Raw genomic sequence first — 114070 nt, 5'->3', positions numbered from 1 at the left:
ACAGCCCGAGCGAAGTGCGCCCGGTCAGTCCGCCGACCACCTGGTGGGTCCGCGGATCACGGACGAGGACCGCGAGCGGTCGCCGGTCGTCGACTCCCGTTTCCCGGATGTTGAACCGGTCCAGAGCGTCGGAGATCAGGGCGATGTCCGCGGGCTCCGGCGCAGCGGTGACGACGAGGCCCGCGCGAGGGCCGGGACGTACGGACGCACTGACGGTCGTGTCGGATTCGGGCATGGTTCCTCCAGTGCTGTGGCGGGTGAGCGGCGACGCAGCCCGGTGCAGGTGCGAGGCTTGCTCTGCGCGTCCGGCGACGGTACGGCGTGGACACTTCGACGGGCGCCGAACCGAGATCGGAGACAATCGGGGATATGGACGTTCAGCGCGCAGGCCGTGACGTGGGTGTGGACCTGGCGGGCGTGGCCCGGCTGATGGCCGATGGCACCCGGGCCGCCTTCTGCCTGGCCCTCCTCGACGGCCGGGCATGGACGGCGACCGAGCTCGCCCGGTACGCCGGGGTCGCGCCCTCGACCGCGACATCTCATCTGAACCTGCTGGTGGGCGGCGGGATCCTCGTCGAGGAACGGCACGGACGTCACCGTTATCTGCGGGTGGCCGACATCAGGGTGGTCGAGCTTATCGAGAGCCTCGCCGCGCTGGCCCCGCACCGGCCCGCTGCTCCGCGTTCGCTGTCCGCCTCCGGCCGGCAGCAGGCACTCGCCCGTGCGCGTCTGTGTTACGACCACCTGGCCGGCGCGGTCTCGCTGGCCGTCACCGACGCCATGGTCGAGCGCGGGCTGCTGGGCTGGGGGCCCGAGCCGGTACTGACCGGCGAGGGCGCGGCCTGGCTGGCCGGAGTCGGGATCACCCTGCCAGGCAGCTCGCGCCGGCCGTTGGTGCGGGCGTGCCTGGACTGGACCGAGCGCCGCCCCCACCTGGCCGGCACCGTGGGTGCCGCCCTGTGCAGCCACGCGCTCGCCGTCGGCTGGATCACGCGCATCGGCAGTACACGCGCACTCGCCGTGACCGACACGGGTCGACACGCACTGCACGATCACCTCGGCCTGTCACCGGCTGATCAAGGCTGACGAGGGACAGCGGCTGCCGCGAATCGGTGTGCCCTGTGACGTCACATGGCTTTCCTGGGCGCGGATCGCCCGGACGTCGTCCCACCAGGCACCGCCAGCTGCTGTACCTCCGCATAGAACGGGGCCCGCAGGTCCGTCGGCCGCCCGTCCCGGACGGCGGTCGCGGTGTCCACCGCCGCCGCGAGGGCCGTGCGGTACAGCAGCGAGCCGAGACTGACCCGGCGCACCCCGAGTGCGGCCAGTTCGGCGAGGGTGGGACCGGTCGGGGCGTACAGGATGTTCAACGGGCCGACGAGAGTTGCGGTCAGCTCGGCAATCAGGTCCGGATCCGACAGTCCCGGCACGAACACCCCGTCCGCACCGGCCTGTTCGTACGTCGCCAGCCGCGTCGCGGTCTCCTCCTCCTGGTGGCCCGACCAGTGGGTGTCGGTGCGGGCGTTGACGAACAGCGCGGGCACGGCGGCCTTCACCGCCGCGACCTTCGCGGCGTGCAACTCCACAGGGGCGAGAGTGCCGTCGGGACGGCCGTCCTCAAGATTGATCCCCGCCGCGCCCGCGTCGTACAACTTGCGGGCCAGATCGGCCACTTCCGCCACGTCGTCACTGAATCCGCCTTCGGCGTCGACGGTGAACAGGAAGGAGTCCTGTCCCAGTCGGCGGGCCAGTGCCAGGGTCGCGTCGACGGCGGCGGCCGCCCCGTCCGGCAGACCGACGGCCGCTGCCACGCCCAGGCTGGTGGTACCAACGGCTGCGAACCCCTGCGCCACCAATGCGGCGGCCGAGGCATGGTCCCAGGCATTGGGCAGCAGCAGCGGGGCGGCGGCCTGGTGGTGCAGGCGGGCGAAGTCGGTCAATGGGCGCTGGAGCAGGCCGTCGGCCAGGGCGAGGGCGTGTGCACGGCCGGGGCAGACGCGGGGTGGGGCTCCGAAGGCGAGCGGTACGGGGTGTGTGCGATGGGCCGCCGCGAGATCGAGCAGCACCACGTCGCCCTCGGCGATCTCCCGGCCCGCGATCCGGGTGGCCCGGACGGCGACGCGACGCATGGTCCGTACCGGGGGATCCTCCCGGAGCAGCCGGGCCGGCGGTTCGTCGCGTACGGCCGCGGCTTCGACCAGCGCAGCCGTCGCCTCGCACGCCTGGACCAGCAACCCGATGCGGTTCGCGGCAGCCTCCAGGCGCGCCTCGTCCGCCGCCCCCGGCACCAGCAGCGCCACCAGTCGGGCCACCGCCTCGTCCTCCTCAGCGGCCGCGTCGGCACCCCCGAAGTAGGCCCCGGCCACCGCGATCACCGCTGCCGTCACCTCCCCGGGCTCCGGCATCCCCAGCGCTTCGGCGAGGGTACGCACCACCCGCGCCCGTACGTCTCCCCCGGACCCCGCGGCGGCCACCTGCCGTAGCGAGACGGGCTCCAGCCGGGCCAGTTCGGCCTCCACCAGGGCCCGTCGGCGCCGGTGCGCCTCCCCCGAGCTGAACCTGGCGACGGTGGCACGCAACCAGGCGACACTCGCCCCGGCCGGACCACCGTCCGCGGCAGGCAACTCCGGGACGAGCGCCGGGTCGGCGAGCGCCGCCCGTACATCCGCATAACGGTCGAACTCGTGCATCGTGTGCGTCATGGCCCTGACGCTAGGGCCGAAACAGTTCGGCACCGCCCGAACCGTCCCGGCGGCATCGGCCTCGTGGCGGCAGAGGCCCGTTCAGGCGCGGGGCGCCGACCGGTGTGGTTCCGTTGAACTGCATGACCAGCGCCTGCTGGTCCTCGGCCTATCGAACACCAGGTGGTACGTCCAACGCCTCCTGCGCAGCGGAAACGAAAGCAGCCTTGGCGCTCAGGAGGTTGTCCGGCGCTTCGTGGCGGCGCAGGCGGTCGACGACATCCCGCGCCGCGGATGCGACCTCGGCCGGTCCCTCCAGGACGACTTCACCCAACGCGGACTCCAGACGGGCGTCGTCGTCCCCCGGGCCCCTCCCCGTCCGCTCGGCCCGGATTCTCGATTCCGCCGCCCCGAGGAATGCGACGTAGGTCTGGCGCCGGATGTCGAGCACGCGAACGGCAGCCTGCTCCCGGAGAGTCATCCGCACCGTTTCGAGCAGCGCGTCGGCCTGGCGGTCACCGGCCTGGCGTGCCGCTTCGGCCTGCCGGAACCCGGCGCTGCGGGTGTACCAACCGGTTGCGGCGCTCCCGGCGATGGCTGCTCCCGCAGCGATCAGCGCGATTCCCAACTCACTCATGCCGCCATCCTCCCGATCGGCCGCCGGTCCGCGCACCACACTTGACGAATGTGCGTTGTGGATCACTCTCAGCGACTGCAACGGGCGCGCGGTACGATCGGATCATGTCGTTCGACGGCGCGAATGAGCACCCCCGATCTGCGGAAAAGTCGGATTCGACCAACCGCCCGCCTCTAGAATGGACACTTACGGGCGACGGGCGACGGGCGACGGGCGACGGGCGACGGGCGACGGGCGACGGGCGACGGGCGACGGGCGACGGGCGACGGGCGACGGGCGGTCCTTCTCGCCGCGCGGTCTGCCGTAGCCCTGTACCGCCTCCTGGACGCTCTCCCGGTCTTCGCCGGCGATGACCGCATCACCCGCCTCTTCACCCTGGTGCCGGGATCCGACTTCGGAGTCGACGCGCTCTCCGTGATCGACGACGTCGGTGGCCGGACACTTCCTTGGGACGAAGCGTGCCGGTGCACGTACGACCTGGTCCTCACGGCGAGCCCGAAGGGCGAGCTGGGCCTGCTTCGCGGACGGCGCGTACTGTTCCCGCACGGAGCGGGGTTCAACAAGTCGATTCCGGGTGAGGGTTCCGCCGACTCGGCCTCCGGGCTGGATCCGGAATACCTGCTCTCCTCCGACGACGACGCGCCCCCCGCCCTGCACGCACTCGCCCACCCCGATCAGGTTGCCCGACTGGCTGCCGCAAGCCCGCGAGCCGCCGAGAGAGCCAAGGTCGTCGGCGATCCCACCCTGGAGCGCATCCTCACCTCACTACCCCTCCGCGACCGATACCGGACGGCATTGGGCACCAAATCCCGCACGCTGATCGTCCTCGCTTCGACGTGGGGACCTGAATCCCTGTTGCGGCAGCGGCCGGAACTGCCTGCGGAGCTGGCGGCCCATCTGCCTCACGACGAATACCAGTTGGCGCTGATCGTGCACCCCAACGAACGCAGCCGGCTCGGCAGGTACGAGTTGACCGAACGCCTGTCTCCGGCCCTCGACGCGGGAATGGTGCTCGCCGGCCCGTACGAGGAGTGGGCATCGGTCCTGATCGCCGCCGACGCGCTCATCACCGACCACGGGTCGACCGCCCTGTACTACTCCGCGGCTCGCGACCGCCCGGTCCTGAATGTCCACCGAGCCGGCGCCGAGCTGATCCCCGGCAGCCCGATGGACGTACTCCTGCGCCGGATACCGGAGTTGGGTCCGGCCGAGGCAGTGCAGGAGGCACTGAAGGCGTACCGACCCGGTACTGGACACGCCGCTGCCCGGGCGGCGTTCGCAGGTCAGGGCGAGGCGTTGAGCGCATTGCGGACCGAGGTGTACGCCCTCCTCGGCCTCACCCCGCCGACCCACCACACCCGACCGCGACTGCTGCCCTCCCCCGCAGCCGCCACGCGTACGCCTGCGGCGTTCGACGTGCACGCCACGATCTCCGAGGACGGCGTACGGATCGACCGGCGCCCCGCCGGGATCGGTCCGCCCGGACATCACCTGGCCGTGGAACACGGCGCTGCGGGCGAACAACTCGCCCGCACCGCCGGTCTGTTGTACTGCCGTCTGCTCCCGCCGTCCCCCGCCGCGGGAGACGCGACGTGGACGGCAGCCGGGTGGACACAACATGCTCTGTCCGAGTACTCGGGCTGCCGTTCGGCGGCGGCCATTGCACCCTCCGGGCTGTGCGTGCTCAAGGTCCGCGGCGACGAACGCACTTACGCCATGCGCGTCGAACCCCGTTCCGAGGGCGGCCGGATCATACGCATCGACCCGGCCGCCGCACTGTCCGCCGTCCACGTCTGGTCGTCCGCCCAACAGGGCATGCCCGACGACCAGTTCCGCCTGAACTGTGTCATCGGCGACCGCGCCTTCCGCGTTCGTCTCGGCCCGGCCACGGACGAGGAGGCCGGGCAAGCGGTCTAAGGCCTCTGGAGCAAGCCGTTCCGGCATCGGATCGCGTCCGCGGCTGCGCGGTGCTCGTCGGCCTCCGCGCTCGCCCCTTCCGCGCCCGCCAGCTCGGCCAGCGCATCGAGGACGCGAGCCTGGTCGAAGCCGGAGCCCCGTTGGCGTGCTCCGTCCAGTGACCGCTCGTACAGCCGACGGGCCTCGTCGGTACGGCCGAGCCGTTGCAGGACGCCGCCGAGCGCGAATCCGGTACGCGCGCTCAGCCTCGCGCGGTCCTGCGCCGTGGCCTCGATATGCGCTTCGGACAGCAGGCGGGCCGCCGCCTCCAGATCTCCGAGCTCCGCGCCGGCCTGGCCCATCCGGTAGGTCTGGAGCATGGCCCCGTAGTGATTGCGGATCGCCAGGTGCACCTCGCGGGACCGGGCGAAGTCGGCCGCCGCCGCGTTCCAGTCCCCGCTCACGGAGCTGAGCATGCCGCGGAACTCGATCGCCGAGGCACGGAGCTTGCGGTCCGGATCGGTTTCTCCCAGCAGACCGAGGGCGGCGAAAGCACCGTCGAGTTCGCGTTCGGCATCGACCAGCTTTCCCGACTCCCAGAGACGACGGGCGAGTTGGCATCGCATGCGCACCAGCCACGCGGCGTTTCCGGACCTGAGCGCGGAGGCCACACCGAGCCGGAACAGCTCCGTCACATCGGACTCGTGAGGATGGTCCATCGCATACGTCCAGACGGGCTCGCACAGGGCCACTGCCTCGGTGTCCAGTCCTCGCCCGTGAGCCAGCCGTACGCACGCGAACAACGCACGCCGTTCCGCGTGCAGCCAGCGCGCCGCCTTCTCGGCCCGTGCCGTGCGGACCGAGCGGTCCTCGGTCTCCGCCGGATCCTCAAGGGGCACGTCGGGGGCGCCGGGAACGGGGGCGAAGAGATCTGCGACGAGCAACCGCCGGCCTGCGGCGAACCTGTCGGCCAGTTGGGCCTGTCGGACGAACCAGCGCAGCAGCCGCTCCTGCGCCTCGGCCGGCTCCCCCTGCGCCTCGTGATCGCGGGCCCGGCGCCGGGCATGGGCGTGCAGCGGACCCGGCAGCCTCATCCGACCGTCCTCCGTCGGCTGCACCACGCGCAGTTCCAGTAACCCCGCTGTGGCCAGCTCCTCCAGCGCGTCCTGGCAGGTCTCCGGTCCCAGCCCCAGCAACGCGGTGGCGGACTCGTGAGTGAACGTCGAGCCGGGATGGTGGGGCAGCAACCGGTAGAGCAGGGCGGCCGAGGAGGACAGGCTGCGATAGGCCGTGTCCCAGATGCCCTCCACCCCTGAGGAAACCCCCTTTTCGTCCAGCTCGGCCCGCAGCTCCGCAATCAGACGTGACAGCGGCCGCAGAGGGTGGGAGCGAACCCAGCGGCCCGCGACGTGCAGTGCGGCCGGCAGGCCGTCGCACATCCGCACGACCGTCCGCGCGGCCTCCGGATCGGTGGTCAGCCGACGGTCCCGGACGATCAGCTCCAGCAGTTCCATCGCCACCGGGTCCTCCAGCGGCGGCAGCACCAGGTCGACGGCGGCACCGTCCTCCAGGTCGTGCAGCGGACCGTGGCTCGCCACGATCACCACACTGTTGCCCGACGCCGGAAGCAACGGGACGATCTCCGAGGCGTACCGCGCGTTGTCCACGACGACCACCAGCCGACGGTCGGAGGTCAGGTTCCAGTACTGCCTGCAGCGCGCCTTGAACTGGCGCGCCAGTGAGTCCGGCTCCACCCCGAGGGAATCCAGCAGCTGCGCGAGCACCTCACCGGGGTCCAGCTCGCCGCCCGCCCGGAAGTCGTCGAGGTCGACCGACAACACGTCGGGAAAGCTGTCCCTCAGCTTCCGTGCGATCAGGAAGGCCAGCTCGGTCTTGCCGAGACCGCCCGGTCCGGACAGCGACAGGACCAGCGGCCGGGAGCGGCCCTGCCACTCCTCCACCGCGCGGAAGGCCCGCGCCTTTTCCTCATCGCGGTTGACGAAGTGCATCGGCCCCGGAGGCAGTTCAACCCTCATTCAGGATCCGCTCCCATCCCCTGCCCGACACCGCCGAGCCAGGTACTCCACACAAACCCGGCTTCCGTCCGAAGACTTGCCGCTGTCCAGGCCTCGCACTCTAGAGGTTCCCACACACCCGGACTCGGCACTTGGAAGGACGCCACCCGGTTGATCACCGCCCGTCGTTCGTCGGACGCCCGGCTGTCGGACCGGGTACGGTCCGCCACCGGCCGCGGCGTGGCGACCCGGGCCGCCCGCGCCCTGGTCGAACTGGCCTTCCGCCTCCCCGGAGTCGACTATGTCGAGGTCGTCCACGACCCGGCCAACACTGCCAGCCGCGCCGTCCCGGCCGGCTCGGCTTCACCGATCACCTCCGCCGCCCCGCCGAGCGCCTCGCCCCGGCCGACACCGGCGAGGACCAGGTCTGGCGACTGACCCGCAGTCGGGCGAAGAACCCGGCTGCCGCCGAGGCTTGTTGATCGAAGACCGTCAGGAACTCGCCACCGCCGACCGAACAGTTCAAGCCAAGGCCATCCGTGGTACCCCGACGGGCCATCCTGAGCAGCGACACTGCCCGCGTCTCACACGCACGGGGGCGCTCAGACGAAGGAAGTACCGATGGATCGCAGATCGTTCATGGCCACCACAGGCAGCGCGTCGCTGGTGGGCGGTGCACTCGCCGCCGGCGCGGGGCTGGCGGCACCGGCGGCCGAGGCCGCTCCGCACCGGCCCGACAAGGGCCGGACGGTCCGGTTCAACATCATCAGTGACATCCAGGGCGACCTCGCCGACTTCGGCAAGGCCCTCGACGATCTGCACCGCATCAACCCCGGCAGCGCCGGCCTCGGCATAGCGGGCGACATCACGCCGCGCGGCTACGACTTCGAGTACGCGGCGGTCCGCCAGACCCTCGAGCAGCACCCGCGCCCCAAGAACATCGCGTGGGCCATCGGCAACCACGAGTTCTACGTGCCGAAGTACAGCGACCCGAACACCCTCGCCCAGGACACCTGGCCCAACGGCACCACCGAGGACTCCCTCTTCCGCGGCTTCTACAACTTCGCGGAACGCAACAAGGTCTACTCGGAGACCTCGTTCGGTGGCGTGCCCGTTCTCAGCCTGGGCACCGAGCGCTACTCCCACTACCACGACGCGAAGCTGTGGGACGAGGTGTGGATCAGCGACGAGCAGTTCGCCTGGCTGGAGGACCGGCTCGCGTACTGGGCCCGCCGTCGCAGGCCCGTCATGGTGCTGACCCACCACCCGCTGCCCAACACGGTGTCGGGCACCCACAACAAGCTCTACCTCAACGACTACCTCCAGCCCGACCGGCTCCTGTCGATCCTGGGCCGCCACAAGGACGTGTTCCTCTTCTCCGGGCACACCCACTGGGACCTCGACCTGTCCGACTGGGTGGTGCGCCGGGTCGTTCCCGGCACCGGAAACCTCGAAGGCTTCACCGTCGTGAACACCTCGGCCGTCCAGGTCGGCTGGATGGACGACGGCAAGGGCGGCGAGGTCTCCCTCGGCGGTGCCTTCAACCAGGGGCTCCAGGTCGAGGTCGGCCCCCACTCCGTCGTCATCAAGGCCCGTGACTTCACCACGGGTACCTGGCTCAAGCAGCTGACGGTCCCGCTGCACACCAGGTCCTGACCCACCGCGGGGCGGATGCCATCCCCATGTCCGGCATGGCATCCGCCCGGACGGGCTGCGTGGCGGCGCAGCACCGGCTCACTTCGGCAGCCACGCCCGCCACGTGGACTCGTTCTTCCTCACCCAGCGCTCCGCGGCCTCCTCGGGCGACAGCTTCTGGTCCGCGATCATCAGCGCCACCTCGTTCTGCGCCCGTGTCGTCCAGTGGAAGTTCTTCAGGAACTCGGCGGCCCTGCCGCCCCCGTCGGCGAACCGGGCGTTGAGGAACTTCCGCAGCGGGGTGTGCGGATACGCGCACGCCACCTTCTTCGGGTCGGCGTCGCAGCCCTCCTTGTAGGCGGGCAGCTTCACCTCCGTCATCGGGACCTGCTCGAACAGCCACTGCGGCTTGTACCAGTAGGTCAGGAACGGCTTCTTCTCCTTGGCGAACTGCTTGATCTGCGTGATCTGCGCCGCCTCGGAACCGGAGAAGACCACCTGGTAGTCCAGGTCCAGGTTCTTCACCAGCGCCTTGTCGTTGGTGACGTACGACGGCGAGCCGTCCAGGAGCTGGCCCTTGCCGCCGCTCTCCGCCGTGCCGAGCCGGTCGGCGTACTCGTTCAGGTTCTTCCAGTCCGTCACGTCCGGGTTCGCGTCGGCGAAGTACTTCGGCACGAACCAGCCGATGTGGCCGGTCACGCCGAGTTCCCCGCCCGGCGCGATCGTCCTCTTGTCCGCGACGTACCGCTCCTCCTGCTCCGGGTGGCCCCAGTCCTCCAGGATCGCGTCGACGCGTCCCTGGCTGAGGGCGTCCCAGGCGGGGACCTCGTCGATCTGGACGGTGTCGACGCGGTACCCCAACTCGTGTTCGAGCAGGTACTGGGCGACGGCAGCGTTCGCCTGCGCGCCCACCCACGACTGGACGGACAGCGTCACGGTCTTCGCGCCGTGCGCGTCGGCGTACGGGGACGCCTGCTTCGTCATGTCCGCCGCGCCACAGCCCGTCAGGGCCAGCAGCCCGAACGCCGCGGCGGCGGCGGCGGTGCGCCTACGCATCCCGGTTCTCCTTTCCGGCGGGCTGGGTGACCCGGTCCAGCATCAGACCGAGGCACACGATGGCCGCGCCCGCGACAAGGCCGGTCGCCAGGTCGCCCTGTGCCAGCCCGAACACCACCTCGTAGCCGAGGGCACCGCCGCCGACCAGGCCGCCGATGATGACGACGGCGAGGACGAGGACCACGCCCTGATTGACGGCCAGCAGCAACGCCGGGCGGGCGAGAGGCAGTTGGACCTGACGCAGCTGCTGCCAGCCCGTCGCCCCGAGCGAGCGGGACGACTCCAGTGCGACCGGGTCCACAGCGCGCATGCCCTGCGTGGTGATGCGTACGACGGCGGGCAGGGCGTACACCACGGCGGCGGCGACGGCGGGCGCCCGGCCGACGCCGAACAGCGCGACCACCGGGATGAGGTACACGAACTGCGGCATCGTCTGGAAGACGTCGAGCACCGGCCGCAGCAGCCGTTCCAGGCGGGGACTGCGCGCCGCGGCGACACCGGTGGCCACACCGGCGACGAGTGTGACGGCGACCGCGGCCAGCACCTGCGAGAGGGTGTCCAGCGCCGGGTCCCACACCCCGAGCACCCCGATCGCGGCCATCGCGAGCACGGCGGTCAGCGCGGTGCGCCAGGTGCCGATGAGCTGGGCGATGACCCCCACCAGGAGCAGTACGGACCACCAGGGCAGCCACTGCAGGCCGTCGCGGACCGGGTCGAGGACCCAGGTGGTGAAGCGGGCGGCCCAGTCGGCGGTACCGCCGACGACGGGCACTCCGGAGTACAGGTGCGCGGTCATCCAGTCGACGGCCCGGTTGACGGAACCCGCGATGTCCACGGTCCAGGCGTCGGGCCACGACAGCCGGCCGGTGTAGCGGCCGACGAGTGCCACGGCGACCGTACCGGCAGCGGTGACGGCCCAGCCGAGTCCCGTTCCCCGGGAGGGCGCGGCGCCGATCCGCTCCCCCGCCGCGGCGGTGACACGATCGAGGACGACGGCAAGCAGTACGACCGGCACACCGGCGGCGAGCGCCGCGCCGACATCGACGGAGGCGAGGGCCTGGTACACGCGGTCACCGAGTCCGCCTGCGCCGATCACCGACGCGATCACGGCCATCGAGAGCGCCATCATGATCGACTGGTTGACGCCGAGCAGCAGTTCCTTGCGGGCCAGCGGAAGCCGGGCGGTCAGCAGCCGCTGCCGTCCGGTGGCGCCTAGCGAGGCCGCTGCCTCCATCACCCCGGCGTCCACGCCGCGCAGACCGAGCGCGGTCAGCCGGGCCATGGGCGGTGCGGCGTAGACGACGGTGGCGAGGACGGCGGCCGGTACGCCGATGCCGAAGACCAGCACGACCGGGAGCAGGTATGCGAACGCGGGCAGCACCTGCATGGTGTCGAGGACCGGGCGCAGGGCCCGGTGCACGCGGTCGGAGAGTCCGGCGGCGAGCCCGAGCAGTGCGCCGAGCAGAACGGACGCGGCGACGGCGACGGCCATCAGTGCGAGGGTCTGCATGGTGGGGACCCACATGCCGAGCAGCCCGCACACGGCGAACGCGGCGACGGCGGTGAGTGCCGGGCGGATGCCCGCGAGGCGCCAGGCGACGAGCCCGGCGGCGGCCGTGACCCCGGCCCAGCCGGCGGCGAGAAGGACGAGGTAGACGGCGCGTACGGACAGCACGACGGCGTTGCTGATGTGGCCGAAGAAGTAAAGGAAGAGCGGGTGGCTGTCCCGGTTGTCGATGATCCAGTCGCTGGCGTCGCCGAGCGGTCCGGACAGGTCGACGGCGAAGCGTGCGGGCCAGGTGCCGCCGCCCAGGAGCATGGCGCCGAGGAGGAGCGCGACGAGGGCGGCGGCTGCGATGAGTACGGTGCGGTACCGGGCGAGGGTGTCGCCCAGCGGCACGCGCGCCGGGGGCGCGCCCGCCTCGGCGGCGGTGGTGGCAGTGGTGCTCATCGCGTCCGCCTTCCCGTCGCGTCCGAGGCACGGGCGGGCACGGGCGTATGCACGGTGTGCGGGCCCGGCGGGCCCCAGGTGGTGTGCGCGGGCATCAGGCCGCCTCCTTCTGCGGGTCGAGCCCCGCCACCACGCCGAGCAGGTCGGCATGACCGACCACACCGACGCAGCGGCCGTCCTCGACGACACGGGCGGTCCCGCCGCTGCGGACGACGGCCTCGATGGCCGCGTGGACCGTCGCGTCGGGGGCCAGCGCCGGGCCGTTGTCCGCCTCGGCCGCCTCGGCCGGGCGCATCGCCGAGCGCACGGTCATGACCTGTTCACGCGGCACGTCGCGGACGAAGTCGCGTACGTAGTCGTCCGCGGGGGCGCCCACGATCTCCTCGGGCGTGCCGAGCTGCACGATCCGGCCGTCCCGCATCAGCGCGATCCGGTCGCCGAGCTTCAGCGCCTCGCCGAGGTCGTGCGTGATGAAGACCATCGTGCGGCCCTCCTCACTGTGCAGCCGTACGACCTCCTCCTGCATGTCGCGCCTGATCAGTGGGTCCAGTGCGCTGAACGGCTCGTCGAACAGCAGCACTTCGGGGTCCACTGCCAGTGCTCGGGCCAGCCCCACCCGCTGCTGCTGGCCGCCGGACAGCTGACCGGGACGGCGGTGCTCCATGCCTTCGAGGCCGACCTTGGTGACGAACTCGGCCGCCCGCTCCCGTCGTTCGGCGCGCGAGACGCCCTGGATCTCCAGCCCGTAGGCGACGTTGTCGAGGACCGACCGGTGCGGCAGCAGCCCGAAGTGCTGGAAGACCATGGCGGCGCGGTGACGGCGCAGTTCGCGCAGTCGTGACGCGTCCATCGACAGCACGTCCTCGCCGTCGATGGCGATGGCCCCGGACGTGGGCTCGATCAGCCGGGTCAGGCAGCGCACCAGCGTCGACTTGCCGGAGCCGGACAGGCCCATGACAATGAAGACCTCGCCCTTGCGGACGTCGAAGGACACGTCGCGCACGGCGGCGGTGCAGCCGGTGCGTTCACGCAGCTCGGCGGGGCCGAGCGCGGCGAGGGCCGGATCCGCCGGCACCCGGTCGGCCTTCGGGCCGAAGACCTTCCACAACTCTCGTACGGAGAAGACAGGCGGCTCGGTGTTCATCAGGCATTGCCTCCCAGGAGGTCCGCGCATTTCTCCCCGACCATCAGCACGGCGATCATCGGGTTGACGGTCGTCATCGTCGGGAAGACGGACGCGTCGGCGATCCGGATGCCGTCCAGGCCCCGGATCCTCAGATCGGGTGACACAACGGCGAGTTCGTCGTCCGCGGCCCCCATCCGGCAGGTTCCCGCCGGGTGGTAGACGGTGTGCGCGACCTTGCGCGCGTACTCGCCGATCTCCTCGTCGGAGGTGACCTCGGGCCCCGGGCAGACCTCGCGCTTGAGCCAGCCGGCGAGCGGCTCCTGCTCCGCGATACGGCGTGCGATGCGGATGCCGTCGACGAGGGTGCGGCCGTCGTAGTCGTCCTCGTCGGTGAAGTACCGGAAGTCGAGGGCGGGCTTGACCTCGGGGTCGGCGCTGGTCAGGTAGAGCCGGCCGCGGCTGCGGGGCTTGGGGATGTTGGGGGTCATCGACACGCCGTGCGGGGGCCGCTGGTAGCCCAGCCGCTCGGGGTTGTCGGTGAACGGGATCTGGTAGAAGTGGAACATCAGGTCCGGCCCGTCGGCGTCCAGGTCCCTGCGTACGAACAGGCCCGCGTCGCTGTCCATCGCGGAGTTCTCCGGTATCGGCCCCTCGGTCTCCCAGACGATGACCGACTCGGGGTGGTCGAGGAGGTTCTCGCCGACGCCCGGCAGGTCGTGCACGACGGGGATGCCGAGCTTCTCCAGGCCGGCGCGGGGCCCGATGCCGGAATGCAGCAGCAGCCGGGGGGTGTCCACGGCGCCCGCGCACACGAGTACCTCGCGCCGGGCCCGCACGACGTGCTCCTCGCCGTCCTTGGTACGCACATGCACGCCGGTGGCCCGGGTGCCCTCCAGTTCCAGACCGAACGCCCAGGTCTCCAGGGCGAGATGAAGGTTGGGCCGGTCCAGGAACGGGTGCAGATACGCCACGGAGGCCGAGGAGCGCTTGTTGTTCTCGGGGTGGTACGCGAGGTCGAAGAAGCCCACGCCCTCGTGGAACGGCTGCCTGTTGAAGCCCTCGACGCGCGGCACGTCCAGCGCGGTGCGCGCGGCCTCGACGAAGTCGCGGGCGATGGCGTTCCGGTCGGCCTCGTCGACGGGGACGATGTTGTTGCGCAGTCTGGCGAAGTACGGGTCCATCGACGCCGCGTCCCAGCCCTCGGCGCCCGCGTCGGCCCACTCGTCCCAGTCGGACGGCAGGGGCTTGAAGGCGATGAGGGTGTTGTGGGACGAGCAGCCGCCGAGCACGCGGGCGCGGCTGTGGCGGATGTGCGAGTTGCCTCGGGGCTGCTCGGTCGTCGGGTAGTCGTAGTCCAGTTCACCGCCGAGCAGGCCCATCCAGCGGCGCAGGGTGAGGACGTCGTCCCGTCCGACGTCGCTGGGGCCGCCCTCGATGACGGCGACGGTGGTGTCCGGGTTCTCGGTGAGGCGGGAGGCGATCACCGAACCGGCGGTGCCGCCGCCGATGACGACATAGTCGTAGACGTGGTTGTCGGTCATGTGCTCTTTTCCCTCTGCTCCGTTGCGTGCGTTGGGTCGGTCGCGTGCGTTGCGTCGATGCGTTGCGTTGGTTCGGTCGCGTGCGTTGCGTCCAGTGCCCGTGTCGCATGCGTCACGCGGGGCATGCGCGTCGCGTCTCTCGCGTGTGTTTCAGCCCGCGAACCAGCGCACGGGGCGCGGAGCGAGGTTCTGGTAGATGTGCTTGGCCTCGCGGTACTCGGCCAGTCCGGTCGGGCCCAGTTCGCGGCCGATGCCCGACTTCCCGAAGCCACCCCATTCGGCCTGCGGGAGGTAGGGGTGGAAGTCGTTGATCCACACGGTGCCGTGGCGCAGACGCCCGGCGACGCGCCGGGCGCGGCCCGCGTCGGCGGTCCACACCGCGCCGGCGAGCCCGTACTCGGTGTCGTTGGCGAGGGCGACGGCCTCGTCCTCCGTACGGAAGGTCTCGACGGTCAGGACGGGGCCGAAGATCTCCTCGCGGACGACGCGCATCCGGCGGTCGCACCGGTCGAGGACGGTGGGGCGGTAGAAGTAGCCGGGGCCGTCGGGCCGTTCGCCGCCGGCCCGGAGGACGGCCCCCTCCTCGATGGCGGATGCGACGAAGTCCTCGGTCTTCGTGAGTTGTTGCGCGGAGACGAGCGGGCCGCATTCGACGCCCGGGTCGGTGCCGCGGCCGAGGCGGATCCTCCCGGCGCGGCGGGCGAGTTCGGCGACGAACCGGTCGCGCAGCGACTCCTCGACGATGAGGCGGGAGCCGGCGGAGCAGACCTGGCCGCTGTGGATGAACGCGGCGTTGAGCGCCTGGTCGACAGCCGTGTCGAAGCCCTCGTCGGTGGCGCAGGCGTCGGCGAAGACGACGTTGGGGTTCTTGCCGCCGAGTTCGAGGGCGACCTTCTTGACGGTGTCGGCGGCGGCGCGGGCCACCTTCGTACCGCTGGCCAGTCCGCCGGTGAACGACACGAGGTCGACATCCGGGTGCTCGGCGAGACGGGCGCCGACGGTGGTACCGGCGCCGGTGACGATGTTGGCCACACCCGGCGGCAGCCCGGCCTCCATCAGGAGCTCGATCAGCGCGACGGTGGTGAGCGGGGTGATCTCGCTGGGCTTGATCACGAAGGTGTTTCCGGCGGCGAGCGCCGGGGCGATCTTCCAACTGGCCTGGAGCAGCGGGTAGTTCCAGGGGGTGATCAGCGCGCACACACCGACGGGCTCATGGACGACGACGCTGTGGACCTCGTCGGAGCCCGCGTCGACGACACGCCCGCCGCTCTCGTTCATGACGAGGTCGGCGAAGTAGCGGAACGCGTCGCGCACGCAGTCGACATCGACGTGCCCCTCTTCGAGGGTCTTGCCGGCGTCCTGGCTCTCCAGGGCACCGATCTGCTCCCGGTCCCGCTCCAGCAGGGCCGCGACGCGGCGCAGCAGGGCGGCCCGCTCGGCGACGGGCGTGCGCGGCCAGACACCGTCGTCGAAGGCGGCACGCGCGGCGGCGACGGCGTCATCGGTGTCGGCGACGTCGCCCTCCGACACCACGGCGAAGACACCGGCGTCGACGGGGTCGATGATGTCGCGCGTGGCGCCGGAGACGGCCGAGCGCCACTCTCCGCCCACATGGATGGTCTGCTGTGCTGCCGACACGTCGTGTTTGGCCCTTCGGTTCCGGATTGCGTCCTGCGCCGGTCACACCCCGGCGATCTGGCCGCCTGCCCCGGGTCCGGAGAACCATGCCCCACGGTCGACTGAAAGTGACCCGCCTCACGCCGCGACGTGGACCACCCCGTCGTACGGCTCAATACGCGCAGCCGCAGGTGAACCGCGCCTTCACCCGCGTGTCCCGGCCCCATGGAAATGATCGCGACGCGTGCGCGCGGTCAGGGCCGGGGCACGTCGGACAGGGCGTGCTGCGATGATGGACGCCGTCATCGCTTCGAACCGACATCCGTTGGGGTCTTCACCGTGGACAGATTCGTCCTGGGCGACACGGACTTCGCCGTCGACCGATCGGAATCGTCGGTCCAGGTGGCACCGGACGGCCTGGTGACGGTCGACGTGTGGGGAACCACCGAGGCCCTTGACGCGCAGGGGGACACGGGCCCGTTCGGCTGGGCGATCCATCCGCCGCGTCTCTACCTCACGGCGGTGCCCGCCACCTGGACCGGTGGCATGGCGACCGTGAAGATCGACGACAGCATGGCCGATCTGTACGACATCGGGCTCTACCTCCACGAGCACGGCGACGTCACCGGCGAGTTGACGCTCGATCCGGCGCGAACCCTGCGCATCAGCGGATCGGCGCGGGTCGGCGGACGCGCGGAGTCAATCGAGGTGCGGGTGGACCTCCCCCTGCTGCTCCCCGAGTAGACGCGAGTCCACCGCGGCGAGCCAGGCGTCGGCGACGATCCTGTGGCCCAGCGGACTCGGATGGACCCCGTCCTGGGCCAGCTCCGCGGCCTCCTTCGTCTCCGCGGCACGGAGCAGCGCATGGTCCGCGCGGACCACCTGGGCTCCATTGGCCGCCGCGGCGCGGAGGACGGCGTCGGTACGGGGCGTCAGGTCCTCGAACCAGCCCTTCTGCTCCGGGGTTACCGGGAGCAGGAACGGGGTGATGACCACCAGTCGTGCGGCCAGCTTCCGCACGGTGTCCGCGAGGAGGCGGTCGAGGCACGCCTCGAACTCGTCGACCGGGCTGATGAGTCCGCTGTCATAGCGCCGCCAGGTGTCATTGATGCCGATCTTGACCGTGACCACGGTGGGCCGGTGGTCGATGACGTCGGTGGTCCAGCGGGCTTCGAGGTCGTACACGCGATTGCCGTTGAGGCCCTTGTTGATGACGGCGGGGCCGGGCCCGTCGCCCGCCCGGGCGTGCAGGGTCCGCGCGATCTCGTGGACGTATCCGCTGCCGAGCGATGCGGGATCCGTACGGTCGCGGCCCGCGTCGGTGATGGAGTCACCGATGAACAGGAGTCTGTCCGTTTCCTTGATGTGCATGTCCGCGATGTGCATGTCTGCCGTTCTGACGTCGGGGTGGGAGCCGCTCAGCGGTGAGCCGCGACGCGCCGCAGCGTATCTGCCTCGCGCGTCAGCACGGCGGGGTCGTCGCCCGGCACGAACTCCAGGAGTGCGTCCAGCGGGACGCGCCGTTCGTTCAGCAGGTCGAAGACCCCGGCCCACAGGTCCTCACGATCGGCCAGCCGCAGTCGGTGATTGCCCGGCCACCACGAGAACACATGCACCGCGCTGACCCGGTCGACGAGCGCGGAAAGCCCCGCCAGCGCCTCCTCGTCGGGAGCGTCGAGCGGCGGCTGCCAGTAGGTACGGAGATTGTCCGCGCCCACCTCGTCCAACAGCCGGAGCGTCGAGTCGACGGTGTCGGTGAGGGTCTTCGAGTGGAACTCCAGCGCGAGCTCCAGTCCATGGTCCGCGGCGATCCGGGCCGCTTCCCGCAGGCAGGTCACGGTCCCGCTCCGCTCCTGCGGTGTGACGGCCGACGATCCGACACCGCCCGCCCAGACCCGCACCCGTGGCGCTCCCAGAAGGACCGCGGCCTGGGCGATCGCGGGGAACTCGGCCAATTCGCCCTGGGTGGCGCGGAAGTAGGAGCCGTACGAGCAGCAGGTGAGCCCGTATCTGCCGGAAGCCTCGCGGGCCGCGCGGACAGTGTCGGGCTCCGTCGGAGGCGCGTGCACGTCCGCTCCCCACTCGACCGCCTCCAGGCCCGCGTCCGCGGCCCGGCGTGCGACCTCGGCGGCGGGCAGCCGCCGGAAGGTGACCGAGCACAGCCCCGGCCTGGTCACGGTGGTGGCCGAACCGGCCGGCGGGCTGCCGGCGCGCCCCTGCTCCTCGCGCTCCCGGCGTTCCCTGCCTGTCACATCGTTCCCTTCCTTGGGGTCGCCTCGCGGCGGCTCTTCCCTCGTGTTTCCCCGGGCAGTTCTGAAACGGCCCGCCCAGGACGGGCGGACCGAATCACCGGTGACACCTCACGATGCGTTCGGACCCACGTCCGCGGCCGTGAGGGGGTGACGGAGCGCGGGCGCGGTCGAGTACTCGTCGGCACCGATGTCCCGCGTGCTGCCCCGCGAGTCGCCGTCGATGTCGTCGGCCACGGCCGGGCTGCCCAGTGTGGCCGCGCCGATCGCCGGGCTACCTGCCGAGAGCCGGGCGATGCCGTCCTGGCCGGTCACCAGCTTCGGGTCGATGCGGGTGTAACCACCGGAAGGGATATTGCCGTTGGCAGCCGCACCCCACAACATGTTGCTCTGCCAGGTGAAGTTGGTGGTCGTCCCCATCGCGACGAGGCTGCCGGTGTCCGAGACGAGCAGGTTGTCGGCGATGACGACGTCCCGGGGCTCGTACGTCCGGGTCTCTCCGGAGAGCGTGCTGGAGTTGCCGAGCAGGGTGTTGTGCACGATCACCGCGCGGTCACAGGCGTCGTTGCCCCGCCTCTCGTCCTGCGTCTCGCCCGCGTTGTGGTCGCGGGTGGTGCCGCTGCCGACGACCAGGGCCCGGCTCGACAATCCGCTGAGGTAGTTGTTGACGATCACATGGTCGTTGCCGTACAGCCGCACGCCCTCGCTGCCGCCGATCAGGTAGTTGCCCTCCACCCTGGAGCGGTTGCCGTGGCGCAGCACGATTCCGCCGCGGCTGTTGCGGATGGTGTTGTAACGGATGGTGTTGTCGGAGGACTTCACCGAGATGGCCTCGGGGTCGCCGTCGGCACGCTCGAACAGGTTGTACTCGACGACCGCGTGGGCGCCGGACAGCGCCCGCCCGCTGACGCCGAGGCGGATCGACTCGCCGCCGTTGGCCCCGGAGAAACTGTGATCGGAGAAGTAGTTCCTGAAGATGTGGATGTTCTGGGCCATGTCGGTCGAGCCCGGGCCGTCGACGACGAGGAAGATGCCGGCGGTGGTCTTGTCGTGGAAGTGGTTCCGGTCGATCTTCGTGTCGTTCGCCCGCACGACTACCCAGTACGGGTCGCCGGTGTCCACGTGCTGGAAGTCGTTGCGGGTCAGCCGGATCGACGAGCAGTTCTCCGGGATCTCCAGCGTGGTGCTCTGCCGGAAGGCGAAGCCGCTGACGGTGATGTTGCTCGAATTGGAGAACACGAAGCTGCGTTCGCCGCGCAGCACCGCGCCACCGCGGGTCTTCGAGACGATGGTGATCTGCGCGGCGCTGGTGCCGTACTTGCCGGAGACGTTGATAGCGCCTCCCGACGGAACGGTGTAGGTGCCGTCGGCCACGACGATCCGGTCGCCTGGTGCGGCGGCGTTGATCGCGCTCTGGAGTTCGGCCAGGGAGCTGACCGGCGTATCGGCCGCCGAGGCGTCGACCGACATCGAGGTGCTGAGGGGCACGGCGGCGAGTGCTGCCACCGCGGTGCCCCTGAGGAACGTGCGTCGTTGCATGATGCCTCCTGTGGCGACAAGAACATGACGGGCCGATCCGTACAGCCCTCGCGCTGGACGTGCCGGGTGATCGGTGGTGGGGACAGCCGGCGGCGGACCGGACCGGCTGTCCCTTTCGGGCGTGTGCTCAGCGGGCGTGGGGACCGACGTCGGCCGGGGTCAGCGGCCCGCGCCTGGGCGCCCTGTTCGCGTACTCGTCCGCGCCCACGTCCCGGGACCGGCCGCGCGGGTCCCCGTCGATGTCGTGGGTGACCGGTGGCCGCCTGAGCGTGCCCGCGTCGATCACCGGGCTGTCCGCGGCCGGCCGGGCCACGCCGTCCGGGCCGGTCACCAGCTTCGGGTCGATGCGGGTGTAGCCGCCGGAGGGGATGTTGCCGTCGGCGGCGGCACCCCACAGGATGTTGCCGGACCAGGTGAACCGTACGGTGTGCGCCATCGCGACCAGGTCGCCAAAGCCCCCGACGAGCAGGTTGTCCGCGACGGTCACATCGCGCGGCTCGTGGGGGCGCTGGCTCTCGCCGGAGAGTGTGCCCTTGTTGTTCACCAGGGTGTTGTACGCGATGACGACCCGGTCGGGTGCGTCGTTGCCGCGGCGCGCGTCGGGCGTCTCGCCGGGCAGGTGGTCGCGCTCCGAACCGCTGCCGATCACCAGGGCCCGCCCGGACAGACCGGCGAGGTGGTTGTTGACGATCACATGGTCGTTGCCGTAGATCCGCACGCCTTCCGTGCCGGCGACGAGGTAATTGCCGTCCACCCGGTTGCGGTTGCCGTGCCGGAGGACGATCCCGCCGAGGCTGTCGCGGATGGTGTTGTGCCGGATGACGTTGTCCGAGCTCTTGACGGAGATGGCCTCCGGGTCACCGTTGGCGCGCTCGAACAGGTTGTACTCCACGACGGCATGGGCGCTGGACAGTGCCCGGGGGCTGACGCCGAGCCGGATCGGCTCACCGCCGTTGGATCCGGCGAAGGTGTGGTCGGAGAAGTAGTTCCTGAACACATGGACGCGTTGGGCCATCTCCTCCGTGCCCGCGCCCTCGATGCCGAGGTAGATGCCGAGAGTGGACTTGCCGTGGAAGTGGTTGTGGTCGACCTTGCTGTCGTCCGCACGCACCATCACCCAGTGCAGGCCCTCGATGTCGGCGAGCTGGAAATCGTTGCGGGTCAGCCTGATGTGCGAGCAGTTCGGGGGGATGTCCAGGGTGCTGCTCTGGCGGAAGGAGAAGCCGCTGAGGGTGACGTGGCTGGAGGAGTCGAGGACGAAGCTGTGTTCGCCTTCGAGTACGACGCCGCCGCGGGACCGGGCGACGACGGTGATGGGCGCGCGCTCGGTGCCCTGCTTGTTCCGGATGGTGAGGGGCCGGTCCGACGGGACGGTGTACCTGCCGTCGGCCACGACGATGCGGTCACCCGGCCGTGCCCGGTCGATCGCGGCCTGGAGCTCGTCCAGCGAACCGACGGCAGCCGGGGCCGCGCTCGCGCTCGCGGTCAGGAGACCGCTGGTCGGGGCGACGACCAGCGCCGCCCCTGCCGCGGAAGCCATGAGGAACGTGCGGCGTTGCATGATGCCTCCGTGAGTGTGGTGGTGGATCGGGGGGTCGGGGCCGGTGTCAGTCGTCGGCCCGGTCGGTCGGAGTGTCCAGGAACAGCTCGATGACCGGCACCGGGGTGTCGGGGCGCTGGACGGGGATTTCGAGAGTGAGCGTTCCGGCGGGCTGCCCGCCCATTTCCGTGTTCATGGCGGGCCGGTCCGGGTCGATGTGGACCTGGATGATCTCGGAGGCGTCGTTCAGCAGTTGGGCGTAGCGCACCCGGCCGGCGAGTCCCGGCAGGTGCAGATGGCGCAGCGGCCAGGCGAACAGGTGGACGTAGAGCCGGTCACCGCGCTGGGTGTACCGGCATTCGGCGGGGGCGGCGTACGGGGACGGGCCGCAACCGCGGACCGCCCGCTCGTGCAGGTCCATCCACCGGCCGATTTCCCCGAGGACGGCGACGGCACGCGGTTCGAGGTCGCCGCGGCCGGTCGGGCCGACGTTGAGCAGCAGGTTGCCGCCCTTGGAGACACCGTCGACGAGCATGCGGATCAGCAGGTCGGCGCTCTTGTGGTCCAGGTTGTCGCGGTCGTAGCCCCAGCTCCCGTTGAGCGTCTGGCACGCCTCCCACAGCACGGGCCGGCCGTCCTTGGTCATGGGGCCGGAGGGCTGGTACTGCTCGGGCGTGATGAAGTCGCCGGGCAGGCCGGTCCTGTCGTTGACGAGGGTGTGCGGCTGGAGTTCACGGACCGTCTCCAGGAGCTTCGGGGAATCCCAGTCGTCCGGGCCCTTGCCGCCCCACCATGTGCGGCCCGCGTATGAGAAGTCGAAGAACAGGTAGTCGACGCGTCCGAAGGAGGTGAGCAGTTCGCGGACCTGGCCGTGCAGATAGCGCTGGTACTCGCGGATGTCGCGGTCGGCGGCCGCGGCCTTGAACTCCTCGTCGTCGCGCTGCGGATGGGTGCCGTCCACGGGAAAGGACGGGTGGTGCCAGTCGATCAGGGAGTAGTAGAGGCCGACCTTGAGCCCTTCGGCGCGGCACGCCTCGACGAACGGTCCGACGAGGTCGCGGCCGTACGGGGTGTTGGTGACCTTGTACTCGGTAAGGGCACTGTCCCACAGGCAGAAGCCGTCGTGGTGCTTGGTGGTCAGGACGACGTACCGCATGCCCGCCGCCCTGGCAGCCTTGGCCCACTGCACCGGGTCGTAGCGGTCGGGGTCGAAGTGGTCGAAGTAGACCTGGTACTGCTCGTCGGTCAGCTTCTCCCGGTTCTTGACCCATTCGTGCCGTGCGGCGAGCGAGTACAGGCCCCAGTGGACGAACATGCCGAACCGGTCGGTGGTGAACCAGGTCGTGTCCGGGGCCGGCGCGGGTGCCGGGTTGGCGGCGGGCGCGGACGGGTTCTCGGCGCTCGGGGTCATGGGGGCATCGTTCCTTGTCGTCGGCGTCCGGTGGCGTGTTCGGCGCGCTGCCGGAGGGCTGGTCGTACGGGGGGTTCGAGTGCGGGTGGCTTGCCGGGTCAGCCCTTCAGGGCACCGGAGGACAGGCCATGCACGAAGGAACGCTGGAAGAACAGGAAGACGATCACGGAGGGGAGCAGGGCCAGCAGGGAGGCGGCCATCACCACTCCGGGAGTGACTGCGGGGTCGATCCGCAGGGTTCGCAGCGCCAGCGGGAGCGTGTACGAGGAGGAGTCGGTGGAGACCAGGAGGGGCAGCAGGTACTGGTCCCAGATCATGGTGAAGCCGAAGACTCCGATGACCCCGAGCGCGGGCTTGCACATCGGCAGGATGATCTGGGCGAAGATGCGCAGGTCGCCGGCGCCGTCGATACGGGCGGCCTCTTCGAGCTCCCGGGGCACGTCCTTCATGAACTCGGTCATCACGAGTATGGAGAACCCCCAGGCGCCCAGCGGGACGATCATTCCGGCCAGGGTGCCGATGAGGTTGAAGTGGATGACCGGCAGGTCGGAGAGGATCACGGACAGCGGGAGGGCCAGGATCTCCTCGGGCAGCATCAGTGTCGCGAGGATGGCGACGAGTACCAGCGTCATCCCCGGGAAGCGTTTCCTGGCCAGTGCGTACCCGGCCAGGACGGAGACGGCCACTTGGAGCAGCAGCCCGAAGCCGACCACGAAGAAGGAGTTCAGCAGGTACGCGAGCACGCCCTGGTCGAAGGCGATCCTGAAGTTGTCCAGAGTGGCGCCCGAGGGGATGACGCTCAGCTGGGTCGGGTCCTTGACCTGGCTGAAGGCGCTGACCAGCAGGGCCAGCAGGGGCCCGGCGAAGACGATCAGGACCAGCAGGTAGGTGACGGCCTTCAGGATCCGCCCGCCCGGGCTGCGGCTCTCCGTCAGGCCCAGCGCGGTCTCGGTCGGCGCGTTCATTTGCTCTCTCTCCGTCGCAGCAGGTGGACGACGACTGTCAGGATCAGCGTCGCGATGAACAGCAGGACGGCTCCCGCCGCGCCGACGCCGAGTCTGTTCTGCTCCAGCCCGAGCTTGTAGATCAGGGTCATCACGACCTCGGTGGAGCCGTCGGGCCCGCCGTTGGTGAGCAGGAACACCTCGGTGAACACGCGCAGTCCGCGGATCGCGGCGAGGATGAACAGGATCGAGAACACCGACCGCAGTCCGGGCACCGTCACATGCCATACCCGCTGCAGCCTGGAGGCGCCGTCGACCTTCGCGGCCTCGTACAGTCCGCGGTCCACGCTGGTGAGACCGGCGAGGAAGATCATCATGTCGTAGGGGGCGCCCCGCCAGATACCGGTGAGCATGATGGAGGCCATCGACGTGTCGGGGTCGTTGATGAATCCCGAGGGGCCGAACCCCACCAGGCCGAGGATGGAGTTGAGCATGCCGTCCGCGGTCGGGTGGTACATGATCCGCCACAGTTCGGCGACGACCGCGATCGGCACCACCACCGGCAGGAACGCGGCGGACCGTACGAAGCCCAGCCGGCGGCCCTGCCCCTCCATCAGCAGCGCGAGTACGAGGCCGAGGAGCATCGAGCCGGCCGTCTGCCCGGCGGCGAGGACGACGGTGTGCCAGGCGGCCTCACGGAAGCCGCCGGACTGGAGCACCGTGGAGTAGTTCTCGGTGCCGACCCACCTGTTGCCGAGATAGGGCTGGACGTCCTGGAAGGACATGGTCAGCGCGCTGACCATGGGGATGAACTTGAAGTACAGGAAGAGGAGCAGTGCCGGGGCCAGGAACAGCCACGGCGTCCACCACCGGCCCGCCCGGCGGTCGTGCCCGCGGCGGCCGGCGGCCCCGCCGGCCGCGCGGCCCGTTTTCCGGGTGGCGGGCCCGGCCGCCGGGAGGGCGGCCGGATCCGCCTGGTCAAGACTCATGACGCGGCGATTCCCTGTTCCTTGAGGATGTCGGCGAGCTGCTTGTCGAGCTCCTTCAGCTTGGTCCCGGTGTCCAGGTCGCAGTCGGCCATCAGCGCGTTGACGGTCTCCGCGGTCGTCTGCCGGACGGGAGTCCAGTTCGGGATGGACGGCGCGTACCGACCGGAGTTCTGGTAGATCTCGGCGTAGGTCTTCCAGCGGGGGTCGGGACGGACCTTGGAGATGTCCACCGTCTTGTTGACGGGCAGCTGCACGGTGAAGCCGGTGTCACCCGCCATCCCGGTCTTCTGGCCCTCGGCGGAGATGGCGAAGTCGGCGAAGGCGTCCTGGCCCGCCATGTTCTCGGAGCCCGCCATCAGGTAGATGGACCCGCCCTCGGCCAGCACGGTGGCGTCCTTCGGGCCCTTGGGCATCGGGACGACCTCGTACTTGTCCTTGCCGAGGGTCTCGTCGAAGCGGGGCAGCAGATACGGGCCGACGACGAACATGCCGGTCCGGCCCGCCTCGAACGTCTCGTTGGTGGGCGGGGTCTCCATGGTCACGGCGCCCGGCTGGATGACCTTGTTCCTGCAACCGAGGTCACGGAACCACTGCACGGCCTGCACCGATTCCTTCGTGGTCATCGCGGGCTTGTACTTGCCGCCCCCGGCCTCGGTGATGAAGTCTCCGCCCGCGGCCCAGAGGAAGTTGGAGAAGTACCAGGAGGCGTATCCGCGCTTGGTGGACAGCGGGGCGGCGAGACCGTACGTGTTCTTCTTGCCGTCGCCGTCTGGGTCCTTGGTGGTGAAGGCTTCGGCCATCGCGGCGAAGTCGTCCCAGCTCTGCGGGACTTCGAGCTTCAGCTTCTCCCGCCAGTCCTTGCGGATGAGCAGCGCGGACGCCTGCGCCGAATACGGCAGGCCGAACTGCTTGCCGTCCACACTCTTGCCGGAGTCCAGCCCCTGGCCGACGGCCTGCTTGCCGTTCTTGATCTTGTCCAGGTCGATCTCCCGGAGCAGGCCCTGGCTGTGCATGGCGCCGAGCTGTGTCACATCGTTCATGACGATGTCGGGGAGGTTCTTCTGCGCGGCCCGCTGCTGCAGCTTGGTCTCGAAGTCGTCGAAGATCGCTGTGACCTTGACCTTGTAGCCAGTGGACTTCTCGAAGGCGGCAGCGAGCTTGAGCGCTCCCTGCTCTCCCGGTCCGCCCGGTGTCGTCCGGGTCCACAGTTCGAGCGGTGCCTTCGAGTCCTGCTTGGCATCCACTCCCGCAGGCCCTGATGTACAGCTGGTGAGGACCAGTGCGGAAGCGAGAACACCCGCACCGATCCACCGCGATCTCTGCATGACAACTCCTGTTTTCGCCGCATCACAGCTAGCCTGGAAAGCGCTTGCTGGGACGCTAACGGCGTCCGAATCCGTGGTCAATAGTCCGATGAATGCAAAAATCTCGCGATGGCTCGCGAGAGCCTTGCCAGGCGCACCCCCACACCCCTCTCCCACCGCCCGACACCCCCACGAGCGGAGTGATTACCTCACTAAAACACCTGGTGGGTGGGTAGTTCGGCCGATCAGAACGCCGATCGACCGACCGCGCGCCGATCGCTTACGAACGGGACAGTCAGCGGAACCACGAGCGCCGGGTGACCGATCTTCACCCGAGGTCTTTTCAATCATCCGATGTATCGTGCTGCAAGCACGCCAGCCAAGGCAACGAACAAGCCGCGCCAATCTTCAACATCGGGTCAGACATTTCCCCACGCGCCCGACCAGGGCTCACGGGTCGATTCGCTGACGGCCTGTCAGCGAAAAGCTGAGGAGTGTAACGCCATGAACGAGCCGGCACGCAGACCGACAGCTCTGTTGGTCATGGAAGAAGAACGCAGGGCGGACGTGTACCCCCGGGAGGTTCTAGCCGAAATCGAACGTCTCGTGCACCTGCAGGGTCCACCCGTCACACGGCAGCAGCTCGACAGGGATCCCGGCGTGCTGCGACGGGTCGATGTCCTGCTCACGGGCTGGGGCGCGCCCGCACTCGATGCCGCCTTCCTCTCGCATGCCCCTCGGTTGCGGGCAGTCCTCGTCGCCGCGGGCTCCGTGCGGCACCTGACCACACCCGCCTTCTGGGCACGCGGCATTCCGATCGTCTCCGCGGCCGCGGCCAACGCCGTCCCGGTCGCGGAGTTCACTCTCGCTCAGGTCCTCCTCGGACTCAAGCAGGTACATCGCATCAGCCGGGAGGTGGCGAGCAGTCGCCGATTCCCTCACAACCCCCGCGTGCCGGGTGCCTACCGGTCACGCGTGGGCCTGCTGGGGCTCGGGCACATCGGCCGTCTCGTCGCGGCCCACCTCGCCCGCTTCGACATCGAGATCCTCGCCACGGATCCCATCGCCTCCCCGGACACCGCCCGGCGGGCGGGCGTCCGGCTGGTCGGCATCGAGGAGTTGTTCACCACCTGCCATGTCGTCAGCCTCCACGCGCCGCTCCTGCCCGAGACCCGCGGCACGATCGGAGCACGGCTGCTGAACTCCCTGGAGCCGGGCGCGACGCTGATCAACACCGCGCGTGGCGCGCTCATCGACGAGACCGCCGCGGCGGAGGTCCTGCGCGCCAGACCCGACCTCACCGCCGTACTCGATGTCACGCACCCGGAGCCTCCCGCCCATGACTCGCCACTCTTCACCCTTCCCAACGTTGTCCTGACACCCCACCTCGGCGGTGCCCTCGGGGCCGAACGTCATCGTCTCGGAGAGCTTGTGCTCGACGAACTCCGACGCTTTATACATGACCAGCCTCTCCAGCACGCGATCGACCCCGCCCGCGCCGCGTCGTTGGCCTGAGGTCGCGGAAGCCCTCTCCGTAGTCGCGGCCCCGGCTCGGCGGGGCCGCATACGCGACGTCAGCGAAACGTCAGCGAAACGTACGTGGAACGTCAGTGCGAGGCAGGAGAGTTCGGGGCCGGTCGAGCCGTCGGCTCCGACCCGTGATGGCGTGCTCGGGTTCGTGTGCCGGTGTTCGCGCGTCGCTGTTCACGTGTCGGTGTTCGTGTGTTCCTGCGGGCCGGCCGTCGACACAACGCCGAAGGAGTCCGTCATCGACCTGCGGAGAATCAAGGCCGCTGTTGTCGCGACCATCGGCAGCGGGCGGGCCGGCGGCCCGCCCCATCGCCATGGGTCAACTCTCAGTGCGGCCTCCAATGGAATTTGCCGCCACCCACCCACCGCACCACGCTCGGGTCGTCGAGGTCATGGATCCTGATTCCTCTGGCCGAGGCGGCGGCGAGCACATCCATCATCGATGTTGCCGCGCTGACCACCTCCCCGTCGATCTCCACAAGGCGGAAGGGCGGGTCACCGGGCTGCACTCCCAGCACGGTGATCCGGGGCGAAGAGATGTAAGGACTGCCACTTTCGGTCATGCGTAGATCGCTTCCACGCCACGGGCGACACTATGCCCGGCGGCAGGACGGGTGACGCCTCTTCGCGAGGCAGTGCGTCTACCTGGGGCAATGGCGTGAGGCTCGGCGGACTCACCACGTATGGCGCAACCAGGACGCGCGCCGGGCGGCCGGGAGATGTTGCAAACCGGCATCAGGCGCTGTCGGCGGCGCGGGCCGTCCAGCGTTGCTCGACGTCGGCAAATCTCCAGTACGCCAATGCCAATGCCACCGCCCACGCCACCACGAAGAGTCCGACGGTGATGTAGCCGACGTTGCCCAGGTCGAGGCCCGAGATCCAGCCGGTGACCGAGTCCCGCAGATCGAGTTTGTCGTGCAGTACGGTGACCAGCTCGATCGTGCCGACGAGCGCGACAAGGTTCAATGCGGCGATCAGGTAGAGGAAGGACCGGAGACGGTCGTGCCGACCACACCGAGGACCTGATGCGTGCCCGAATTCTCGTTGAGCAGCACCCCGGCGAGCTGCGCTCCCCCGTCAACCAGCGCGGCCATGGCGATGACCACACTGGAGTGGCCGAGCGCGAACCAGAACCCGACCGACACGGGTCTCTTGCCATCGGCCATCAGCTTGCGGGTCGTGTTGTCGATGGCGGCGATGTGATCCGCGTCGAAGGCATGCCGCATGCCGAGCGTGTAGGCGGTGATCCCGAGCCCGATGCCGAACGTCGTGGAACCGACCTCGTAGTGCTGTGGGACGACAAGCAGGATCAGCACACCGAACGCCACCACATGCAGGGCGGCGATCACGGCGAGCAGCCCCGCCGTCCGGACGGTGTCCTCGCGTCGCCACTTGAACACGGCGGAATCGGGCAGGGTCATGCGGTGACGCTCCAGCACCTCGTGGATGACTTCCACAGGGTTGTGCTGACGGAGGGTCGACGAGCCCCGGCCGGCCTTCCGGCCGGGGCTCGACCACAGGTCACTGTGCGGTGGTCCGGTCCCGGGCCCGGGGGTCAGTCCTCGCCCTCCAGGTTGCCCTCCGTCTCCAGGTACGCCTGGCGCAGGGCGTCGAGGATCGCCGGGTCGGGCTTGGCCCACATGCCGCGGGACTCCGCCTCCAGGAGGCGTTCCGCGATGCCGTGCAAGGCCCAGGGGTTGGCCTGCTGGAGGAACTCGCGGTTGGCCGGGTCCAGGACGTACGTCTCGGTGAGCTTGTCGTACATCCAGTCGGCGACCACGCCCGTCGTCGCGTCGTAACCGAAGAGGTAGTCGACGGTGGCGGCAAGTTCGAAGGCGCCCTTGTAGCCGTGCCGCCGCATCGCCTCGATCCACTTGGGGTTCACCACCCGGGCGCGGAAGACGCGGGACGTCTCCTCTACCAGGGTGCGGGTGCGGACCGTCTCGGGGCGGGTGGAGTCGCCGATGTACGCCTCCGGGGCGGTGCCGCGCAGGGCACGAACGGTGGCCACCATGCCGCCGTGGTACTGGAAGTAGTCGTCCGAGTCGGCGATGTCGTGTTCGCGGGTGTCGGTGTTCTTCGCCGCGACCGCGATGCGCTTGTACGCCGTTTCCATCTCCTCGCGGGCCGGGCGGCCGTCGAGTTCGCGTCCGTAGGCGTAGCCGCCCCACACCGTGTAGACCTCGGCGAGGTCCGCGTCGGTGCGCCAGTCGCGGGAGTCGATGAGCTGGAGCAGACCGGCGCCGTACGTACCGGGACGGGAGCCGAAGATACGGGTGGTGGCGCGGCGTTCGTCGCCGTGGGCGGCCAGGTCGGCCTGGGTGTGGGCGCGTACGTGGTTCTGCTCGGCCGGCTCGTCCAGGGAGGCGGCGAGACGGACCGCGTCGTCGAGGAGGCCGATGGTGTGCGGGAAGGCGTCGCGGAAGAAACCGCTGATGCGCAGGGTGACGTCGATGCGCGGGCGGCCGAGTTCGGCCGGCGGGATCGCCTCCAGGCCGGTGACGCGCCGCGAGGCGTCGTCCCAGACCGGGCGGACGCCGAGCAGGGCGAAGGCTTCGGCGACGTCGTCACCGGCGGTGCGCATCGCGCTCGTGCCCCACAGGGACAGGCCGACCGAGGTGGGCCAGTCGCCGTTGTCGGTGCGGTAGCGCTCCAGGAGCGAGTCCGCCAGGGCCTGGCCGGTCTCCCAGGCGAGGCGCGAGGGTACGGCCTTGGGGTCGACGGAGTAGAAGTTGCGGCCGGTCGGCAGGACATTGACCAGGCCGCGGAGCGGGGAGCCCGAGGGTCCGGCGGGGACGAAGCCGCCGTCCAGCGCGTGGAGGGCGTGGTCGAGTTCGTCGGTGGTGGCGGCGAGCCGCGGTACCACCTCGCGGGCCGCGAAGTCGAGGATGTCGGCGACGGGCCGCGGGTGCCCGGCCGCCACCTCGGCGACGGCGTCCGGGGACCAGTCCGCGTCCTCCATCGCCTGGACCAGTGCGCGGGCCCGCTCCTCGGCCTCGTCGGCGGTGACGCGGGTCGCGGCGGACTCGTCGAGCCCCAGGGCCTCGCGCAGGCCCGGCAGGGAGGCCGTGCCGCCCCAGATCTGGCGGGCCCGCAGGATCGCGAGGACGAGGTTGACCCGGTCGGCACCGGCCGGGGCGCCGCCCAGGACGTGCAGACCGTCGCGGATCTGGGCGTCCTTGATCTCACAGAGCCAGCCGTCGAGATGCATGATGAACTCGTCGAAGCCCTCGTCCTCGGGGCGGTCTTCGAGTCCCAGGTCGTGGTCGAGCTTGGCGGCCTGGATCAGGGTCCAGATCTGTGCGCGGATCGCCGGGAGCTTCGCCGGGTCCATCGCCGCGATCTGGGCGTGCTCGTCCAGGAGTTGTTCGAGCCGGGCGATGTCCCCGTAGCTGTCGGCACGCGCCATCGGCGGTACGAGGTGGTCCACGAGGGTGGCGTGGACGCGCCGCTTGGCCTGCGTTCCCTCGCCCGGGTCGTTGACCAGGAACGGGTAGATCAACGGGAGGTCGCCGAGAGCCGCGTCGGGGCCGCAGGCGGCGGAGAGGCCGGCGTTCTTGCCGGGCAGCCACTCCAGGTTGCCGTGCTTGCCGAGGTGGATCATCGCGTCGGCGCCGAAGCCGTTGTCGTCGGCCGGGGCGGCGATCCAGCGGTAGGCGGCCAGGTAGTGGTGCGAGGGCGGCAGGTCGGGGTCGTGGTAGATCGCGATCGGGTTCTCGCCGAAGCCGCGCGGCGGCTGGATGAGGATGAGCAGATTGCCGCGGCGCAGGGCGGCGAGGACGATGTCGCCCTCCGGGTTGCGGGACCGGTCCACGAACATCTCGCCCGGGGCGGGGCCCCAGTGCTGCTCGACGGCCTCGCGGAGTTCGGCCGGGAGGGTCGCGTACCAGCGCCGGTAGTCGGCGGCCGGGATCCGGACCGGGTTGCGGGCCAACTGCTCCTCGGTGAGCCACTCCTGGTCGTGTCCGCCCGCCTCGATCAGCGCGCGGATCAGCTCGTCGCCGTCGCCCGACACGAGGCCGGGGACCTCCTCCGTACCGAAGTCGTATCCCTGCTCCTGGAGGCGGCGCAGCAGAGCGACGGCGCTGGCCGGGGTGTCGAGACCGACGGCATTGCCGATCCGGGAGTGCTTGGTCGGGTACGCGGACAGCACGAGCGCGATCCGCTTCTCGGCGGCCGGGATGTGGCGCAGCCGGGCGTGCCGCACGGCGATACCGGCGACGCGGGCGGCGCGCTCGGTGTCGGCGACGTACGCGGGCAGGCCGTCCTCGTCGATCTCCTTGAACGAGAACGGCACGGTGATCAGACGGCCGTCGAACTCGGGGACCGCGATCTGGCTGGCGGCGTCGAGCGGGGAGACGCCCTCGTCGTTGCCTTCCCAGTCGGTGCGCGAACCGGTGAGGCAGAGCGCCTGGAGGATGGGTACGTCGAGGCCGCTGAGGACGCCCGCGTCCCAGGACTCGTCGTCGCCGCCCGCCGACGCCTCGGCCGGCCGGGTGCCGCCCGCGGCGAGGACGGTGGTCACGATGGCGTCGGCGGCGCGCAGCTCTTCGATGAGTTCGGGCTCGGGGGTGCGCAGCGAGGCGACGTACAGCGGCAGCGCGCGGGCGCCCGCGTCCTCGACGGCACGGCACAGGGCGTCGACGAACTCGGTGTTGCCGCTCATGTGGTGGGCGCGGTAGTAGAGCACGGCGACGACCGGGCCGTCGGTGCGGCGGGGGGTGCGCTCCAGCGGGCCCCAGGAGGGTGCCGGGGCGGGCGGTGCGAAGCCGTGGCCGGTGAGCAGGACGGTGTCGGAGAGGAAGCGGGCGAGCTGGTCCAGGTTGGCGGGCCCGCCGTGGGCCAGATAGGCATGGGCCTCGGCGGCGATGCCGATGGGAACCGTGGAGGCGGCCATCAGCTGGGCGTCGGGGGCCTGTTCGCCGGTGAGGACGACGACGGGGCGTCCGGTGGAGAGCACTTGGTCGAGGCCGTCCTGCCAGGCGCGTACGCCGCCGAGGAGGCGCACGACGACCAGGTCGACGCCGTCCAGGAGCTGGGGAAGGTCCTGGAGCGGGAGCCGGGAGGGGTTGGCGTAGCGGTAGGAGACCGGGCCGTCCGAGGAGCGGGCGCTGAGCAGGTCGGTGTCGGACGTCGACAGGAGCAGGATCATGCGGCGTCGGGCCTTCCTCGGGGTGTCCACGCCCCGGGCGGTGTCGGAATGGAGTCTCCCCTGCTCGACGGAGTCGAGGGCCGGGGAAGGGAGTTCCTGACTCGCCCGGCCGGGGCCGGGCTCACAGTGGCGGGACCGTGCCGGAATTGCACCGGACTTCCTCCCCTGTCGCCGTCTGTGGCGACGACGTGCCGGATGGCCCGTCACTAGGCATAGTAAGGGCCGGTCAACTGATGGAGGACATACGGATCTGGTCAGATGGTCGGTATGCTCGCCGCCATGCCCCCACCTGCCACTTCGCCTTCGCTGCCCGGAGACGCGTCTGCCCGGGACCGCGGTGACGCCTGCCCCGGCACGCTGCGGCTGCACCGGGCGGACGACGGCGCTCTGGCCCGCGTCCGTGTTCCCGGCGGTCTGCTGACCGCGGCACAGGCGGATGCCCTGGGGGCGCTGGCGGAGAGCCTGGGCGATGGTGAGTTGCATCTCACTTCGCGCGGCAATGTGCAGTTGCGCGGGCTGGGCCCGGACTGCGGAGGCGAACTGGCCGGCCGGCTGGGCGAGGCGGGGCTGCTGCCCTCCGCACTCCATGAGCGGATACGCAACATCGTGGCGTCGCCGCTCTCGGGGCTCGACGGCCGGGGCGCGCGGGACGTCGGGCCCTGGCTGTCCGCGCTGGACGCGCTGCTGTGCACGGGCGACGGAACGGCCGGCCTGTCGGGCAGGTTCTTGTTCGTGCTCGACGACGGCCGTGGCGATGTGGACGCGCTGGGCGGCGATGTGACGCTGCTGGCGCAGGACGACGGAACGGCGCTGCTGCGGATCGGCACGGCCCGGACCACGATACGGATACCGGGCGCACAGGCGCCGCAGGCCGCCCTCATGGCAGCCGAAATCTTCCTGGAGCAGGCCTCCGGCGCCGGTTCCTGGCGTGTGACGGACCTGCCCGGCGGAGCCCGCTCCCTCCTCGACGAGGTCGTACGACGGTTGCAAGAGGCGGGTGACGGCACCGTCCCCACCGAGGACCGCGCCTGCCCGCGGAGTTCGGACGGCCCCGCCCCCGGCGTCGTGACCGGCCCGCACGACGAGGCCGCGCTGTCCGTCGGCATCCCCCTGGGGCGCATCGGCCCGGCGCAGTGGCGGTCGCTGACGGACACGGCCCGGCACCAGGGCCGCGGTGAGTTGCGGCTGACACCGTGGCGCGGGGTCGTCGTACCGGGGGTGGAGCGGCGGCGGGCGGCGGGGCTGCTGGACGAGCTCGGGGCCACCGGCCTCGTCGTCGGACCCGACTCCCCCTGGACCGGGGTGGGTGCCTGTATCGGCCGGCCCGGCTGCGCGAAGTCGCTGGCCGATGTGCGGGCCCAGGCGGCGGCCGCGGTGGGGCCCGTGGGCCTGCTGCCGGTGTACTGGTCCGGGTGCGATCGCCGGTGCGGCCACCCCCGCGGTGAGTGGGTCGATGTCGTCGCCACCCCCGACGGGCACCGGATCTCCGTCGTACGGGGCGAGGAACGGGACGTCCCCGTGAGCGTCCCGGACAGCCCCGGCGGGCTCGCCGCCGCGGTGGCCGCGGCCCGCCGTTCGCGCGGCTGATCCCGTACTCCCCTGTATCCGACCGTTGCACGCCCGAGGAAGAGAGCGAAAGCACTGTGCACCAGTACGAGAAGGACGGACCGGCGATCTATCGCCAGTCCTTCGCCACGATCCGTGCAGAGGCGGATCTCGCAGGCCTGCCCGCCGATGTGAGCCAGGTCGCGGTCCGCATGATCCACGCCTGCGGGATGGTCGACCTCGTCCGTGATCTCGCTTTCACCCCGGACGCGGTCGCCCGCGCCCGCGCCGCTCTGCGGGCCGGCGCACCCATCCTGTGCGACGTGGCCATGGTCGCCAGCGGTGTCACCCGCAAGCGGCTGCCCGCGGACAACGAGGTGGTGTGCACCCTGTCCGACCCGGCGGTGCCCGAGCTCGCGAAGCATATGGGCACCACCCGTAGCGCCGCCGCCCTGGAGCTGTGGCGCGACCGGCTGGAAGGTTCGGTCGTCGCTGTCGGGAACGCACCGACCGCCCTGTTCCGGCTGCTGGAGATGATCGAGGAGGGCGCCCCGCGCCCCGCCGCCGTCATCGGTGTGCCGGTCGGCTTCATCGGTGCCGCCGAGTCCAAGGACGCCCTGGCCGCGCACCCGTCCGGGCTGGAGCATCTGATCGTTCGAGGCCGTCGCGGCGGCAGCGCCATGGCGGCCGCTGCCCTCAACGCGATCGCCAGCGAGGAAGAGTAGACGTGAGCGAGCAGCAGACGGGCCGGCTGTACGGGGTCGGGCTCGGCCCCGGCGATCCGGCCCTGATGACCGTACGCGCGGTGGAGATCATCGCCGAGGCCGATGTCATCGCCTATCACAGCGCCCGGCACGGGCGGTCCATCGCCCGGTCCATCGCGGCGAAGCACATCCGTGCCGACCATGTCGAGGAGCCGCTGGTCTACCCCGTCACGACGGAGACCACGGATCATCCGGGCGGCTACCGGGGGGCGATGGAGGAGTTCTACGCCGAGGCGGCGGCCCGCCTGGCGGTGCACCTCGACGCCGGCCGCACGGTCGCCGTGCTGGCCGAGGGCGACCCGCTCTTCTACGGCTCGTACATGCACATGCACAAGCGGCTCGCCGACCGCTACCCGACCGAGGTGATCCCGGGCGTCACCTCCGTCAGCGCGGCCGCCGCGCGGCTCGGTACCCCGCTCGTGGAGGGCGAGGAGGTGCTGACGATCCTGCCCGGCACGTTGCCGGAGGAGGAGCTGACCGCCCGTCTCGCCGCCACCGACGCCGCCGTGGTGATGAAGCTGGGACGTACGTTTCCCGCGGTGCGCGGCGCCTTCGAGGCGTCCGGGCGGCTGCCCGAGGCGCGTTACGTCGAACGCGCCACGATGGCCGGGGAGCGCGTGGGCGAGCTGGCCGAGGTCGACGCCGGCTCGGTGCCGTACTTCGCGGTCGCGGTCCTGCCCAGCCGGATCGGAGCGTCGCGTCCCGAACGGGCCCCGGAGGGCGGCGAGGTGACCGTGGTCGGCACCGGTCCGGCCGGGCCGCTGTGGCTGACCCCCGAGACGCGCGGGGCGCTGGCCGCCGCCGACGACCTGGTCGGCTACACCACTTATCTGGACCGGGTGCCGGTCCGCCCGGGGCAGGTGCGCCACGGCTCGGACAACAAGGTCGAGTCGGAGCGTGCCGAGTTCGCCCTCGACCTGGCCCGGCGCGGACGGCGGGTGGCCGTGGTGTCGGGCGGCGACCCCGGGGTCTTCGCCATGGCGACGGCCGTCCTCGAAGTGGCGTCGCAGGACGAGTACGCGCACGTACCGGTGCGGGTGCTGCCGGGGGTGACGGCGGCCAACGCCGCCGCTGCCCGGGCGGGTGCGCCGCTGGGCCACGACTACGCGACGATATCGCTCTCCGACCGGCTCAAGCCGTGGGAGGTGATCGCGGAGCGGCTGCGCGCGGCCGCGACGGCGGATCTGGTGCTCGCGCTGTACAACCCCGGTTCACACAGCCGGACCTGGCAGGTCGGCAAGGCCCGTGACCTGCTTCTCGAACACCGCTCGCCGGACACGCCCGTGGTCCTCGGCCGGGATGTTGGCGGGCCCGCCGAGAGCGTGCGGACCGTACGCCTGGCGGACCTCGACCCCGCCGAGGTCGACATGCGCACGATCCTGCTCGTCGGGTCCTCGCAGACCCGTTGGGTACGGCGCGGTGACGGGGAGCAGATCGTCTGGACACCGCGCCGCTATCCGGAGGACTGAGCCCGGGGCGGCCGTCGCCCAGGGTCTTTCGTTTGGATCAGGCCGGATCAGGGAGCGGGGTCCGGAGCCGTGCATCGCAAGGCCGAGGAGGGAGTCGGATGGGGCCTCCCCTGCTCGAGCGGAGCCGAGAGCTCGAGGAAGGAGCCCTGGCGACCGACGACGACGCGGCGAGGCGCGGTGCCGGGGCGCGCGAGCCCGGCGTGATCCAAACGAGAGGCCCTACGCCTGGCGGAAGATGTGTTCGCGCAGCCAGGCGACGGCCGGTTCCGGTCCGTCGACGACCGGGATTCCCTGGGGCACGGGCGGCCGCCGCACCACCACGACCGGGATCCGCGCCTCGCGGGCTGCGGCGAGCTTGGGGGCGGTGGCGGCGCCTCCGCTGTCCTTCGTGACGACGACGTCGATGCGATGACGGCGGATCAGCTCACGTTCTCCGTCCAGGGTGAACGGACCCCGGTCGAGCAGGACCTCCATCCGGGCGGGGTACGGCGCTTCGGGGGCGTCCACCGAACGCATCAGGAACCACAGCTCGTCCAGACCGGCGAAGGCGGCCAGCCCCATGCGTCCGGTGGTGAGGAACACGCGCCGGCCCAGCGCAGGCAGTGCCACCGCGGCCTCGGCGAGGGAACCGGCCGAATGCCAGTCGTCGCCCTCGCCGGGCACCCACCCGGGCCGGCGCAACGCCAGCAGGGGAACATGGGCGGCAGCGGTGGCAGCGGCCGCGTTGAAACTGATCGTCCCGGCGAAAGGATGGGTGGCGTCGATGAGCGCGTCCACCTGGTGCGTCCGCAGCCATGCGGCGAGCCCGTCGGCTCCCCCGAAGCCGCCGATGCGGACCTCGCCGGGCGGAAGTCTCGGGCCGGCCACGCGTCCGGCGAGCGAACTCGTCAGCCTGGCACCGGCCGGGAGCACCTCCACCAGCAACTCGGCGAGGCGACGGGCCTCCGTCGTTCCGCCGAGTACGAGTACATGCATCGGATCCATCCATGGGTGAGATTGAGGGCGGACGCAGCGCCCAGCTGAAACACACCGGTCTGCGGCCCGGCTGGACCACCGGCGCCTGTGCGACCGCGGCGGCCACCGCCGCGTACACGGCCCTGCTGACGGGCGACTTCCCCGACCCGGTGACGATCACCCTACCCAAGGGGCAGACACCCGCTTTCGCGCTCGCGATGGAGGAGCTGGCCGAGGGACGGGCGACGGCCGGGGTGGTCAAGGACGCGGGCGACGACCCTGATGTGACGCACGGCTCCCTCGTCCGGGTCACCGTACGGCGGCTGCCGCCGGGTTCGGGTGTGGTGTTCCGGGCCGGGCCCGGCGTGGGCACGGTCACCCTTCCCGGGCTGCCGCTCGATGTCGGGGAGCCGGCGATCAATCCCGTGCCGCGGCAGATGATCCGCGACCACATCGCACAGGTCGCCGCGGAACACCGGGGTTCGGGGGACGTCGAGGTCACCGTGTCGGTGGACGACGGCGAGGAGATCGCCCGCTCCACGTGGAATCCGCGTCTCGGCATCCTGGGCGGTCTGTCGATCCTCGGCACGACCGGTGTCGTGGTGCCGTACTCCTGCTCGGCGTGGATCGACTCGATCCGCCGCGGTGTGGACGTGGCCCGTGCCGCCGGGCACACCCACGTGGCCGGGTGCACGGGTTCCACCTCGGAGAAGACCGTGGTGTCCGAGTACGGGCTGCCGGAGATCGCGCTGCTCGACATGGGGGACTTCGCGGGCGCGGTGCTCAAGTACGTACGCCGTCACCCGGTGGACCGGCTCACGGTCTGCGGCGGGTTCGCGAAGCTGTCGAAGCTCGCCGCCGGGCACCTCGACCTGCACTCCGGCCGGTCGCAGGTCGACAAGCCGTTCCTGGCCGGGCTGGCCCGGCGGGGTGGTGCGGACGAGGCCCTGGCGGCCGAGGTGGCGGTCGCCAACACAGGTCTCGCGGCACTCCAGCTGTGCCTCGCGCGAGGTGTGCCGCTCGGGGACCTGGTGGCCGTGGCGGCGCGGGACGAGGCGCTGTCGGTGCTGCGGGGTGCGCCGGTCGCCGTCGACGTCATCTGCATCGACCGGGCGGGCACGGTCGTCGGGCGCAGCGGCGTGCGCTGACCGGCCCGCCCGGCCGGTGCGGCGGCCCCGTCAGCAGACGTGGCGCTCGCGCCCCGGCGAGTAGAGGTGGCTGTCGCGGAACTGCTCGGCGCCCAGGGTGCGGCCGACCATGATGACGGCGGTACGGATCACGCCCGCCGCCTTCACCTGCTCGGCGATGTCGTCGAGAGATCCGCGCAGGACGATTTCGTCCGGGCGTGAGGCCAGCGCCACGACAGCGGCCGGGCAGTCCGCTCCGTAGTACGGCAGCAGTTCCTCGACGACGCGGTCCACGTACTGGGCGGCGAGGTGCAGCACGATCAGGGCGCCGCTGCGGCCCAGCGTGGCCAGGTCCTCGCCCTCCGGCATCGCGGTCGCACGGTTGGCCACCCGGGTGAGGATGACGGTCTGGCCGACGGTCGGTACGGTCAGTTCCCGCTTGAGCGCCGCCGCCGCGGCCGCGAACGCGGGTACGCCGGGCACCACTTCGTAGGGCACCCCGGCCTCGTCGAGCCGGCGCATCTGCTCATTGACCGCGCTGAACACCGAGGGGTCGCCCGAGTGCAGCCGGGCCACGTCGTGGCCGGCCCGGTGCGCGGCCAGCAGTTCGGCGGTGATCCGGTCGATGTCGAGCTGCGCGGTGTCCACCAGGCGGGCGTCCGGGGGGCATTCGGCGAGCAGTTCCCGGGGCACCAGGCTGCCCGCGTACAGGCACACCTGGCAGGAGGCGAGCGTGCGGGCGCCGCGCACGGTGATCAGGTCGGCCGCCCCCGGGCCCGCGCCGATGAAATACACGGTCATCTGTTGTCTCCTGGGTTTTGCGCGGGCTCTGGTGCTGAGCGTGCCGCATCGGTGCTGATGGAGGGTTTGCGTACGGACCACTGGGTGACCGGCATGGCCTGCCGCCAGCCGGTGAAGCCACCGACCGGCACGGCATGCGCGACCGCGAGGCGGACCAGGTCACCGCCGTGCCTGCGGTGAGCCTCGGCGAGCAGTGCCTCGGATTCCAGCGTGACCGTGTTGGCGACCAGGCGTCCGCCGGGCGGCAGCGCGTCCCAGCAGGTGTCGAGAAGGCCGGGTGCGGTCAGCCCGCCGCCGATGAACACGGCGTCGGGCGTGGGCAGTTCGGCCAGGTTGCCGGGGGCCCGGCCGGTGACCACGCGCAGGGCCGGTACGCCGAGACGGCCGGCGTTGCGCGCAATGCGTTCGGCCCGGGCCGGATCGCGTTCCACGGTGATCGCGCGGCAGGACGGGTGGCTCCGCATCCATTCGATCGCGATGGATCCCGAGCCGCCGCCGATGTCCCACAGGAGTTCGCCGGGGGCGGGCGCGAGCACACCGAGGGTCGCGGCCCGGATGTGCCGCTTGGTGAGCTGCCCGTCGTGTTCGTACGCCTCGTCGGGCAGGCCGGGGACGGCGCCGAGGCGCAGGGCGTGGGGGGTGCGCCGGCATTCGATCGCGACGATGTTCAGCGGGTCGCCCGGTGGGTGCGGCCAGTGGTCCGCGGTGCCCTCCACGCACGCTTCATCCGCTCCGCCGAGCTGTTCGAGCACGCGCAGACGGCTCGGTCCGAAGCCCTGTTCGCGCAGCAGTCCGGCCACCGCGGCCGGAGTGCCGGCGTCCGCGCTGAGGACCAGTACCCGTCGCCCGTCGTGCAGGGCGGCGGCCAGCCGGGCGGCGGGGCGGCCGACCAGAGTGACGACCTCGGTATCCTCCAGCGGCCAGCCGATCCGGGCGCAGGCATAGGACACGGACGACGGGTGGGGCAGGATCCTCAGCGCATCGGCGCCGAGCACTTCGGTGAGGGCCCGGCCGATGCCGTAGAACATCGGGTCGCCGCTGGCCAGGACGGCGATCCTGCTCCCGGCGTGCGCGGCGAGCAGGCCGGGGACGGCGGGCCGCAACGGCGAGGGCCACGGCACGCGTTGTCCCCGGCATGACGTCGGGAGCAGGCCGAGTTGTCGCTCGGCACCGATGAGAACCTCTGCCCCGGCAAGCTCCGTACGCGCCGCGTCGGGCAGTCCCGCCCATCCGTCGGCGCCGATTCCCACGACGGTCACCGCAGGTGGGACGGGTTGTTCGGGTGGAGCGAGAGTCACGGCCGGTACCTCGGTGTTCAGGGGATGACGCAGCCGAACTCTACTGTCCGGCCACGATCGGGCCACGTCCAGGTGGTCGCCCGGACCCTTGCTTCAGGAGGTCGCTTCCTTCAGATACGCGGCAAGTGAGGCGATCGCCGCGGGATTGCGCGGACTCTCCACCAGATCCGCGTAGTCGAGGACGAAGATGCGATCGTTCTTGATGGCCGAGACGTTCGCCAGCGGCGGATAGGACTTCAGGAACTTCTCCTTCTGCGCCGCGCCGGTGTCACCGTAGTCGTTGATCACGATCACCTCGGGGTCACGGTCGACCACGGTCTCCCAGCCCACCGTGACCCAACTGTCCTTGAGGTCCTTCATGACGTGATCACCGCCCGCCTTGGTGATGATGTCGTGCGGTCCGGCGTAGGCACCGGAGGTCAGCGGCTTGTCCCGCCCGTCGTCGTAGAGGAAGACCCGCGGGCGGTCAGCGCCCTTCGGCGCCTTGGCCTGCGCTTCGGCCACCTGCTTCCGGAACGTCGCGACGAGGGCTTCCGCACGCTCCTCCACGTCGAATATCTTCCCCAGGTTCCGCAAATCGGTGTAAAGCGCATCGAGTGGTGCCATCACCCCGCGTGCCTTCCCCCGGCCGTTGCGGCACGACTCGCTCAGCAGATACGAGTCGATGCCCACTCTCTGGAGTTCGGCGGGAGTGAACCCGTCTCCCTCGCTGAATCCGTAGTTCCATCCGGCGAAGACCAGATCGGCACGGGCGTCGAGGACCAGCTCCTTGTTGATCCTCTCCTTGGAGAGCCACTTGGTCTCCTGGTAGCCGTCCTTCCAGGGAACGGACGTGAGGTCGCCCTTGTCCTCGGGCATCACATAGCCCGCCATGTGGTCCTGGAGCCCGAGCGCGAACATGATCTCGGTGATGCCGACGTCATTGGTGACCACGCGCTGCGGGGCCTTGTCGTAGGTCTTCTTCTGGCCGCAGTTCTCGATGGTCACCGGATAGTGGCCGCCCTCTGTCCGGGCACCGCTCTTCTCTTCTTGGCCAGAGGTGATTTCCGCACCGCAGCCGGTGAGGACCAGGGCTGCGGCGAGCGCGAGTGCGGCAGGGCGTACAAGGTTCGGCATGGTTGGAGCGACTCCTCAGGAATCGGATCGAGCGCGGCGGAGACGGTCGAAGAGCAGCTGTACGGCGCCGGTCTCCGGATGTGGGACGCGGTGAGCCCGTACGCCGAAGACCTCGGCCAGCAACTCGGTTGTGAGCACGTCGTGCGGAGGGCCGGACGCGACGATCCGACCGCTGTCGATGACATGGAGCACGTCGCAGTGGAGTGCGGCGAGGTTGAGGTCGTGCAGCGCGGTGAGGACGGTCAGCCCGCTGCCTCGTACCAGCGCCAGTACTTCCAGCTGCTGTGCGATGTCCAGGTGGTTGGTCGGCTCGTCGAGCACCAGCAGCCGAGGCTGCTGGGCCAGTGCGCGGGCGATCAGCACCCGTTGCTTCTCGCCGCCGGAGAGAGTGAGGAAGCCGCGGTCGGCGAGGTGTCCGGCGTCGACTCCCGCCAGCGCGCTCTCGCACGCCTGCCGGTCTTCGTCGGTGGCCCGGCCCACCGACCGCTGGTGCGGCAGCCGTCCCATCGCCACGACCTCGGCAACCGTGAAGTCGAACTCGGTGACCGCCTCCTGGGGCAGGGCGGCCAGCCGACGGGCGCCTTCGCGCGCGCTCATGGCGTACAGGTCCTCGCCGCCGAGCCGCACCGTGCCGGCCGAGGGGCGCAGAGCCCGGTAGACGCAGCGCAACAGGGTGGACTTTCCACTGCCGTTGGGCCCGACCAGACCGACGAGCTGCCCCTCTCCCGCTGCCAGCGTGGCCTCCTCCACCAGCCGCGCACCGGCGATCTCGACCGTCAGGGCATCGATATCGATCCGCATCACGCACCTCCGAACGTGTACGAGCGGCGGCGCATCAGCAACACGAAGCACGGCACGCCGATGACCGCGGTCAGCACGCCCACCGGCAGTTCGGCGGGCGCGAGCACGACACGGGAGAGGATGTCCACCCAGATCAGCAGGACAGCGCCCGCCAGTGGCGCGACGGCCAGCAGCCGGCGGTGGTCCGCTCCGACCAGCATCCGTACGGCGTGCGGCACCATCAGCCCGACGAAGCCGATCGCACCGCTCACCGCGACCACCGCCCCCGTGACGGCCGCAGAGACCAGGAACAGCTCCTTGCGCAGCCGTCCCGCGTCCACGCCCAGCGCGGCCGCGGTCTCGTCGCCCATGGCCAGGGCGTTCAGCCGGCGCGCCGACCAGGCGAGGTGGGCGAGGCCGCCGAGCACGGCCCCCGCGGCGATCGGCACGGAGGACCAGGTGGCTCCGCCGAGACTGCCGAGCATCCACATCATGGCGGAACGGGCGGCTTCACCGCGCTCGGCCGCGAACACCATGAACGTGGTGACCGCCGAGAAGCCGTAGTACATCGCGGTGCCCGTCAGGACGAGCCGCAGCGGGGTCAGACCCCGATCGGTGCGTGCGATCGCGTACACCAGCATCATGGCGAGGAGCGCGGAAAGGAAAGCCGCCGTCGACAGCGCCCAGATGCCCAGCGCGCCGAAGGCCCCGAAGATGAGCACGGCATTGGCGCCGACGGCCGCTCCCGAGGAGATGCCGAGGACGAACGGGTCGGCGAGGGCGTTGCGGACCATGGCCTGTACGGCGACGCCGATGGCCGCGAGACCGGCCCCGACGACCGCGGCCAGCACGGCTCGCGGAAAGCGCAGTTCCCAGACGATCGTGTACGCCGGGACCTGGTCGGGGGCTATCCGGCCGCCGGTCAGCCCGGCCCACAGGCAACGCAGCACTTCGCCCCAGGAGAGCCCCGACGCCCCGATCCCCGCCCCGCAGACGAGTGAGACCAGGAGCACGGCGCACAAGGAGATCAGGAGCAGCGGCAGAGACACGCGCCGTGGCGGGGCGGGCCCGGCGCCGGCGCGGGACGTGCGCGGCGGCACGGCGGGTTTACGGTCGAGGGGGGTGGCCACGGGCGGATCGCTTTCGCCTCGGGCCGTGCACCTACGTGATCGAAGGAGCAGCCCGGGCGCGGAGCGCCCTGCGCAGCACCACTCGCAGTCCACGGCGAATTGACAGGAGCCTTCACCACCGCGGGTAATCGGGCTTACGGGGCCATGCGGGGCTCCGCCTACCGTTGCGGGTCAGCGCCGGATTTCGACCGGACTTCCCCCGCGGGGCACCTGCAGCTTAGCGTGCACGGGATGACGTACCGCCAGAGGGCGATATCGGTAGGCGCCGAATCGGGCACGGCTTCCACTCGCGGACCGCACCTGCCCGGCACGCCGCGCGGTACGCCCGGTCCAGCACCGGCGCCGGCGCCGGCAGGCCCGCGAACCCGGCGAGCCAGCAGCCCTGGGGGACGTCCTCACGGCCTCACCGGAGGCGATCTCCCGACTGGCCTTTGCCGAAGGGTCGATGAAGCCGAAGGTCGACGCCGCCGCTCGAACCTCTCGACGACCTTCTCGACCGGAATGTCGGCACGGAGGTCCGCCCGGATGTACCGGACGGAATCGTCTACGTCTGAGCACTCGCGGGTACGGCCCGTGTGCGCCGACCCCGGCCGGGCCGTACCGCTCAGTCCTGGTGCTTGCGTCGCGCGGCAGCTGCGTTGCGGCCTGTCACCAGGTGCTTGCCGGCCAGCTTTTCGACGCCCGCGACGTCACGCTCCGCGATCGCCCGGTACAGGCCCTCGTGCCCCTGCGCGACGCCCTCGATGTCGTCGTGCTGTCCCAGCAGCCAGCGCATCCTGCTGCGGAGGGTGCTCTGGAGCTCGTTCAGGAGTTCGTTGTCGGCCAGCGCGGTCACCGTCTCGTGGAAGTCGGCGGCGGCCCGGCGGGCCCGTACGGCATCTCCCCTGTCCGCCGCCTTCAGCTCGGCGTCGAGATCCGCGCGGAGCTTCTCCAGTCCCGCGCGGGTGCGCCGTTGGGCGGCGAGCCGGAAGGTCAGCGTCTCAAGGGCCGCGCGGACCTCGTCGAGGTCCTCGACATCCGCCGGCGTGAACTCCCGCACGACGGCCCATGTCCGCGGCCTCGGCGTGACCAGCCCCTCGGTGACCAGTGACTTCAGGGCCTCCCGGATGGGCAGCCTGCTCACCCCGAGCTCGGCGGCGAGCTCGCGCTCGACGAGCTTGCTGCCCGGCTCACGCACACCGTCGATGATCTCGTCACGGAGCAGGCGTGTGACCCGCTCCGACTCGGGCTCGAAGTCCTCAGACCCTGTCATGTCCTCAAATCTCTCATCACTCGACGTCGGTATTCGGTATGCCGTCTGCGGTACGGGGTTCTCAGGCCGGTGCGTAGCCGCGTGCGCGGACCAGGTCGCGGGCGAGCCGGGTGAAGGCGCGGGCGGCGGCGCTCTCGTAGGTGCTCTCCCGGTGCAGCAAGGTGGCGACGCGGGTGGGCAGCGGAGGGTCGATGGGAATCGGCGTGAGGTGCGGGTGGTCGTCCGTGATCGCGTCGGGCAGCACGGTGGCCAGCAAGCCGGTGCGCTGGACGATTTCCGTGAGGCCCTGGATGGTGTCGGCCTCCACGGCGATCGGCGGGCTGACACGATGCTCGGCGAAGTAGCTGTCGATGTGACTTCGGGTGGCGAAGTCACTGCTCACTATAGGTGCCGCCTTCGCACTCGCCTCCATCCTGCTCTTCCTCCTGCTGATGCTCTCGGGCTTCATGGGGCACAAGACGGGAGTCCCCTTCCCCGTCACGAGCCGCGGCTCCATCGTCCGCGGAAACGTGATCGGCATCCCGGTGAACATGCTGTTCTTCGCCGTGATCGTGGCGCCGCTCAGCGGCGCACAGTTCAAGCTGGACGGGCAGGTCATCCAGGTGGTCGCGACGAGGGCCTGCGCGGTGGGTGCGGCGCCCGCCGCGGGCGGAGGCGACCGCGAATCCGAGCAGGCCGGCGGTGACGTCCCAGGGGCGGTCTCCGTCACTCATGTCCAGTTCGCTCTGCAGGGACGGCAGGGCCACGTTCACGATCGTGCTGTCCAGCAGAATCATCAACTGGGCCGGCCCCAGGACACCCAGGGCCCACCAGCGCTCGGGATGCGGGTGCGGGGGGCTGGGGGTGACGGGGAACCAGGCATGCCCCCCGCATGCCAAATGACCGCCATCCGACAAAGAAGATCCCTGGTACGGCCTCAGCGCACGCGACAGGGTCCTCGATCCGACGAAATATGGGATACGAAAAATTTCACCCCCGGCCGCCGCCCTGGCGGCTCGCGGAGAAGCGGGACGGGGGCGTACCGAAGGCGCGGGTGAAGGCAGCGGTGAACGCTGCGGGAGTGGCGTAGCCGATCCGGGCACTGACCTCGCTGACCGAACCGGTGCGCAGCAGCGGGACGGCCGCGAGCAGGCGGGCACGGCCCCGCCAGACGGCTGGGCTGTCGCCGGTCTCGGCGCGGAAACGCCGGGTGAAGGCCCGTTCGCTCATGGCCGCCCTGGCAGCCCATGCGGCATTGGTGGCGCCGGCGTCCGGGGTGGCCAGGTATTCGCGGCAGAGTCTCGCGAGGTCGGCGGAGGCGGGAATCCCCACGTGGAACGGGAGCGGGGCACGCTCGGCGATCTCGTGCAGGAGGAGCGCGGCGATGCTTCCCGTACGCCCGGACAGGCTGTAGTCGGCCTCGAACTCGACAGCGGCCAGGAGCAGTTCGCGCAGCAGCGGCGGAACGTCCACGACCGCGCAGGTGGCGGGCCACCAGGGGACGGCATGCGGCTCGACGTACAGGCTCCGGGTGCTCACTCCCAGCATGCGGACCCGGTGCCGCGTGGTGGGCGGGATCAGTACGGCGCGCTCGGGCGGAACGGTCCAGGTCCCCTCGGCGGTGTCGACGACCATGACCCCGGTGGCGCCGTAGAGGAACTGCGCGCGCCGGTGTTCGTGCCAGTCCAGTACGTGTCCGGGCGGGTAATCGGTGCCGATCGGCAGGACGGCCCGGTCGACGTGGTCGACATCGGCCAGCGGGACGTTCTTCACCCGTCCATCGTACTGGCCGACACACGAAGGAACTGTGCCGACCATCGCATGCGAGCACATCGCCGGAGCTGGTGGGGTGGAGCCATGGACTTCGTGATGTTGATCGGGGTCGGGCTCCTCACCGGAGTGACGACAGTGTTGTTCGGTTTCGGTGGAGGGTTCGTCGCGGTACCGGTGGTGGTTTGGGCGGACGCCGTACTCGGCGCGGACGCGATGCGGGTGGCGACGGCCACCTCGGCCCTGGTGATGGTGGTGAACGCGGGGTTCGCGACGGCCGTCACACCGCGGCGGGTGCTCCTCTCGCTCCGCGGCAGCGGCGTGCTGCTCCTCCTGCTGGCGGCCGGTGCCTCGTTCGGCGCGCTCGCCACACGCCTCGCTCCGGCCGCTCTGGCCCACTGGGCATTCGTCGCGTACGTCGCTCTCACCATCGCCGATCTGCTCCTGCGGCCCGGCTTCCTGCGCCCGGACACCCGGGTCGGTACGGCATCCGACGCTCCGCGTCCGCTGCCGCCCGTCCTCGGCGCACCGATCGGTGCGGTCGCCGCCTTCCTCGGCGTGGGCGGCAGTGTCATGACCGTCCCGGCGATGCGGCGGGCCGGGCACACGATGCAGGTGGCGACCGCGCTGGCCAACCCCCTCACCCTCGCCATCGCGGTCCCGGCCGCCGTGGTGTCCCTCTGGGTGGCAGCGGTCCCCGCCGCCGCGCACGCGCAGGTGCGACTGGTGGGTCTCATCGACCTCCGCGCCGCCTCGGCGCTGCTCCTGGGGGCTCTGCCGGTGATCGCGGTGCTGCGGCGACGCCCGCCGCGGATCCCCGACCGCACCCATGCCTGGGCCTACATCGGGCTGCTCGTCATGGTGACGGTCGCGATGCTGCTCCTGGTCTGACCGGTCGTTTCGATCGGTGTCCCCGAGGCCCGTCCGGCGGAGTGGGGCGTGGTCGTCGAGGCGGGTGGCAGGCTGAGAGCTGCGAGTCCGCATCGAGCAGGCAGGGGGAACGGATGCCCGAGTTGGAATTTCCGCCGACACGCGTGGCCGGACGGGGGCGCGATTGGTACCGGGGTGACTGTCACGTGCATTCGGTCCACTCGGACGGCGAGCTGACGCCGGAGCAGCTCGCGGCCGGTGCCCGTGCGGCGGGGTTGGATTTCCTGGCGACCACCGAGCACAACACCTCCGAGGCGCATGGTGCCTGGGCCCGGCACGTCGGCGACGACCTGCTGGTGATCCTCGGTGAAGAGGTCACTACCCGGACCGGGCACTGGCTCGCGTTGGGTACCCGCCCCGGACAGGTGGTCGACTGGCGGTACGGCCTGCGGGACGAGCGGGTCGGCCGGCATCTGGACGAGGTCCATCGAGCCGGTGGGCTGTGCGTGGCGGCCCATCCGCACGCGCCGTACGCCTCGGGCACGTTCATGTACCCGTACCAGGGGTTCGATGTGGTCGAGGTGTGGAACGGGTTGTGGAGCTCGGACGTGCCGTGGAATGCCGACAACGAGGCGGCCCTGGCCGAGTGGGGGCGCAGCCTGGCCGCGGACATCCACCGGGGGCGTTGGCGGCCCGCGATGGGCAACAGTGACACGCATCTGGCGGGCCAGATCGGATTCCCGCACACCGTCGTGCTGGCCGAGGAGCTGAGCGCCGAAGCGGTCCTCGCCGGAATCCGGTCGGGCCGGAGCTGGATCGCCGAATCGGCCGCCGTCGAGCTGTCGTTCAGAGCCTCGGCCGGTGACCGGAGCGCCGGTATCGGTGAGCGGCTGGAGGCGGGTGACGCGCCGGCCGAGGTGAGGGTGGACGTACGTGGTGTGCCCTCGGGCACTGTCGGCTTTCACACCGAGCGGGGCAGGGCGCATCACGTGTCGTTGCCCGCCTCGGGTTCGGGTGCCGTGGAGTGGCGCATCGGCACGGCGGACTCGGCGTTCGTCCGTGTCGAGGTGCGCCACCCCGACGGGCGCATGGCGGCGCTCAGCAACCCGATCATCCTGGCCTGAATGCGTCACGCCGTCGGCTTCGCGCCGCCCGCGCGGCAGGCGGATCGACCGGAAGGCGCGTGCCGACCGGTCAGTCGGTGGCCGGCCGCACCGGTTGCGCCAGGTGCCGCCACAGGAAGGCATGCAGCAGGGCCTTGTTGTGGGCGGACTGTTCGTTGTCACTGGCGCCCGCGTGGCCGCCGCCGGTGTTCTCGTGGAACAGGACCGGGTGACCGAGTTCGCGCAGCCGCGCGGCCATCTTGCGGGCATGGCCGGGGTGGACCCGGTCGTCACGGGTGGAGGTCGTCAGGAGCACCGGCGGACAGACCTGGTCCGCGGTGAGCCGGTGGTAGGGGGAGAGCTCGCGCAGGTGCGGGCGATCGGCTTCGGCGTCCGGGTTGCCGTACTCGGCGGTCCAGGACGAGCCGGCGAGGAGCTTGTGGTAGCGGAGCATGTCCAGCAGCGGTACCTGAGAGACGATCGCGCCGAACAGGTGCGGATATCGGGTGATCATCGCGCCCATGAGCAGGCCGCCGTTGCTTCCCCCCGCGGCGCCCAGCATGGCCGGGGTGGTGATGCCCCGCGCGACGAGGTCCGTGGCGACGGCAGCGAAGTCCTCGAAGGCTCGCGGCCGGTCCGCGCCGAGCGCGGCCTGGTGCCAGTCCGGCCCGTACTCGCCGCCGCCCCGGATGTTCGCGATCACGTACGTGCCGCCGCGCTCCAGCCACGCCCGGCCCGTCACCGCGTCGTAGGAGGGGACGAGGGAGACTTCGAAGCCGCCGTAGCCGTAGAGCAGGGCGGGTCCGGGGCCGTCGGGGGAATGGCCGGGGCCGATCACGAAGTAGGGCACCCGCGTGCCGTCCCGGGAGGTCGCGAAGAACTGCTCCACCGACAGACCGGCCGTGTCGAAGCGGTCCGGCGCCTGCTTGAGGATCTCGGAGTCGGCGCCGATCCGCCCGTGGTGGAGGGCGGATGGCCGCAAGTACCCCGACACGTCCAGGAAGTACTCGTCGGAGACGTCCGGGTCCGTGTCCACGACCGTGGCGGAGGACAGCGCCGGGACGTCCGCGAGCGGCTTGCGCGCCCACCCGCCTCCGGCGATCGGGGTGAGGACCTCGATGCGGGTGCTGACGTCGCGCATCGTCTCCAGGATCAGATGGTGGCGGGTCCAGGAGTACCCGGCCAGAGCCGTCCGCTCGTCCGGGGTGAACAGCACCTCCGCGGTGCGGTCACCCGCCAGGAAGGCCTCGAAGTCGAACGCCAGCAGGGAGCCCGACGGCTGCCCGAGCCAGTCGGACTTCAAGGTGACGATCAGATGCCGGCGATGGGGATGGACACTGGCGTCGTCGGGAACGTCGATCTTGACGAGCGTGTCGTCCGGGGCCAGGAGGTACGTCTCGCTGCGGAAGAAGTCCAGCCACCGGGCGACGAAGTCCCGCTCGAAACCGGGCGTGAAGTCGTGCCAACTCCAGGCCGCCACATCTCCCGGCCCGGCCTCGAAGACCTGAGCGGCCTCTTCCAGCGGTGTGCCGCGGCGCCACCTGCGTACCGTGCGCGGATAGCCGGCGTCGGTCAGGGAGCCAGGACCGAAGTCCGTGCCGATGAAGACGGTGTCGGCGTCGATCCATCCGATCCGCGTCTTCGCCTCCCCCACCCGGAACCCGCCCTCGACGAAGGTCCGGGTGGCGAGGTCGAACTCGCGGACCACAACGGCGTCACCGCCGTCGCGCGACAGGGACACCAGTGCCCGGTCGTAATCGGGACGGCGCACCTGCGCACCCGACCACACCCATTTCTCGCCCTCCGCCGCGGCGAGCGCGTCGATGTCGAGCAGGACCTCCCACTCGGGCAAATCCTTGCGGTACTGCTCCAGCGTCGTACGCCGCCACACACCACGCACATGCCCGGCGTCCTGCCAGAAGTTGTAGAGGAACACCCCGCGACGGACGGTGCTGGGGATGCGGTCCGAAGCGTCCAGCACCTCCCGCAGGCGCTCCTTCAGGTCGGCGAACCCGGCATCGGCGGCCAGCGCCGCCTCCGTCTCGGCGTTCCGCTCGGCCACCCATTCGAGCGCGGCCTCGCCGTCGATGTCTTCCAGCCACAGGTACGGATCTTCATCAGTCACAAGCCGAATTGTGCAGCCATGGGACGCGTGCCGAGAACACATCCGCTCATCGCCGGGGCGCAAGGGCTCACAACCAGCCGCGGCGGGCCGCGATCACGCCGGCCTGGAAGCGGTTGGCGGCGCCGAGGAGGTCGTGGAGGCGGCTGATGCGGCGGCGCATGGTGCGGACGGACCAGCCGAGCTGACGGGCTATCGCCTCGTCCTTGAGGCCGCTGACCAGGAGGGTGAGGACGAGTCGGTCCTCCTCGCCGAGCGGGTCCTCGGCGGGGGCGTTCAGGGGCAGGGCCTGCTTCCAGCACATCTCCCAGTAGCCGGTGAGGGCGTCGAGCAGGGTGGACGGGCGGATCACCGCGGCCCGGACGTCGTCGAGGTCGAGGGAGAGCGGCATCAGGGCGAGCCTGCGGTCGGCGATGGCGAGTTTGATGCCCAGTCCGGGCAGGACGCGGGCCTGTTCGCCGTGCCGGACCAGTTCGCGGATGTCGTCGAGGACGCCCGGCCATTCCAGGGCCTCGGGGGCGTACACCGCGCGGTACCGTACGCCGCGGCCCAGTGCCGTCGCCTCCACCGGGTTGGAGGTGGTCAGGGCGTACGGCGGCCGGTCCAGGGTCATCACGTCCTCGTGGGCCTCCTGTTGGAGGCGGACGAACCAGCGGCCGAGTGCCTCGCTGCCGGTGGTGATCTCCACCTCGTCCTCGTCGGTCGCGCCGATGCGCGCGGCGGCGAAGAGCCGGGACAGCTCGTCGGCCGCCGAACGGACCCGGTCCAGCTCATTGCTCCTGGCCCGCACCAGCGCCTCGACGGCGGCCCCCGGCTCGATCGCGGCGTACCGGCGGCGGGTGCCGGCGAGCCTGCCGACCAGCCCGTGGTCGCGGAGCCGGTCCAGCGCCCTGGCGACACGCTCGGCCGAACAGCCGAGATCCGCAGTGAGTTCGGCGGGCGCCGCCGTCCGCCGGGTCAGGACGGCCCGGTAGACGCTCTCGTCGAACGGATCGATGCCTGCCGCGGTGAGTCTCGGTGTCTCGGGAGTCATGGACGGATGGTGGCCCAATTGTGCCAGCGGCAGCAATGGGCCACGAAGATCCGTTGTGCGGCAAGTGCCCGCACCACTAGGACCTTTACGCATGGCAATGAAGTCACGAAGATCGCGTCATGCCGCTCTCGCCGCCGTCGTTCTCGCCGGTGCGTTGGCGGCGACACCGGGTGCCGCCGACGCGTCCACGCCCGGCCCTTCGCAACGAGTGATCGTCGAACTGTCCGGGAGCCCCGCGGTCACCGCCGCGCCCGGTGGGTCGCTGCTGTCCGCCGGGGCCGCCCGCGGCGTCGGCGCCGCCCGCCGTGCGCTCGACGTACGGCAGGAGACATTCCTCGGCTCGGCGAAAAGCGCCGGGCTCCATCCCTCGGCCACCCGCAAACTGGGGCTGCTCATCGATGCCGTGGCGATGACGGTGCCCGCGTCCGAGGTGGGGCGGCTGTCCTCGCTGCCGGGTGTCACCGCCGTCCGCGCAGACACCCGGGTGCTGACGAGGACGGACGTGAGCGTGCCGATGATCGGCGCCCCGGGCGTCTGGCGGCGCAAGGACACCGCCGGAAGCCGCGTCACCGGCAAGGGGACCACCGTCGCGATCCTGGACAGCGGGGTGGACTACACCCACCCCGACCTGGGCGGCGGACTCGGCAAGGGTCACAAGGTCCTCGGCGGGCACGACTTCGTCAACGGTGACGAGGACCCGATGGACGACAACGGCCACGGCACCCATGTCGCCGGCATCGTCGCGGGCCGATCCGCCGCGAAGGGCGGCGTCACCGGCGTGGCGCCCGGCGCGAATCTGCTGGCCTACAAGGTGATGGACGCCGACGGCTCCGGCTACACCTCCGACATCATCGCCGGAATCGAGGCGGCCTCCGATCCGGCCAATCCGCACCGAGCCGATGTCATCAACCTGAGCCTCGGCGGCCCCGGTGACGGCACCGACCCGCTGGGCCGCGCCGCGACCGCGGCCGTACGGGCCGGTGTGGTCGTGGTGGCCGCGGCCGGCAACGACGGACCGGGCGCGGGTACGGTCAGCAGCCCCGCGACGGCCGACGGTGTGCTCGCAGTCGGCGCGTCGACGAGCAATCTGCGGCTGCCCAGCGCGTACCTGGCGGGCGAGAAACCCGAGTTGATCCAGAGTTACCGCGGCATCCTGTCCGCGAACCCGCCGGAGCGCCCCGTCACGGCGCCGCTCGTCGACGTCGGCGAGGGCACCGCCGAGGACTGGAAGCGGGTCGGCGACGTACGCGGAAAGATCGTACGGGCCCGGATGCTCATCGCCGCCGACGCCCAGTACCTGTCGGCGAGCGCCGTGGAGTGGGCGCAGGAGGCGGAGAGGCGCGGTGCGATCGCCGTGCTGGCCGGACTGCCGTCCAACAGCGGCCCGGTGTTCGCCGCCGGAGCGCCGGGCGAGGTCCGGCCGCCGGAGGTGACCCCCGAGCCGGGAGTGGCGCAGATACCGGTTTCGCCCGCGCGGATCGACGCCTCCGGTGACTCACTGCGCATGGACCACCTGGTGGTCATGGGCATCGACGCGACCCAGTACACGGAGTTGAGCACCCGGCTCGCCGCCGGGAAGGTCTCCGTGACGCTGCGCGGCACCGACACCACCGACCGGATCGCCTCGTTCTCCTCACGCGGCCCCACCCAGGGCTTCGGCCTGAAGCCCGATCTGGTCGCACCGGGCGTCGAGATCCGCTCCACCGTGCCCAAGGCGCTGTACGGGCCCGGCGAGTACCGCATGTCGGGCACGTCGATGGCGACCCCGCACGTCGCCGGTGCGGCGGCCCTGCTGCGCCAGCTGCACCCCGGCCGGACGCCCGCCGAGATCAAGGCCGCGCTGGTCGGCACCGCGAAGCCGCTGAGCGGCAGCGGGCCCACGACCCAGGGCTCGGGCCGGCTCGATGTGGCCGCGGCCGCCTCGGCCGCGGTCAGCGCCTCACCGGCGTCGGTGTCCTTCGGACTCGCCGATCTGTCCGGGCGGAAGGTCGGCGGCACCGCGAAGGTGACGCTGCAAAACCCCGGCAAGCGGGCGGTCACGACGACGCTGCGGACCGACGGTCCGGCCAGGGTCTGGCCGAGGCGGGTCACCGTACCGGCCGGGAGGACCGCGACCGTCACGGTCTCGCTGAGCGTCGCCCGGCCGGCCACGGGCACCGAGATCAGCGGCCGCCTCACAGCGACTCCGGACCGGGGACCGGCGATCCGGGTGCCCTATCTGCTCGCCGTCCGGTACCTGGCCGTCCAGGCCGCGCCCGACCCGAGCGACGGTCACTCGACCGTGCACATCGCCCCGCCGACCAGGCTGGCCGCGCCGCCGGTCGTCACGGTCACCCCGCCTCGTGGCAAGGCCGTCGACATCACTTCCACCCTGGATCCCGCCAGCGGCTACTACCGGGCCCAGGTGACCGGCAGCGTGGCCGGCGCCTACCGGGTCTCGGTACGCGGCACCGCGGGGACCGGGCAGCGGCTCACCGGCTCCAGTGCCTTCGAGGTCACCCCGGTCGACAGCCGCGGGGACCGCTGGGAGCCGGCCGGCCCCAACAGCGAGGCCGGTACCGTCGCCCTCTCCCCGAGCCGGCCGAAGCAGGCCGTCCTCACCCAGTTCCAGAAGGCGGCTCCCTGGCTGACCACCGACGACGGGGCCTCCTGGCGCCAGTTGGGACGGCTGCCCGTCGCGGACGGCACGGGTCCGCTGGTGGTGGACGCGAAGAATCCGGACCGCTGGTGGTACGCCGTGAACAGCGTGCACGACGGCAGCCGCCGGGGCGCAGTCCTGCGCACCGATGACAACGGGCGTACCTGGCGCACCCTCGACGTCCCGGACACCCGCATCGCGGCACTCGCCGCCGATGAGCAGACCCGCACCCTGGTCGCGGTCACCTCGGACGCACTGCTCGTCAGTACGGACGCGGGCGACCACTGGACGACGTATCCGACCGGCGTCACCGGCGCCGTCACCGCGGCCACCGTCACCGGCGACACCCTCTACATGACGACGTATCACGGCGTCTGGGCCCGCTCCGGCATCGGTTCGGGCAGTCCCGGCGAGGCGCGCCGGCTCTTCGAGGCGTCCGACGACGGCGTCGGCGGGCTGGCCGCCGACTCCTCGGTCGTGGCGGTGTACGTCCCGGGCCGGGGCGTTGTCGGTTCGCGTGACGGCGGGGAGACCTGGGCCACCCTGCTGGCCATGACGGAGGGCGGCCTCCGCCTGTACATCTCGGGTGACGACCTGTACCTGAGCACGCTGTCCGGCAGCGGCCGGCTCAGCCGCGACCACGGGCGGACGTGGACCACGGTCGCAGGGCCGTCGCGCGCGGCGGTGCCGGTGGACTACGACCGCTGGGCCGACGGGTCCGTCACCGTCGCCGGCGAGCAGGACGGCCTCTACCGGGGTGCCGCGGACGGCACCGGATACCGGCGGATCGGTGTCCAGGGACTGACCGTCAACGATCTCGCTGTCAGTGACGGCCATCTGCTCGCCGCCACCGACAGCGCGATCTACCGCACCGCTCTTCCCGTCGCGAGCCCGGAGTGGGGCCGGTCGGGCGGCGAGGGCAGGACGGGCGTCAGCGTCCCGCAGCTCGCCGTGTCGGCCAAGGATCCGAAGGTGATCTGGAAGGTCCGGCGCACCGCGTTCGGCTCGTTCACCGTCGAGCGCAGCGTCGACGGCGGTGCCACCTGGGAGAAGAGGGGCAGCTCGGCGGAGGTGCCGACAGCGCTGCTGGTTCACCCCGCCGACCCGGACCGGGTGATGGTCAGCTTCCGGAGCCTGCTGGGCCAGGGGCTGTTCGCCACGAGTGACGGCGGCGCGACGTGGAAGAACCTGTACCACGAGCGCTCCTTCGACACCCTCGTGGGCGATCCCGCCGATCCGCTGCGCCTGTGGCTCGGCAACCGTTCCGGTCTCTACCGGTCGGACGACGGCGGGGTGACCGTCACCAAGGTCGCCGACGGCCCGGTGACCGCGATCGACCTCGACGGACGGCGTCTCGTCATCGGCGGCGACAGCGTCCGCGTCAGCACCGACGGCGGCCGGACCTTCCGCACCGCGGACACCGGCGCTCTCGCGATCCACGTCTCCGACCTGCTACGGGTCGGGGACACGTTCTACGCGGCCACCACCAGCTCTGGGGCCAGCGGCCTCCTGCAGGGCGGCCGCGGTGTGCTGCGCAGCACCGACCACGGTCTGAGCTGGCACAACATCTCCACCGGCCTGCAGAACACCGACACGACGAAACTGGCCGCGAGCCCCGACGGCCGCACGCTCTACGTCGGCACCATCGACGGCGGCGTACACCGTCTCGGCCTGCGCCGCTGATCACCACGGACCGGGCGCCCGGACGGAACCTCTGTCCGGGCGCCCGGTCCATGCGCGTGCCGACGCACCGCTCGAACACTCGGTACGCGAGCGTGCGCTTCAGCCACGGTTCCGGTGCGGCTTCCAGCCCTGGTGGGGTACCGCGGAAAGGGCGGGGCGGCCTGGTGGGGCCGCCCCGCGGGGTTCGCCGTCGGGCGTCGGCGCGATCGGCTCAGAGACCGACGTCGCGGGCGTTGATGTCGGCGAGGGATTCGCGGCGGACCAGTAGCCGTGCGCGGCCGTCGAGGACGGCGACCACCGGCGGGCGGCCGACCATGTTGTAACTGGATGCCATGGAGAGGTGGTAGGCGCCCGCGACCGGGATGGCCACCAGGTCTCCGGGGCGGATGTCGCCCGGCATGGCCGCGTCGTCGGCGAGCACATCCCCCGCCTCGCAATGCCGGCCGACGACGGTCACCGTGCAGGGCTCGGCCGTCGAACGTCGGCCGATGAGCCGGGGTGCGTAACGTACGCCGTACAACGCGGGCCGCGGATTGTCGCTCATTCCGCCGTCCACGGCCACGAAGACGCGTTCGCCGGTCCTCTTCACCGCGAGCACCCGGTACAGCGCCACGCCTGCGGGCCCGACCAGCGCACGGCCGGGCTCGACGGTGAGCCGGGGCACGGGGAGGCCGGCCGCGGCGCAGCTCGTGGCCAGTTCGCGGCGGATGCGGGCGCCGAGGGACGGTATGTCGAGCGCGGTCTCCCCCGGACGGTAGGCGACGGCGTGTCCGCCGCCGAGGTCCAGCTCCGGCAGGACGATTCCGTGCTGGTGACGGATCTGGGCGAGCAGCCCGACGACGCGTCGCAGCGCGGTCAGGTAGGGCTTGGCCGTGGTGATCTGCGAACCGATGTGGCAGTGCAGGCCGACGAGTTCCAGCCGTGGCTGGTCGAGAATCCGGGCAACGGCATGCTGAGCGCTCCCGTCGGTGATCGACAGCCCGAACTTCTGGTCGTCCGTGCCGGTGCGGATCGCGGCGTGGCTGCCCGCGCTCACGCCAGGGACCACGCGCACCAGCACCTTCTGGCGGGCGCCGGCCGGGATGAGCGCGGACAGCCGGGCGATCTCCCACGCGCTGTCGATGACGATCCGTCCGACACCCAGGCGCAGTGCGGCGTCCAGGTCGTCCGGGCTCTTGGCGTTGCCGTGCAGCACGATGCGGTCGGGCGGGAAGCTGGCCGTCACGGCGAATTCCAGCTCGCCCGCGGAGCAGACGTCCAGGCCGAGGCCCTCCTCCCGCACCCAGTGCAGAAGGGCGCGGCAGAGGAATGCCTTTGCCGCGTAGACGACATCGGTGTCCGGGAAGGACCGCAGATAGGTGCGGCAGCGTTCCCGCACTTCGCCTTCGTCGAGGAGATAGACCGGTGTACCGAACCGTTCGGCCGCCTCGACGAGGGAGACGCCTCCCACCGCGACATCACCGCGGGAGGTGAGGCGCGCAGAAGCGGGCCAGACGGACAGGCTTGCGGCGTTGCCCGGCGGTACGGGGGCCGTGTGCGACACGGACGGTGCCTGCGCCGGAGCCGACAGCCCCGGCAGTGTTGTGGTCATGGTGTTCCCTCCGCCGGTCAATAGGTCGATGCAGGAGACAATGACGGTGTGCCGGTCGCGCGGACCGCATCGCCCGCTCGCAGCTTCCGGGCCGTCCGACGCTCGCGCGGGGGCGCGGGGGCCGTACGGTGGGTTCGCTTCACAACAGCGGAGGCGGCACCGGGCCCCGGGACGGCGAGCAGCGGATCGACGACTAGGTCGACGACCCCCAAGGGCGCGACGAGGGCGCGTACCGCCGGCTCGGAGAGTCGGATCCAGGTCTGCCGCTGTCCAAGGGTGAGGGCCAGTTGCCGCTCATCGGTGAAGGCGACGGCGGTGTGTACACCGAGCGGCGTACGGAAGAGCCGCACGCAGTAGCCCGTGGGCCCCGACCGGGCCGGAACGAACAATGCTCCGGTCCGGTTCGGTTGAAGGGGGTCGGGGTCCTCGGCACGCTGGTTGTCGTTCATGGCACTCCTGGTGGAGACGGGTACATCGCCCCGGACCACTGGCGATCCGGGGCATGCAACGACGCTATGCCCGCTCCTACCGGCCCGGACGTCCCCGTTAGCGGTCCCTTGATCCCGCACGCCCGACCCTTGACGCACGATTGACGACGGACACGTGGATGCCGGTGATGATCTCAGTGCTGGATCAGGCCGCCGACCGGGACGGGAGCGACGTGCCCTGTTGCCGGAAGGGTCCGCGCCGGCGCGAGGCCGACGTCTACCAGCGATGACCGGCGAAGGCGGGCGACATCGGGGATCGGAGTCCAGACCGACTCGGTGGTATCGCTGTTCGGCTCGGGCCGGAGTCGGCCGCCTGTGATACGGACCTGGTAGGAGATGCCGACGTTCTGGTGCACGGGCAGGCCGGGCAAGCGGTCGGCCGCTGGGATCACCCTTGAGTCGACACCCAGCAGGCGTTCAACCACCGCGTCGCAGCCGGTCTCCTCAGCGACCTCCCGGATCACCGCGTCGACCGGATCCTCCGCGTATACCTCCAGCGACTCAGCGGCCGTTCATATGCAGGACGGATTCCGGGTAGCGGGTTCCCGCCACCGCTTCGGGAGGCATTGCTTCGTCCAACCGCCGCAGATCCTCGGCGTCGAGCACCACGTCCACGGCGCCGAGATTCTCCTCCAGTGTGACCCTGCGCTTGGTCCCGGGAATCGGCACGATGTCCTCGCCCTTGTGGAGCAGCCACGCGACGGCGATCTGAGCCGGCGTCACCGCCAGCTTCCCGGCCACTTCGTGCACCACCGATGCCGCAGCCGAGTTGGCGGTGAAGTTGTCTCCCTGGAATCGGGGGTCGTAGCGACGGTAGTCCGATTCCGGGTACTCCTCCGCCGGTAATGCGGTGCCCGTCAGGAAGCCGCGCCCCAGGGGCGAGTAAGCCACGAGGCCGATTCCCCGCTCCCGGATCGCCGGCAGGATCTCCTGCTCCATGTGCCGCTCCCACAGCGAGTATTCCGTCTGGAGCAACGCCACCGGGCAGACCTCATGGGCGCGGGCGATCGTTCCCGCACCGGCCTCCGACAGACCGAAGTGGAGCACCTTTCCTTCCTGGATGAGCTCACCGACCGTGCCGGCCACGTCCTCGATCGGCACCTCGAGGTCCACCCGGTGCTGGTAGAGGACGTCGATCCGGTCCGTGTCCAGCCGCCCCAGGCATTCGTCGACCACTTTGCGAATGTGGCCCGGCTTGCTGTTCAGCTCTCCGCGCCGCGTTCCTTCGTACTCCCACCCGAACTTCGTCGCGATGACCGCCTCGTCACGACGGCCACGGAGCGCGCGGCCCAGCAGTTCTTCATTGGTGAAGGGACCGTACGACTCCGCGGTGTCGAAGAAGAAGCAGCCGCGGTCGAGTGCGCGATGGATCGTTGCGATCGATTCTTCGTCGTCCGGAACCCCGTAAGTCTGGCTCATTCCCATGCATCCCAGCCCCAGGGCGGAGACTTCCGGGCCGGTGCTCCCCGGCCGACGCCGCGGAATCATTAACGCGTTCAAATCCAGGACCCTTCCCTCAGGTTCCCGTGGCTGTTGTGCCGACCCACGGATCGGTTTTCCTTCTGCGCATCCTGGATTCCGGACATCTGATCGGGGCCGCACTTGTTCTGGATGTGATTGCAAGGGAGTTGGCGCCGGCATCCGGACGGGCAAGGCGGGCCTGCGATGGGAGAGAATGCAGGTCACATCATCACGAGGGAGCGAGGCCAGGGTGACCGAACCGGTAGCGGTGGACCTCATCGATCTGGGAGACGCCGAGGGCAACCGCTGTGTGGTCCGGGTGACCGGGCGCTTTCAGCCCGGCGTGCTGACCGGCCACGACATCTTGCGGGCCGACGTCCTGGTTTCGGCGAGTTTCATCGATGCCCGGCTTGAGCTTTGTCTTTCCCAGCGGGACCTCGACGCCTGGCAGCGCGACCTGGCCCGTCTCGCACCGGGCACGGACGCGGGCCTCGGTGCCGACCGCGGCCTGAGACTCGTCTTCCACATGCACGAGGAGCGCTCCTTGTCGGTGACGGTCCACGATCCCGACCGACTCACCACGATGCTGTGGATCCAGCCCGAGGAGACCTGGATCCAGGAGCACCACCAGCGGCTTGACCATGTGCGCGGCACCTGGCCGAGCGAGGTCGTGGAGACGGCTCCCATGGCTTACGAGTGGAGTCCCCGCCGCAAGCGCTGAGCCACGGCGCAAGCCCTCGCGGAGCCGGCAGAGCCCTATACCGCCCGCCGCATGGTGAGGGCCAGGTGGACCTGGAGAGCGTGGTCGCCGTGGCGCCACAGCGGTCCGAGCAGCGCCGTGATCCGGTCGATGCGCTGGTGGAGCGTGTTGACATGGACGTAGAGGGCGCTGGCGGTACGGCTCAGGTGCCGTCGCAGGCGAAGTAGGTGAGTGCGGTGCGCACCAGATCGCTGCCGCGGGTCTCGTCGTGCTCCACCAGCGGCCCGATCGTGCGGCGGACGAAGCGGTCTTGTTCGTCGCGGCCCGCCGGACCCAGAAGGATGCCGTGGGTGCCGAGGTCGTCGCGGCAGGCACCCTCGCCGACACGGTCCAGCGCGACCAGTACGTCCAGGCAGCGGGCGGCGTCGCGGTGTGCCTCGACAACGGCCGCCGCGCCGGGTGCCGCAGGCTCCGCGTGGCCTTGCAGCTCCAGGTCGCCTGCTCCGGCACCTTCAAGGGCGCGGGCATCGTCGCCGCAGGCCCGTACTACTGCGGCAAGGGCGGCATCGTCGTCGGCCTGGTCGCCTGCGGTACGGGGCTGATCTCCACCGACCCGGACGGCATCGAGCAGATCGCCCGCCGCTGGTCGGCCGAGGGACGGATCGACTCCGTGTCGAATCTGGCGGGCAAGCCCGTCTACACGTACCACGGCACCAAGGACCCGCTCGTCCGGACATCGGTGAGCGACGAAGGGGTCCAGTTCTACCGGGACTTCGGGGCCCGGACCGCGTACCACGACACCGATCCGGCAGGGCACGGCTGGCCCACTCCGAACACCCCGCTGAGCTGCGACACCACGTTCTACCCGTTCCTCATCAACTGTGGCAACGATCCGCAGGGTGAGATGCTCGGCCACTGGCTGGGGCAGGTGAACCCGCCGGCCGCCTCCCCGTCGGCCGGCACGACCAGAACCGGTATGTGCCGGGGGGGCTGGCCCAGTGGTACAGCATGGGAAGCAGCAGCTTCCTCTATACGCCGGACTCCTGCGCGGCGGGGGCCGCGTGCAAGCTGATCGTCGCCCTGCACGTGGCGCGTACCTGGACACCCGGATCCGCCGAGACGACCTCGCGCACTGGTCGCTCCCAGACCACGTCACGCAAGTGCCCGGTTGGCGGAGTGCGGCGTAGTGCGACGGAGTGCGCGCACCCCTCCATCTCGGGTGCGCGCACTCCGTCAAGCGGCGAGGCCCTGGCGACCGGGCTCGGCAGGGCCCCGGCCAGGGTTCAGTTCTTGACCGGCCACTCCAGCGGTTCGCTGGAGAAGCCCTGGCTCAGTTGGACCGCGGCTGCCTTCTGGCCCTCGGGGATGAGGAAGGCGGTGCAGATCTTCTCGGACTGCCCCGCGCTCAGCTTCTTCAAGGTGTCGGGCTCCGGGCAGTTCGGCCACTTGGCATCACCCATGAAGACGATGAGGGCCTTGGTGCGCTCGCCCTTGTCCGTCTTGACGACCAGGTCGTTGTCCATGTCGCCGACTTCCATGGCCTTGCCGCTCTTGTGGGTGAGGGTGGACCACACGTACACGGGGATCCTGGGGGCCTTGTCCTTGTCCATGTCCAGGCCGGAGTTGTCCATGTCGGCCTTCGTTCCGGTCTGCACCTTCGTGGGCGTCACCGTGAACTTGCTGTCCTTCGACTCCTTCATGGTGCTTTCCTGCGGCGGGCTGGCCTCGCCCAGGCGGTAGGTCGTCTTGCCGTCCGACGAGGAGGAGTCGGCGGAGCCGGAGCTGCGTCGGCCCTTCCCCGAATCCGAGTCGTTGCAACCGGCCAGCGCCACAGCCAGCGCCAAGGCACCCACCGCCGCCGGTACAGCACGAGTCCACGTGCGCATATCTTTTCGTTCTCCCCGTTTGAAGCGTTCCAGTTGAGCCGGGCTGGGCGGCGCTGCCCCCACAGCCGGCTCATAGTTCAGGCGCACGATACCGCCAGAGCGCAACCGCCCGCTCGCGGGGGTCCGGAACCGCTTTCCCGCCGGCCCCGGTTGGACCGCGATCCGGGCGACCGATGTGTGTGGCTGCCGCGCTACGTCGTCGTCGGCGCGGGGGTCTCGCCGACACGGTCGACTGCGGCCTTGGTGAGGATCGCGGAGGTGCCGACCACGGTCCCGGCCGGGCCGGCGTCGCCAGCCTCGGTGAGGACCGTGCGTTCGCCGAGGAATGCGTACGCGGTCCGGTCGAAGACCCACTGCGTCTGCTGCCCGTGTGCCGTACGGGCGACGGCAACGCCTTCGCGTCCCGTGGCGTCGGCGGCCTTGTGGATCACCGTGACTCCGGGGATCTTCGCGGCGGCCTTGTAGAGCGCGGCGCTGACCTGCGGTGGTGCCCAGGTCTCGGCCAGCAGGTCGCCGATCGCGGTGAATGCCCGCTGGTCCGGGTCCTGGCCCTGTCCGCGGGTCTCGTCCCGGATCAGCTTCAGCAGGGCGTCGGGGTCGGTGGGCAGCGACGCGACGTACTCGTGGGTCGGGTCGCTGATCGACGGGCCCTTCTTGTTCGGGGTGCTCGGCCGGGGGTTCGCCCCCGGGCCGTCGAGGTGGTAGACGGGTGCGTCGTCGTCGAGCCGGCTGTCGGGCTCGCCCGCCTCGCGCAGCAGGCCGGGGCGACTGCCGTCGGCGGACGACCACACCTGCCGCGTGTGCGCGGGAGCCATGGTCACGGGGCCGCCTCCGGCGCTCTGCGCGGCGTAGGAGACCTTGCTTTCGATGTACAGGAACTGGTTGGCGCGGACCGCCGGTTGCTTCGTCCCGGCGGCGGCGAGTGCGATGCGGTCGAGGAGCTGTGTCGCTTCGGATGCGCCGGTGGCACCGCCGCCCTCGACCGCGGTGGTTCCGTGACCGGGGGTGTCCGCGAGGTTCACCACCATGACGCCGCCAACCGCCAGGGCGCAGGCGACAGCCGGCGCCGCGAACCGGACCAGACGCATGCGCGGGCGCGGTGCCCGGGTGATGAGGCTGCCGGGGGGTTCGACGTGGGCGGCCTTGTGCAGCAGCGCTTCCTTCAGCAGCAGTTCACGGTCGGGGTCCAGGCCGGGTACCGGCGGCGGGGGCAGCAGGCCGGTGAGGCCGAGGCGTTCGGTCTCTTCTGACTGGTGGTGCGTACGGCGTCGCGGGGTGGTGTTCATCCGTGGTTCTCCTGGGTCAACGACCGGGCCGCGGGGAAGCGGTCCGGTACTGGCTTGCCGGGGCGGCGGAGTGTTCCCTGTTTTCCGCCGCGGGGGGTCGTTCGGTTCCGGCCCGCGTGGCGTGCGAGCGTGTGGCGCGGGCTTCGGCATTGGTGAGTTCGCGCAGTCGGGTACGGGCGCGGGACAGGCGTGAGCGGACGGTGCCGACCGGCACGCCGAGTGCCTCGGCCGCGGCCGCGTAGTCCAGGCCGGCCCACACCACGAGGGTGAAGACCTCCCGGTCGCGGCGCCGCAGGCGGGCAAGTGCGGCGTGCGCGGCACGCAGTTGCTCGGCATCCGCGAGGTGCGTGACGAGATCGTCTGTGAAGTCCGGAATGGAGCCGCGTTCCGGGACGCGGGCGAGCGCGATCTCGCGGCGTCGGCGTGCGCGTGCGTTGCGGCGCATGATGTTGGTGGCGATTCCCAGCAGCCACGGGCGCAGACTGTCCCCGTCGGGGCGCAGGTTCTCCCGGCTGCGCCATGCCTCCAGGAAGGTCGCTGAGGCGACGTCCTCGGCCTCCGCCCAGTCGCCCGTCACCCGCAGGGCATAGCGGTACAGCACCTGGGCGTGCTCGTCGTACAGCTCTGCCAGGGTGTCAGGGTCTCCGCGGCGAAAGCGATTCCTCATGAGTGATTCCACACTCTGCTCTGCCACGTTCGTTGCGCCGGTTCCGGTGACGTGCGCCACACGTACGGCTCGGGGCCGCGACCCCACGCGTGGTGTGACGCGGCTCACGGGAACGCCGGCGCCCGGCAGCACAGTGCAAGTCATGAACAGTTCTTCCGTATCCCGCGTATCCCGCCGGAGCGCCCTGCGGACTCTGGCTCTCGCCGTCGCCCTGGTCTGCAGCGCGACGACCGCCTGGGACACCACGGCCTTCGCCGCAGAGCCGGAGACGTACGCCCTCACGATCAACCACCTCGACCGCGCCGGCCGCTCGACGGGGGACTACGAAACCACCGTCACCGGGATCTCCGGCCCGGGTGCCGACGAGTCCGTCAAGCCGCAGGACGCCTCCGGCACAACCACCGTGCACCTGCCCAAGGGCCGGTACCTGCTGGACAGTTTCCTGACCGGCGGCAAGGGCGCGGACGGGATGGACTGGATCGTCCAACCGCGCCTCGACCTCGACCACGACACCACCGTCACCGTCGACGCACGGACCACCGCCCCCGTCGACGTGACTCCGCCCGACCGCGCCGCGGGCTTCCTGGACGGCGGGATGTTCGTCGACGTCACACACGGCGGCACCACCCGCTTCATCAACCGGGTCATCGCCGCTCCGAACCTGCGCGTCGCCCACCTGGGCCCCGCCGCCGAACCCGGCTCGGTGAAGCAGTGGTACGACGCGCACTGGACGACCGAGAACACCGGTTACGCGCTCGGCTACACCTTCACCGGCACCCGCGCCCTGACCGGGCTCACCCGGCACCCCTCCCCGAAGGATCTGGCCACCCTGCAGATCCGCGGCGCGGCCCGGCCGGGCACCGCGGGCGCCGCGACCATCGAACTGCTACCGAGTACCGGACCGACCATCGGCGTCACGCAGAAACTGGCGACCCCCGGCACCGCCACTTACCTCGTGACACCCGAACGCGGCACCTGGGACATCACCTACTGGGCCCCCGCCGAGCCCGGCACGGCAGCGAACCGCTACAGCGCCAACGGCATCGCCGTGCGCGCCGGGGCCACGACCACGCACACCTTCGACAACGCCGTCTTCGGCCCCCACCTCGCCGGCCGCCCCGGCGTCGTACGCGACGGCGACCGTGTCACCGTCGATGTCCCGCTGCTCGCCGACGGCGATGGCCACGTGCCGTCCTCACCGCCGTACGCCGCGGCCTCGACCACTCTGCACCGCAACGGGGTGCTCGTCGGGACACAGTCCGGAGCCCCCGGACGAGCCGAGTTCACCGTGCCACCGGGGCGCGCGACGTACCGCATCACCAGCACGGTGAAGCGCGACGGTGCGCCCGGTACCGCTACCCGCGTGACCGCGTCGTGGACCTTCACCTCGGACACGACGACCGGCCCGGCCTCGGTGCCGGTGAGCGCCGTGCGGTTCTCGCCCGCGCTCAGCCCGACCGGCACCGCAGCGGCGGGCACGGAACTCCGTGTCCCCGTCACCGTGCAGGGCGCCGCCGCGGACGGACGCACACGCTCGCTGGCCGTCTCGGTATCCATGAACGGCGGGGCCTCGTGGACCCGGGTCCCGGTCGAGAACGGTGCCGTCACGATCCGCAACCCGCACGCGGGGACCGGCGTCTCCCTGCGCGCAGAGCTGACCGACACGGCCGGGAACACCCTCACCCAGACCATCGTCGACGCCTACCGCACGCAGTGACCCCGTAATCCGGGCAGCGGATGAACGGCGCGTGCGACCGTCGGCTGCCGACACCCTCCCCCCGCACGCCCCTCCCCCGCACACCGACGTCGGCCTTCACGACCACAACCAGGTCGTGAAGGCCGACGTCACGCAGACCCCGAATCAGCCAACGGCATCTGCGGTGAAGGTGAATGGGGGCACTGTGCAGGCGAACACGGCGTGCTGTGGGTCTATCAGGACACGGAGCCGGCGCAACATAGCGCGGGATCGCCGGTTAGCCGAACCGGCGATCCCGCGCATATGTCCCGCCGCTGACGGATGCCACGGTCTCAAGGCCAAGCAGGTCGTTGCCGAAGAGTCGGTAGCGAACCAGGTCGATGCTGCGCCGGTGCTCGCGCACGGCGTGCACGTCGAAGCGCTTGAAGTCGCCAGCGATACAGATCAGCCGCAGTCCGGTCCGCAGCACCTGGGAAGCGGCCGTGGCCCCGAGCCGGCAGGCCGATAGCCTGTCGGTATGTCAGAGCGTGTCATGCCCGGTCGCACGGACGGCCTGATCACCCTGGTTGCCGCGGACGCTCTGTGGGTCGATTTGACGGCCGACAGTGCTGTGCCGACGGCTTCTGGGGCATTCACCTGCTCTCCTGCCCGTGCCCAGGTGAGGTACGTCCTGCTCGGCAGCCATGTGGTGGCGACGGTGAGGGCGAGCAACGGTCAGTGGAGTGTTCCGGAGGCTGAGGTGCGCCGGGCGGCCGCGGAACTGAACGCGGTTGGGATGGATCGGCAGGACCTGGTCCGCATCGGTCCGTTTCGTGGGGCGCCGAGGCAGGAGTGCAACGAGGAAACGCCGCTGCGTTGGCGCCAGCGCATCAAGGGAGAACTGCAGGAGCTGGGCGGCCCCGAGCGGGCAGCACGACGTGAAGTCGGCCGGCCGTACCATCTGGCGGGGATCGACTGGCGACAGATACTCGTGGAGCAGACCCGCGACGGGACGCAGCGCACGTGGTGGCTGCCGCGCGCCGTGGTCAGGCTGCTGGACACGGCCGAGCACGCCGAAACGCAGTGGGTGCAAGCCGCGCAGACCCGCCAGGCAAGCGCAGCCGTCACCGAGCCGCCCTCCCACCCCCGGCAGGCCCGAGACGCCGACGGTCGGCAGACGACGAGCCCCGAGGGCCCCACCGCCTCACTGCGCCCGTACAACAAAGAGCTGGAAGGCCAGCTGTACTCGGTGCTCAGCAGGAAGCCCGGTACCTCCCGCAGGGTGGCTGGGTGGGCGTGCGCCGTCTGCCGCACTGCGCCCGCCACCGTGCTCGACCACTGCCACGAACACGGCTACGTCCGCGCCCCCGTCTGCCAGTCCTGCAACACACAGGAACGCCCCGACCACCTGTACAGCAACGACATCCGCGTGGCGAACCGCTACAAACGCCTCTTCCACACCGACACCGACGACTGGCTCCGCCACTGGCACCGCTGCCCCGGCTGCCGCGCACGCACCACCCTGCCCCTGCCGCACCTCGCCGCATGGACCGCCCACATAGCCTGCCGGTCGCTGCGCCCGACCCACCGCGCCCCCCGCGGGCGCAAGCCCTGCGGTGTCCTGCGCGTGTCCTGGACGGGCAGTCAGAACGCGCCCCGTTCCTGCCTGCTCACTGTCGCCGTCGACTTCTGCCCCTCCGGCGAGCACCGTGTCCTGGCGCGAGTCCCCTACCGCGAAGCCGCCGAGCGGTTTCGTGCCTGGTTGGCCGAGACGGCCCCTGCCGTGGCCGCCGCGGCCGGTCCTGACCGCCTGGACGGCCTCCCTGCCCAGTTCCGGCCAGTCATCGCGGACACCAGCGGCGAGGACCTAGAACTGTTTTGAGCGGGCACCGGGAGACCTGACACCCCACCGTCACCTCGCAGCTGCTGGCCCCAACACGGTCGCCCCGCACGCCCCAGCGAAATGCGCAGCAGAGTCCTGCGGCGCAGTGTGCGTCACAAGATCGGCGCGCTGCTAGACCGTCGGCAGGGCTTCCTGCATCTCCTGGACCATGCGCTGGTGGTAGCCGCGGCGGAAGGCGGACGGGTCCAGACCGGCCAGGGATTCCACGTCTCGGCGCTGGCACTCGTCCGCGAGCGACTGCACCCACGTCAGATGCCACACGGCGACGGACCGCAGGCCGTGGACATACATGCCCCACTGCAACTCCGCCCGCAGCAAGGGCCGCAGCCCCCGCAGGTTGACCTGCCCGGTGCGGTGCACCGGCAACTGTGCGCGGCACCAGGCGCGGAAGGCGACCTGGTCCTCGCAGGTCACTGGCACAGGGCGATCACGTCGCTCGTAGGTGGCGAAAAAGTTCTTCGGCAGCTTCGCCCCGCCCGGGCGCCTGCAACTGCCGACCGCCCGCGGAACCGACCCACGGCAGGCACAACTGCGTCCCCCGTTACCTTTTCTGTGGCCCCGAAATGGGGCGCCTGGCCCCCGGGTCCGGTATGGCTGTGTGCCCCCTGTCGAAGTCGATGACCTGGGGGGTGTTGCCGCCGGGCTTCGGGGCACCGCTTGACCGCTGATGAGGGGCCTGACGACTGCCTGGTCCGGTGCAACGCCGGACCTCTTCACGGGCGGGATGTCTGCGTAACGTGGTTGCCGGCGTGTGGTGCCGCAGGGACGGCCGGGACGGATGCGAAAGGCACGACCGAAGAGGGGCATCGCGCATGGCCGACACCGTCATCGATATCTCCGGCATAGGTCTGTTCCTCGGCCTGGACCTGGGCAAGGAGTTCCACCACGCCCGCGGCCTGACCGGGCAGGGCAAGACCGTCCACGACAAGAAGCTGCCCAACACCGAGGCCCGCCTGCGGGAGTTGTTCGACAAGCTCAGGGCCAAGTTCGGCACCGTCCTGGTGATCGTGGACCAGGTCGCCAACATCGGCGCGCTGCCACTGACCGTGGCCCGCGCGACCGGCTGCCGGGTCGCTTACCTGCCGGGACTCTCGATGCGCCGGGCCGCCGACCTCTACCCGGGCGAAGCCAAGACCGACGCCCGCGACGCCTTCGTCATCGCCGACACCGCCCGGACCATGCCGCACACCCTGCGCGCGGTGGACCGCGACGACGAGAAGCTGGCCGAGCTGACCATGCTCACCGGCTACGACAACGACCTGGCCGGCGAGGTCAACCGCACCTCCAACCGGCTGCGCGGCCTGCTCTCCCAGATCCATCCCACCCTGGAGCGGGTGGTCGGCCCCCGGCTGGGCTACCCCTACATCCTGGCCCTCCTTGAACGGCACGGCTCCCCGGCCAGGCTGAAGAAACTGGGCCACGCCCGCTGCGAGGCCCTGCTCAAGGCGCACGGCTCGCGCAAGGCCCACCACCTCACCGCGGAGATCTTCGACGCGCTTGCCGAGCAGACCGTCATCGTGCCCGGCACCGAGGCCAGCGCGCTGATCGTGCCCGGACTTGCCGCCCAGCTCGCCGCCGCCCACACCCAGCGCCGCCAGGCCGAGCAGGAGATCGCCGCCCTGCTGGAGGCCCTCCCTCTTTTCCACCTCCTGACCTCCATGCCCGGCATGGGCGTCAGGACCACCGCCGCCGTGATCGTCGCCATCGGCGACGGCACCACCTTCCCCACCGCAGGACACCTCGCCTCCTACGCCGGACTCGCCCCCGCCACCAAGTCCTCGGGCACCTCCATCCGTGGCGAGCACGCACCCCACCGCGGCAACCGACTCCTCAAACGCGCCCTCTTCCAGGCCGCGTTCGCCGCGATCGGCTGCAAATCCGACCGCTCCTCCCGCACCTACTACGACCGTCAACGCGCACGCGGCAAGACCCACACCCAAGCGATCCTCCGCCTGGCCCGCCAACGTGTGAACGTCATCCACGCAATGATCCGCACCGGGGCCCTCTACGAACCACGAACCCCCGGCGACATCGGCCTCGCGGCCTGACAGCACCACCGCCCCTCCCTTCCTGACCCCATCACGCGCGCACCGGCACGGCCACCCCCGCCGTGCCGGCCACCGGGCTGCCCATCAGGCACCCGATCCGCCGGGAACGTCCCGCTTCGCGGGACGTTCCCAAAAACCAGCACCAACTCCCACGAACCGACCCTGACAGGGTTGACGAAACAGATAGGGGCACCCCCCCGCCGTACCGGCGAGGGGACGCGGAGAGCGCACGCAACGGGGAGCGTCGGAGGGCACATCACCCCAGGTCAGCGCACCCGTCCCCGCGGTTTCAGCGCCACCGGCGGCAGTGCGGGAGCAGGCAGCCGGCCGCCGTCGTAGCCGTGCACCTCACCAAAGCGGGATCCCTCCGTCCACGCTTGCCGGGCCTCCTCGATCTCCTCGTGGGACCGGCCGATGAAGTTCCACCACATGACGATCTCCTCCTCGAAGGGCTCGCCACCGAGGAGCATGAGGCCCGCGTCGGTGTCCGCGCGCAAGGGGAGTTCGGTGCGGCCGCAGCCGAGGTAGAGCATGGAACCGGGAAGCACGGGCACGCCGTCGACCTCGGCCTGGCCGGACATGGAGAGCACCGCGTACTCGAAGTCCCGGTCGAGCGGCAGTCGGGCCTCGGCGCCGGCTGCCAGGGCGATGTCGGCGCCGACGATCGGGGTGTACGCGGTGCCGGGCGAGGTGGTGCCGTCGAGCTCGCCCAGGATCAGGGTGGCGCTGAGGCCCGGGGCGGAGACGGTCGGCAGGTCGGTGTGGTGCTGGAAGTGGGGCTCGACGTGGCGGTGGGCGTCCGGCAGCGCGACCCAGAGCTGGGCGCCGTGCAGAATCCTCGCGTGGGCCTTCGGGCTCTCCTCGGAGTGGCTGATGGCCCGGCCGGAGGTCATCAGTCCGAGTTCGCGCGGGCGGATCGTGCGGAGACTGCCGAGGCTGTCCCTGTGCAGGACCTCGCCGTCGTGCAACCAGCTGACCGTCTGCAGGCCCATGTGAGGGTGGGGCGGCACTTGCATCCCGGGTTCGCCCGCGATGTCGTCGGGGCCGTAGTGATCGACGAAGGCCCAGGCGCCGACCATGCGGCGGCCGAGGTTGGGCAGCAGCCTGCGGACCTCGGTGGACTCGCCCAGCCGGACGTGGCGAGGGGTGAGGAGTTCACGTACGGGCTCGGCGACGACGAAGCCCCGCCCTCCGCAGACGGAGAGTGCGGCCTGGCGATCGAGATTGCTCATGGCGCTCAACCTATTCCTGTGCGGGCCCGGGAGTGCCGGTACCCACGCCGATGATTTAGTGGAATATTCAACCACCATGCGTCGTTCCGGCAATCGCAGGGTGGCTGACCGGTAGCCGGTTCAGCGATTGGACGGAGCCGGGCACGATCCGGGGACGGTCCGTGACAGAGGAGGTCAAGTGAGCGACATCTACTACGAGTTCGGCACGGCTGCCGACCGCTGGGACCGTGCGCAGATGTTCTTCGAAGCGAAGGAGTACATGACCGCGGCCCGAATCCTGGAGGGGCTGGTCGAGGAGGTGCCGGAGCAGGTGGCGCCGCGTCTGCTGCTGGCCCGGACCTACTACCACTCGGCGCGGCTCGGCAAGGCCGAGGCGGAGTTGCGGGCGGTGCTGGAGCGCGACCCGGTCGAGCACTATGCGCGGCTGATGCTGGGCCGCACCCTCGAGCGCCAGGGACGGAGCGCGGAGGCGGCCGGCCATCTGCGGATGGCGGCGGCGTTCTCCGGGGACTTCGACTTCGGTACGGGCCGGACGGACGCCCAGGGCCCTTCCGCCGGGTGAGTCCGGGAGATTCGCGACGAGGGTGCTCAGGGGCCGCGCGGGGCGTCCGCCGGACGGTTCGGCCATTCCGTCCGGAGGGCGCCCTCGGCCGCGGTGCCCTCCTGACCGGCCGCACCGGCCGGTCAATTCGGATGCCGTCCGCCCGTCCCGCGTGATATTCCACTCGCTCATGACCGACCTTGAGACCCCGCGCCTCCTCCTCCGCCCGATGAACGCTTCCGACGCCTTGCACGTGATGGCGGGCACGCCGGGAGACGGGGCGCGCTGGGCGCCCGGCTACCCCTCCCCCGGCGAGACGGCCGCGGCCGAGCGCTTCCTCGACACCTGTGCGAGGTCCGGGGACCCCAGCCCCTTCGGTTCGTACGAGATACGTCGCCTCGCGGACGGAGTGGTGATCGGCGGGCTGGGATTCCACGGTGCACCGGACGAGAACGGGCACGTCACGATCGGTTACGGCCTCGTCCCCTCGGCGCAGGGGATGGGGTACGCCTCCGAGGCGTTGCGCGCCCTGCTCCGGTTCGCCCGCGATCAGGGGGTGAGCTGTGTGCACGGTGACACCGATCTGGACAACCTCGCGTCCCAGCGCGTCATGGAAGCCGTCGGAATGCGCCTGGTGAAGGAGGACGAGCAGTTGAAGCACTACCGGATCGACTGGGGCCCGCAGGCCGGGGAGTGAGCCGGTGGCCGCCGGGCCCGCGGGCGACGGGTTCGGCCGCCGGACCGGCCGGTGCACGGTGGAGGAACGCCGGAACCCCGCCGGGAGCTCCCGGCGGGGTTCCGCGCATCGGCCTGCAGGCGTTGTGCCGGTCAGCCGGCCGCCGTGGCCGCCCGGTTCGCCGGGCTGTTTCCGGTTGTGACGGAGCCGGTCCCGGGCGCGAGCAGCCGGTCCGTCAGATGGCCGAAGACGAGGCCGAAGGTCACCCAGAGGGTGGCCTGCACGGCGAGGGTGCTCAGGCGGAACTCCCACAGCAGGGCGGCCGGGAAGTCCTTGCCGACTTCGTTGTACGAGGGCAGGAACGCGTAGGCGAGTCCGATCACCAGGACATAGGCGGCGGATGCCGTGATCGTCGCGTTCCAGTTGCCCAGGCGGGGAGCCAGCCGCTTGCCGAGGATGACCGCGGCGACGGCCAGCAGCACGCTGAGGGCGACCATCAGGAAGAACAGGGCGGTACGCGGGCCGATGGTGTCGGGGTTGCCGACGGCCGGCGGGTTGGCCGGGTACTTCAGGAACGGCACGACGTACACCGTCAGCAGGGCCGCACCCGCGATCAGGGCGGCCGTGGCCCGTGGGCCGAACCTGCCGATCCGGCCGAGGGCGTAGCAGAAGACGAGGGCGGCGATGCCACCGATCGCCACGCCGAAGACCAGTACACCGGTGGCGAGGCCGGCGGTGGACTGCATGGTGCGGCTGACCAGTTCCTCGCCGCCGTCATGGTGATGGCTGTGCGACTCCTCAAGGGCGATGGCCGCGTCCACGCGCGACTCACCGAGGAAGTAGGCGACCAGCAGAGCGAACGCACCCGCGGCAAGGCCGGCCAGCATGCCGCGAACAAGCAGAGCTCTGACAGATATGGAGTTCATGAGGTTTCCCCTGGATCGGACGGTACGTCAGTGGCAGGGGAAACCGAGCAAGTGGCGGCCGTCGTGGACCCACTCGTGGACACCTTCGCCGGAGATGACCGCGGTGGCACCCTGTTCGGCGCCGACGAAGTAGAGCAGTACGAGCATGAGAATGCCGAAGAAGACCGCCCAAGGGGCAATGGCCTTCAGGGAGATGGGAGTGATCGCCGGTACGGCGGTGGCGGGGGCAGCAGTCTGTGCCATGGCAGAACCTCCTGAGGGAACACGCGTCCCGATCGTGGTGCCTGAGACGTAGGTGCTGGGTCTGACTTCCCGCACAGATACGGGTTCACAGTGGCGCGACCGTGCCGGATTCTCACCGGACTTCCGTCGCACCTACGTCATGCTCGTCGTGACGATACCCCTTGGAGGCGGCCCCCTGCCATGGCGCCGACGGAGGCCGGATCGCCCTGATGCCAGGGTGGGCACACCCAAGGGGCCAGAGTTCAGGGAGTTGACCGGGTCATGACGGTACAGGTGATGTTGATCTCACCGGCGCTCAACGCCGCGCTGCGCGAGGCCCGTTTCGACGGTGACGCGCCGCTCGACGCGGCCGGGGCCCGCCGGGCCGGGGCCGTCGCCGCGGCGGTGCCCGCCGCCGACCGGTATCTGCGCGGGCCGTCCGCGCGATGCGCCGGGACCGCCGACGCGTTGGGGCTGCGCGCCGGGCCCGAACCGGCGGTCCGTGGCTGGGACATGGGCCGGTGGAGCGGTCGACGGCTGGCAGCGGTGAGCACGGCCGAGCCGGAGGCCGTGTCGGCCTGGCTGACCGATCCTTCGGCGGCTCCCCATGGCGGCGAGTCCCTGCTGGATCTCTGCGCCCGGGCCGGACGCTGGCTTGAGACGGTGGGGACGGCGGCATCCGCCGAGGGCGGCGAGGGCGGCCGCGTGCTGGGGGTCGTCGAGCCGGCGGTGGTACGGGCGGTGATCGTCGGGGCACTCGCTCTGCCGGTGGAGGCGTTCTGGCGCCTGGACATCGCCCCCCTGACACTGACCGGGCTCAGCGGCCGGTCCGGCCGGTGGAACCTGCGGTGCGGACAGCCGCTGTCCCCTTCGCCGGGCGACTGATCCCGTCGACGGCGATCCCCCGGACGATCAGCCGAGGGCGGGCCTGGGCAGGAGTTGTGGCCGAGCCCGGCACCGCAGGAGGTGGCCCTGGCAGGATCCGGAGGAGAAGCCCTAGGGTGGGGGTGCAGCTGGTTCGCCCTGTCCGCCAGACAGGCGCGTCGCAAGAGGGAACCCGGTGGGAATCCGGGACTGCCCCGCAGCGGTGAGTGGGAACGACCGCCGTCATCGAGCACTGGACCCGACGGGTCCGGGAAGCGACGGCCAGTAGGTGTCTCGTACGCGAGACGCGCCCGCGAGTCCGAAGACCTGCCACTGCCCGTGCGCGTCGGACGCGCACGGTGATTCCGGTGACCTCGTGGGCGGGTCGGCGTACATATCGGGCAGGTCACGCGCGCCGGCACGGCGCCGCGGATCCGCCCGGTCCGTCATCCCTTCGCGCCTGCGATCCGTCCCGGGGTCGTATCAGGACACGCTCGCGAAGGAGAGTTCCGTGACCACCGAGTCCGCAGCCGCGGCAGCCCGGGCCACCGTGTACGGCTACCCCCGCCACGGGGGCGACCGGGAGCTGAAGAAGGCCGTCGAGGGGTACTGGAAGGGCCGCGTCACCGCGGCGGCGCTCCGGGAGACCGCCGCAGAACTACGCCGTGCCAACTGGCGTCGGCTCGCCGCCGACGGCATCCACGAGGTCCCGACCGGTGACTTCTCGTACTACGACCATGTGCTGGACACCAGCGTGATGGTCGGTGCCGTACCCGACCGGCACCGCGAGGCCGTCGAGACCGACGGGCTGGACGGCTATTTCGCGATGGCGCGTGGTACGCAGGACGTGGCGCCGCTCGAAATGACCAAATGGTTCGACACGAATTACCACTACCTGGTGCCGGAGCTCGGCCCCGGCACCGTTTTCGCCGCCGATTCCGCCAAGCAGGTCGAGGAGTTCAGGGAGGCGCTGGCGCTCGGGCACAACCCCCGGCCGGTGCTCGTCGGTCCGGTGACGTATCTGCTGCTGGCCAAACCCGCTCCCGGTGTCGCTGCCGACTTCGAGCCGCTGACACTGCTCGACCGGCTGCTGCCGGTGTACGCCGAGGTTCTGGCCGATCTGCGTGCGGCCGGTGCGCAGTGGGTTCAGCTCGACGAGCCCGCGCTGGTGCAGGACCGTTCCCCGGCGGAGCTGAACGCCGCCGCGCGCGCCTACCGGGACCTGGGCACGCTCGCAGACCGGCCGAAGCTTCTCGTCGCCTCCTACTTCGACCGGCTCGGTGAGGCACTCTCCGTTCTGGCGAAGGCCCCGGTCGACGGCCTCGCGCTGGACTTCACCGGTCCGGCAGCCGCCAATCTGCGGGATCTCGCCGCGGTCGGCGGTCTGCCGGGCAAGCGGCTGGTCGCCGGGGTCGTCGACGGCCGCAATGTATGGATCAACGACTACCAGCAGTCCCTGGCCACCCTCGGCACCCTGCTCGGTCTCGCCGACCGGGTCGACGTCGCGGCCTCCTGCTCGTTGCTGCATGTCCCCCTCGACCTGGCCGCCGAGCGTGACATCGACCCGCAGGCGGTGCGCTGGCTGGCCTTCGCCCGGCAGAAGTCGGCCGAGATCGCCACCCTCGCCAAGGGGCTCGCCCGGGGCACGGACACGATCGCCGCCGAACTCGTCGCCAACCGTGCCGATCTGGCCTCACGGGCCGGTTCGGCGATCACTCACGATCCGGCGGTACGGGCGCGCGTCTCGGCCGTCACGGAGTCCGACACGCGGCGCGAACTGCCCTATCCGCAGCGGGCAGCGGCCCAGCACGCCCGCCTCCGGCTCCCGCTGCTGCCGACCACCACGATCGGTTCGTTCCCGCAGACGGCCCAACTGCGCGCCGCCCGGGCCGATCTGAGGACGGGACACATCGACGCGGACTCGTACGACAAGCGCATCGAGGCCGAGATCCAGGAGGTGATCACGTTTCAGGAGGCGGCGGGCATCGATGTGCTGGTGCACGGCGAGCCCGAACGCAATGACATGGTGCAGTACTTCGCCGAGCGGCTCACCGGATGTCTCGCCACACGGCACGGCTGGGTCCAGTCGTACGGCACGCGGTATGTCCGGCCGCCGATCCTGGCCGGGGACATCTCGCGGCCCGAGCCGATGACGGTCCGCTGGACGACGTACGCGCAGTCGCTCACCAGCCGTCCGGTCAAGGGCATGCTCACCGGTCCGGTCACCATGCTCGCCTGGTCCTTCGTCCGCGACGACCAGCCACTCGGCGAGACCGCGCGCCAGGTCGCCCTCGCGCTGCGGGACGAGGTGAACGACCTCGAAGCAGCGGGCAGTTCGGTGATCCAGGTGGACGAGCCCGCGCTGCGCGAGACGCTGCCGCTGCGGGCCGCCGACCGTGCCGGGTATCTGGCCTGGGCCACCGAGTCGTTCCGGATTGCCACCGGTGGCGTACGCCCGGACACCCAGATCCATACGCACATGTGCTACGCGGAGTTCGGCGACATCATCCGGGCGATCGACGACCTGGACGCGGATGTGATCAGCCTGGAGGCGGCCCGCTCCCATATGCGGGTGGCCGACGAGCTGGCTGCGGCGGGCTATCCGCGGGAGGTCGGCCCCGGTGTGTACGACATCCACTCCCCCCGGGTGCCGAGCGCCGAGGAGGCGGCCGCCCTGCTCCGTAAGGGTCTCGAAGCGATTCCCGCCGAGCGGTTGTGGGTCAATCCCGACTGCGGCCTGAAGACCCGGGGCTGGCCGGAGGTGCGCGCCTCGCTGGAACACCTCGTCTCGGCGGCCGCCGAGGTGCGGGCGGCTCTGCACGGCACCGCACGCTGATGGCGCCGCGGCCCGGGACGGGTGCCCGTTCGGGTGCCCGTCCCGGGTCGTTCCCACAACGACTGCATGCAAGAAGTGTGGTACGTACCAAGGTCTTGACACGGTCTTGGTTCACTTCTTAAATCGCATACAGAACCAAACCTCTCCCCGCTCCCCCACAACGGGCGATTGTCATATGCATGACGACTGCTCGACCGCTCCATTCCGCACGGGAAGGACCCCCCTCCATGACCTCCCTCCGCAATCCCCGTCTCCCCCGCCGCCTGCTGGTGTCCGCGCTCTCCGCGCTCGCCCTCCTCTCGGCCTCTTCCGGTCCAGCGGCCGGGGTGCCCACGCCCGGAGCGCGGGCCGCGGCAGCGACGTTCACCGACGACTTCGACGGCCCTGCGGGCTCTGCCGTGGACGGCGCCAAGTGGCAGATCGAGACCGGCGACAACGTCAACAACCATGAACGGCAGTACTACACGGCCGGGAACAGCAATGCGGCACTCGACGGCCAGGGCCATCTGGTCATCACCGCACGTCGCGAGAATCCGAACAACTACCAATGCTGGTACGGAACTTGTGAGTACACCTCGGCACGGCTGAACACGTCCGGCAGGTTCACCCAGACGTACGGGCACGTCGAGGCGAGGATGAAGGTGCCGCGCGGTCAGGGCATGTGGCCGGCCTTCTGGATGCTGGGCGACGACATCGGCCAGGTCGGCTGGCCGAACTCGGGCGAGATCGATGTCATGGAGAACGTCGGCTTCGAACCGTCCACGGTCCACGGCACGTTGCACGGCCCGGGCTACTCCGGTTCCGGCGGCATCGGCGCCGCCTACACGCTGCCCGGCGGCCAGGCGTTCGCCGACGACTTCCACACCTTCGCCGTCGACTGGGCGCCCGGCTCGGTGACCTGGTCGGTGGACGGGAACGTCTTCCAGCGCCGTACACCCGCCGACCTCGGGGGCAACGCCTGGGTGTTCGACAAGCCCTTCTTCCTGATCCTCAACCTCGCGGTCGGCGGCTACTGGCCGGGTGACCCCGACGGCAGCACCTCCTTCCCGCAACAGCTCGTCGTCGACCATGTGCGGGTCAGCACCAGCGATCTCCGGCCGCCCGCCTGACCGTCCGGGCCGTCCGGGCCGTCCGTCCGGCCCGTCTGTTCGGCCCGGGCCCGGGCCGTCGGCTCTGCCGGTGAGTCCTGGTCACAGCATCCGCAACGACTGGTTGCGACCGCCCCGCCCGCCGAGGAACCCAGGACGCGCTGGTGTCGCTGGACCCGCTGCGCCGGATCGGGGCCGAGATCGCGGAGCCGATGCGGCTGCACCGTACGGTGGAGCGGGCACTGATCGGCGCGCGTAGTCGAGTTGCTGCGCCGGGTGGGTGTCCCCGATCCGGAGGCACGGGCGACGCAGTATCCGCACGAGCTCTCCGGGGGTCTGCGGCAGCGGGCACTGATCGCCTCGGCGCTGGCCGTCGGCCCGCGTCTGCTCATCGCTGACGAGCCGACCACCGCGCTCGATGTGACCGTGCAGGCGCAGATCCTCGACCTGCTGGCCGGGGCGAAGGAGGACGGGACGGGGCTGCTGCTGATCAGTCACGACCTCGGTGTCGTGGCGCGGATCGCGGACCGCACCGCGGTGCTGCGGAACGGTTCGGTCGTGGAGACGGGGCCGACGACCGAACTGCTCGCACGTCTGCACCGCCGCCCCGACCAGCTCTCCGGCGGCCAGCGCCAACGCGTGGCCATCGCCCGCGCCCTCGCCCCGTCCCCCGGCATCCTGGTGTGCGACGAGCCGGTCTCGGCGCTCGACGCCTCGGTGCGGGCACAGGTCCTGGATCTGCTGGACGACATTCAACAGCGCCTGGGAACGGCCCTGTTGTTCGTCTCGCACGATCTGTCGGTGATCCGGCGGATCAGTGACCGGGTGTGATGAAGGACGCGGAGGTGGTCGAGGAGGGCACGGCGCAGGAGGTGGTCGAGGCGCCGCGGCACCCGTACACGAAGTCGCTGCTCGCGGCCGTCGTCACGGCCGGTACGGATGCCGTCCCGTATCGAGGGTCTACGCGTCCCGGTACGCCTCCAGCAGGCGCAGCCAGACCTCGCTGATCGTCGGGTACGCGGGCACGGCGTGCCACAGCCGGTCGATGGGGACCTCGCCCGCGACCGCGATCGTCGCCGAGTGCAGCAGCTCGCCGATGCCCGGTCCGACGAAGGTGACACCGAGCAGGATCTCCCGGTCGAGGTCCACGACCATGCGGGCGCGGCCCCGGTATCCGTCCGCGTACAGGCCGGAGCCGGCCACCGCGGCGAGGTCGTGGTCGACGGCCCGTACCCGGTGGCCGGCCCGCTCGGCCTCGGCGAGGGTGAGGCCGACCGAGGCGGCCTCCGGGTCGGTGAAGACGACCTGGGGGACGGCCGCGTGGTCGGCGGTGGCCGCGTGGGCGCCCCAGCGGTCGGTCTCCAGCAGCGGTACGGCGGCGGCGCGGGCGGCGATCGCGGCGCCCGCGATGCGTGCCTGGTACTTGCCCTGGTGGGTGAGGAGCGCCCGGTGGTTGACGTCGCCGACCGCGTAGAGCCAGTTGGTGCCCTCGACGCGGCAGCTGTCGTCGACGGTGAGCCAGGTGCCGGGTTCCAGGCCCACCGTTTCCAGTCCGAGGTCGTCGGTGCGCGGGGCCCGGCCGGTGGCGAAGAGGATTTCGTCGGCCTCGACGTGTTCGCCGCCGTCCAGTTCCACGGTGACCGGGCCGTCCGGGACCGCGCGCCGTACGGAGGCGACCGAGACGCCGGTGCGGATGTCGGCCCCGGCCTCGGTGAGGGCCTGCCCGACCAGCTCGCCGGCGAAGGGTTCCATCTTCGGCAGGAGCCCCTTGCCGCGGATCAGCATCGTCACCTGAGCACCGAGGGCCTGCCAGACGGTGGCCATCTCCACGCCGACCACGCCGCCGCCGACGATCACGAGGCGGCCGGGCACCTTCTTGGCGCTCGTCGCCTCCCGGCTGGTCCAGGGCCGGGCCCCGTCGATGCCGGGCAGGTCGGGGACGACGGCGCGGCTGCCGGTGCAGACAGCGACGGCCCGGCGGGCGGTGAGCCGGTGTTCCGTGCCGTCGGGCGCGGTGACGGACACCGCCTTCTCGCCGGTGAGCCTGCCCCGGCCGCGGTAGATGTCCGCGCCGATGCCCTCCAGCCAGGCGACCTGTCCGTCGTCCTTCCAGTGCGATGCGTAGGCGTCACGGTGGGCGAGGACCGCGGCGGTGTCCAGCGGGCCCTGCACGGCGTCGCTGAGGCCCGGGACGCGGCGGGCGTCGGCGCGGGCGACCACCGGGCGCAGCAGGGCCTTGCTGGGCATGCAGGCCCAGTAGGAGCACTCGCCGCCGATCAGCTCCGACTCGACGACCGCCGTGCTCAGTCCGGCGGCACGGGCCCGGTCGGCAACGTTCTCACCCACCGGACCCGCTCCGATCACCACGACGTCGTACTCGGCGTTCAGGGAAGCATCTGTCATGGGGACAGTCTGGTCGTGGGTGTGCGCGACGGCCACATGGGCAGGCGGAATAGCGCAAGTGCAGGCACCGTTGTTCGGACAGTTCCGAGCGGGCACAGGAAGAGGTAACAGACAATGAGCACCGTTGAGCTCACCAAGGAAAACTTCGATCAGGTCGTCAGTGACAACGACTTCGTCCTGATCGACTTCTGGGCTTCCTGGTGCGGCCCGTGCCGGCAGTTCGCGCCGGTCTACGACGCGGCGTCGGAGCGCCACGACGACCTGGTCTTCGCCAAGGTCGACACGGAGGCGCAGCAGGAGCTGGCGGCGGCCTTCGAGATCCGCTCCATTCCGACGCTGATGATCGTCCGGGAGAACGTGGCGGTGTTCGCGCAGCCCGGAGCGCTGCCGGAGGCGGCGCTGGAGGACGTGATCGGCCAGGCGAGGAAGCTGGACATGGACGAGGTCCGCAAGTCCATCGAGGAGCAGCAGAACGGGCAGAAGTAGCCTCCGCGCGCTCCTGGCGCGGATGACGGGCCCGGCCGGACCGGCGGCCGGGCCCGTCGTCGTGTCCCGGAGCGGGCGGCGCGGCCTCAGCGGTCGGCGCCGGCTTCGGTTTCGGTGTCGGTTTCGGTGTCCTTCTCCTTGATCCGGGCCGAGAGGCCGAAGGCCAGCTCGGCGCCGTCGACCAGCAGGGCCTCGACCGCGTGCGTCGCGGGGTCGATGTCCGCGACGATGCCTTCGCCGGAATACCGGGGGTAGCCCGATGCCCCCGTCTCGCCGGTCGCCGACACGACGGCCGAGCGGATGGCGCCGCCGGGCTCGCCGGCGTCGGTGGTGTCCTCGGCGAATCCGGGGACCAGCAGGATCTCGTAACTCTGCGGATGGCTCATGGTCATGACGCTAGGCAAGGGGCGCGCGGTGCGCACGTTGCCGCGCTGCCGCGCGGTGCGGTCCGACCGCCGCGCCCCGCCCCGACGCCTCAACCGGACTCGCGCCGGACCACCCCGACCCGCAGCAGGTCGTGGTGTTCGGGGGCGCCGCCGGGATCCCGCACCAGCCGGTCGACGAGGTCCGCCAGCGGCTGGGCCGTGGCCAGCTCCATTCGTACGGTGCTGAGCCGGGGGCGCAGCAGCCTGCCCAGCATCAGGTCGTCGGCACCGACCACGGCGGTCTCCCGCGGCACGTCGATGCCCGCGTCCTGGAGGGCCCGCATCAGGAGCATCGCGTATTCGTCGTTGTAGGCGAACACGGCGTCGAGGTCCAGGGTGCGCCAGCGGGCGGCCAGCCGGGCGGCGGACTCCTCGTCGTACCGCAGCGGCAGCGGTTCGACCCGGGCCCCGTGGAACTGTGCGGCCTGCCGGGCCCCGGTCAGCCGGGGTTCGGCGAACAGGCCCAGACCGCATTCCTCGGGCATGACCACACCGATGCGGCGCCGGCCGCGTTCCAGCAGATGGCCGACCGCGCAGCTGCCGACCTCCCGCTGGTCCATGACCAGTGCGTGGGCGCCCGGTACCGGCCGCGGGCCGAGAGTGATCACGGCCTTCGCCCCCGACCGCCTGAGCACGGATATCCCCTGCGGGGTGAGGTCGATCGTACCGGGAGCGATCACGGCGACCGGGCGGAGTTCGGCCCAGGCGCGGGGTGCGTCGTCGGGGTCCAGGCCGGTGCTGCCGTACTGGACGACGGTGTAGTCGAGGCGGCGCAGGCCCGATTCCAGTTCGTGGAAGAAGTGGTGGTGCAGTGGTCCGGTCGGGAAGTTCACGGTGGGCAGCAGCACCATGCGGGTGTGTCCGGCGCGCAGGCTCCGCGCCGCCGCGTGCGGTACGTAACCCAGTTCGGTGGCCGCTTCCCTGACCCGGCGGCGGGTGGATTCGCTGATCCGCACGGTGGAGCTGTTGTTCAGCACGTACGAGACGGTGGCCCGGGAGACCCCGGCGAGCCGTGCGACGTCGGCGCTGGTGGGGGCGGGGCGTTGGGTGGGCTGGTTCGATAACTGGCTCATGGCGTCGGGCAGTCTTCCAGACCCGTGATGCGTGGGTACGCTCCGGGGCATGGGTGAATCCTCGATGGTGGGGCTGCTCGGGCGGGTGACCGGGACGGTGGGGCCGGGACTGGTCGGCGAGGTGATGGTACGGATCCGGGGCGGCGCCGAGCACTTTCTCGCGTATCCGGCAGCGGCGAAGGAGCGCATCGAGGTGGGCACGGTGGTGACGGTGATCGAGCATCTGCCGCCGCGCACGGTCTATGTGGCTCCCGCGTACGGGAGTTGAGGCCCCGCGTGGGGGGCTCTTGACGGATTTTTTCGTCAAGGATTCGGCAAGGATCCGCACGCGGCTTCTGCACCGTAGCGCGCAGGAGAAGACTCCCCCGTGTTCAGCGGTGCCGACGGGGTGCCGTGATAAGGGGGCGCATGCCGATGGTCATCGGTGTCACGGCGGGTCTCGTACTCGCCGCCATCATTGTGTTGTTCGGCCTGTTCAAGCTGATGTGGCGGGTGGCCGAGCCCAACGAAGCACTGGTCATCTCGGGTTCCAAGCACAGGACCGAGGGCCTGGGGCAGGGCATGGGGTTCCGGATCGTCACCGGTCACGGCACTCTCGTCCTGCCCGGGGTCCAGGCCGTGCGGAAGATGTCCCTGGATCTCAACGAGACCGAGCTGTCCGTCGATTGCGTCACGCATCAGGGGATTCCACTGCGGGTGCGGGGCGTTGTCATCTTCAAGGTGGGCGACGACTTCGTGTCGATCGCCAACGCGGCCCGCCGGTTCCTCGATCAGCAGAAGCTGATGTCGGAGCGGGTGCACAACGTCTTCGCCGGTCATCTGCGGTCCATCGTGGGCGGGTTGACGGTCGAGGACATGATCCGGGACCGGGAGAAACTCACCGGGCAGACCCGGGCGGCGTGCGGGACCGAGATGGAGAAGCTCGGGCTCATCGTCGATTCGCTCCAGATCCATGAGATCGAGGACCCCACGGGCTACATCAAGAACCTGGCGATGCCGCACGCGGCGGCCGTGCAGCGGGACGCCCGGATCGCGCAGGCCGAGGCCAACCGTCTGGCCACCGAGGCGGAGCAGCAGGCCGCGGCCCGGATGTCGGAGGCGACCCGGGACAGCGAGATCCTGCAGGCCGGATACCAGGCCGAGCGCGACAAGGCGGCGGCCAGCTCCCGGCAGGCGGGCCCGCTGGCCGACGCGGCGGCCCGGCAGGAGGTGGTGGTCCAGGAGACCCGGGTCGCCGAACTGGAGGCCCAGCGGCGTGAGCAGCAGCTCCAGGCCGATGTGCGCAAGCCCGCGGACGCCCAGGCGTACGAGAAGCGCACGCTGGCCGAGGGCGAGCGCGATGCCCGGATCTCGGCCGCCGAGGCGAAGGCGCGGGAGACGGAGCTCGCCGCGGTCGCGGAGGCCAACCGGGTCAAGACGGCGGCGCTCGCGGAGGCCGAGGCGACGAAGGCGCGCGGCGCGGCGTCCGCGACGGCGACCAGGGCGACGGGTGAGGCCGAGGCGGCCGCTGCTCAGGCCAAGGGACTGGCGCTGGCGGAGGCGGCCCGTGCCAAGGGTCTCGCCGAGGCCGAGGCGATCAAGGCGCGGGCCGCCGCCCTGGCGGAGAACCAGGAGGCGGTCGTCGCACAGCAGCTGGCCGAGAAGTGGCCGGAGATCGTCCAGGCGGGCGCGGGTGCCTTCGGCAGCGTCGACCACATGGTGCTGCTTAACGGGGCCGACGGCATGTCGGACATGTTCGCGAAGGCGCTGACCATGGGCGGCACGGGGCTCGGGCTGGCCCGGCAGTTGCTGGCGACGATGAGTCAGAACGGCCCGGCGGAACCGGGGCCGCAGGTGAACGGGGTGGCTCCGGCCACCCCGCCCTCCCCGCGCAAGCAGAACATTCCGGTGACGGGTGATCAGGAGGGCGGCTCGTCCTCCTGACCGGTCCGGCGGTGGCCGGTGCGCGCCCCTCGATCCGGGGCGGGCACCGGCCCCGCTCCACGGAATCGGCCGTACAGGTCCTACGGTGTGGGGATGACCATCCAGCACCGTGACGACAGCATCGACAGCTCGGCCGACTTCCCGGGCCGCACCGGCCCGACCGCCACCTCGCGGGCCGACCCGCGCGACGTGGGGCCGGTCCGCACCTCGTACGCCCCCGACCGGGACGGCGACCCCGACCCCGGCGAGATCGTCTGGGCGTGGGTGCCGTTCGAGGAGAACGACGGGCGCGGCAAGGACCGCCCGGTCCTGGTGGTGGCCCGCGAGGCGGCGGGCACGCTGCTCGCCGTGCAGCTCTCCAGCAAGCAGCACGACCAGGATCGCGAGTGGGTGGCGCTCGGGGCCGGCCCCTGGGACAGCTCCGGCCGCCCGTCGTGGGTCGATCTGGACCGGGTCCTGCGGGTGCACGAGGACGGAATGCGGCGTGAGGCGTGCGCGCTGGACCGGGACAGGTTCGACCGGGTCGCCGGGCGGCTGCGGGAGCGCTACGACTGGCAGTAGGGACCGGGGCCCTGGTCCTGGTCGAACGTCCGGCTGAAGGCGGACCGGGTGGCGGATTCGGGGCTGCGGTCGAGGATGCCGAAGACGATCTGCTCGAAGTGCCCGGCGAACCTGCCGCCGTCGAGGAGCAGCGCCCGGAACGCGTCGGCCACCTGCGCCGGATCGTTGCGGAACACACCGCAGCCCCAGGCGCCCAGCACCAGCCTGCGGTACCCGCGCACCGCCGCGACCTCGAGCACCCGCTCCGCCCGGGACGCGAGCGCGGCGGGGATGCGGTGGGCCTCCTCGGGGGTGCGGCTGCGGATGACTCCGGCGTTGGGTGCCGGGGAGGTGAGGAAACCCGCGGTGTACGGGGTGTCGAGCAGCTGTCCCCGGTCGTCGCGGAAGACCGGTACGCCCGGCGAGTGAATCACCCGGTCGGTGTAGAAGGCGCTGCGTTCCGCGCGGTGGTGGGCGTAGTAGTCGGGGGCGCGCAGCAAGGTGGCGTACAGGGCGGAGCCCCTGCACAGGGCCTCCTCCTGGGCCTGCGCGCCGTTGAGGTATCCGCCGCCGGGATTGCGGGCGGAGGCGTAGTTCAGCACGGCGACCTTGCCGGGGCCTTCGCCGGTCATCCGGCGCGCCGCCTGCAGGCTGCTCTCGCCGGTGACCTCGACGACCGGGGTGCGGTCGTCGTCGAGTGCCGCGACCGGAACCGGCTGGGGGCCGTACAGCCTGGTCCCCGAGAGTGCAGTGGTCAGCGCGCGCTCGATGCTCACCTCCCGCCCGTCCCGCGTGTGGTAGCGGCCGGCCTCGACAATGGCCTCGGTCTCACGCGCGATGCCGCGCAGCCGTGCGCTCATCGGTACTCCCCCGTGTGGTGCATACGGGGCATGCTCGACGCTCCAACGGCATGGATGCAACCGGATTTCCGACGCACAGGGGCACCCTTGTGCGATCCACTCGTAGGGGTTTGGGTGGTGGGGAGGCACCGAGAGAAGGAGGCCCGGCATGTCGTACGACACACCCGGCGGCCACGGTCCGCCCGGCCAGTCCCCGCCCCTGGGCGAGGGCGAGGCGGAGGATTTACTGCGCTGCATCTGTTTCAAGACGGGACCGCCCCGCAGGGTCGGCGTCGAACTCGAATGGCTCATCCACGACCGGGATCACCCCCGCGCCCCCGTCCCGCACCACCGTCTCGACGCGGCCGCCGCCATCCTCCGGGCCCTGCCCCTGAGCGCGGCGCTCACCTTCGAACCCGGCGGCCAGCTGGAGCTCAGCTCGCGCCCCGCCGACTCCCTGATGGAGTGCGTCGATGCCACCGCCGCAGATCTCACCGCGGTACGTGACGCCCTGGACCGGGTGGGGCTCGCGCCGGTGGGTCTCGGCGTCGACCCGTGGCACCCTCCGCGCCGTCTGCTGGGCGAGCCCCGCTACGACGCCATGGAGGTCTCGTTCGACCGGTCGGGACCGGCCGGCCGCGCCATGATGTGCACCACCGCGTCCGTCCAGGTCTGTCTGGACGCCGGAGAGGAGGAACCGGGTCCGCTCGGCTACGGGCGGCGCTGGCAGCTGTGCCATCTGCTGGGCGCGGTCCTGGTGGCGGCGTTCGCGAACTCGCCCTTCCGGCTCGGCCGCCCGACACTGTGGCGGTCCACCCGGCAGTCGCTCTGGGCCGACCTCGATCCATGGCGGTCCCTGGCACCGTCCGGCGGTCTGCCGCCGCGCGACGCCTGGGCCGCACACGTGCTGGACACCCCGGTGATGTGCATCCGGGACGACGACCGCCCCTGGGCCGTGCCGGAGGGTCTGACGTTCCGCGACTGGATCCGCACCGGCGCGCCGAGACCCCCGGTGCGCGCCGATCTCGACTTCCACATCAGCACGCTCTTCCCGCCCGTGCGCCCGCGCGGCCATCTGGAGCTGCGCATGATCGACGCACAGCACGGTGCGGACGGGTGGCTGGTGCCGCTCGCCGTCACCACTGCCCTGTTCGACGACCCGGAGGCCGCCGAGACCGTGTACCGCACCGTGAAACCACTGGCCGAGACGGCCGGGGCGGAGCCGGCGCCGCGCAATCCGCTGTGGGCCGGCGCCGCCCGCGACGGCCTGACCGATCCCGAACTGCGGGCGGCGGCGGCCACCTGCTTCGAGGTCGCACTGGAGGCGCTGCCCCGGATGGGGGCCACGCAGGCCGTGCAGGACGCCGTGGCCGGCTTCAACGACCGTTTCGTCGCCCGGGGCCGATGTCCGGCCGACGATCTTCACGAACTGCTCGCGCCGGTTCCACCCGGCGGTCCGGGCCACCACCCCGAGGGGCCCCGCTCATGACCGACTCCCCCACACCCACCGGATCCGCACCTCACGGGGCGGACACCGAGGCGCTCCGGCAGCGGGCCCTCGCCGCACTGCTCACTGCCCGGGAACGCACCGCGCTGCTCACCGACAGCGTGGACGACCATGAACTGACCGCCCAGCACTCGCCGTTGATGTCCCCGCTGGTCTGGGACCTCGCGCACATCGGCAATCAGGAGGAGCTGTGGCTGCTGCGCGGGGTGGCCGGGCGGGAGGCGATGCGCCCGGAGATCGACGGCCTGTACGACGCCTTCGAGCATCCCCGGGCGGCCCGCCCTTCGCTGCCGCTGCTGGCCCCCGCCGAGGCACGTGCGTACGCCGCGGAGGTACGCGGCCGGGCCCTGGACGTCCTCGGCGGCACCGTACTGGACGGTGGCCGACCACTGGTGCGGGCCGGGTTCGCCTTCGGCATGATCGCCCAGCACGAACAGCAGCACGACGAGACGATGCTGATCACCCATCAGCTCCGGTCGGGTCCGGCCGTGCTGACCGCGCCGGTGCCGCCCGCCCCCACCGACGTGGCGAAACTGCCCGCCGAAGTCCTGGTCCCGGGCGGCCCGTTCACGATGGGGACGTCCACCGAGCCATGGGCCCTGGACAACGAACGCCCGGCGCATGTGTGCGACGTACCGGGCTTCTTCATCGACACGACCCCGGTCACCTGCGGTGCGTACCAGGAGTTCATCGAGGACGGCGGCTACACCGAGCGGTGCTGGTGGGCGCCCGAGGGGTGGGCGATGGTCCGTGAGCACGAACTGACCGCTCCGCTGTTCTGGCACCGGGACTCCGGTCAGTGGCTGCGCCGCCGTTTCGGGGTCACCGAGACGGTGCCCGGGAACGAGCCGGTGCTCCATGTCAGCTGGTACGAGGCGGACGCGTTCGCCCGGTGGGCCGGGCGCCGGCTGCCCACGGAGGCGGAGTGGGAGAAGGCGGCGCGCCACGACCCGGTGTCGGGGCGTTCGCGGCGCTATCCCTGGGGCGACGAGGACCCGGCCCCCGAGCTGGCGAACCTGGGTCAGCGCCATCTGCGGCCCGCACCCGCGGGAGCGTACGCGCAGGGCCGGTCCCCGTACGGTGCACGGCAGTTGATCGGTGACGTGTGGGAGTGGACGTCGAGCGACTTCCTGCCCTATCCCGGCTTCTCGGCGTTCCCGTACCGCGAGTACTCGGAGGTGTTCTTCGGGCCGGCCCACAAGGTGCTGCGCGGCGGTTCGTTCGCCGTGGACCCGGTGGTGTGCCGGGGGACGTTCCGCAACTGGGACCTGCCGGTGCGGCGGCAGATCTTCTCCGGCTTCCGTACCGCCAGGGATCTGTGATGTGTCGTCATATCGCCTACCTGGGACCGTCGATACCCCTCGGTGAACTGCTGATGCGGCCGCCCCACTCCCTCGTGCGCCAGTCCTGGGCGCCGAGACACCAGCGGTACGGGACCGTCAACGCGGACGGCTTCGGCGTCGGCTGGTACGCGGCCGGCGATCCGGTGCCCGGACGCTACCGGCGCCGGGGCCCGGTCTGGGGCGACGAGACCTTCGCCGACCTGGCCAGGGTGGTGCGCAGCGCGGCGCTGCTCGCCGCCGTCCGTGACGCCACCGAGGCGGGCGCCGACGGCGAGGCGGCGGCCGCGCCGTTCGCCGACGGGCCGCTGCTGTTCAGCCACAACGGTGCGGTGAAGGGCTGGCCGCACTCCGTGGCTCCGCTCGCCACGGCGCTGCCCCCGGCCGAACTGCTCACCCTCACGGCGCGCTGCGACTCGGCCCTCGTCTGGGCCCTGGTGCGTCACCGTCTGGCCGACGGTGACGAACTGCCGCAGGCCGTCGCCGACACCGTGCTCGACGTGGCGGCCGCGGCGCCGGAGTCCCGGCTGAATCTGCTGCTGACCGACGGCGCGACGATCGTGGCGACGGCCTGGGGCGACACCCTGTCGTATCTCACCGAGCCGGGCCTGCGCACGGTCGTGGCCTCGGAGCCGTACGACGACGATCCGCGCTGGCGCACGGTCCCCGACCGCACATTGCTGACGGCGACCCGCACCGAAGTTCTGCTGACCCCGCTCAAGGAGCCCACTGAGTGAGTCCCTTTCTGCTGACCCGTACCCTGCCGGTGGACGCGACGGACGCGGCGCTGCGCGCCGATGTGCTGCACGGTCTGACCCGGCAACCGAAGACACTGCCGCCCAAGTGGTTCTACGACGCGCACGGCAGTGAGCTGTTCGAGGAGATCACCCGGCTGCCCGAGTACTACCCGACGCGTGCCGAGCGCGAGATCCTGATCGACCGCGCCGACGAGATCGCCCGGGTGTCCGGGGCGCGGACCCTGATCGAGCTGGGGTCCGGGTCGTCCGAGAAGACCCGGCACCTGCTGGACGCGCTGCCCGCGCTGCACAGTTACGTACCCGTCGATGTGAGCGAGAGCGCACTGCGCGGCGCCACCGAAGCCCTGCTCGCGCAGCGGCCCGAGCTCTCCGTGCACGCCCTGATCGCCGATTTCACGGGCGGTCTCGCGCTGCCGGGAACGCCGGAGCCCAGGCTGATCGCGTTCCTGGGCGGCACGGTCGGCAATCTGCTGCCCGACGAGCGTGCGGTGTTCCTCAAGTCCGTACGGTCGCTGCTCTCCCCCGGCGACGCGCTGCTGCTCGGCACGGATCTGGTGAAGGAGGAGAAGGTGCTGGTCGCCGCGTACGACGATGCGGCGAGGGTGACCGCGGAGTTCAACAGGAACGTACTGCGGGTCGTGAACCGGGAGTTGGGTGCGGACTTCGACCCCGCCGGTTTCGATCATGTGGCGCTCTGGGATCCGGAGCGTGAGTGGATCGAGATGCGGCTGCGGGCCCGTCGGGCGCACACCGTGAAGATCCCGGACCTGGATCTGGTGGTGGCCTTCGAGGCCGGCGAGGAGTTGCGTACGGAGGTGTCGGCCAAGTTCCGCAAGGAAGGCGTCCGGACGGAGCTGGACACGGCCGGTCTGCGGCTGGCTCAGTGGTGGACGGATTCCGGTGGCCGTTTCGCGCTCTCGTTGGCGACGGCGGTCTGAGCGCGACGGGCCAGGGTACGGCGGTCCGGCCCGCCGCCCGCCGGGATCGGCGGCAGTACGCGGATCTCGGCGGTCAGGCCGGCCGCCGTCACCACTCGCCACAGTGAGGCGATGAGCGGATCGTCGCCGACGAACGCGGCCGCACCGGCCGGCGCGGTGTGTTCCGCCGGTGCGGAGCCGTTGTGGCGGGCCGCACGGCGGCCCGCCGCGGGCCCCGTCCGGCCGGTGGTCCCGGTGCTCCGCGCCGGGGCGGCGCGGTAGCTGATGCGTACCGGCCGGACCGTGGCGTCCGTGTCGATCGCGGCCTGGAAGGCGGCGGGTCCGAACCGGCCGCCGGGGCCGCGCCCGCACCAGGTGGTGCCCTCGGGGAAGACGACCACGCGTGATCCGCCGCGCAGCGCCGCCCCGATGGTGCGCACGGTCGTGGGCAGCGCGCGCAGTCGGTCCCGTTCGACGAAGAGCGTGCCACCCCGTGCGGCGAGCCGTCCGAGCAGCGGCCAGCCGCGGATCTCGCTCTTGGCCAGCATCCGGCCGGGGAACACGGCCGCGACGAGCGGGATGTCCAGCCATGAGATGTGGTTCGCGACGACGAGCGTGCCCGGTGCCCCGGGGGCCCGGTCGGGCACCGCCGGTGTGCCGACGATCCGCACCCGCACCCCGAAGGCGCGCACGACGCCGTACGCCCAGCGCCGGATCAGCCGTTCCCGCCGTGCCGCGCCGAGCATCGGCACGAACGGGGCGCCCAGCGCGCCGGCCAGGATGCACGCGCACCCGGCGAGCAGCAGGGCCGCGGCGGCCGGGCGGCCCCGCACGCGGCCGTCGTGACCGGCGCAGGTGCCCGGGGTGCAGGGTGCGGTGGGCAGCCAGGGGTTCATCGCAGGGGGGTGAGCGCGAGGAAGTGGCGCAGGTAGCGCGGGTCGGTGCGGCGCAGCGACAGCAGTACATACAGGTCGGCGACGTTGAAGTCGGGGTCGTGGGCGGGCGCCCCGCACACCCAGGCGCCGAGGCGCAGATAGCCCCGGAGCAGCGGAGGCAGGGTGGCGAGCCCGGTGGGTACCGGGGCCCATCCCCCGGTGGGCTGCCAGAGGCGGTGGGGTGTGACCCAGTGGTCCTCGGGTGCCAGGTGCTTCGTCCGCACGGTTTCCCAGGCGCCGGCCGCGGCGACGCCTCCGTCGGCGAGGGGGATCGAGCAGCAGCCGGCCAGCCAGTTGTGTCCGGTGCGTTCCATGTACCGGGCGAGTCCGGCCCAGATCAGGGCTATGACGGCGCCGTCGCGGTGGGCGGGGTGGACGCAGGACCGTCCGACCTCGACCAGGTCGTCGCGGATCGGGCCGAGCCGGCCGAGGTCGAACTCGCTCTCCGCGTAGAGCCGCCCGGCGATCCGGGCCCGCTCGGGCGGCAGCACGCGGTAGGTGGCGACGATGTCGCCGGTGGTCTCCTCCCGGACCAGAAGATGGTCGCAGTACGCGTCGAACGCATCGCTGTCCAGGCCGGGTTCGGGTCCGTCCAGCCTGGCGCCGAGCTCACCGGCGAAGACCAGATGACGCAGCCGCTGGGCGGCGCGGACCTCGTCCTGGTCGGCGGCGAGGGACACCCGGTAGCGCGGCGGTGCGGGGGCGACGGGCTGCGCGGGAACGGCGGGGGCGGCGGGGAGTGAGGTGACGGGCAGCGCGTTCATGACGGTCTCCGGGGACGGATCGGCAAGGGCGGCCGCCGGACCGCCGCACTGGGTGCGAAGGCCCGGCCCCTTACTTCTTCCGTTACCGGCTGGATTCGACATGACCGCTCGGGAGAGCCGAAATGTGCGAAGGCTGAATCCCGGGGGTGGCCGGTACCGGCCCACAGCTCCGGGCGGGGAGCGCGGGTCAGCTCCCGGTGAGCTTGGAGGTGATCTTCGCCGAGGCGGTCTTCGCCGCCTGCTGCGGGTCGCCGCCCTCGAGCACCGCCGTCATGTACGGCTTGATCGGGTTGTCGGCCTCGACGTCCGCCCACTGTGGCGAGTTGGGTGTCGCACGGCCCTTCGTGGCACCACGGGCCATCGCGGCGGTGCCTTCCTGACCCACGATGACGCTCGCGAGGCCGGGCTTGTTGGGCACGTAACTCATGGTTCTGACGAGCTCTTCCTGCCACTTCCGGCCCGCCAGCGCCTTGATCACCTCGATGCCCTCGGTGCGCTGGTCCGCCTTGTCCGGAACGATCAGGTCGGATCCGCCGGTGAAGACGGAGCCGGGCTCCTTCGCGGTCTTGCCCGGAATCGGGAAGTAGCCGAGTTTTCCCTTGAGTTCGGGATTCTTCTTCTCGATCTGCGCAACGCTGCCGGGCACCGAGATGATCTGTGCGACATTCCCCTCGGCGAACACATCGGCCTGCGGGGGCTTTTCCTCGTCCGCGTTCTTGGGTCCGTCGCCGAGCGCCTGGAGTTCCTTGTAGAAGCTCATGCCCCGGAGCGCGGCGGGACTGTCCAGGGTGCCTTCCCACTCGCCGCCCTTCTCCTCGGCGAGTTCGCCGCCCTCGTCCCAGATGAAACCGGCGAGGACATACCAGTTCTGGCCCGCGAGGTAGACCCCCTGATTTCCGTTCCGGTTCAGCTGCTGGGTGTCCGTGATCCACTCGTCCCGGGTCTTCGGCGGGTTCTTTATGCCTGCCTGCTCGAAGAGCTCCTTGTTGTAGATCACCACTCGATTGGCCGCGTACCAGGGAATTCCGTACTGCATGCCGTCGATGCTGCCCGGGTCGGCGAGACCCGGCAGCCACTCCTCACTGCCGAGATCGCGCACGGACTCCAGGGTAAGATCGCGCAGACCGCCGCTCTCCGCGTACTGGGCGACCTGAGTGTTCCCGACCTCGATGACATCCGGGGTGTCCTTGCCCTTGAGGGCGCCGATGACCTTCGGGCCGATTCCGCTCCAGCTCTGGAACTTGAACTCGAGCTCGATGGACGGGTGCTCGTCCTGATAGGCCTTTGTGAACCGCTTCAGGAAATCGGCGGAGACACTGTCCTTCATCAGCCAGATCGTGACCTTCTTGCTGCCGGACGCCTCCGAGCCGGAGCCCAGGCCGCATCCCCCCAGCGCAAAGGTGGAGACGAGCGCGACGGCTCCGACGAGTATGCGGTTCTTCACCAGGTTCACCTTCTGCGAAACGGCACGACTTGATTCAGGACCCGGTGTGGGGGACTGCGGGCTGCGCTCGCACGGGCGTGGCTGGATTTTGGTATGGACCATTGGCTTGGTCAAGGCCCGTTCACGGCACATTCTGCACTTCGACCTCTCGCGGACTCGGGCCGGGTGGGGCACCGTGGTAAGGACGAGAGGAGACATAAGATGTCAAATCATATCTATCGGGTCACCGAAATCGTCGGAACCTCGCACGAGGGCGTCGACGACGCCATCCGCAGAGGCATCGCAAGAGCTTCGGAAACGTTGCACAATCTCGACTGGTTCGAGATCACGCAAGTGCGCGGCGAGATCAGGGACGGCCGGGTCGAGCACTACCAGGTGGGCCTGAAAGTGGGCTTCCGGCTCGACGAGACGAGCTGACCCCCACCGCTGCGGCTCGGATCCGGTTCAGGTACGGCCCTCGCGCTCCTGCGCGTCCTCGATCACGGCCGACGCCTTCGCCCAGCGGGCCCGTACCACGGCGAAGCCGGCCTGCTCCGCCGCGTCGCAGACGAGTTCGTCGTCATCGACCAGCACCCGGACCTCTCGCTCCCGGCCCAGCCGCTTCAGGATTTCCAGCTTGGTGTACCGGGCCGGCCTGCGGTCGTCGTTGCGGCGCATGTACACCCGCCCCTCGGGCAGCCCGTGTTCCGCCAGCCATGCCACGGTGTCCCGGCGGCAGCGCTCGGGCCGGCCGGTGAGATACCTGACCTCACACTGCTCGGCGCTGCTCAGCGCCAGCCGTACGCCTTCGGGAAGCGGCGGGTCGTCGACGGCCGCGGAGAAGAAGCCGTTCCAGTCGCGTCGGCGCCCCTCCAGATAATGCTGCCGGTGGCCGCTGTCCGCGAGCGTGCCGTCCAAGTCGAATACGGCCAGGGGCCGGTGGTCGCTTCTCACGCTCCCAGCAAATCAGACCAGCGCGGCCACCAGCAGCAGCAGTACGACCACCCCGGCCACCACCGCGGCGACCCGCAGGGATCTGCGCCTCGACCAGATCGGGAGGACCTCGGGACCGTCGGGTCCGGGAAAGACGTAGAAGACGTGGTCGGGATCGTCCGGGACCGTGACCGCCACCAGCTGCAGCCAACCGATGTCGACGCGTCTGGCCACCTCGTCGGGGCGGAGCACGAGTGCCGATTCGACGGCCTTGACGTGGGCGGGGTCCAGAGCGTCGGGTATCGGCCGGCCGGCCGAGGTCAGCGTCACCCGTTCCCACGCACCGGTGCGTCCGGTCTGCTGCCGGACCCGGAGCGGCGGCGCCGGGTCCGGCAGCTTCACCGCGCTCCGCTCCGGGGCGTGCCCGACCGATCCGCCCGTCCACAGGGTGACCAGGCCCGTGCCGTCGCACGGGGTGTGCTCCGTCGACCTCTCACCCCCGCAGACCGGGCAGTCCCTGAAGCCCGTGTCGTCGCACTGCGGGCACTTCTCGGTGCCCCAGCCCCGGCACTGCGGACAGGCGGTGCGTGGCTTGCGGCATTTCAGACAGGTGGTGCGTCCGGGCGGATGCTTCTCCCGCGCCGGCCCGGCCGACGCACGGTCCTTGCGGCGTTCGCCCGTGCCGTCGCACCAGGTACACGGCTCCACGCCTTTGCAGGCCGGGCACAACGGGCCGGTCTCGCAGCGCAGTTTTCCCTTGGCCCGGCAGCGCGAGCACGGCTGCCGGCCTTCGTCGCAGCCACAGGCCACCGTCCGCACCGAACCGTGGAGCACGAACTCCACCTCCCGCGGCTCGGCCGGGTCCTTCGGCGGCTCGACCGGATGGTCGCGCAGCTCCCCTTCGTACGTCGGCCGTCCCGATGTGTCGTACCTGCCCGGCCTGGTCTCCGGCCGCGTGCTGCGGCTCTCCACGCAACGCACGATGCGCAGGTCGAGCATCGGATGCCGGGCGATGTCGGCGCCCGTCCGCCGCAACTGTGGACCCTGCCCCGGGCAGCCGATGTGCCGGGCGACCGCTTCGAGGATGTCGTCCTCGGACAGTGAGTCGGCCATGACGGCGCTTCCACCTCCCCGGTAGGCGCGCCCGCGCGCACCGACGCAGCGTACGGGTGGTGCCGTCGGGGGCTCAAGAGGGCCGCACGAGAAGGCCATGAGCGCCGCGCCGGGCGCCCGTTACTCACCACACGCGCCCGCCCGCGCGCGGATGAGTGATCTTCCCCTCACGTTCCGCACCGATCGCAAAAGGTTGTACAGGATGCGCATGGAACCGAAAGCGTTTGTAAAGCTATATTCAGGTTTGTGGCATCCAACGTTAACCATGTGAAGCGAATACTCCTGCGTTCCGGGAAGAGCCCCTACGACGTCGTCCCCGTCGAGCGCGCTCTCCACGAGGACGTGTTCGCCACCAACTCGGGCAACCTGATCTTCAGTGACGCCGCTCACAAGATCCTTGAGACGCCACGTTCGGAGGTGGTGTCGAACGGTATCGCCACCAGGGTCGCCGACGCCGACCGGATCAACAGCGAGTACGACGTCTTCGTCATCCCGCTCGCCAACGCCTTCCGGCCGTCCTTCGAACCGCAGCTGAAGCGGCTGACCCAGCTCATCTCGAAGCTGAAGATCCCGGTCGTCGTCCCCGGCGTCGGCGCCCAGACCGGCGTCAACTACTCCGCGGACCGCCTGAAGCCCATGCAGTCCACGGTCTACGAGTTCGTCTCCGCCGTGCTCGACCACAGCGCCTCGATCGGTGTGCGCGGGGAGTTCACCGAGCGGTATCTGCGGGACATGGGATTCCGCGACGTGGAGGTCATCGGCTGCCCCTCGATGTTCCTCAACGGCAGCAGTCTCGTCATCCGGGAGGACGGCCGGGCACTCGGACCCCAGTCGCGGATCGCCGTCAACGGATCGCACGACGCGGTGCGCAAGCACAAGCTCGGGCAGATCATCGACCGCACCCATGCGCGCTACCCCCACCTCCGGTTCATCGGCCAGAACCTCTCCGAGGCCCGTCAGCTGCACTGGCGCGACATGTCCCATCAGAACGCCGCGGTGACCAATATCCCCACCCACCCCGACCACCCCATGTACGGGGAGGGCAAGGTCCGGGTCTACATCGACCCGGTCACCTGGATGGACGACCTGCGGGGCTTCGACTTCTCCTTCGGTTCCCGGATCCACGGCAACATCGCGGCGCTGCTGGCCGGTACGCCGGCCACCGTGCTCTGCGGCGACTCCCGGACGCTGGAGCTGTGCCGCTACTTCGACATACCGCACCGGATGCTCTCCAAGGTCCCGGCCGACCTCGACCCCGCCGATCTCCACGCCGCGGCGGACTTCGGGCCGCTGATGCGCGGTCACCAGGAGCGGTTCGACCGGTTCATGAACTTCCTCGACAAGAACGGCCTGGAGAACACCTTCACCCACGGCGACGGCGGCACGGCCTTCGAGACCCGGATGAGCGGGCTGGCCTTCCCTCCGGGCGTCCGCCCCTGGGTCGACTCCGACCCTGCCACGATGGCACCGCGGCTGAACTGGCTCCAGTCCCGGCTGGCCGAACTCACCGCCGAGAACACCCAGCTCAAGCGGAAGGTCCTGAAGAACTCCGCGGTGCCCGTCCAGCGGTCCACGTACCAGCGCGCCCGCAGCGTCGTGGGAAGGCCCATCAAGCGCGCCCTGCGTCCCTCCCGGTAGGTCCTTGCCCGAACTGATCCGCGAGGCCGGTCCGACAAGGCCGGCCTCCGGTCGTTCCGGGCCCGGACGGTGTCCGCCGCCCCGTGCCTAGAATCGGAGTGTTTGTCCCCCGGGCCGTCGGCCTGCCCCGATCCGTACGGAGTCCCCGCGCACATGTCCACCCCCCACGATCCGTACGTCCGGGTGCGCGGTGCCCGTGAGCACAATCTCCAGGACGTCTCGGTCGACATCCCGCGCGACACCCTCACCGTCTTCACCGGCGTCTCCGGTTCCGGGAAGTCCTCCCTCGCGTTCGGGACGATCTACGCCGAGGCCCAGCGCCGCTACTTCGAGTCCGTCGCCCCGTACGCCCGCCGGCTGATCCATCAGGTCGGCGCGCCCGCGGTCGGCGAGGTCACCGGTCTGCCGCCCGCCGTCTCCCTGGAGCAGCGCCGCTCGGCACCCGGTGCCCGTTCGTCCGTCGGTACGGTCACCACGCTCTCCAACTTCCTGCGGATGCTGTTCTCGCGGGCCGGGGAGTATCCGGCCGGTGCCGAGCGGCTCGACTCCGACGCCTTCTCGCCGAACACCGCCGCCGGGGCGTGCCCGGAGTGCCACGGGCTCGGTCTCATCCACCGCACCACCGAGCAGCTGCTGGTCCCCGACCCCTCACTGTCGATCCGGGACGGTGCGATCGCCGCCTGGCCGGGAGCGTGGCAGGGCAAGAACCTGCGCGATGTGCTGGACGCGCTGGGGTACGACATCGACCGGCCGTGGGGCGAGCTCGGCGCCGAGGAGCGGGAGTGGATCCTGTTCACCGACGAGCAGCCGGTGGTGACGGTCCATCCGGTGCGGGAGGCGGGGCGTATCCAACGTCCCTACCAGGGCACGTACATGAGCGCCCGCCGCTATGTGATGCACACCTTCGCGGATTCCAAGAGCCGCACGCTGCGGGCGAAGGCCGAGCGGTTCCTGGCCAGTGCCCCGTGTCCGGCCTGCGGCGGCAGCCGGCTGCGTCCGGAGGCGCTGGCCGTCACCTTCGCCGGCCGCACGATCGCGGAACTGGCGGCGCTGCCGCTGACCGGTCTCGCCGAGCTGCTGCGCACGGCGGGCGGCAGCGAAACGGCGCGGGTGCTGACGGCGGACCTGCTCGGCCGGATCGGGACGGTCACCGAGCTCGGCCTCGGCTATCTCAGCCTCGACCGCACAGCTCCGACCCTGTCCTCCGGCGAGCTGCAACGGCTGCGTCTCGCCACCCAGTTGCGCTCGGGCCTCTTCGGGGTCGTCTATGTGCTGGACGAGCCGTCGGCCGGTCTCCATCCGGCGGACACCGAGGCGCTGCTGGGAGTGCTGGGACGGCTGAAGGAGGCGGGGAACTCGGTCTTCGTCGTCGAGCACCAGCTGGATGTGGTGCGCCGGGCCGACTGGCTGGTCGATGTGGGGCCACAGGCCGGTGAGCACGGGGGCCGGGTGCTGCACAGCGGTCCGCCTGCCGGACTCGCGGAGGTGACCGAGTCGGCCACCCGGCGCTACCTCTTCGACGAAGGGCCCGCGCCGGTCCGGGAGGGGCGTACGCCGTCGGGGTGGCTGAGGCTGAACGGGGTCGACCGGCACAATGTGCGGGGCGTGGACGCCGAATTCCCGCTCGGGGTGTTCACGGCCGTCACCGGGGTCTCGGGGTCGGGGAAGTCGACGCTGGTCGGTCAGGTCCTTGCCGGTGTGCTCGCCGAACGGCAGACCTCCGCCACCGCGGACCCGCACGCGGAGCGCCCCGCGCCCTGGTGCGCGTCGGCGCAGGGGCTGGAGGTGGTGGACCGTCTCGTGCAGGTCGACCAGCGGCCGATCGGCCGTACCCCCCGGTCCAATCTGGCCACGTACACCGGGCTCTTCGACGTCGTACGGAAGCTGTTCGCCGAGACGGACACGGCCCGGGAGCGCGGCTACAGGGCGGGGCGGTTCTCCTTCAACGTGGCGGGCGGGCGGTGCGAGACCTGTCAGGGCGAGGGGTTCGTCTCCGTGGAGCTGCTCTTCCTGCCCAGTACGTACGCGCCCTGCCCGGACTGTCACGGCGCGCGGTACAACCCGCAGACCCTGGAGGTCACCCTGCGCGGTCTGGACATCGCTCAGGTGCTGGATCTGACGGTGGAGTCGGCGGCCGGGTTCTTCGCGGGGACACCGGCCACCGAGCGCAGTCTGCGGACCCTGCTCGATGTCGGGCTCGGCTATCTGCGGCTCGGTCAGCCCGCGACGGAGCTGTCGGGCGGTGAGGCCCAGCGGATCAAGCTCGCCGCCGAGCTCCAGCGCTCACGTCGGGGCCACACCCTGTATCTGCTGGACGAGCCGACGACGGGGCTGCATCCCGCCGATGTCGATGTGCTGATGCGGCAGTTGCACGGCCTCGTCGACGCGGGCAGCACGGTGGTGGTCGTGGAGCACGACATGGCGGTGGTGGCGGGCGCCGACTGGGTGATCGATCTCGGTCCCGGCGGCGGCGACCGGGGCGGCCGGATCATGGCGGCGGGAACGCCCGTGGACGTGGCCCGGACGCAGGAGAGCCGGACGGCCTCGTACCTCCGGGCCGCACTCCGCCTCGACTGACCGCCAGTCGTCGCCGACTTCCCTATGCCTCACTACGACGGCGCCACACACAACATGGCTCAGGCGCTGGTCAACGGCGACTTCGAGACCGGCTCGCTCGACCCCTGGACGTGCGAGTCCGGCGGCGCGGTCGTCTCCACCCCGGTGCACGGCGGCGCGCACGCGCTCGCCGCGGCGGCCACCGCGTCGCAGACCGGCGCGTGCGCGCAGACCCTCACCCTGTCCCCCGACACCACGTACACGCTGAGCGGTTGGGTACAGGGCAGCTACGGATACCTCGGGGTGCGCGGCGACGCGTCGGCCAGCGTCTGGGGTTCGTCGGGCGGCTACGCGAAGCAGTCGGTGACGTTCACCACCGGTTCGACCGGCACGGTGACCGTCTATCTGCACGGCTGGTACGAGCAGGGCACGGTCTACGGCGACGACATCTCCGTGACGTCCTGACCTGCCGGAGCGGATGAGACCTCCTGGTCCCGGGGGTGGGCGGCCTCCGGGACCAGGAACTCGGCATCTCGCTCAGCGGCGGACCTTGCGGGTGGCCCGCAGCCACTCCTTGTTCATGGCCGAGATCGACGGCAGCGGGATGCCCTTGGGGCAGGCGGTGGCGCACTCGCCGGTCAGCGTGCAGCCGCCGAAGCCCTCACTGTCCATCTGGCCGACCATGTCGAGGACCCGGGTCTCGCGTTCCGGGGCGCCCTGCGGCAGGACGTTGAGGTGGTTGATCTTCGCCGAGGTGAAGAGCATCGCCGAGCCGTTGGGGCAGGCCGCCACGCAGGCGCCGCAGCCGATGCACTCGGCGTGCTCGAAGGCGAAGTCGGCGTCCGGCTTGGGCACCGGGGTGGCGTGCGCCTCGGGGGCGGTGCCGGTCGGGGCGGAGATGTAGCCGCCCGCCTGGATGATCCGGTCGAAGGCCGAACGGTCCACGACCAGGTCCTTGACGACCGGGAAGGCGGAGGCGCGCCACGGTTCGATGTCGATCGTGTCGCCGTCCTCGAAGGACCTCATGTGGAGCTGGCAGGTGGTGGTGCGCTCGGGGCCGTGGGCATCGCCGTTGATGACGAGACTGCAGGCGCCGCAGATGCCCTCGCGGCAGTCGTGGTCGAAGGCGACGGGGTCGTCGCCGGCGAGGATGAGTTCCTCGTTGAGGGTGTCGAGCATCTCCAGGAACGACATGTCCTGCGAGATGCCGTCCACCTCGTAGGTGGACATGGCGCCGGATGCGTCGGCGTTCTTCTGGCGCCAGACGCGCAGGGTGAGCTTCATGCGTAGCTCCGCTGAGTGGGGTGGACGTACTCGAAGACGAGGTCTTCCTTGTGCAGGACGGGGGCCCGGCCGGTGCCGGAGAACTCCCAGGCGGCGGCGTAGGAGAACTCCTCGTCCCGGCGGGCGGCTTCGCCGTCCGGGGTCTGCGACTCCTCGCGGAAGTGGCCTCCGCAGGATTCGGCGCGGTGCAGTGCGTCGAGGCACATGAGCTCGGCGAGCTCCAGGTAGTCGACGATGCGGTTGGCCTTCTCCAGCGACTGGTTGAACTCGTCGCCGGTGCCGGGGACCTTGATGCGGCGCCAGAACTCCTCACGGATCTGCGGGATGCGTTCGAGCGCCGTGCGCAGCCCGTCCTCGGTGCGGGCCATGCCGCAGTACTCCCACATGAGTTCACCGATCTCGCGGTGGAAGGAGTCGGGGGTGCGGTCGCCGTCGACGGCGAGCAGCAGGTTGAGCCGGTCCTCGGTGTCGGCGACGACCTCCTCGACCGCGGGGTGCGAGGCGTCGACCTCGTCGTGGTGCGGATTGCGGGCCAGGTAGTCGTTGATCGTCGACGGCAGGACGAAGTAGCCGTCGGCGAGGCCCTGCATCAGCGCGGACGCGCCGAGCCGGTTGGCGCCGTGGTCGGAGAAGTTGGCCTCGCCGATGGCGAAGAGACCCGGGACGGTGGTCTGGAGGTCGTAGTCGACCCAGAGACCGCCCATCGTGTAGTGCACGGCCGGGTAGATCCGCATCGGGGTCTCGTACGGGTTCTCCGCCGTGATCCGCGCGTACATGTCGAAGAGGTTGCCGTACTTCTCCTCGACCTTGTCCCTGCCCATCCGCTGGATGGCCTCGGCGAAGTCCAGGTAGACGCCCTGGCCGCCGGGGCCGACGCCGCGTCCCTCGTCGCAGACGTTCTTCGCGGCGCGGGAGGCGATGTCCCGGGGCACGAGGTTGCCGAAGGCGGGGTAGATGCGCTCCAGGTAGTAGTCGCGCTCGTCCTCGGGGATCTCGTTGGCGGGGCGGTTGTCGCCCTTGGCCTTCGGGACCCAGATCCGGCCGTCGTTGCGCAGCGACTCGCTCATCAGCGTCAGCTTGGACTGGTGGTCGCCGGTGCGTGGGATGCAGGTGGGGTGGATCTGGGTGAAGCAGGGGTTGGCGAAGTACGCGCCGCGGCGGTGGGCGCGCCAGACGGCGGTGGCGTTGGAGTTCATGGCGTTCGTCGACAGGTAGAAGACGTTGCCGTAGCCGCCGCTGGCCAGGACGACCGCGTCGGCGAAGTAGGTGTCGATCTTCCCGGTGACGAGGTCGCGGGCGACGATCCCGCGTGCCTTGCCGTCGACGATGATCAGGTCGAGCATCTCGGTACGGGCGTGCAGTTCGACGTTGCCCGCGGCGATCTGCCTCGACAGCGCCTGGTAGGCGCCGAGCAGGAGCTGCTGGCCCGTCTGGCCCCGGGCGTAGAACGTACGGGAGACCTGGACGCCGCCGAAGGAGCGGTTGTCGAGGAGGCCGCCGTACTCCCGGGCGAAGGGGACGCCCTGGGCGACGCACTGGTCGATGATCTCGACGGAGATCTGGGCGAGCCGGTGGACATTGGACTCGCGAGCGCGGAAGTCGCCGCCCTTGACGGTGTCGTAGAAGAGCCGGTGGATCGAGTCGCCGTCGTTGCGGTAGTTCTTCGCGGCGTTGATGCCGCCCTGGGCGGCGACCGAGTGGGCGCGGCGGGGCGAGTCCTGGAAGCAGAACTGGACGACGTGGTAGCCCTGTTCGGCCAGGGTCGCGCCGGCCGAGCCGCCGGCGAGGCCGGTGCCGACGACGATGACGGTGTGCTTGCGGCGGTTGGCCGGGTTGACCAGCTTGGCCTGGAAGCGGCGGGTGTCCCAGCGTTCGGCGACGGGACCTTCGGGGGCCTTGGCGTCGACGACGGGCGCGCCGGTCTCGTAGTGCGAGTAGTCGGTCATGTCAGCTCACGACTCCGGTCATGACGGCGACGGGTACGGAGATGAAGCCCAGCGTCAGCACCACGGCGAGGGCGTTGGCGATGGTCTTGAGGACGCGGTCACGGGTGGCCTTTCCCGCGCCGAGGGTCTGGGCGGCGCTCCAGAAGCCGTGCTGGACGTGGAGTCCGAGGGCGAGCATGGCGACGATGTAGATGGTGTTGCCGTACCAGCTGGAGAAGGTGTCGATGACGTTCTGGTACGGGTGCCCGGACTGGAATCCGCCGGAGTGCACGGTGCCCGTCGTCAGGTCGAGGATGTGCCAGACGATGAACAGGGCGAGGATGATCCCGCCCCAGCGCATGGTGCGGGTGGCATAACTGGCACGTGGCTTCTTGTGCACGTACTTGGCGGGGCGCGCCCGGATGTCGCGGCGGCTCAGCTGGTACGCGGAGACGGCATGCAGCACCACCGCTGCGACGAGCACGACGCGGACGATCCACAGGGCCCACTCGTAGTGCAGGAAGGGCTCGCCCATGGTCCGCAGCCAGTGCGCGTAATGGTTGAACTCGCCGGACCCGAAGAAGATCTTCAGGTTGCCGATCATGTGGACGACCAAGTAGAGGAGCATGATCAAGCCGCTCACGGCCATGACCGTCTTCTTGCCGAGGGACGAGTCCCAGAGCGTACGCGTCATGGACGGCCGTCGGTCCGTCCGGGTTGCCAATGCCATGGACACGACGCTAGGACCGATCCACCTCATCAGTCCAAGACATGGAACGCCTCATGTTCATAGGCTGAGGCTATTGTCCTCGGTAGGGTGAGTGTATGCAGTTCCAGCAGCTGATGTATTTCGTGGCCGTGGCCGAGACCCGGCACTTCACCCGTGCCGCCGAGGAGGTGCACGTCTCGCAGCCCTCGCTCTCCCAGCAGATCCGGGCGCTGGAGAGCGAGCTGGGGGCGGAGCTGTTCAGCCGGGCGCGCGGCAACATCACGCTCACCGACGCGGGCGAGGCCCTGCTGCCGCTGGCCCGCCGGATCCTCTCGGACGCGGACACCGCACGCCACGAGGTGCAGGAGCTGGCGCAGCTGCGCCGGGGCCGGGTCCGACTCGGTGCGACGCCCAGCCTCTGCACCGGCCTGCTCCCGGAAGTGCTGCGCGCCTTCCACGACCGGCATCCGGGGATCCAGCTGCTGCTGGAGGAGGGCGGCTCGCTCGACCTGGTACGGGAGCTGGCGCGGGGCGCGCTCGATCTCGCCCTGGTGGTGTTGCCGCTGCCCGCCGCGTCCCCCGCGCTCACCACGGTGGAGCTGCTCCGGGAGGACCTGGTCGTGGTCTCGTCGGCCCGGGCACCGCGGCCCGGCCGGGGCGGGAGCGTACGGATCGCCGACCTCCAGGGCGAGCCCCTGGTGATGTTCCGGCACGGCTACGACCTGCGGGAGCTGACGGTCGCCGCCTGCCGGGCAGAGGGTTTCGAGCCGTCGTTCACGGTGGAGGGCGGGGAGATGGACGCCGTGCTCGGCTTCGTACGGGCGGGGCTCGGGATCGCGGTGGTGCCCAGCATGGTCGCCGGCCGGTCCGGCCACGACCTGCGGACCACGCCACTGGCCCGGCCGGGCCTGCGGCGCACGATCGCGCTCGCGCACCGCAGTGACGTGGCTCCGCCGCGCGCGGCACGCGAGCTGCAGAAGGTGCTGCTCGCAGCCGGGCGGGCCTGAGCGTCGAAGGCGGGGTACGGGGCGCCGGAGGGCCCCGTACACCGCTCCCTCTCACACGGCGTCGGCCAGCAGCAGCGAGTGGATCCGGTCCGGCGCACCCGGCCGGGCGTAGTACCAGCCCTGCGCCGTGTCGCAGCCCAGCTTCCGCAACTGCTCCGCCTGAGCGCCGGTTTCCACGCCCTCCACCGTGACCGCGAGGTCCAGGCTGTGCGCCAGCGACACGATCCCCTCGACGATCTTCAGATCGACCGGGTCCGCCGGATGCTGCTGCATGCCCATGGTGAAGGAACGGTCCAGCTTGAGTACGCTCACCGGCAGCCGGCGCAGGTTCGCCAGGTTCGAGTACCCGGTGCCGAAGTCGTCGAGCGCTATGTCGACACCCATTTCGGCCAGTTGCCGCAGCGGCTTGAGCAGGTCGTCGTCCGCGCCGATGAGCGCGGACTCGGTGACCTCCAGGCAGAGCGCCCCGGGTTCGAGCCCCGACCGCTCCAGCACGTCGACCGTCTCGGCGACCAGCCGCGGGTGGTGCAGCTGGGTCGGTGAGAGGTTGACGTTGATCCGCAGCGGACCGCCGTCGGTGTGCCGCTCCTGCCAGAAGTTGGCCTGCCGTACGGACTCCTCCAGCACCCAGCGGCCCAGCGGCACGATCAGCCCGGTGTGTTCGGCGAGCGGGATGAACCTGTCCGGGCCGAGCACCCCGTGCTGCGGGTGGCACCAGCGCACCAGCGCCTCCGCGCCGTGCACCGTGCCGTCGCCGAGGTGCACGAGCGGCTGGTACTCGATGAAGAACTCACCGCGTTCCAGGGCGGCGGGCAGCGCGGTGGTGAGCCCGTGCCGCGTGATGGCACGGGCATCCGCCTCGGCGTCGGCGAGTTCGAACCGGTTGCCGCCCGCCGACTTGGCCCGGTACATCGTGATGTCGGCGCTGCGCAGCACCTCCGCGGCGTTGCGTTCGCGGGCCGGTCCTTCGACGACCCCGATGGATCCGCGTACGGTCAGCTCACGGCCGTCCAGGCGGATCGGGGTGCCGAGCACACCGAGAATGCGGCAGGCCAGCTCGTCGACCTCCGTCTCGGTGTCGGGTCCGGTGGTCAGGGCCACGAACTCGTCGCCGCCGAGCCGCGCGACCATCTCGCCGGGCGCGGTCGCACAGCTCTGCAGCCGGTCCGCCACCTCGACCAGCAGCCGGTCCCCCGACGCGTGGCCGAGGCTGTCGTTGATCGCCTTGAAGCCGTCCAGATCGAGGTAGCACAGGCCGAAACGGCTGCCGTCGTCGGCGGACAGCGCCTTCTCCAGCCGTTCGAAGAACAGCGTCCGGTTCGGCAGGCCGGTGAGCGCGTCGTGCGTGGCCTCGTACCGCAGCCGCAGATTGAGCAGGCGGCGCTCGGTGGTGTCCTCCATCAGCGCCAGCTGATACTGCGGCTTGCCCTCGGCGTCACGCAGCAGCGACACCGTCAGATTGGTCCACAGCACGGTGCCGTCGTTGCGGTAGTACGGCTTCTCGACCCGGTAGTGCTCGCGTTCGCCGCGCACCAGCTCGTCGTAGTATTTCCAGACGTGCGGCGAGTCCTCGGGGTGGACCCACTCGTTGACCTTGTGGCTGCGCACATGGTGGTCGAGCCCGCCGAACATCCGGGTGAGGGTGTCGTTGACCTCCAGCACATTGCCGTCGAGGTCGGCGATGCCGATGCCGATGGCCGCGTCCTTGAACACGGCGCGGAAACGCGCCTCGGTCGCGTGCAGTGCGTTTTCGGCGTCGGAGCGGGCGGTGAGCGCCGAACGCGCGATGGCCTCCTGCTCGGTGAGGGTGCGCTCGCGCAGCGCCTGGGTGAAGCCGCCCGCGAGGGCATGCTGTATCCGGGCGCAGCGAGCCCTGCTGTCCTCGGTCGACAACGCCGTCACACCGTTGCTCCCGCAATAGAGCACCAGGTACGAGTCGATGACGCCGAGCGTGCTGCTCAGCGCGTCCGGATCCGTGCAGTGCGCGGCGACGAGGGCGGCGCCCACCCCGCTCGCGGGGGCCGCGTCGAAGGGCCGGGCGTGCAGGATGTCGCTGAGGTCACGGGCCAGCGGCAGCAGATGCTGCTCGAACTCCGTGCGCGTCAGGGAGGTGGCCGTCGAGGGGAAGATGGCCCGGCTCCAGATCGTGGCGAATCTCCGGAGCCGGCCCTCGGGTCCGTCGGGCTCCGTGTCCGGCGTACCGGACGACTGGGCGGGAATGCTCACGCCTTGCGTCCCACTCCCGCGAAGCCCGAGAACGCGAATGGGTCCTCCTGCTCCGCCACCACCGGGGCGTCCGGGCGCCAGTCCGGCATCGACACGAGTCCGGGCTCGACCATTTCGTACCCCTCGAAGAAGCGCGCGATCTCGTCGCGGGACCGCATGACCAGGGGGTTGCGGATGTTCCGGTAGACCTCGACCGTGCCGCCCGCCTCTTCCCGGGTGAGCGGAATGCCCTCGTACGAGGCGTGGGTCATGACGATGAGGCTGCCGGGGGCGAGTGCTTCGCACAGTTCGGCGACCGCGCTCTGCGGGTCGTCGGAGTCCTCGATGAAGTGGAGCACCGCGACGAGCAGCAGGGCCACCGGGCGGTCCAGGTCGAGCAGTCCGGAGACCTCCGGGCTTTTCACGATCTCGTGCGGGCGGCGCAGATCCGCGGCGGCGATCACCGCGCGGTCGTTTCCTTCGAGTACGGCCTGGCTGTGCGCGACCGCGACCGGGTCGTGATCGACGTACGCCACCCGGGCCCCGGGGTCGGCCGCCTGGGCGACTTCGTGAACATTGCCGAAGGTCGGTATTCCGGAGCCGATGTCCAGAAACTGACTGATGCCCTCGCTCACCGCGTAGCGCACGGCTCTGCGCATAAAGGCGCGATTCGCCTGCATGATCTTGGGGAGTCCCGGCATGAACTCCATGGCCTTGCGCGCCGCTTCCCGGTCCACCTCGAAATTGTGCGATCCGCCCAGATAGAAGTCGTACATTCGGGACACGCTCGGCACTGATATGTCAATGCCTCGCGGTGCCCAGGCGGGACGCTCCATCAAAGTCTCCAACAAGTCGCCACGGCGATCCGGCCATGTTCATGGTCAGTGTTGTCCAGAGGCTACTGATCGACTGCCAAGAGAGCGAGCGGAAACGGAAATTAGCCGTCCGTTATTGGTCACACACCAGTGGCATGTGCAACCAGCCCGTCGCTGCGTGTGACATTCGACTACCGGGCCGGTCCCGACGATGCGGCCGGTTTCGCACCACGGGAAAAGGTCTGGACCGACCGGGGATCGATGTCCTGCATTCTTTGTCGATGAGGCAATAGCCGTTCCCCACAAGGGGCTTCAGGGAGCTTCTCGAACCGATGGACCGTCATGCCGGGCCTGTCCGCCGCGATGTCTCCGAGTTGCGAATCCCCTCGCGCCGAGAGTCCGGCGGGCGGTACGGCCAGGCTCAGCGCCATGGCGGCCCGCCGCCGTCCACCGCACCGCGAGCAACGAGTTCGGCCAAGGGTCCGCGTCAACTCCCGTACAGCTCGTCCGAGTTGCAAAGGGCACCCGCATCGTCCATGCACTTGAGATGGGACCGCGTCCCCGCTGGGTTCGACGCGGTCCCATGCTGTCCCCCGGCGGCAAACACCCGCCGCCCCATGTCCCCACCATCAGGCGAATCCCGCCCTCCCACCGCTTGCCCCGCGACCGGCAGGAACATGCTCCCGGTCGTGTACGCATCACTCATAGGACGGCTCACGGCAGCCGTCGCCCTTCTCTGGCTGCTGTCCGCGCCGGCGCCCGCGGTCGCGGACAACTGCGGGCACGCCACCATCGGTGAGAACGGCGGCAGTTCATCGGTCGCCACGTCGGGCGACGGCTACTGCCACGCGGGCCCGATGCCCGATCCGACCCCACCACCAACCCCACGGCCACCGTCTCCACCTCCACCACCGCCTCCCCCACCACCGCCTCCGCCTCCACCTCCGCCGCCGCCCCCCGCACCGCCGCGACCGGAGCCGGAGCCCGTGCCACCGCCCCCTGCACCGAAGCCCTCACCCACGCCCTCGCCTTCGCCCTCCGTACGCCCCTCGCCCCCCGCACCCCGGCCCGTGGCGCTGCCCAACTACCGCAAGCCACCGCGCAAGGTCGTGCGGCGCGGCACCTCCCTGGTCACCTTCACCCTGCTGATCACGGCACCCGCGGTGTTCGCCGTCGCCGTACTGCGTCCCCGCTCCCGCTGACCTCCGGAGGATCACAATGTCGGAATGGCTTGTTCTCGCCCTCGCCATGGTCGCGGCCTGCGCCGTCGTCCTGACCATCGCCGTGCTCAACAACCGCCGGATCGGGGAGGACGACGACCCGTCCGAGACCCCTGACGTCATCGAGTACATGACCATGATGATCGGCGTGGTCTACGCGATCGTGCTGGGCCTCGCCATCGCGGGCGTCTGGGAGGGCCGTGGCGCCGCGCAGGAATACGTACGTCAGGAGGCCCAGGCCCTGCACGAGGTGCACGTCCGCTCCGCCGTCTACCCGGCCGAGGTGCGCTCCCGCATCCGTGCCGATGTCGACACCTATGTCCATCACGTCGTCCACGACGAGTGGCGTGCGATGAGCGAGCATGGCACCCTCACCGCCGAAGGGAGCCGCCTCCTGGACCGGGTGCGCGCCGATGTCACCCAGTACCGGCCGAATAACGACCACGAGGGGCAGGCATATCAGCCACTGGTCGACGAGGTGGCCGCGGCCGACGACGCCCGCAGCGCACGCGGCCAGAGCGCCGGTGCGACCATGCCGGGCGTGGTCTGGTTCGGCCTGATCATCGGGGCCCTGGTGACCGTCGGACTGATGTTCACCTTGCAGATCCGCAGAACGTTCCGTGAACTGCTGCTGGCCGGCCTCTTCAGTGTTCTGATCGCCTTTCTGCTGTTCCTGATCTGGGACTTCGACTCCCCCTTCGGGCGGGAGATCTCGGCCACCGCGGCGCCGTTCCTCGACCTGTTCCCCCGTGCCGCCGGCGGATAGCGATCCGTCAGATCGCGGGGGGTGCGCCGCTCGGGCGATACCCGTGCCCCGAGCGGCGCACTCCGATCGCGAGCAAAATGCACGGCTCCTAGCATTTGGCGCGTCGAGGTGCATTTCTGACACTTTGTGGAAACCCGTTCCGCAAGTGCTCCTCGGGGACCAGGAGGACTCACCCATGCGCGCAATACGTGTCGCACCCGTCGCCCTGCTCGGCGCCGCCGCTCTCGCCCTGACCGCTCCGGCCGCAATTGCGTACGCCGCGACGTCAGGAGGCGCGTCCTCCGCGACCGGATTCACCGTCACTCCGTCGGTGATCACGCCGGGAAGCCAGGTCACCCTGGCCGCCCGGGGGTGCTCTACAACCTCAACCGCCGGCTCGGGCGTCTTCGACACCGTCACCATTCCCAGAGGTGGCTCCGTCGCGGCCACGGTCGACTGGGACGCGAAACCCGGCGCCTCCTACGAAGTGACGTTCATCTGCAACTCGCCGCCCGGCTCCACGGCGAAGTCCGGTCTCACGATCGCCGCGGCCCCCGGCACAACGGCTGCCGTGTCCACGGTGGCTGCGGCCGGTGTGCAGGGCGGGCTCGGCGGCAGCATCGGCACGATGGACGCCACGCAGATCGCCGCCGGAACGGCATTGGCGGTGGTCCTGGCCGCCGGCGCCGTCCATGTGGCACGCCGTCGCAGGGAGAGCCGGGCGCACTGAGAGCAGGGGCAGTGCCGACCGGACGAGAAGTCGCCCCGGGTCCTGTTGCGGGACTCGGGGCGACGGGCGTATCGGACCTGTACCGATGCCGTTCCCGTCAGGCTCCCGCACGGTCCGTCTTCCGACGGCGGACAAGGAACACGCCTCCACCGACGGCCGCCGTGGCGACCAGACCGGCGCCGACGCCCATCTCCTCGGGCATGGTTGCCACCGAGCCGCCCGGGCCGGGCGGGACGGTCACACTGTTCTGGCGGTGCCCGTTGTCCCCGCCCGCCGTGGCCGGAGGGGTGGCGAGCCCGACAGCGGCGACGGCGGTCGCCGCGGCAACGAGAACACGTGCAGCAGTCATCGTCCCAACCTCCAGTGGGAAGCGTCCCGGAGGCCTGTGCGCCCCGGGATGGATCGACGAGAACACCTCCCATGACGAACCCTCACCAGAGGTTCGGGCCACCGCATTTTGAGCAGGGCTGTCGGGGCGCCACCCGTTCGCCCTGCTCTGATCGCAGCCCGGCCGTCCCGCGCCTAGCGTTCCAATCGTCGCGACGAAGGGAGCATCATGGGCCGGGACAACTGGCGCGTCGAACGGACCAGGCATTCACCGTGGGGCGCTGTCGCACTGGTGGCGCTCACGGGCCTGGCCCTGATGCGCAACGGTGCGGACATCTCACCGGGTGCCCTGGAGTACGGCGACACCAACAGGGCGGAACCGCGCGTCATCGCCTGCGGTGGCGGTCTCACGAAGGCCGTCGGCCACGACGGCGACGTCGTCGTCCTCGGCGGCCACGCGCTCAGCGGCGCTGCGGCACCGTGATCCGGTAGCCGTCGTCGAGCAGTTCGGGAAGGTACCGGCGCAGGGCGGCCACACTCTGCGAACGGTCACCCCCCGCGTCGTGCGCCAGCACGACGACGCCGGGTGCGGCCCCTTCCCTGACCCGGCGGACGATGGTGCCGACACCGGGTTCGGTCCAGTCCAGGGTGTCGACGGTCCAGGCCATCGGTTCCATGCCCATGTCGGCACCGATCTCGAAGGAGTTGCGGTTCCATGCTCCGTACGGTGCCCGGTACCAGAGCGGCGGAGCACCGGTGATCTGCTCGATGACCTCGCTGGTGGGGCCGAGCTCGTCGCGGACACCGGCCCGGGAGAGTCGGGTGACCAGGGGATGGGTCCAGGAGTGGTTTCCGATGGTGTGTCCGTCGTCGGCGATGGCCCGCACCAGCTCCTGGTTGTCGTTGGCCATTTCTCCGCAGACGAAGAACATCGCGCGGACATCGTGTTCGCGCAGGGTCGCGAGGATGTGCGGGGTGTAGAGCGGGTCGGGCCCGTCGTCGAAGGTGAGCACCATGGCATGCCCGATCTCTGGCAGCTCCTCGAAGGGCCTCGTGCGGACCGGCGGCGCCGTCGGTGCGAAGTGGGGCGGGGCGGCCGCGGTCATGGGCTGGAGCCGGTAGGCGGTGGGCCCGGCCCGGACGGCCGACGAAGGTCCGGCCGCCCCGGCCGACGGCGGTGCGAATGCCCTGAGCGGTGCTCCGGCCGGATCTGCGGCGATCATGCGCACGGCGGCGGCCGCACCGAGTCCGGCGGCCAGCCGCATCAGCGTCCTGCGCCCCGGCATCCTCTGATCATTTTTCATGACCAACTGCTCGCACGGCGGTGACCTCGCCCCCGCCATCGACACCGGCCGTGCACGGTTTTGCACCCAATGGAGGTATCTCCGGCGAGGCATCCGGCAGCTCCGGACGAGGCCGTGCAGCAGCCCGCTCCGGAGCCGGCCCGGCCAGCGGATAGCCTCACTGCCGTGACAGAACCGCAGCCTCATAAGTTCGAACGTGGCACAGACGGCCCGAAAGTGATCGTCGCAGGCCTCGACGGGTCCGATTCCTCCATGCGTGCCGCGGCCTACGCTGCGGGGCTGGCCCGCCGCCAGGGCGCCATGCTCGCCCTCGTCTATGTCCAGCCGGTGCTGCCCGCGGGGGCCGCTCTCGGCGCGCCGATCGCCGATACGACCGGCGAGGTCGCGGAGGGGCTGGTGAGCGAGATCCGGGAGGCGACGCGGCGGATGAAGGACATATGGGATGTGCGCTGGGAGTTCCACACCTTCCGCGGCGACCCCTACAACGGGCTCGTGACCGCGGCGGACGAACTGAAGGCGGATGCCGTGGTCGTGGGCGCGTCGGAGTCGGCCGGACACCGGTTCATCGGCTCGGTCGCGATCCGGCTGGTGAAGGCGGGCCGTTGGCCCGTCACGGTGGTCCCGTAGGCGTCCCGGAATCCTCCGCTCCGCCGGGCGGCACGCCGTCTTCCGCACCGGCTCCGCCTGGGCCATCATGAGCGCCCGTCAGGGACAGCCGTCAGCGGAGAGGTGACTCATGGCAAGGCTCCGAGTGGGCGAGGGTGTACTGCGCCGCAAGCCGATCGAGCAGATCGACGAGAAAGGGGCTGCGGGGGAAGTCGCCACCCAGCTCACCAGATCGCTCGGACTGTGGCAGCTCACCGCCATCGGCGTGGGCGGCATCATCGGCGCGGGCATCTTCACCCTCGCCGGCACGGTGGCGAACGGCACCGCCGGCCCCGCGGTACTGCTCTCGTTCCTGATCGCGGGTGTGGCGAGCGCGGCGGCCGCGTTCAGCTACGCGGAGTTCGCGGGCCTGATCCCGAAGGCCGGCTCCGCCTACACCTACGGATACGCGGTGCTCGGCGAGCTGGTGGGCTGGTTCATCGGCTGGGACCTGCTGCTGGAGTACACGGCGATCGTGGCGGTGGTCGCGATCGGCATCTCCGGCTACTTCAGCTTCCTGCTCGGGGAGATGGGGCTCGAACTGCCGAAGTGGATGCTGGGCGCGCCCGGCACCGGGGACGGCCACCAGGTGGACCTGTTCGCCGCGCTGCTCTGTCTGCTCGTCGCGTACCTGCTGACCCTCGGCATCAAGAACGCGGCCCGCTTCGAGACGGTCGTGGTCGTCCTGAAGGTCCTGGTCGTCCTGCTGGTCATCGGCGTCGGCGTGTTCCACATCAACACCGCCAACTACAACCCGTTCTTCCCGTTCGGGGTGAGCGGGGCCTTCACCGGTGCGGCCACGGTGTTCTTCGCGGTGTTCGGGTACGACGCCATGTCGACGGCCGCCGAGGAGTCCAAGGACGCCCAGCGTCACATGCCGAAGGCGATCCTCTACTCCCTCGGTATCTCCATGGTTCTCTACGTGGCGGCGTGCCTGGTCCTGACCGGGATGCAGAGCTACGAGGACATCGATCCGGAGTCCGGTTTCTCCACTGCCTTCAAGTCGGTGGGACTCGGCGGACTCGCCGATGTGATCGCAGTGGGCGCGATCATCGGCATCCTCACGGTGATGTTCACCTTCATGCTCGGCGTGACCCGGGTGTGGTTCTCGATGAGCCGTGACGGGCTGCTGCCGAAGTGGTTCGCCAAGACCCACCCGACCCGGCACGTGCCGACCCGGGTGACCTGGATCGTCGGTGCGGCATCGGCCCTGATCGCCGGGTTCCTGCCGATCGGCGAGGCGG

99 protein-coding genes, 5 pseudogenes and 4 riboswitches (2 of these 108 running past the window's edge) are annotated in these 114070 nt (G+C 70.8%); of the genes and pseudogenes, 43 read left to right on the top strand and 61 right to left on the bottom strand.

Features of this window, described 5'->3' with window-relative positions:
* Positions 1-235 carry the 5' portion of a GNAT family N-acetyltransferase gene (locus tag OG978_RS38335; RefSeq protein WP_326769627.1) on the bottom strand. It extends 311 nt beyond the left edge of the window, so 235 of the gene's 546 nt are visible here — the first part of the coding sequence; the start codon lies at positions 233-235; its stop codon lies off the left edge, out of view.
* 134 nt (positions 236-369) lie between these two features.
* On the opposite strand from OG978_RS38335, the gene OG978_RS38330 reads away from it, so the two are divergent.
* A complete protein-coding gene (locus OG978_RS38330) occupies positions 370-1086 on the top strand; it encodes an ArsR/SmtB family transcription factor (protein WP_326769626.1) in 717 nt (238 codons plus the stop codon).
* Positions 1087-1127: 41 nt separating this feature from the next.
* Here the strand turns inward: OG978_RS38330 and OG978_RS38325 are convergent, their stop codons facing one another.
* Complete coding sequence (locus OG978_RS38325; RefSeq protein ID WP_326769625.1) at positions 1128-2702, bottom strand: isocitrate lyase/phosphoenolpyruvate mutase family protein; 1575 nt, start codon at positions 2700-2702, stop codon at positions 1128-1130.
* 148 nt (positions 2703-2850) lie between these two features.
* Positions 2851-3318 (bottom strand): hypothetical protein, encoded by a 468-nt coding sequence (locus OG978_RS38320; protein WP_326769624.1) that lies wholly within the window; start codon positions 3316-3318, stop codon positions 2851-2853.
* 321 nt (positions 3319-3639) lie between these two features.
* On the opposite strand from OG978_RS38320, the gene OG978_RS38315 reads away from it, so the two are divergent.
* Positions 3640-5235: a translation initiation factor 2 gene (locus tag OG978_RS38315; RefSeq protein WP_442817869.1), complete on the top strand. Its 1596-nt coding sequence runs from the start codon at positions 3640-3642 to the stop codon at positions 5233-5235.
* Here the strand turns inward: OG978_RS38315 and OG978_RS38310 are convergent.
* On the bottom strand, positions 5232-7250 hold the full coding sequence (locus OG978_RS38310) for an NB-ARC domain-containing protein (RefSeq protein ID WP_326769622.1): 2019 nt from the start codon (positions 7248-7250) through the stop codon (positions 5232-5234). The genes OG978_RS38315 and OG978_RS38310 overlap by 4 nt on opposite strands.
* A gap of 150 nt (positions 7251-7400) precedes the next feature.
* Between OG978_RS38310 and OG978_RS38305 the strand changes: the two genes are divergently transcribed.
* Together OG978_RS38305 and OG978_RS38300 are read left to right on the top strand one after the other, a co-directional pair.
* Positions 7401-7667 (top strand): GNAT family N-acetyltransferase, encoded by a 267-nt coding sequence (locus tag OG978_RS38305; protein WP_326769621.1) that lies wholly within the window; start codon positions 7401-7403, stop codon positions 7665-7667.
* Positions 7668-7850: 183 nt separating this feature from the next.
* On the top strand, positions 7851-8885 hold the full coding sequence (locus OG978_RS38300; RefSeq protein ID WP_326769620.1) for a metallophosphoesterase family protein: 1035 nt from the start codon (positions 7851-7853) through the stop codon (positions 8883-8885).
* Positions 8886-8963: 78 nt separating this feature from the next.
* Here OG978_RS38300 and OG978_RS38295 read toward each other — a convergent pair whose 3' ends face one another.
* The 5 genes from OG978_RS38295 to OG978_RS38275 form a co-directional block, all read right to left on the bottom strand.
* Complete coding sequence (locus OG978_RS38295) at positions 8964-9920, bottom strand: ABC transporter substrate-binding protein (protein WP_326769619.1); 957 nt, start codon at positions 9918-9920, stop codon at positions 8964-8966.
* The gene (locus OG978_RS38290) at positions 9913-11871 is read right to left on the bottom strand and encodes an ABC transporter permease subunit (RefSeq protein ID WP_326769618.1); all 1959 of its coding nucleotides are present in this window, start codon (positions 11869-11871) and stop codon (positions 9913-9915) included. The genes OG978_RS38295 and OG978_RS38290 overlap by 8 nt, the downstream gene beginning before the upstream one ends.
* A gap of 94 nt (positions 11872-11965) precedes the next feature.
* Positions 11966-13015 (bottom strand): quaternary amine ABC transporter ATP-binding protein, encoded by a 1050-nt coding sequence (locus tag OG978_RS38285; protein ID WP_326769617.1) that lies wholly within the window; start codon positions 13013-13015, stop codon positions 11966-11968.
* Positions 13015-14538, bottom strand: a complete 1524-nt coding sequence (locus OG978_RS38280; RefSeq protein WP_326769616.1) for a GMC family oxidoreductase — start codon at positions 14536-14538, stop codon at positions 13015-13017. The genes OG978_RS38285 and OG978_RS38280 overlap by 1 nt, the downstream gene beginning before the upstream one ends.
* Positions 14539-14688: 150 nt before the next feature.
* Positions 14689-16176 (bottom strand): aldehyde dehydrogenase family protein, encoded by a 1488-nt coding sequence (locus OG978_RS38275; protein ID WP_326769615.1) that lies wholly within the window; start codon positions 16174-16176, stop codon positions 14689-14691.
* Between the two features lie 318 nt (positions 16177-16494).
* Here OG978_RS38275 and OG978_RS38270 point away from each other — a divergent pair, with 318 nt between their 5' ends.
* Positions 16495-16899 (top strand): hypothetical protein, encoded by a 405-nt coding sequence (locus OG978_RS38270; protein WP_326769614.1) that lies wholly within the window; start codon positions 16495-16497, stop codon positions 16897-16899.
* Here the strand turns inward: OG978_RS38270 and OG978_RS38265 are convergent.
* The 8 genes from OG978_RS38265 to OG978_RS38230 form a co-directional block, all read right to left on the bottom strand.
* Complete coding sequence (locus OG978_RS38265; protein ID WP_326769613.1) at positions 16855-17541, bottom strand: SGNH/GDSL hydrolase family protein; 687 nt, start codon at positions 17539-17541, stop codon at positions 16855-16857. The genes OG978_RS38270 and OG978_RS38265 overlap by 45 nt on opposite strands.
* A 32-nt stretch (positions 17542-17573) precedes the next feature.
* The gene (locus OG978_RS38260; RefSeq protein WP_326769612.1) at positions 17574-18407 is read right to left on the bottom strand and encodes a sugar phosphate isomerase/epimerase family protein; all 834 of its coding nucleotides are present in this window, start codon (positions 18405-18407) and stop codon (positions 17574-17576) included.
* Positions 18408-18515: 108 nt separating this feature from the next.
* The gene (locus OG978_RS38255) at positions 18516-19943 is read right to left on the bottom strand and encodes a polysaccharide lyase 6 family protein (RefSeq protein ID WP_326769611.1); all 1428 of its coding nucleotides are present in this window, start codon (positions 19941-19943) and stop codon (positions 18516-18518) included.
* Between the two features lie 127 nt (positions 19944-20070).
* The gene (locus OG978_RS38250) at positions 20071-21504 is read right to left on the bottom strand and encodes a polysaccharide lyase 6 family protein (RefSeq protein ID WP_326769610.1); all 1434 of its coding nucleotides are present in this window, start codon (positions 21502-21504) and stop codon (positions 20071-20073) included.
* Positions 21505-21550: 46 nt separating this feature from the next.
* A complete protein-coding gene (locus OG978_RS38245) occupies positions 21551-22894 on the bottom strand; it encodes an alpha-L-fucosidase (RefSeq protein WP_326769609.1) in 1344 nt (447 codons plus the stop codon).
* A 98-nt stretch (positions 22895-22992) separates the two neighbouring features.
* Positions 22993-23859, bottom strand: a complete 867-nt coding sequence (locus OG978_RS38240) for a carbohydrate ABC transporter permease (protein WP_326769608.1) — start codon at positions 23857-23859, stop codon at positions 22993-22995.
* Positions 23856-24827 (bottom strand): carbohydrate ABC transporter permease, encoded by a 972-nt coding sequence (locus OG978_RS38235; RefSeq protein ID WP_326769607.1) that lies wholly within the window; start codon positions 24825-24827, stop codon positions 23856-23858. Before OG978_RS38235 ends, OG978_RS38240 begins: the two co-directional genes overlap by 4 nt.
* The gene (locus OG978_RS38230) at positions 24824-26152 is read right to left on the bottom strand and encodes a sugar ABC transporter substrate-binding protein (protein ID WP_326769606.1); all 1329 of its coding nucleotides are present in this window, start codon (positions 26150-26152) and stop codon (positions 24824-24826) included. The genes OG978_RS38235 and OG978_RS38230 overlap by 4 nt, the downstream gene beginning before the upstream one ends.
* 639 nt (positions 26153-26791) lie before the next feature.
* On the opposite strand from OG978_RS38230, the gene OG978_RS38225 reads away from it, so the two are divergent.
* Positions 26792-27646 (top strand): hydroxyacid dehydrogenase, encoded by an 855-nt coding sequence (locus OG978_RS38225; RefSeq protein ID WP_326769605.1) that lies wholly within the window; start codon positions 26792-26794, stop codon positions 27644-27646.
* A 341-nt stretch (positions 27647-27987) separates the two neighbouring features.
* Here the strand turns inward: OG978_RS38225 and OG978_RS38220 are convergent, their stop codons facing one another.
* The 3 genes and pseudogenes from OG978_RS38220 to cobN form a co-directional block, all read right to left on the bottom strand.
* Complete coding sequence (locus tag OG978_RS38220) at positions 27988-28224, bottom strand: hypothetical protein (RefSeq protein WP_326769604.1); 237 nt, start codon at positions 28222-28224, stop codon at positions 27988-27990.
* 172 nt (positions 28225-28396) lie between these two features.
* Positions 28397-29082: pseudogene (locus tag OG978_RS38215) on the bottom strand (HoxN/HupN/NixA family nickel/cobalt transporter).
* 134 nt (positions 29083-29216) lie between these two features.
* A complete protein-coding gene (cobN, locus tag OG978_RS38210) occupies positions 29217-32813 on the bottom strand; it encodes a cobaltochelatase subunit CobN (protein ID WP_326770285.1) in 3597 nt (1198 codons plus the stop codon).
* 71 nt (positions 32814-32884) lie between these two features.
* A riboswitch (cobalamin riboswitch) is annotated at positions 32885-33033 on the bottom strand.
* Between the two features lie 47 nt (positions 33034-33080).
* On the opposite strand from cobN, the gene cobG reads away from it, so the two are divergent.
* The 3 genes from cobG to OG978_RS38195 are packed head-to-tail and all read left to right on the top strand — an operon-like array spanning position 33081 to position 36591.
* On the top strand, positions 33081-34400 hold the full coding sequence (gene cobG / locus OG978_RS38205; RefSeq protein WP_326770284.1) for a precorrin-3B synthase: 1320 nt from the start codon (positions 33081-33083) through the stop codon (positions 34398-34400).
* Between the two features lie 56 nt (positions 34401-34456).
* Complete coding sequence (locus tag OG978_RS38200) at positions 34457-35083, top strand: precorrin-8X methylmutase (RefSeq protein ID WP_326769603.1); 627 nt, start codon at positions 34457-34459, stop codon at positions 35081-35083.
* A gap of 2 nt (positions 35084-35085) precedes the next feature.
* The gene (locus tag OG978_RS38195; protein WP_326769602.1) at positions 35086-36591 is read left to right on the top strand and encodes a precorrin-2 C(20)-methyltransferase; all 1506 of its coding nucleotides are present in this window, start codon (positions 35086-35088) and stop codon (positions 36589-36591) included.
* A 219-nt stretch (positions 36592-36810) separates the two neighbouring features.
* Here the strand turns inward: OG978_RS38195 and OG978_RS38190 are convergent, their stop codons facing one another.
* Positions 36811-37566, bottom strand: a complete 756-nt coding sequence (locus tag OG978_RS38190; protein ID WP_326769601.1) for a cobalt-precorrin-6A reductase — start codon at positions 37564-37566, stop codon at positions 36811-36813.
* 11 nt (positions 37567-37577) lie between these two features.
* On the opposite strand from OG978_RS38190, the gene OG978_RS38185 reads away from it, so the two are divergent.
* Positions 37578-38693 (top strand): cobalt-precorrin-5B (C(1))-methyltransferase, encoded by a 1116-nt coding sequence (locus OG978_RS38185; RefSeq protein WP_326769600.1) that lies wholly within the window; start codon positions 37578-37580, stop codon positions 38691-38693.
* Between the two features lie 30 nt (positions 38694-38723).
* On the opposite strand, the gene cobM is transcribed toward OG978_RS38185, so the two are convergent.
* The 9 genes from cobM to OG978_RS38140 form a co-directional block, all read right to left on the bottom strand.
* On the bottom strand, positions 38724-39473 hold the full coding sequence (gene cobM, locus OG978_RS38180) for a precorrin-4 C(11)-methyltransferase (RefSeq protein ID WP_326769599.1): 750 nt from the start codon (positions 39471-39473) through the stop codon (positions 38724-38726).
* On the bottom strand, positions 39470-40771 hold the full coding sequence (gene cbiE, locus OG978_RS38175; protein ID WP_442817804.1) for a precorrin-6y C5,15-methyltransferase (decarboxylating) subunit CbiE: 1302 nt from the start codon (positions 40769-40771) through the stop codon (positions 39470-39472). Before cbiE ends, cobM begins: the two co-directional genes overlap by 4 nt.
* A gap of 93 nt (positions 40772-40864) precedes the next feature.
* Positions 40865-41887 carry an ABC transporter substrate-binding protein gene (locus tag OG978_RS38170; RefSeq protein ID WP_326769598.1) on the bottom strand — a complete coding sequence of 341 codons (1023 nt, stop codon included), beginning with the start codon at positions 41885-41887 and terminating at the stop codon, positions 40865-40867.
* Positions 41888-41902: 15 nt separating this feature from the next.
* On the bottom strand, positions 41903-42688 hold the full coding sequence (locus OG978_RS38165) for an ABC transporter ATP-binding protein (protein WP_326769597.1): 786 nt from the start codon (positions 42686-42688) through the stop codon (positions 41903-41905).
* Positions 42688-43797 (bottom strand): FecCD family ABC transporter permease, encoded by a 1110-nt coding sequence (locus OG978_RS38160; protein WP_326769596.1) that lies wholly within the window; start codon positions 43795-43797, stop codon positions 42688-42690. The genes OG978_RS38165 and OG978_RS38160 overlap by 1 nt, the downstream gene beginning before the upstream one ends.
* Before the next feature lie 101 nt (positions 43798-43898).
* Positions 43899-44044: riboswitch (cobalamin riboswitch) on the bottom strand.
* A gap of 357 nt (positions 44045-44401) precedes the next feature.
* A complete protein-coding gene (locus tag OG978_RS38155; RefSeq protein ID WP_326769595.1) occupies positions 44402-45049 on the bottom strand; it encodes a GntR family transcriptional regulator in 648 nt (215 codons plus the stop codon).
* A gap of 61 nt (positions 45050-45110) precedes the next feature.
* Entirely contained in the window at positions 45111-45431 is a 321-nt protein-coding gene (locus OG978_RS38150) for a LysR substrate-binding domain-containing protein (RefSeq protein ID WP_442817803.1), read from the bottom strand.
* Positions 45421-45825 (bottom strand): hypothetical protein, encoded by a 405-nt coding sequence (locus OG978_RS38145; protein ID WP_326770328.1) that lies wholly within the window; start codon positions 45823-45825, stop codon positions 45421-45423. The genes OG978_RS38150 and OG978_RS38145 overlap by 11 nt, the downstream gene beginning before the upstream one ends.
* 193 nt (positions 45826-46018) lie before the next feature.
* Positions 46019-46801 carry an AraC family transcriptional regulator gene (locus OG978_RS38140; protein ID WP_326769594.1) on the bottom strand — a complete coding sequence of 261 codons (783 nt, stop codon included), beginning with the start codon at positions 46799-46801 and terminating at the stop codon, positions 46019-46021.
* Positions 46802-46885: 84 nt separating this feature from the next.
* On the opposite strand from OG978_RS38140, the gene OG978_RS38135 reads away from it, so the two are divergent.
* Both OG978_RS38135 and OG978_RS38130 read left to right on the top strand, forming a co-directional pair.
* Positions 46886-47689, top strand: a complete 804-nt coding sequence (locus OG978_RS38135; RefSeq protein WP_326769593.1) for a sulfite exporter TauE/SafE family protein — start codon at positions 46886-46888, stop codon at positions 47687-47689.
* A 113-nt stretch (positions 47690-47802) separates the two neighbouring features.
* The gene (locus OG978_RS38130) at positions 47803-48792 is read left to right on the top strand and encodes a CehA/McbA family metallohydrolase (RefSeq protein ID WP_326769592.1); all 990 of its coding nucleotides are present in this window, start codon (positions 47803-47805) and stop codon (positions 48790-48792) included.
* 70 nt (positions 48793-48862) lie between these two features.
* Here the strand turns inward: OG978_RS38130 and OG978_RS38125 are convergent, their stop codons facing one another.
* Positions 48863-50938 carry a prolyl oligopeptidase family serine peptidase gene (locus OG978_RS38125; RefSeq protein WP_442817802.1) on the bottom strand — a complete coding sequence of 692 codons (2076 nt, stop codon included), beginning with the start codon at positions 50936-50938 and terminating at the stop codon, positions 48863-48865.
* A 25-nt stretch (positions 50939-50963) separates the two neighbouring features.
* Complete coding sequence (locus OG978_RS38120; RefSeq protein ID WP_326769591.1) at positions 50964-51926, bottom strand: helix-turn-helix domain-containing protein; 963 nt, start codon at positions 51924-51926, stop codon at positions 50964-50966.
* Positions 51927-52017: 91 nt separating this feature from the next.
* Between OG978_RS38120 and OG978_RS38115 the strand changes: the two genes are divergently transcribed.
* Positions 52018-56247, top strand: a complete 4230-nt coding sequence (locus OG978_RS38115; RefSeq protein ID WP_326769590.1) for a S8 family serine peptidase — start codon at positions 52018-52020, stop codon at positions 56245-56247.
* A 211-nt stretch (positions 56248-56458) separates the two neighbouring features.
* Here OG978_RS38115 and lysA read toward each other — a convergent pair whose 3' ends face one another.
* From lysA to OG978_RS38095, 4 genes and pseudogenes are all read right to left on the bottom strand, one after another.
* A complete protein-coding gene (gene lysA, locus OG978_RS38110) occupies positions 56459-57838 on the bottom strand; it encodes a diaminopimelate decarboxylase (RefSeq protein WP_326769589.1) in 1380 nt (459 codons plus the stop codon).
* Between the two features lie 17 nt (positions 57839-57855).
* Positions 57856-58287: an SAV_915 family protein gene (locus OG978_RS38105; protein WP_326769588.1), complete on the bottom strand. Its 432-nt coding sequence runs from the start codon at positions 58285-58287 to the stop codon at positions 57856-57858.
* 173 nt (positions 58288-58460) lie between these two features.
* Positions 58461-58814 (bottom strand): annotated as a pseudogene (locus OG978_RS38100) (NUDIX hydrolase); the annotation flags it as partial.
* Between the two features lie 13 nt (positions 58815-58827).
* Positions 58828-59814 carry an aldo/keto reductase gene (locus OG978_RS38095; RefSeq protein WP_326770281.1) on the bottom strand — a complete coding sequence of 329 codons (987 nt, stop codon included), beginning with the start codon at positions 59812-59814 and terminating at the stop codon, positions 58828-58830.
* Positions 59815-60037: 223 nt separating this feature from the next.
* Here OG978_RS38095 and OG978_RS38090 point away from each other — a divergent pair, with 223 nt between their 5' ends.
* Positions 60038-60508, top strand: coding sequence for a DUF5959 family protein (locus OG978_RS38090; protein ID WP_326769587.1), 471 nt, complete (start codon positions 60038-60040; stop codon positions 60506-60508).
* A 35-nt stretch (positions 60509-60543) separates the two neighbouring features.
* Here OG978_RS38090 and OG978_RS38085 read toward each other — a convergent pair whose 3' ends face one another.
* Positions 60544-60705: a helix-turn-helix domain-containing protein gene (locus OG978_RS38085; protein WP_442817868.1), complete on the bottom strand. Its 162-nt coding sequence runs from the start codon at positions 60703-60705 to the stop codon at positions 60544-60546.
* Between the two features lie 128 nt (positions 60706-60833).
* Between OG978_RS38085 and OG978_RS38080 the strand changes: the two genes are divergently transcribed.
* Positions 60834-61559 carry a hypothetical protein gene (locus OG978_RS38080; protein ID WP_326769586.1) on the top strand — a complete coding sequence of 242 codons (726 nt, stop codon included), beginning with the start codon at positions 60834-60836 and terminating at the stop codon, positions 61557-61559.
* Between the two features lie 211 nt (positions 61560-61770).
* Here the strand turns inward: OG978_RS38080 and OG978_RS38075 are convergent, their stop codons facing one another.
* The 3 genes from OG978_RS38075 to OG978_RS38065 all read right to left on the bottom strand — a co-directional run bounded on the left by OG978_RS38075 (position 61771) and on the right by OG978_RS38065 (position 64326).
* On the bottom strand, positions 61771-62340 hold the full coding sequence (locus OG978_RS38075; protein ID WP_326770279.1) for a hypothetical protein: 570 nt from the start codon (positions 62338-62340) through the stop codon (positions 61771-61773).
* 224 nt (positions 62341-62564) lie between these two features.
* Entirely contained in the window at positions 62565-63659 is a 1095-nt protein-coding gene (locus OG978_RS38070) for a CU044_5270 family protein (protein WP_326769585.1), read from the bottom strand.
* 16 nt (positions 63660-63675) lie between these two features.
* Positions 63676-64326, bottom strand: a complete 651-nt coding sequence (locus OG978_RS38065; protein ID WP_326769584.1) for an RNA polymerase sigma factor — start codon at positions 64324-64326, stop codon at positions 63676-63678.
* A 142-nt stretch (positions 64327-64468) separates the two neighbouring features.
* On the opposite strand from OG978_RS38065, the gene OG978_RS38060 reads away from it, so the two are divergent.
* Positions 64469-66043 carry a serine protease gene (locus OG978_RS38060; protein ID WP_326769583.1) on the top strand — a complete coding sequence of 525 codons (1575 nt, stop codon included), beginning with the start codon at positions 64469-64471 and terminating at the stop codon, positions 66041-66043.
* Between the two features lie 286 nt (positions 66044-66329).
* On the opposite strand, the pseudogene OG978_RS38055 reads toward OG978_RS38060, so the two are convergent.
* Positions 66330-66518 (bottom strand): annotated as a pseudogene (locus tag OG978_RS38055) (DUF5655 domain-containing protein); the annotation flags it as partial.
* A 21-nt stretch (positions 66519-66539) separates the two neighbouring features.
* Between OG978_RS38055 and OG978_RS38050 the strand changes: the two are divergent.
* Positions 66540-67883, top strand: coding sequence for an endonuclease domain-containing protein (locus OG978_RS38050; protein WP_326769582.1), 1344 nt, complete (start codon positions 66540-66542; stop codon positions 67881-67883).
* A gap of 132 nt (positions 67884-68015) precedes the next feature.
* On the opposite strand, the gene OG978_RS38045 is transcribed toward OG978_RS38050, so the two are convergent.
* Entirely contained in the window at positions 68016-68318 is a 303-nt protein-coding gene (locus tag OG978_RS38045) for a hypothetical protein (protein WP_326769581.1), read from the bottom strand.
* Between the two features lie 398 nt (positions 68319-68716).
* On the opposite strand from OG978_RS38045, the gene OG978_RS38040 reads away from it, so the two are divergent.
* Positions 68717-69952 (top strand): IS110 family transposase, encoded by a 1236-nt coding sequence (locus OG978_RS38040; protein WP_326763311.1) that lies wholly within the window; start codon positions 68717-68719, stop codon positions 69950-69952.
* A 266-nt stretch (positions 69953-70218) separates the two neighbouring features.
* Here OG978_RS38040 and OG978_RS38035 read toward each other — a convergent pair whose 3' ends face one another.
* A complete protein-coding gene (locus OG978_RS38035; RefSeq protein WP_326769580.1) occupies positions 70219-71184 on the bottom strand; it encodes a pirin family protein in 966 nt (321 codons plus the stop codon).
* A gap of 178 nt (positions 71185-71362) precedes the next feature.
* Between OG978_RS38035 and OG978_RS38030 the strand changes: the two genes are divergently transcribed.
* Both OG978_RS38030 and OG978_RS38025 read left to right on the top strand, forming a co-directional pair.
* The gene (locus OG978_RS38030) at positions 71363-71746 is read left to right on the top strand and encodes a tetratricopeptide repeat protein (RefSeq protein ID WP_326769579.1); all 384 of its coding nucleotides are present in this window, start codon (positions 71363-71365) and stop codon (positions 71744-71746) included.
* A 169-nt stretch (positions 71747-71915) separates the two neighbouring features.
* Complete coding sequence (locus OG978_RS38025; protein WP_326769578.1) at positions 71916-72422, top strand: GNAT family N-acetyltransferase; 507 nt, start codon at positions 71916-71918, stop codon at positions 72420-72422.
* A 131-nt stretch (positions 72423-72553) separates the two neighbouring features.
* Here OG978_RS38025 and OG978_RS38020 read toward each other — a convergent pair whose 3' ends face one another.
* Positions 72554-73327: a CbtA family protein gene (locus OG978_RS38020; protein WP_326769577.1), complete on the bottom strand. Its 774-nt coding sequence runs from the start codon at positions 73325-73327 to the stop codon at positions 72554-72556.
* Positions 73328-73354: 27 nt separating this feature from the next.
* On the bottom strand, positions 73355-73570 hold the full coding sequence (locus tag OG978_RS38015) for a CbtB domain-containing protein (protein ID WP_124720415.1): 216 nt from the start codon (positions 73568-73570) through the stop codon (positions 73355-73357).
* A gap of 3 nt (positions 73571-73573) precedes the next feature.
* A riboswitch (adenosylcobalamin (AdoCbl) riboswitch) is annotated at positions 73574-73722 on the bottom strand.
* A gap of 109 nt (positions 73723-73831) precedes the next feature.
* Between OG978_RS38015 and OG978_RS38010 the strand changes: the two genes are divergently transcribed.
* The 4 genes and pseudogenes from OG978_RS38010 to OG978_RS37995 all read left to right on the top strand — a co-directional run.
* The gene (locus tag OG978_RS38010) at positions 73832-74434 is read left to right on the top strand and encodes a histidine phosphatase family protein (RefSeq protein ID WP_326769576.1); all 603 of its coding nucleotides are present in this window, start codon (positions 73832-73834) and stop codon (positions 74432-74434) included.
* Positions 74435-74563: 129 nt separating this feature from the next.
* Positions 74564-74746: riboswitch (cobalamin riboswitch) on the top strand.
* Between the two features lie 178 nt (positions 74747-74924).
* The gene (metE, locus tag OG978_RS38005; RefSeq protein WP_326769575.1) at positions 74925-77249 is read left to right on the top strand and encodes a 5-methyltetrahydropteroyltriglutamate--homocysteine S-methyltransferase; all 2325 of its coding nucleotides are present in this window, start codon (positions 74925-74927) and stop codon (positions 77247-77249) included.
* A 227-nt stretch (positions 77250-77476) separates the two neighbouring features.
* Complete coding sequence (locus OG978_RS38000; RefSeq protein WP_326769574.1) at positions 77477-78358, top strand: glycoside hydrolase family 16 protein; 882 nt, start codon at positions 77477-77479, stop codon at positions 78356-78358.
* Between the two features lie 131 nt (positions 78359-78489).
* Positions 78490-79344 (top strand): annotated as a pseudogene (locus OG978_RS37995) (ATP-binding cassette domain-containing protein); the annotation flags it as partial.
* Here the strand turns inward: OG978_RS37995 and OG978_RS37990 are convergent.
* Positions 79298-80740 carry a dihydrolipoyl dehydrogenase family protein gene (locus OG978_RS37990; RefSeq protein WP_326769573.1) on the bottom strand — a complete coding sequence of 481 codons (1443 nt, stop codon included), beginning with the start codon at positions 80738-80740 and terminating at the stop codon, positions 79298-79300. The pseudogene OG978_RS37995 and the gene OG978_RS37990 sit on opposite strands and share 47 nt — an antisense overlap.
* A 114-nt stretch (positions 80741-80854) precedes the next feature.
* Between OG978_RS37990 and trxA the strand changes: the two genes are divergently transcribed.
* Positions 80855-81226 (top strand): thioredoxin, encoded by a 372-nt coding sequence (gene trxA / locus OG978_RS37985; protein WP_326769572.1) that lies wholly within the window; start codon positions 80855-80857, stop codon positions 81224-81226.
* 86 nt (positions 81227-81312) lie between these two features.
* Here the strand turns inward: trxA and OG978_RS37980 are convergent, their stop codons facing one another.
* Complete coding sequence (locus OG978_RS37980; protein ID WP_326769571.1) at positions 81313-81612, bottom strand: hypothetical protein; 300 nt, start codon at positions 81610-81612, stop codon at positions 81313-81315.
* An 89-nt stretch (positions 81613-81701) separates the two neighbouring features.
* Positions 81702-82724: a LacI family DNA-binding transcriptional regulator gene (locus OG978_RS37975; RefSeq protein WP_326769570.1), complete on the bottom strand. Its 1023-nt coding sequence runs from the start codon at positions 82722-82724 to the stop codon at positions 81702-81704.
* 49 nt (positions 82725-82773) lie between these two features.
* Between OG978_RS37975 and OG978_RS37970 the strand changes: the two genes are divergently transcribed.
* From OG978_RS37970 to OG978_RS37960, 3 genes are all read left to right on the top strand, one after another.
* Positions 82774-82992 carry a hypothetical protein gene (locus tag OG978_RS37970; RefSeq protein ID WP_326769569.1) on the top strand — a complete coding sequence of 73 codons (219 nt, stop codon included), beginning with the start codon at positions 82774-82776 and terminating at the stop codon, positions 82990-82992.
* 140 nt (positions 82993-83132) lie between these two features.
* On the top strand, positions 83133-84647 hold the full coding sequence (locus tag OG978_RS37965; RefSeq protein WP_326769568.1) for a flotillin family protein: 1515 nt from the start codon (positions 83133-83135) through the stop codon (positions 84645-84647).
* Between the two features lie 93 nt (positions 84648-84740).
* Entirely contained in the window at positions 84741-85208 is a 468-nt protein-coding gene (locus OG978_RS37960; protein WP_326769567.1) for a type II toxin-antitoxin system PemK/MazF family toxin, read from the top strand.
* Here the strand turns inward: OG978_RS37960 and OG978_RS37955 are convergent.
* Positions 85193-86047: a TIGR02452 family protein gene (locus OG978_RS37955; protein ID WP_326769566.1), complete on the bottom strand. Its 855-nt coding sequence runs from the start codon at positions 86045-86047 to the stop codon at positions 85193-85195. The two genes, OG978_RS37960 and OG978_RS37955, sit on opposite strands and share 16 nt — an antisense overlap.
* 148 nt (positions 86048-86195) lie before the next feature.
* On the opposite strand from OG978_RS37955, the gene egtA reads away from it, so the two are divergent.
* Genes egtA through egtD form a run of 4 tightly spaced genes read left to right on the top strand, consistent with a single transcriptional unit; the run spans position 86196 to position 90569 of the window.
* Positions 86196-87515, top strand: coding sequence for an ergothioneine biosynthesis glutamate--cysteine ligase EgtA (gene egtA / locus OG978_RS37950; protein ID WP_326769565.1), 1320 nt, complete (start codon positions 86196-86198; stop codon positions 87513-87515).
* Positions 87512-88855 (top strand): ergothioneine biosynthesis protein EgtB, encoded by a 1344-nt coding sequence (egtB, locus tag OG978_RS37945; protein ID WP_326769564.1) that lies wholly within the window; start codon positions 87512-87514, stop codon positions 88853-88855. Before egtA ends, egtB begins: the two co-directional genes overlap by 4 nt.
* Positions 88855-89610, top strand: a complete 756-nt coding sequence (gene egtC, locus OG978_RS37940) for an ergothioneine biosynthesis protein EgtC (protein WP_326769563.1) — start codon at positions 88855-88857, stop codon at positions 89608-89610. The genes egtB and egtC overlap by 1 nt, the downstream gene beginning before the upstream one ends.
* Positions 89607-90569, top strand: a complete 963-nt coding sequence (egtD, locus tag OG978_RS37935; protein ID WP_326769562.1) for an L-histidine N(alpha)-methyltransferase — start codon at positions 89607-89609, stop codon at positions 90567-90569. Before egtC ends, egtD begins: the two co-directional genes overlap by 4 nt.
* Here egtD and OG978_RS37930 read toward each other — a convergent pair.
* From OG978_RS37930 to OG978_RS37920, 3 genes are all read right to left on the bottom strand, one after another.
* Positions 90512-91444, bottom strand: coding sequence for a lysophospholipid acyltransferase family protein (locus tag OG978_RS37930; RefSeq protein ID WP_326769561.1), 933 nt, complete (start codon positions 91442-91444; stop codon positions 90512-90514). The genes egtD and OG978_RS37930 overlap by 58 nt on opposite strands.
* The gene (locus tag OG978_RS37925; protein ID WP_326769560.1) at positions 91441-92247 is read right to left on the bottom strand and encodes a GNAT family N-acetyltransferase; all 807 of its coding nucleotides are present in this window, start codon (positions 92245-92247) and stop codon (positions 91441-91443) included. The genes OG978_RS37930 and OG978_RS37925 overlap by 4 nt, the downstream gene beginning before the upstream one ends.
* A gap of 187 nt (positions 92248-92434) precedes the next feature.
* On the bottom strand, positions 92435-93691 hold the full coding sequence (locus OG978_RS37920; protein ID WP_326769559.1) for an extracellular solute-binding protein: 1257 nt from the start codon (positions 93689-93691) through the stop codon (positions 92435-92437).
* Positions 93692-93892: 201 nt separating this feature from the next.
* Between OG978_RS37920 and OG978_RS37915 the strand changes: the two genes are divergently transcribed.
* The gene (locus tag OG978_RS37915) at positions 93893-94108 is read left to right on the top strand and encodes a dodecin (protein WP_326769558.1); all 216 of its coding nucleotides are present in this window, start codon (positions 93893-93895) and stop codon (positions 94106-94108) included.
* 27 nt (positions 94109-94135) lie between these two features.
* Here OG978_RS37915 and OG978_RS37910 read toward each other — a convergent pair whose 3' ends face one another.
* Together OG978_RS37910 and OG978_RS37905 are read right to left on the bottom strand one after the other, a co-directional pair.
* A complete protein-coding gene (locus OG978_RS37910) occupies positions 94136-94624 on the bottom strand; it encodes a phosphatase domain-containing protein (protein WP_326769557.1) in 489 nt (162 codons plus the stop codon).
* 12 nt (positions 94625-94636) lie between these two features.
* Complete coding sequence (locus OG978_RS37905; RefSeq protein ID WP_326769556.1) at positions 94637-95716, bottom strand: hypothetical protein; 1080 nt, start codon at positions 95714-95716, stop codon at positions 94637-94639.
* Positions 95717-95983: 267 nt separating this feature from the next.
* On the opposite strand from OG978_RS37905, the gene OG978_RS37900 reads away from it, so the two are divergent.
* From OG978_RS37900 to OG978_RS37890, 3 genes are all read left to right on the top strand, one after another.
* Positions 95984-97354, top strand: a complete 1371-nt coding sequence (locus OG978_RS37900; RefSeq protein ID WP_326769555.1) for a polysaccharide pyruvyl transferase family protein — start codon at positions 95984-95986, stop codon at positions 97352-97354.
* Between the two features lie 153 nt (positions 97355-97507).
* A complete protein-coding gene (gene uvrA, locus OG978_RS37895; protein WP_326769554.1) occupies positions 97508-99931 on the top strand; it encodes an excinuclease ABC subunit UvrA in 2424 nt (807 codons plus the stop codon).
* 24 nt (positions 99932-99955) lie between these two features.
* The gene (locus OG978_RS37890; protein WP_326769553.1) at positions 99956-100375 is read left to right on the top strand and encodes a carbohydrate binding domain-containing protein; all 420 of its coding nucleotides are present in this window, start codon (positions 99956-99958) and stop codon (positions 100373-100375) included.
* A gap of 72 nt (positions 100376-100447) precedes the next feature.
* Here OG978_RS37890 and OG978_RS37885 read toward each other — a convergent pair whose 3' ends face one another.
* Genes OG978_RS37885 through OG978_RS37875 form a run of 3 tightly spaced genes read right to left on the bottom strand, consistent with a single transcriptional unit; the run spans position 100448 to position 103849 of the window.
* Positions 100448-101194 (bottom strand): succinate dehydrogenase/fumarate reductase iron-sulfur subunit, encoded by a 747-nt coding sequence (locus tag OG978_RS37885; protein ID WP_266919853.1) that lies wholly within the window; start codon positions 101192-101194, stop codon positions 100448-100450.
* Positions 101191-103140 carry a fumarate reductase/succinate dehydrogenase flavoprotein subunit gene (locus OG978_RS37880; protein ID WP_326769552.1) on the bottom strand — a complete coding sequence of 650 codons (1950 nt, stop codon included), beginning with the start codon at positions 103138-103140 and terminating at the stop codon, positions 101191-101193. The genes OG978_RS37885 and OG978_RS37880 overlap by 4 nt, the downstream gene beginning before the upstream one ends.
* Position 103141: 1 nt before the next feature.
* Entirely contained in the window at positions 103142-103849 is a 708-nt protein-coding gene (locus tag OG978_RS37875; protein WP_326769551.1) for a succinate dehydrogenase, read from the bottom strand.
* A 95-nt stretch (positions 103850-103944) separates the two neighbouring features.
* On the opposite strand from OG978_RS37875, the gene OG978_RS37870 reads away from it, so the two are divergent.
* Complete coding sequence (locus tag OG978_RS37870) at positions 103945-104835, top strand: LysR family transcriptional regulator (RefSeq protein ID WP_326769550.1); 891 nt, start codon at positions 103945-103947, stop codon at positions 104833-104835.
* A gap of 51 nt (positions 104836-104886) precedes the next feature.
* Here the strand turns inward: OG978_RS37870 and OG978_RS37865 are convergent, their stop codons facing one another.
* Positions 104887-107061 (bottom strand): putative bifunctional diguanylate cyclase/phosphodiesterase, encoded by a 2175-nt coding sequence (locus OG978_RS37865; RefSeq protein WP_326769549.1) that lies wholly within the window; start codon positions 107059-107061, stop codon positions 104887-104889.
* A complete protein-coding gene (locus tag OG978_RS37860) occupies positions 107058-107876 on the bottom strand; it encodes an SAM-dependent methyltransferase (protein WP_326769548.1) in 819 nt (272 codons plus the stop codon). The genes OG978_RS37865 and OG978_RS37860 overlap by 4 nt, the downstream gene beginning before the upstream one ends.
* A 965-nt stretch (positions 107877-108841) precedes the next feature.
* Between OG978_RS37860 and OG978_RS37855 the strand changes: the two genes are divergently transcribed.
* From OG978_RS37855 to OG978_RS37845, 3 genes are all read left to right on the top strand, one after another.
* Positions 108842-109057, top strand: coding sequence for a hypothetical protein (locus OG978_RS37855; protein WP_326769547.1), 216 nt, complete (start codon positions 108842-108844; stop codon positions 109055-109057).
* Positions 109058-109073: 16 nt separating this feature from the next.
* Positions 109074-109841, top strand: a complete 768-nt coding sequence (locus tag OG978_RS37850; RefSeq protein WP_326769546.1) for a bestrophin-like domain — start codon at positions 109074-109076, stop codon at positions 109839-109841.
* A 175-nt stretch (positions 109842-110016) separates the two neighbouring features.
* Positions 110017-110550 carry a hypothetical protein gene (locus OG978_RS37845; protein WP_326769545.1) on the top strand — a complete coding sequence of 178 codons (534 nt, stop codon included), beginning with the start codon at positions 110017-110019 and terminating at the stop codon, positions 110548-110550.
* Between the two features lie 97 nt (positions 110551-110647).
* On the opposite strand, the gene OG978_RS37840 is transcribed toward OG978_RS37845, so the two are convergent.
* Positions 110648-110899 carry a hypothetical protein gene (locus OG978_RS37840; protein WP_326769544.1) on the bottom strand — a complete coding sequence of 84 codons (252 nt, stop codon included), beginning with the start codon at positions 110897-110899 and terminating at the stop codon, positions 110648-110650.
* Between the two features lie 207 nt (positions 110900-111106).
* On the opposite strand from OG978_RS37840, the pseudogene OG978_RS48495 reads away from it, so the two are divergent.
* A pseudogene (locus tag OG978_RS48495) lies at positions 111107-111208 on the top strand (class F sortase); the annotation flags it as partial.
* A gap of 130 nt (positions 111209-111338) precedes the next feature.
* Here OG978_RS48495 and OG978_RS37830 read toward each other — a convergent pair.
* The gene (locus tag OG978_RS37830) at positions 111339-112181 is read right to left on the bottom strand and encodes a polysaccharide deacetylase family protein (protein ID WP_326769542.1); all 843 of its coding nucleotides are present in this window, start codon (positions 112179-112181) and stop codon (positions 111339-111341) included.
* Positions 112182-112346: 165 nt separating this feature from the next.
* Between OG978_RS37830 and OG978_RS37825 the strand changes: the two genes are divergently transcribed.
* Both OG978_RS37825 and OG978_RS37820 read left to right on the top strand, forming a co-directional pair.
* Positions 112347-112808, top strand: coding sequence for a universal stress protein (locus OG978_RS37825; protein WP_259929010.1), 462 nt, complete (start codon positions 112347-112349; stop codon positions 112806-112808).
* 109 nt (positions 112809-112917) lie between these two features.
* Positions 112918-114070, top strand: the 5' portion of a protein-coding gene (locus OG978_RS37820) for an amino acid permease (protein WP_326769541.1). It continues 290 nt past the right edge of the window; only the first 1153 of its 1443 coding nucleotides appear in the window; it begins with the start codon at positions 112918-112920; the stop codon falls past the right edge of the window.

Origin of the sequence: Streptomyces sp. NBC_01591, from assembly GCF_035918155.1 — a bacterium.
Lineage (GTDB): Bacteria > Actinomycetota > Actinomycetes > Streptomycetales > Streptomycetaceae > Streptomyces.
This window is presented reverse-complemented; position numbering and strand designations above follow the sequence as displayed.

Bases quoted from the DNA above. Each gene is read 5' to 3' on its own strand.
- OG978_RS37860 (WP_326769548.1), bottom strand. From the start codon at position 107,876: ATGGAGCGTCCCGCCTGGGCACCGCGAGGCATTGACATATCAGTGCCG.
- OG978_RS37890 (WP_326769553.1), top strand. From the start codon at position 99,956: ATGCCTCACTACGACGGCGCCACACACAACATGGCTCAGGCGCTGGTC.
- OG978_RS38115 (WP_326769590.1), top strand. From the start codon at position 52,018: ATGGCAATGAAGTCACGAAGATCGCGTCATGCCGCTCTCGCCGCCGTC.
- OG978_RS38050 (WP_326769582.1), top strand. From the start codon at position 66,540: ATGTCAGAGCGTGTCATGCCCGGTCGCACGGACGGCCTGATCACCCTG.
- OG978_RS38320 (WP_326769624.1), bottom strand. From the start codon at position 3,318: ATGAGTGAGTTGGGAATCGCGCTGATCGCTGCGGGAGCAGCCATCGCC.
- OG978_RS38250 (WP_326769610.1), bottom strand. From the start codon at position 21,504: ATGCAACGCCGCACGTTCCTCATGGCTTCCGCGGCAGGGGCGGCGCTG.
- OG978_RS37925 (WP_326769560.1), bottom strand. From the start codon at position 92,247: ATGAACGCGCTGCCCGTCACCTCACTCCCCGCCGCCCCCGCCGTTCCC.
- OG978_RS38170 (WP_326769598.1), bottom strand. From the start codon at position 41,887: ATGCCGAACCTTGTACGCCCTGCCGCACTCGCGCTCGCCGCAGCCCTG.
- OG978_RS38285 (WP_326769617.1), bottom strand. From the start codon at position 13,015: ATGAACACCGAGCCGCCTGTCTTCTCCGTACGAGAGTTGTGGAAGGTC.
- OG978_RS37960 (WP_326769567.1), top strand. From the start codon at position 84,741: ATGACCATCCAGCACCGTGACGACAGCATCGACAGCTCGGCCGACTTC.
- OG978_RS37980 (WP_326769571.1), bottom strand. From the start codon at position 81,612: ATGAGCCATCCGCAGAGTTACGAGATCCTGCTGGTCCCCGGATTCGCC.
- OG978_RS38235 (WP_326769607.1), bottom strand. From the start codon at position 24,827: ATGAGTCTTGACCAGGCGGATCCGGCCGCCCTCCCGGCGGCCGGGCCC.
- OG978_RS38280 (WP_326769616.1), bottom strand. From the start codon at position 14,538: ATGACCGACAACCACGTCTACGACTATGTCGTCATCGGCGGCGGCACC.
- OG978_RS38145 (WP_326770328.1), bottom strand. From the start codon at position 45,825: ATGATTCTGCTGGACAGCACGATCGTGAACGTGGCCCTGCCGTCCCTG.
- OG978_RS38330 (WP_326769626.1), top strand. From the start codon at position 370: ATGGACGTTCAGCGCGCAGGCCGTGACGTGGGTGTGGACCTGGCGGGC.
- OG978_RS38245 (WP_326769609.1), bottom strand. From the start codon at position 22,894: ATGACCCCGAGCGCCGAGAACCCGTCCGCGCCCGCCGCCAACCCGGCA.
- OG978_RS38155 (WP_326769595.1), bottom strand. From the start codon at position 45,049: ATGACAGGGTCTGAGGACTTCGAGCCCGAGTCGGAGCGGGTCACACGC.
- OG978_RS38165 (WP_326769597.1), bottom strand. From the start codon at position 42,688: ATGCGGATCGATATCGATGCCCTGACGGTCGAGATCGCCGGTGCGCGG.
- OG978_RS37840 (WP_326769544.1), bottom strand. From the start codon at position 110,899: ATGACTGCTGCACGTGTTCTCGTTGCCGCGGCGACCGCCGTCGCCGCT.
- OG978_RS38035 (WP_326769580.1), bottom strand. From the start codon at position 71,184: ATGAGCAATCTCGATCGCCAGGCCGCACTCTCCGTCTGCGGAGGGCGG.
- OG978_RS38300 (WP_326769620.1), top strand. From the start codon at position 7,851: ATGGATCGCAGATCGTTCATGGCCACCACAGGCAGCGCGTCGCTGGTG.
- OG978_RS37965 (WP_326769568.1), top strand. From the start codon at position 83,133: ATGCCGATGGTCATCGGTGTCACGGCGGGTCTCGTACTCGCCGCCATC.
- egtC (WP_326769563.1), top strand. From the start codon at position 88,855: ATGTGTCGTCATATCGCCTACCTGGGACCGTCGATACCCCTCGGTGAA.
- OG978_RS38135 (WP_326769593.1), top strand. From the start codon at position 46,886: ATGGACTTCGTGATGTTGATCGGGGTCGGGCTCCTCACCGGAGTGACG.
- OG978_RS37880 (WP_326769552.1), bottom strand. From the start codon at position 103,140: ATGACCGACTACTCGCACTACGAGACCGGCGCGCCCGTCGTCGACGCC.
- OG978_RS38010 (WP_326769576.1), top strand. From the start codon at position 73,832: ATGACGGTACAGGTGATGTTGATCTCACCGGCGCTCAACGCCGCGCTG.
- OG978_RS38070 (WP_326769585.1), bottom strand. From the start codon at position 63,659: ATGAACACCACCCCGCGACGCCGTACGCACCACCAGTCAGAAGAGACC.
- OG978_RS37905 (WP_326769556.1), bottom strand. From the start codon at position 95,716: ATGGCCGACTCACTGTCCGAGGACGACATCCTCGAAGCGGTCGCCCGG.
- OG978_RS38240 (WP_326769608.1), bottom strand. From the start codon at position 23,859: ATGAACGCGCCGACCGAGACCGCGCTGGGCCTGACGGAGAGCCGCAGC.
- OG978_RS37845 (WP_326769545.1), top strand. From the start codon at position 110,017: ATGCGCGCAATACGTGTCGCACCCGTCGCCCTGCTCGGCGCCGCCGCT.
- OG978_RS38015 (WP_124720415.1), bottom strand. From the start codon at position 73,570: ATGGCACAGACTGCTGCCCCCGCCACCGCCGTACCGGCGATCACTCCC.
- OG978_RS38310 (WP_326769622.1), bottom strand. From the start codon at position 7,250: ATGAGGGTTGAACTGCCTCCGGGGCCGATGCACTTCGTCAACCGCGAT.
- OG978_RS38025 (WP_326769578.1), top strand. From the start codon at position 71,916: ATGACCGACCTTGAGACCCCGCGCCTCCTCCTCCGCCCGATGAACGCT.
- OG978_RS37970 (WP_326769569.1), top strand. From the start codon at position 82,774: ATGGGTGAATCCTCGATGGTGGGGCTGCTCGGGCGGGTGACCGGGACG.
- cobG (WP_326770284.1), top strand. From the start codon at position 33,081: ATGCTCGCCGCCATGCCCCCACCTGCCACTTCGCCTTCGCTGCCCGGA.
- OG978_RS38220 (WP_326769604.1), bottom strand. From the start codon at position 28,224: ATGACCGAAAGTGGCAGTCCTTACATCTCTTCGCCCCGGATCACCGTG.
- OG978_RS38095 (WP_326770281.1), bottom strand. From the start codon at position 59,814: ATGATTCCGCGGCGTCGGCCGGGGAGCACCGGCCCGGAAGTCTCCGCC.
- OG978_RS37990 (WP_326769573.1), bottom strand. From the start codon at position 80,740: ATGACAGATGCTTCCCTGAACGCCGAGTACGACGTCGTGGTGATCGGA.
- OG978_RS37870 (WP_326769550.1), top strand. From the start codon at position 103,945: ATGCAGTTCCAGCAGCTGATGTATTTCGTGGCCGTGGCCGAGACCCGG.
- OG978_RS38190 (WP_326769601.1), bottom strand. From the start codon at position 37,566: ATGCATGTACTCGTACTCGGCGGAACGACGGAGGCCCGTCGCCTCGCC.
- OG978_RS37850 (WP_326769546.1), top strand. From the start codon at position 109,074: ATGTCGGAATGGCTTGTTCTCGCCCTCGCCATGGTCGCGGCCTGCGCC.
- OG978_RS38290 (WP_326769618.1), bottom strand. From the start codon at position 11,871: ATGAGCACCACTGCCACCACCGCCGCCGAGGCGGGCGCGCCCCCGGCG.
- cobM (WP_326769599.1), bottom strand. From the start codon at position 39,473: ATGACCGTGTATTTCATCGGCGCGGGCCCGGGGGCGGCCGACCTGATC.
- OG978_RS37830 (WP_326769542.1), bottom strand. From the start codon at position 112,181: ATGAAAAATGATCAGAGGATGCCGGGGCGCAGGACGCTGATGCGGCTG.
- OG978_RS38060 (WP_326769583.1), top strand. From the start codon at position 64,469: ATGAACAGTTCTTCCGTATCCCGCGTATCCCGCCGGAGCGCCCTGCGG.
- egtB (WP_326769564.1), top strand. From the start codon at position 87,512: ATGACCGACTCCCCCACACCCACCGGATCCGCACCTCACGGGGCGGAC.
- OG978_RS37930 (WP_326769561.1), bottom strand. From the start codon at position 91,444: ATGAACCCCTGGCTGCCCACCGCACCCTGCACCCCGGGCACCTGCGCC.
- egtA (WP_326769565.1), top strand. From the start codon at position 86,196: ATGTCGTACGACACACCCGGCGGCCACGGTCCGCCCGGCCAGTCCCCG.
- cobN (WP_326770285.1), bottom strand. From the start codon at position 32,813: ATGATCCTGCTCCTGTCGACGTCCGACACCGACCTGCTCAGCGCCCGC.
- OG978_RS38125 (WP_442817802.1), bottom strand. From the start codon at position 50,938: ATGTGTTCTCGGCACGCGTCCCATGGCTGCACAATTCGGCTTGTGACT.
- OG978_RS38295 (WP_326769619.1), bottom strand. From the start codon at position 9,920: ATGCGTAGGCGCACCGCCGCCGCCGCCGCGGCGTTCGGGCTGCTGGCC.
- OG978_RS37885 (WP_266919853.1), bottom strand. From the start codon at position 101,194: ATGAAGCTCACCCTGCGCGTCTGGCGCCAGAAGAACGCCGACGCATCC.
- lysA (WP_326769589.1), bottom strand. From the start codon at position 57,838: ATGACCACAACACTGCCGGGGCTGTCGGCTCCGGCGCAGGCACCGTCC.
- OG978_RS38265 (WP_326769613.1), bottom strand. From the start codon at position 17,541: ATGCACATCGCGGACATGCACATCAAGGAAACGGACAGACTCCTGTTC.
- trxA (WP_326769572.1), top strand. From the start codon at position 80,855: ATGAGCACCGTTGAGCTCACCAAGGAAAACTTCGATCAGGTCGTCAGT.
- OG978_RS37875 (WP_326769551.1), bottom strand. From the start codon at position 103,849: ATGGCATTGGCAACCCGGACGGACCGACGGCCGTCCATGACGCGTACG.
- OG978_RS37955 (WP_326769566.1), bottom strand. From the start codon at position 86,047: ATGAGCGCACGGCTGCGCGGCATCGCGCGTGAGACCGAGGCCATTGTC.
- OG978_RS38120 (WP_326769591.1), bottom strand. From the start codon at position 51,926: ATGACTCCCGAGACACCGAGACTCACCGCGGCAGGCATCGATCCGTTC.
- uvrA (WP_326769554.1), top strand. From the start codon at position 97,508: ATGTCCACCCCCCACGATCCGTACGTCCGGGTGCGCGGTGCCCGTGAG.
- OG978_RS38105 (WP_326769588.1), bottom strand. From the start codon at position 58,287: ATGAACGACAACCAGCGTGCCGAGGACCCCGACCCCCTTCAACCGAAC.
- OG978_RS38185 (WP_326769600.1), top strand. From the start codon at position 37,578: ATGGGTGAGATTGAGGGCGGACGCAGCGCCCAGCTGAAACACACCGGT.
- OG978_RS38000 (WP_326769574.1), top strand. From the start codon at position 77,477: ATGACCTCCCTCCGCAATCCCCGTCTCCCCCGCCGCCTGCTGGTGTCC.
- OG978_RS37975 (WP_326769570.1), bottom strand. From the start codon at position 82,724: ATGAGCCAGTTATCGAACCAGCCCACCCAACGCCCCGCCCCCACCAGC.
- OG978_RS38020 (WP_326769577.1), bottom strand. From the start codon at position 73,327: ATGAACTCCATATCTGTCAGAGCTCTGCTTGTTCGCGGCATGCTGGCC.
- OG978_RS38040 (WP_326763311.1), top strand. From the start codon at position 68,717: ATGGCCGACACCGTCATCGATATCTCCGGCATAGGTCTGTTCCTCGGC.
- OG978_RS37915 (WP_326769558.1), top strand. From the start codon at position 93,893: ATGTCAAATCATATCTATCGGGTCACCGAAATCGTCGGAACCTCGCAC.
- OG978_RS38130 (WP_326769592.1), top strand. From the start codon at position 47,803: ATGCCCGAGTTGGAATTTCCGCCGACACGCGTGGCCGGACGGGGGCGC.
- OG978_RS38230 (WP_326769606.1), bottom strand. From the start codon at position 26,152: ATGCAGAGATCGCGGTGGATCGGTGCGGGTGTTCTCGCTTCCGCACTG.
- OG978_RS38065 (WP_326769584.1), bottom strand. From the start codon at position 64,326: ATGAGGAATCGCTTTCGCCGCGGAGACCCTGACACCCTGGCAGAGCTG.
- OG978_RS38255 (WP_326769611.1), bottom strand. From the start codon at position 19,943: ATGCAACGACGCACGTTCCTCAGGGGCACCGCGGTGGCAGCACTCGCC.
- OG978_RS38325 (WP_326769625.1), bottom strand. From the start codon at position 2,702: ATGACGCACACGATGCACGAGTTCGACCGTTATGCGGATGTACGGGCG.